Source organism: Herbaspirillum rubrisubalbicans, assembly GCF_003719195.1.
GTDB classification, from domain to species: domain Bacteria; phylum Pseudomonadota; class Gammaproteobacteria; order Burkholderiales; family Burkholderiaceae_D; genus Herbaspirillum; species Herbaspirillum rubrisubalbicans.
This window is the reverse complement of the sequence record NZ_CP024996.1, coordinates 2,471,296-2,586,638: the sequence shown is the minus strand read 5'-3', so window position 1 is coordinate 2,586,638 and position 115,343 is coordinate 2,471,296. Positions and strand designations below refer to the sequence as shown.

101 protein-coding genes and 1 riboswitch (1 of these 102 running past the window's edge) are annotated in these 115,343 nt (G+C 62.9%); of the genes, 39 read left to right on the top strand and 62 right to left on the bottom strand.

The features are described 5' to 3' along the window. The 3 genes from tcuA to RC54_RS11660 all read right to left on the bottom strand — a co-directional run. On the bottom strand, nt 1-1,358 hold the 5' portion of the coding sequence (gene tcuA, locus RC54_RS11670) for an FAD-dependent tricarballylate dehydrogenase TcuA (RefSeq protein ID WP_017453446.1). It extends 52 nt beyond the left edge of the window; the window shows 1,358 of its 1,410 coding nt (coding positions 1-1,358); it begins with the start codon at nt 1,356-1,358; the stop codon falls past the left edge of the window. Between the two features lie 90 nt (nt 1,359-1,448). Then, nucleotides 1,449-2,390: a LysR family transcriptional regulator gene (locus tag RC54_RS11665; protein ID WP_061789142.1), complete on the bottom strand. Its 942-nt coding sequence runs from the start codon at nt 2,388-2,390 to the stop codon at nt 1,449-1,451. 74 nt (nt 2,391-2,464) lie between these two features. Then, complete coding sequence (locus RC54_RS11660; RefSeq protein ID WP_061789143.1) at nt 2,465-3,868, bottom strand: aminotransferase-like domain-containing protein; 1,404 nt, start codon at nt 3,866-3,868, stop codon at nt 2,465-2,467. A gap of 149 nt (nt 3,869-4,017) precedes the next feature. Between RC54_RS11660 and RC54_RS11655 the strand changes: the two genes are divergently transcribed. After that, entirely contained in the window at nt 4,018-4,737 is a 720-nt protein-coding gene (locus RC54_RS11655) for an alpha/beta fold hydrolase (RefSeq protein WP_058895408.1), read from the top strand. A gap of 8 nt (nt 4,738-4,745) precedes the next feature. Here RC54_RS11655 and RC54_RS11650 read toward each other — a convergent pair whose 3' ends face one another. Beyond that, nucleotides 4,746-5,372, bottom strand: a complete 627-nt coding sequence (locus tag RC54_RS11650) for a GntR family transcriptional regulator (RefSeq protein ID WP_017453450.1) — start codon at nt 5,370-5,372, stop codon at nt 4,746-4,748. Between the two features lie 131 nt (nt 5,373-5,503). Between RC54_RS11650 and bioB the strand changes: the two genes are divergently transcribed. From bioB to bioD, 5 genes are read left to right on the top strand one after another with little or no spacing between them, the layout of a single operon-like run. Beyond that, nucleotides 5,504-6,514 (top strand): biotin synthase BioB, encoded by a 1,011-nt coding sequence (bioB, locus tag RC54_RS11645; protein WP_061789144.1) that lies wholly within the window; start codon nt 5,504-5,506, stop codon nt 6,512-6,514. After that, nucleotides 6,514-7,692, top strand: coding sequence for a cytochrome P450 (locus tag RC54_RS11640; RefSeq protein WP_061789145.1), 1,179 nt, complete (start codon nt 6,514-6,516; stop codon nt 7,690-7,692). The genes bioB and RC54_RS11640 overlap by 1 nt, the downstream gene beginning before the upstream one ends. Before the next feature lie 10 nt (nt 7,693-7,702). Next, on the top strand, nt 7,703-8,863 hold the full coding sequence (gene bioF, locus RC54_RS11635; RefSeq protein WP_061789146.1) for an 8-amino-7-oxononanoate synthase: 1,161 nt from the start codon (nt 7,703-7,705) through the stop codon (nt 8,861-8,863). Beyond that, nucleotides 8,860-10,224 (top strand): adenosylmethionine--8-amino-7-oxononanoate transaminase, encoded by a 1,365-nt coding sequence (bioA, locus tag RC54_RS11630; protein WP_061789147.1) that lies wholly within the window; start codon nt 8,860-8,862, stop codon nt 10,222-10,224. The genes bioF and bioA overlap by 4 nt, the downstream gene beginning before the upstream one ends. After that, nucleotides 10,221-10,904 carry a dethiobiotin synthase gene (gene bioD / locus RC54_RS11625; protein WP_061789148.1) on the top strand — a complete coding sequence of 228 codons (684 nt, stop codon included), beginning with the start codon at nt 10,221-10,223 and terminating at the stop codon, nt 10,902-10,904. Before bioA ends, bioD begins: the two co-directional genes overlap by 4 nt. A 16-nt stretch (nt 10,905-10,920) precedes the next feature. Here bioD and RC54_RS11620 read toward each other — a convergent pair whose 3' ends face one another. From RC54_RS11620 to cyoA, 12 genes are all read right to left on the bottom strand, one after another. Further along, nucleotides 10,921-12,561 (bottom strand): hybrid sensor histidine kinase/response regulator, encoded by a 1,641-nt coding sequence (locus RC54_RS11620; RefSeq protein ID WP_058895402.1) that lies wholly within the window; start codon nt 12,559-12,561, stop codon nt 10,921-10,923. Between the two features lie 160 nt (nt 12,562-12,721). Then, entirely contained in the window at nt 12,722-13,423 is a 702-nt protein-coding gene (locus RC54_RS11615; RefSeq protein ID WP_061789149.1) for an ABC transporter ATP-binding protein, read from the bottom strand. Beyond that, nucleotides 13,420-14,190 carry an ABC transporter ATP-binding protein gene (locus RC54_RS11610; RefSeq protein WP_061789150.1) on the bottom strand — a complete coding sequence of 257 codons (771 nt, stop codon included), beginning with the start codon at nt 14,188-14,190 and terminating at the stop codon, nt 13,420-13,422. Before RC54_RS11610 ends, RC54_RS11615 begins: the two co-directional genes overlap by 4 nt. Continuing rightward, nucleotides 14,187-16,079, bottom strand: coding sequence for an ABC transporter permease (locus RC54_RS11605; protein WP_061789151.1), 1,893 nt, complete (start codon nt 16,077-16,079; stop codon nt 14,187-14,189). Before RC54_RS11605 ends, RC54_RS11610 begins: the two co-directional genes overlap by 4 nt. A gap of 65 nt (nt 16,080-16,144) precedes the next feature. Continuing rightward, nucleotides 16,145-17,332 carry an ABC transporter substrate-binding protein gene (locus RC54_RS11600; protein WP_373281438.1) on the bottom strand — a complete coding sequence of 396 codons (1,188 nt, stop codon included), beginning with the start codon at nt 17,330-17,332 and terminating at the stop codon, nt 16,145-16,147. Nucleotides 17,333-17,444: 112 nt separating this feature from the next. Next, the gene (locus tag RC54_RS11595; RefSeq protein ID WP_058895397.1) at nt 17,445-17,981 is read right to left on the bottom strand and encodes a response regulator transcription factor; all 537 of its coding nucleotides are present in this window, start codon (nt 17,979-17,981) and stop codon (nt 17,445-17,447) included. 131 nt (nt 17,982-18,112) lie between these two features. Then, nucleotides 18,113-19,474 carry an ATP-binding protein gene (locus RC54_RS11590; protein ID WP_061789153.1) on the bottom strand — a complete coding sequence of 454 codons (1,362 nt, stop codon included), beginning with the start codon at nt 19,472-19,474 and terminating at the stop codon, nt 18,113-18,115. Between the two features lie 3 nt (nt 19,475-19,477). Next, nucleotides 19,478-20,329, bottom strand: a complete 852-nt coding sequence (locus tag RC54_RS11585; RefSeq protein ID WP_058895395.1) for an SURF1 family protein — start codon at nt 20,327-20,329, stop codon at nt 19,478-19,480. Continuing rightward, nucleotides 20,326-20,802 (bottom strand): cytochrome o ubiquinol oxidase subunit IV, encoded by a 477-nt coding sequence (cyoD, locus tag RC54_RS11580; RefSeq protein ID WP_058895394.1) that lies wholly within the window; start codon nt 20,800-20,802, stop codon nt 20,326-20,328. Before cyoD ends, RC54_RS11585 begins: the two co-directional genes overlap by 4 nt. Beyond that, complete coding sequence (gene cyoC / locus RC54_RS11575; RefSeq protein ID WP_017453466.1) at nt 20,799-21,425, bottom strand: cytochrome o ubiquinol oxidase subunit III; 627 nt, start codon at nt 21,423-21,425, stop codon at nt 20,799-20,801. The genes cyoD and cyoC overlap by 4 nt, the downstream gene beginning before the upstream one ends. Continuing rightward, complete coding sequence (gene cyoB, locus RC54_RS11570; protein WP_058895393.1) at nt 21,418-23,421, bottom strand: cytochrome o ubiquinol oxidase subunit I; 2,004 nt, start codon at nt 23,419-23,421, stop codon at nt 21,418-21,420. The genes cyoC and cyoB overlap by 8 nt, the downstream gene beginning before the upstream one ends. 76 nt (nt 23,422-23,497) lie before the next feature. Next, nucleotides 23,498-24,430 (bottom strand): ubiquinol oxidase subunit II, encoded by a 933-nt coding sequence (cyoA, locus tag RC54_RS11565; RefSeq protein WP_017453468.1) that lies wholly within the window; start codon nt 24,428-24,430, stop codon nt 23,498-23,500. A gap of 160 nt (nt 24,431-24,590) precedes the next feature. On the opposite strand from cyoA, the gene RC54_RS11560 reads away from it, so the two are divergent. Next, complete coding sequence (locus RC54_RS11560; protein ID WP_017453469.1) at nt 24,591-25,934, top strand: MFS transporter; 1,344 nt, start codon at nt 24,591-24,593, stop codon at nt 25,932-25,934. A gap of 65 nt (nt 25,935-25,999) precedes the next feature. Here RC54_RS11560 and RC54_RS25725 read toward each other — a convergent pair whose 3' ends face one another. The 8 genes from RC54_RS25725 to RC54_RS11525 all read right to left on the bottom strand — a co-directional run bounded on the left by RC54_RS25725 (nt 26,000) and on the right by RC54_RS11525 (nt 30,689). Continuing rightward, entirely contained in the window at nt 26,000-26,377 is a 378-nt protein-coding gene (locus tag RC54_RS25725) for an Imm52 family immunity protein (RefSeq protein WP_244216471.1), read from the bottom strand. A gap of 11 nt (nt 26,378-26,388) precedes the next feature. Beyond that, nucleotides 26,389-26,748, bottom strand: a complete 360-nt coding sequence (locus tag RC54_RS25720) for a hypothetical protein (RefSeq protein WP_244216470.1) — start codon at nt 26,746-26,748, stop codon at nt 26,389-26,391. A 79-nt stretch (nt 26,749-26,827) separates the two neighbouring features. Next, complete coding sequence (locus tag RC54_RS11550; protein WP_061789154.1) at nt 26,828-27,565, bottom strand: Imm52 family immunity protein; 738 nt, start codon at nt 27,563-27,565, stop codon at nt 26,828-26,830. A gap of 16 nt (nt 27,566-27,581) precedes the next feature. Next, entirely contained in the window at nt 27,582-28,196 is a 615-nt protein-coding gene (locus tag RC54_RS11545) for a Tox-REase-5 domain-containing protein (protein WP_082803076.1), read from the bottom strand. After that, complete coding sequence (locus tag RC54_RS11540) at nt 28,196-28,552, bottom strand: hypothetical protein (RefSeq protein ID WP_061789155.1); 357 nt, start codon at nt 28,550-28,552, stop codon at nt 28,196-28,198. Before RC54_RS11540 ends, RC54_RS11545 begins: the two co-directional genes overlap by 1 nt. Further along, the gene (locus RC54_RS11535; RefSeq protein WP_244216469.1) at nt 28,545-29,048 is read right to left on the bottom strand and encodes a DUF4123 domain-containing protein; all 504 of its coding nucleotides are present in this window, start codon (nt 29,046-29,048) and stop codon (nt 28,545-28,547) included. The genes RC54_RS11540 and RC54_RS11535 overlap by 8 nt, the downstream gene beginning before the upstream one ends. Next, the gene (locus RC54_RS11530) at nt 29,045-29,461 is read right to left on the bottom strand and encodes a PAAR domain-containing protein (protein ID WP_061789156.1); all 417 of its coding nucleotides are present in this window, start codon (nt 29,459-29,461) and stop codon (nt 29,045-29,047) included. The genes RC54_RS11535 and RC54_RS11530 overlap by 4 nt, the downstream gene beginning before the upstream one ends. Before the next feature lie 115 nt (nt 29,462-29,576). Beyond that, on the bottom strand, nt 29,577-30,689 hold the full coding sequence (locus RC54_RS11525) for a zinc-binding metallopeptidase family protein (protein ID WP_061789157.1): 1,113 nt from the start codon (nt 30,687-30,689) through the stop codon (nt 29,577-29,579). Between the two features lie 183 nt (nt 30,690-30,872). Next, nucleotides 30,873-30,946, top strand: a riboswitch (Fluoride riboswitch). Nucleotides 30,947-31,032: 86 nt separating this feature from the next. Between RC54_RS11525 and RC54_RS11520 the strand changes: the two genes are divergently transcribed. Both RC54_RS11520 and RC54_RS11515 read left to right on the top strand, forming a co-directional pair. Next, a complete protein-coding gene (locus tag RC54_RS11520; protein ID WP_061789158.1) occupies nt 31,033-32,358 on the top strand; it encodes a voltage-gated chloride channel family protein in 1,326 nt (441 codons plus the stop codon). Then, entirely contained in the window at nt 32,355-32,702 is a 348-nt protein-coding gene (locus RC54_RS11515; protein ID WP_061789159.1) for a putative PII-like signaling protein, read from the top strand. Before RC54_RS11520 ends, RC54_RS11515 begins: the two co-directional genes overlap by 4 nt. A gap of 215 nt (nt 32,703-32,917) precedes the next feature. On the opposite strand, the gene RC54_RS11510 is transcribed toward RC54_RS11515, so the two are convergent. After that, nucleotides 32,918-33,226 carry a hypothetical protein gene (locus RC54_RS11510; protein ID WP_058895383.1) on the bottom strand — a complete coding sequence of 103 codons (309 nt, stop codon included), beginning with the start codon at nt 33,224-33,226 and terminating at the stop codon, nt 32,918-32,920. 240 nt (nt 33,227-33,466) lie between these two features. On the opposite strand from RC54_RS11510, the gene RC54_RS11505 reads away from it, so the two are divergent. Continuing rightward, complete coding sequence (locus RC54_RS11505) at nt 33,467-34,333, top strand: PCC domain-containing protein (protein ID WP_061789160.1); 867 nt, start codon at nt 33,467-33,469, stop codon at nt 34,331-34,333. Nucleotides 34,334-34,463: 130 nt separating this feature from the next. Here RC54_RS11505 and RC54_RS11500 read toward each other — a convergent pair whose 3' ends face one another. From RC54_RS11500 to RC54_RS11480, 5 genes are all read right to left on the bottom strand, one after another. Further along, nucleotides 34,464-34,832, bottom strand: a complete 369-nt coding sequence (locus RC54_RS11500; protein ID WP_017451187.1) for a response regulator — start codon at nt 34,830-34,832, stop codon at nt 34,464-34,466. Nucleotides 34,833-34,881: 49 nt separating this feature from the next. Then, the gene (locus RC54_RS11495) at nt 34,882-35,847 is read right to left on the bottom strand and encodes a chemotaxis protein CheX (RefSeq protein ID WP_058895381.1); all 966 of its coding nucleotides are present in this window, start codon (nt 35,845-35,847) and stop codon (nt 34,882-34,884) included. A 31-nt stretch (nt 35,848-35,878) separates the two neighbouring features. After that, entirely contained in the window at nt 35,879-36,487 is a 609-nt protein-coding gene (locus RC54_RS11490) for a hypothetical protein (protein WP_058895380.1), read from the bottom strand. Next, on the bottom strand, nt 36,484-37,209 hold the full coding sequence (locus RC54_RS25855) for a methyl-accepting chemotaxis protein (RefSeq protein ID WP_058895379.1): 726 nt from the start codon (nt 37,207-37,209) through the stop codon (nt 36,484-36,486). Before RC54_RS25855 ends, RC54_RS11490 begins: the two co-directional genes overlap by 4 nt. 113 nt (nt 37,210-37,322) lie before the next feature. Beyond that, the gene (locus tag RC54_RS11480) at nt 37,323-39,749 is read right to left on the bottom strand and encodes an ATP-binding protein (protein WP_061789161.1); all 2,427 of its coding nucleotides are present in this window, start codon (nt 39,747-39,749) and stop codon (nt 37,323-37,325) included. Nucleotides 39,750-40,054: 305 nt separating this feature from the next. Here RC54_RS11480 and RC54_RS25160 point away from each other — a divergent pair, with 305 nt between their 5' ends. From RC54_RS25160 to RC54_RS11470, 3 genes are read left to right on the top strand one after another with little or no spacing between them, the layout of a single operon-like run. Next, nucleotides 40,055-40,225 carry a hypothetical protein gene (locus RC54_RS25160; RefSeq protein WP_164471203.1) on the top strand — a complete coding sequence of 57 codons (171 nt, stop codon included), beginning with the start codon at nt 40,055-40,057 and terminating at the stop codon, nt 40,223-40,225. Between the two features lie 11 nt (nt 40,226-40,236). Then, nucleotides 40,237-42,513 (top strand): VTT domain-containing protein, encoded by a 2,277-nt coding sequence (locus tag RC54_RS11475; RefSeq protein WP_061789162.1) that lies wholly within the window; start codon nt 40,237-40,239, stop codon nt 42,511-42,513. Continuing rightward, complete coding sequence (locus RC54_RS11470) at nt 42,513-43,328, top strand: endonuclease/exonuclease/phosphatase family protein (RefSeq protein WP_058895376.1); 816 nt, start codon at nt 42,513-42,515, stop codon at nt 43,326-43,328. The genes RC54_RS11475 and RC54_RS11470 overlap by 1 nt, the downstream gene beginning before the upstream one ends. Nucleotides 43,329-43,388: 60 nt before the next feature. Here RC54_RS11470 and RC54_RS11465 read toward each other — a convergent pair whose 3' ends face one another. The 4 genes from RC54_RS11465 to RC54_RS11450 all read right to left on the bottom strand — a co-directional run bounded on the left by RC54_RS11465 (nt 43,389) and on the right by RC54_RS11450 (nt 47,033). Beyond that, complete coding sequence (locus tag RC54_RS11465) at nt 43,389-43,721, bottom strand: hypothetical protein (protein ID WP_231739070.1); 333 nt, start codon at nt 43,719-43,721, stop codon at nt 43,389-43,391. Between the two features lie 407 nt (nt 43,722-44,128). Next, nucleotides 44,129-44,701, bottom strand: a complete 573-nt coding sequence (locus tag RC54_RS11460) for a TetR/AcrR family transcriptional regulator (RefSeq protein WP_257721689.1) — start codon at nt 44,699-44,701, stop codon at nt 44,129-44,131. Nucleotides 44,702-44,887: 186 nt separating this feature from the next. Continuing rightward, nucleotides 44,888-45,580 (bottom strand): signal peptidase I, encoded by a 693-nt coding sequence (gene lepB / locus RC54_RS11455; RefSeq protein ID WP_164471202.1) that lies wholly within the window; start codon nt 45,578-45,580, stop codon nt 44,888-44,890. 64 nt (nt 45,581-45,644) lie between these two features. Further along, nucleotides 45,645-47,033 carry a CoA transferase gene (locus RC54_RS11450; protein ID WP_061789164.1) on the bottom strand — a complete coding sequence of 463 codons (1,389 nt, stop codon included), beginning with the start codon at nt 47,031-47,033 and terminating at the stop codon, nt 45,645-45,647. Nucleotides 47,034-47,243: 210 nt separating this feature from the next. Between RC54_RS11450 and RC54_RS11445 the strand changes: the two genes are divergently transcribed. The 5 genes from RC54_RS11445 to RC54_RS11425 all read left to right on the top strand — a co-directional run bounded on the left by RC54_RS11445 (nt 47,244) and on the right by RC54_RS11425 (nt 55,486). Continuing rightward, on the top strand, nt 47,244-48,797 hold the full coding sequence (locus RC54_RS11445; protein WP_123020435.1) for an efflux transporter outer membrane subunit: 1,554 nt from the start codon (nt 47,244-47,246) through the stop codon (nt 48,795-48,797). A 52-nt stretch (nt 48,798-48,849) separates the two neighbouring features. Then, complete coding sequence (locus RC54_RS11440) at nt 48,850-50,112, top strand: efflux RND transporter periplasmic adaptor subunit (RefSeq protein ID WP_373281437.1); 1,263 nt, start codon at nt 48,850-48,852, stop codon at nt 50,110-50,112. Continuing rightward, nucleotides 50,109-53,261, top strand: coding sequence for an efflux RND transporter permease subunit (locus RC54_RS11435; protein WP_061789166.1), 3,153 nt, complete (start codon nt 50,109-50,111; stop codon nt 53,259-53,261). Before RC54_RS11440 ends, RC54_RS11435 begins: the two co-directional genes overlap by 4 nt. Before the next feature lie 100 nt (nt 53,262-53,361). After that, nucleotides 53,362-54,054, top strand: a complete 693-nt coding sequence (locus RC54_RS11430; RefSeq protein WP_017451171.1) for a heavy metal response regulator transcription factor — start codon at nt 53,362-53,364, stop codon at nt 54,052-54,054. Beyond that, a complete protein-coding gene (locus tag RC54_RS11425; RefSeq protein ID WP_058895368.1) occupies nt 54,047-55,486 on the top strand; it encodes a heavy metal sensor histidine kinase in 1,440 nt (479 codons plus the stop codon). The genes RC54_RS11430 and RC54_RS11425 overlap by 8 nt, the downstream gene beginning before the upstream one ends. A gap of 12 nt (nt 55,487-55,498) precedes the next feature. On the opposite strand, the gene RC54_RS11420 is transcribed toward RC54_RS11425, so the two are convergent. Then, a complete protein-coding gene (locus RC54_RS11420; protein ID WP_061789167.1) occupies nt 55,499-56,449 on the bottom strand; it encodes a 2-hydroxyacid dehydrogenase in 951 nt (316 codons plus the stop codon). Beyond that, on the bottom strand, nt 56,446-56,862 hold the full coding sequence (locus RC54_RS11415; protein ID WP_058895366.1) for a VOC family protein: 417 nt from the start codon (nt 56,860-56,862) through the stop codon (nt 56,446-56,448). The genes RC54_RS11420 and RC54_RS11415 overlap by 4 nt, the downstream gene beginning before the upstream one ends. Nucleotides 56,863-57,055: 193 nt before the next feature. Between RC54_RS11415 and RC54_RS11410 the strand changes: the two genes are divergently transcribed. Further along, nucleotides 57,056-57,880 (top strand): universal stress protein, encoded by an 825-nt coding sequence (locus RC54_RS11410; protein WP_061789168.1) that lies wholly within the window; start codon nt 57,056-57,058, stop codon nt 57,878-57,880. 7 nt (nt 57,881-57,887) lie between these two features. Here RC54_RS11410 and RC54_RS11405 read toward each other — a convergent pair whose 3' ends face one another. Further along, nucleotides 57,888-59,138, bottom strand: coding sequence for a PepSY-associated TM helix domain-containing protein (locus RC54_RS11405; RefSeq protein ID WP_061789169.1), 1,251 nt, complete (start codon nt 59,136-59,138; stop codon nt 57,888-57,890). Between the two features lie 66 nt (nt 59,139-59,204). Then, nucleotides 59,205-61,340, bottom strand: coding sequence for a TonB-dependent siderophore receptor (locus tag RC54_RS11400; protein WP_373281439.1), 2,136 nt, complete (start codon nt 61,338-61,340; stop codon nt 59,205-59,207). Between the two features lie 279 nt (nt 61,341-61,619). On the opposite strand from RC54_RS11400, the gene RC54_RS11395 reads away from it, so the two are divergent. Further along, complete coding sequence (locus tag RC54_RS11395) at nt 61,620-61,901, top strand: PAAR domain-containing protein (protein WP_058895363.1); 282 nt, start codon at nt 61,620-61,622, stop codon at nt 61,899-61,901. A gap of 104 nt (nt 61,902-62,005) precedes the next feature. Here the strand turns inward: RC54_RS11395 and RC54_RS11390 are convergent, their stop codons facing one another. Next, a complete protein-coding gene (locus tag RC54_RS11390; RefSeq protein WP_174526082.1) occupies nt 62,006-65,029 on the bottom strand; it encodes a hybrid sensor histidine kinase/response regulator in 3,024 nt (1,007 codons plus the stop codon). Nucleotides 65,030-65,382: 353 nt separating this feature from the next. Next, nucleotides 65,383-65,748 (bottom strand): hypothetical protein, encoded by a 366-nt coding sequence (locus RC54_RS11385; protein WP_058895361.1) that lies wholly within the window; start codon nt 65,746-65,748, stop codon nt 65,383-65,385. Between the two features lie 694 nt (nt 65,749-66,442). Between RC54_RS11385 and RC54_RS11380 the strand changes: the two genes are divergently transcribed. Then, entirely contained in the window at nt 66,443-68,641 is a 2,199-nt protein-coding gene (locus tag RC54_RS11380) for an ATP-binding protein (RefSeq protein ID WP_061789172.1), read from the top strand. Nucleotides 68,642-68,663: 22 nt separating this feature from the next. Here the strand turns inward: RC54_RS11380 and RC54_RS11375 are convergent, their stop codons facing one another. The 9 genes from RC54_RS11375 to RC54_RS11335 form a co-directional block, all read right to left on the bottom strand. Continuing rightward, nucleotides 68,664-69,836, bottom strand: a complete 1,173-nt coding sequence (locus RC54_RS11375; RefSeq protein WP_061789173.1) for a hybrid sensor histidine kinase/response regulator — start codon at nt 69,834-69,836, stop codon at nt 68,664-68,666. Continuing rightward, nucleotides 69,836-70,297 carry a response regulator gene (locus RC54_RS11370; protein WP_061789174.1) on the bottom strand — a complete coding sequence of 154 codons (462 nt, stop codon included), beginning with the start codon at nt 70,295-70,297 and terminating at the stop codon, nt 69,836-69,838. Before RC54_RS11370 ends, RC54_RS11375 begins: the two co-directional genes overlap by 1 nt. 32 nt (nt 70,298-70,329) lie before the next feature. Further along, nucleotides 70,330-71,934 (bottom strand): sensor histidine kinase, encoded by a 1,605-nt coding sequence (locus tag RC54_RS11365; protein ID WP_061789175.1) that lies wholly within the window; start codon nt 71,932-71,934, stop codon nt 70,330-70,332. 291 nt (nt 71,935-72,225) lie between these two features. Then, complete coding sequence (locus RC54_RS11360; RefSeq protein WP_061789176.1) at nt 72,226-72,585, bottom strand: hypothetical protein; 360 nt, start codon at nt 72,583-72,585, stop codon at nt 72,226-72,228. 54 nt (nt 72,586-72,639) lie between these two features. Further along, on the bottom strand, nt 72,640-74,337 hold the full coding sequence (pgi, locus tag RC54_RS11355; RefSeq protein ID WP_061789177.1) for a glucose-6-phosphate isomerase: 1,698 nt from the start codon (nt 74,335-74,337) through the stop codon (nt 72,640-72,642). Between the two features lie 112 nt (nt 74,338-74,449). Further along, nucleotides 74,450-75,631, bottom strand: coding sequence for a GGDEF domain-containing protein (locus RC54_RS11350; RefSeq protein WP_061789178.1), 1,182 nt, complete (start codon nt 75,629-75,631; stop codon nt 74,450-74,452). A 301-nt stretch (nt 75,632-75,932) separates the two neighbouring features. Next, complete coding sequence (locus tag RC54_RS11345) at nt 75,933-76,874, bottom strand: LysR substrate-binding domain-containing protein (RefSeq protein ID WP_061789179.1); 942 nt, start codon at nt 76,872-76,874, stop codon at nt 75,933-75,935. Between the two features lie 142 nt (nt 76,875-77,016). Next, complete coding sequence (locus RC54_RS25155) at nt 77,017-77,217, bottom strand: hypothetical protein (protein WP_156481267.1); 201 nt, start codon at nt 77,215-77,217, stop codon at nt 77,017-77,019. Between the two features lie 170 nt (nt 77,218-77,387). After that, entirely contained in the window at nt 77,388-78,164 is a 777-nt protein-coding gene (locus RC54_RS11335; RefSeq protein ID WP_058895351.1) for a FadR/GntR family transcriptional regulator, read from the bottom strand. 303 nt (nt 78,165-78,467) lie between these two features. On the opposite strand from RC54_RS11335, the gene RC54_RS11330 reads away from it, so the two are divergent. From RC54_RS11330 to RC54_RS11320, 3 genes are all read left to right on the top strand, one after another. Continuing rightward, the gene (locus RC54_RS11330) at nt 78,468-79,901 is read left to right on the top strand and encodes an aldehyde dehydrogenase family protein (RefSeq protein WP_061789181.1); all 1,434 of its coding nucleotides are present in this window, start codon (nt 78,468-78,470) and stop codon (nt 79,899-79,901) included. Nucleotides 79,902-79,962: 61 nt separating this feature from the next. Further along, complete coding sequence (locus RC54_RS11325) at nt 79,963-80,721, top strand: SDR family oxidoreductase (RefSeq protein ID WP_061789182.1); 759 nt, start codon at nt 79,963-79,965, stop codon at nt 80,719-80,721. Between the two features lie 148 nt (nt 80,722-80,869). Beyond that, nucleotides 80,870-82,177, top strand: coding sequence for an MFS transporter (locus RC54_RS11320; RefSeq protein ID WP_061789183.1), 1,308 nt, complete (start codon nt 80,870-80,872; stop codon nt 82,175-82,177). A gap of 70 nt (nt 82,178-82,247) precedes the next feature. Here RC54_RS11320 and RC54_RS25150 read toward each other — a convergent pair whose 3' ends face one another. Next, a complete protein-coding gene (locus RC54_RS25150; RefSeq protein WP_058895347.1) occupies nt 82,248-82,538 on the bottom strand; it encodes a hypothetical protein in 291 nt (96 codons plus the stop codon). Nucleotides 82,539-82,625: 87 nt separating this feature from the next. Between RC54_RS25150 and RC54_RS11310 the strand changes: the two genes are divergently transcribed. Next, a complete protein-coding gene (locus RC54_RS11310) occupies nt 82,626-83,417 on the top strand; it encodes a glycosyltransferase family 2 protein (RefSeq protein WP_058895346.1) in 792 nt (263 codons plus the stop codon). 68 nt (nt 83,418-83,485) lie between these two features. Here RC54_RS11310 and RC54_RS11305 read toward each other — a convergent pair whose 3' ends face one another. From RC54_RS11305 to RC54_RS11275, 7 genes are all read right to left on the bottom strand, one after another. Next, nucleotides 83,486-84,412 (bottom strand): glycosyltransferase family 2 protein, encoded by a 927-nt coding sequence (locus tag RC54_RS11305; RefSeq protein ID WP_058895345.1) that lies wholly within the window; start codon nt 84,410-84,412, stop codon nt 83,486-83,488. 136 nt (nt 84,413-84,548) lie between these two features. Next, a complete protein-coding gene (locus RC54_RS11300) occupies nt 84,549-85,763 on the bottom strand; it encodes a class I SAM-dependent methyltransferase (RefSeq protein ID WP_061789185.1) in 1,215 nt (404 codons plus the stop codon). Between the two features lie 393 nt (nt 85,764-86,156). Further along, on the bottom strand, nt 86,157-86,438 hold the full coding sequence (locus tag RC54_RS11295) for a hypothetical protein (RefSeq protein ID WP_058895343.1): 282 nt from the start codon (nt 86,436-86,438) through the stop codon (nt 86,157-86,159). Nucleotides 86,439-86,530: 92 nt separating this feature from the next. Beyond that, complete coding sequence (locus RC54_RS11290) at nt 86,531-87,247, bottom strand: ABC transporter ATP-binding protein (protein WP_061789186.1); 717 nt, start codon at nt 87,245-87,247, stop codon at nt 86,531-86,533. Beyond that, on the bottom strand, nt 87,240-87,998 hold the full coding sequence (locus tag RC54_RS11285) for an ABC transporter ATP-binding protein (RefSeq protein WP_058895341.1): 759 nt from the start codon (nt 87,996-87,998) through the stop codon (nt 87,240-87,242). Before RC54_RS11285 ends, RC54_RS11290 begins: the two co-directional genes overlap by 8 nt. After that, nucleotides 87,995-89,218 (bottom strand): branched-chain amino acid ABC transporter permease, encoded by a 1,224-nt coding sequence (locus RC54_RS11280; protein ID WP_058895340.1) that lies wholly within the window; start codon nt 89,216-89,218, stop codon nt 87,995-87,997. Before RC54_RS11280 ends, RC54_RS11285 begins: the two co-directional genes overlap by 4 nt. Before the next feature lie 3 nt (nt 89,219-89,221). After that, nucleotides 89,222-90,157 (bottom strand): branched-chain amino acid ABC transporter permease, encoded by a 936-nt coding sequence (locus tag RC54_RS11275; protein ID WP_058897549.1) that lies wholly within the window; start codon nt 90,155-90,157, stop codon nt 89,222-89,224. A gap of 159 nt (nt 90,158-90,316) precedes the next feature. Here RC54_RS11275 and RC54_RS11270 point away from each other — a divergent pair, with 159 nt between their 5' ends. From RC54_RS11270 to RC54_RS11245, 6 genes are all read left to right on the top strand, one after another. Continuing rightward, nucleotides 90,317-91,816: a protein adenylyltransferase SelO gene (locus tag RC54_RS11270; protein ID WP_061789187.1), complete on the top strand. Its 1,500-nt coding sequence runs from the start codon at nt 90,317-90,319 to the stop codon at nt 91,814-91,816. A gap of 59 nt (nt 91,817-91,875) precedes the next feature. Next, the gene (gene msrB, locus RC54_RS11265; protein ID WP_058895338.1) at nt 91,876-92,271 is read left to right on the top strand and encodes a peptide-methionine (R)-S-oxide reductase MsrB; all 396 of its coding nucleotides are present in this window, start codon (nt 91,876-91,878) and stop codon (nt 92,269-92,271) included. Nucleotides 92,272-92,320: 49 nt separating this feature from the next. Further along, a complete protein-coding gene (locus RC54_RS11260) occupies nt 92,321-92,941 on the top strand; it encodes a septation protein A (RefSeq protein ID WP_058895337.1) in 621 nt (206 codons plus the stop codon). Next, nucleotides 92,938-93,222 (top strand): BolA family protein, encoded by a 285-nt coding sequence (locus RC54_RS11255; RefSeq protein ID WP_017451131.1) that lies wholly within the window; start codon nt 92,938-92,940, stop codon nt 93,220-93,222. Before RC54_RS11260 ends, RC54_RS11255 begins: the two co-directional genes overlap by 4 nt. A 90-nt stretch (nt 93,223-93,312) precedes the next feature. Next, the gene (locus RC54_RS11250; RefSeq protein ID WP_058895336.1) at nt 93,313-94,089 is read left to right on the top strand and encodes a peptidylprolyl isomerase; all 777 of its coding nucleotides are present in this window, start codon (nt 93,313-93,315) and stop codon (nt 94,087-94,089) included. A 514-nt stretch (nt 94,090-94,603) separates the two neighbouring features. Continuing rightward, the gene (locus tag RC54_RS11245) at nt 94,604-95,731 is read left to right on the top strand and encodes a porin (RefSeq protein WP_061789188.1); all 1,128 of its coding nucleotides are present in this window, start codon (nt 94,604-94,606) and stop codon (nt 95,729-95,731) included. Nucleotides 95,732-95,918: 187 nt separating this feature from the next. Here RC54_RS11245 and purL read toward each other — a convergent pair whose 3' ends face one another. Further along, a complete protein-coding gene (gene purL, locus RC54_RS11240; protein WP_061789189.1) occupies nt 95,919-99,941 on the bottom strand; it encodes a phosphoribosylformylglycinamidine synthase in 4,023 nt (1,340 codons plus the stop codon). Nucleotides 99,942-100,408: 467 nt separating this feature from the next. Here purL and RC54_RS11235 point away from each other — a divergent pair, with 467 nt between their 5' ends. The 3 genes from RC54_RS11235 (at nt 100,409) to RC54_RS11225 (ending at nt 104,349) form a co-directional block, all read left to right on the top strand. Continuing rightward, the gene (locus tag RC54_RS11235; RefSeq protein ID WP_061789190.1) at nt 100,409-101,677 is read left to right on the top strand and encodes an FAD-dependent oxidoreductase; all 1,269 of its coding nucleotides are present in this window, start codon (nt 100,409-100,411) and stop codon (nt 101,675-101,677) included. 205 nt (nt 101,678-101,882) lie between these two features. After that, on the top strand, nt 101,883-103,451 hold the full coding sequence (locus RC54_RS11230; RefSeq protein WP_061789191.1) for a bifunctional ADP-dependent NAD(P)H-hydrate dehydratase/NAD(P)H-hydrate epimerase: 1,569 nt from the start codon (nt 101,883-101,885) through the stop codon (nt 103,449-103,451). Then, nucleotides 103,405-104,349 (top strand): DMT family transporter, encoded by a 945-nt coding sequence (locus RC54_RS11225; RefSeq protein ID WP_058895331.1) that lies wholly within the window; start codon nt 103,405-103,407, stop codon nt 104,347-104,349. Before RC54_RS11230 ends, RC54_RS11225 begins: the two co-directional genes overlap by 47 nt. Before the next feature lie 6 nt (nt 104,350-104,355). Here RC54_RS11225 and RC54_RS11220 read toward each other — a convergent pair whose 3' ends face one another. Then, nucleotides 104,356-105,060 carry an ABC transporter ATP-binding protein gene (locus tag RC54_RS11220; RefSeq protein ID WP_017451123.1) on the bottom strand — a complete coding sequence of 235 codons (705 nt, stop codon included), beginning with the start codon at nt 105,058-105,060 and terminating at the stop codon, nt 104,356-104,358. A gap of 64 nt (nt 105,061-105,124) precedes the next feature. Between RC54_RS11220 and RC54_RS11215 the strand changes: the two genes are divergently transcribed. Then, on the top strand, nt 105,125-105,736 hold the full coding sequence (locus RC54_RS11215) for an arylesterase (RefSeq protein WP_061789192.1): 612 nt from the start codon (nt 105,125-105,127) through the stop codon (nt 105,734-105,736). 97 nt (nt 105,737-105,833) lie between these two features. Here the strand turns inward: RC54_RS11215 and RC54_RS11210 are convergent, their stop codons facing one another. From RC54_RS11210 to RC54_RS11200, 3 genes are all read right to left on the bottom strand, one after another. Continuing rightward, nucleotides 105,834-106,553, bottom strand: coding sequence for a glutamine amidotransferase (locus RC54_RS11210; protein ID WP_058895329.1), 720 nt, complete (start codon nt 106,551-106,553; stop codon nt 105,834-105,836). A 459-nt stretch (nt 106,554-107,012) separates the two neighbouring features. Next, entirely contained in the window at nt 107,013-108,932 is a 1,920-nt protein-coding gene (locus tag RC54_RS11205) for a SurA N-terminal domain-containing protein (RefSeq protein WP_058895328.1), read from the bottom strand. A gap of 220 nt (nt 108,933-109,152) precedes the next feature. Continuing rightward, entirely contained in the window at nt 109,153-109,641 is a 489-nt protein-coding gene (locus RC54_RS11200) for a TonB family protein (RefSeq protein WP_058897548.1), read from the bottom strand. Nucleotides 109,642-109,972: 331 nt separating this feature from the next. Here RC54_RS11200 and RC54_RS11195 point away from each other — a divergent pair, with 331 nt between their 5' ends. The 4 genes from RC54_RS11195 to RC54_RS11180 all read left to right on the top strand — a co-directional run bounded on the left by RC54_RS11195 (nt 109,973) and on the right by RC54_RS11180 (nt 115,343). After that, nucleotides 109,973-111,106 (top strand): putative 2-aminoethylphosphonate ABC transporter ATP-binding protein, encoded by a 1,134-nt coding sequence (locus tag RC54_RS11195; RefSeq protein WP_208652676.1) that lies wholly within the window; start codon nt 109,973-109,975, stop codon nt 111,104-111,106. Between the two features lie 8 nt (nt 111,107-111,114). Further along, a complete protein-coding gene (locus tag RC54_RS11190; protein WP_061789193.1) occupies nt 111,115-112,863 on the top strand; it encodes a putative 2-aminoethylphosphonate ABC transporter permease subunit in 1,749 nt (582 codons plus the stop codon). A gap of 139 nt (nt 112,864-113,002) precedes the next feature. Next, nucleotides 113,003-113,983: a putative 2-aminoethylphosphonate ABC transporter substrate-binding protein gene (locus RC54_RS11185; RefSeq protein ID WP_373281440.1), complete on the top strand. Its 981-nt coding sequence runs from the start codon at nt 113,003-113,005 to the stop codon at nt 113,981-113,983. A 157-nt stretch (nt 113,984-114,140) separates the two neighbouring features. After that, nucleotides 114,141-115,343: a TIGR03364 family FAD-dependent oxidoreductase gene (locus RC54_RS11180; protein WP_061789194.1), complete on the top strand. Its 1,203-nt coding sequence runs from the start codon at nt 114,141-114,143 to the stop codon at nt 115,341-115,343.

Here is a 115,343-nt window from a genome sequence, read left to right as displayed (position 1 = left end):
TGGCTGCCGGCGATGCGTCCGAAGGCGGTGCCGATGGACATGCCCACGCCGGCCGTATAGCCCTTGCCGAGCACGTTGCCGGCCATCATCTCGCCGGCCACGAAAAGGTTGTCGCTGGGCTGGCCAGAGAAATGGACCTGGGCGCGATCGTTCACTTTCAAGCCTAGATAGGTGAAGGTCACTCCTGGGCGCAAGGCATAGCCGTAGAACGGCGCGCGCTCCAGCGGGCGCGCCCAGTGGGTCTTGGGCGGCTCCAGGCCGGCGGTATGGCAGTCGTCCAGCACCGTATGGTCGAAGCGTCCCTGGCGGCAGGCGGCGTTGTAGGCTTGCACGGTCTGCACGAAGGTGGCTTCCGGCAGCCCCAGCTGGCGCGCCAGTTGCGGCAGGCTGTCGGCCTTTTCGCCGGGAAACACCGGTGGCATGAAATGGCCTACCGCCTGGGCATCGATGATGGAATACGCCACCTGTCCCGGCTGTTGCGCCACCAGGCGGCCCCAGATCGCATAGCGCTTGGGCCAGAAATCCTCGCCCTCATCGTAGAAACGCTGGCCGTCGCGGTTGACCACCACCCCCAGCGACACGCAGTCGATGCGGGTGCAGATGCCGCCGTCATAGAGCGGTGCGCGGGCATCGATAGCGACCATGTGAGCTTGCGTTGGGTCGCCGATGCTGTCGGCACCGGCATCGATCATGAAGCGCAGCAGGTCGCCCCGGTTGAAACGCGTGCCACGGATGAGGAAATTGTCGGCAGGCCACTCGCCGCGGGCATTCTGGCCCCAGGCCTGGCGCAACCATTCGCGGTTGGATTCGAAGCCACCGGCAGCCAATACGCAACTGCGCGCCGTGAAGCGCTGGCCGCCGCTGCGGGCGGCCACGAAGCGGCTACCGTCCAGTTCGATGGCATCGACCGGGGTCTCGTAGCGGATTTCCACGCCCAGTGCCTCGGCACTGCGGTAGTAGGCATTGACCAGGGCCTTGCCGCCGCCCATGAAGAAGGCATTGGTGCGCGCCACGTGCAGCGCACCCGACAGCGGTGGCTGGAAATGCACGCCGTGCTTGCGCATCCAGGGCCGGCAGGTGGCCGAGGCGCGGATGGTCAGGCGTGCCAGGTGTTCGTCGGTGAGGCCGCCGGTGACCTTGAGCAGGTCTTGCCAGTATTCCTCTTCCGGGTAAGCCTCCACCAGCACGTCCTGGGGTGCCTCGTGCATACAGCGCAGGTTGCGGGTGTGCTGCGAGTTGCCACCGCGCCAGGCGCGTGGAGCCGACTCCAGCAGCAGTACCGAGGCGCCCGCCTCGCGCGCCATCAAGGCCGCGCACAGGGCGGCATTGCCGCCGCCGATCACCAGAACGTCGAACATCGCCGTCCCTCCTTTTCTTTTCATTGGTCTAGGAGGGCGACTATAGGCAGCCGGCCGCTGCGCCGCTATCGGCGCGCCAGCAAGGGGTATTCAGTTTTTGTGAAGGGGGCCGCTGCGCAAGCTGGCACCCGGCCAGCGTCCCTGCCCCACCTGCTGGCGCGCTACCTCGGCCAGCAGTACGCGGGCCGCCAGCCCGGCCGGCGAGAGTTCATCGTCGGAGACGCTCACGATCAGGTTGGGCCGGGTGGCATCACTGCCGGCGATGGGCACGCTCTTGAGGCCGGCATTTTCCGGTCGCGCCAGGGCGGCTCCCGGCTGGATGGTGGCGCCGATACCGGCGCGCACGGCATCCATGAGCATCGGCAAGCCATCGACTTCCATGACGATGTGCGGGCTATAGCCGGCATGGTGAAACGCTGCATCCAGCAAGGAGCGCAGGCCATGCTTACGGGTCGGCAGGATCAGCGGCAACTCGCCCAGCTTGCCCAGGCGCGCCTGGCGCCCGCCCGGCAAGCCGGGCCGCCCCTGAGCACCGATCACGAACAGGCGTTCATCGAGCAATGGCAAGACACTCCAGCGCTGCGCCGGCTCTTCCTGGAACAGGATCGCCAGATCGATCTGGCGCGCCCCCAGCATCGCCCCCAGATGACCGGAAAGGCTTTCCACCATGCGCAGCCGCACATCGGGATAGCGCTCGCGCATGGCGCTCATGAAGGCCAGTCCCATCACGCCGGCCGTGCTGGAGGCCAAGCCCACGCTGACGTGGCCGGAGAGCCGGGCCTGGCGCGCGGCCAGGGCGGCGTCATCCAGATGGCGCAGGGCCAGTTGCGCCTGCTTGAGGAAAGCGATGCCGGCGTCGGTCGGTATCACCCCGGTGGAGGTGCGCTGCAGAAGCCGCGTGGCCAATTCGTTTTCCAGCCGGGTGATCTGCTGACTCAAGGCCGATGTGACCATGCCCAGTTCCAGCGCGGCCTTGCCGATGCTGCCGTGTTCGACGATGCTGGCGAAATATCTGAGCTGGCGAATTTCCATGGCGATAAGCGGGAAGTAGAACGTTGAGTGCGAGCGCGCATGATGCCATAGCGGCGGCCCGCTCTGGCTTTGCTTTAAACGACGACTTCGCGCACGCTGCGCCGATGGGCCAGTTCCATCAACCGCCGCAATGCATTGACCAGCTCGAAACCGCTGCGCGAGCGCCCCAGCGAGATGCGGATGTAGGCCGTCCGATCCTGCCGTGGATCGGTCTGCCCCACCTGGAAACTGTCGTGCGCCACCACGTTCAAGCCGGCCTGGCGTGCCTTGAGCACGAAATCCGGCCCGTTCCAATGACCCGGCAGCGCCTTCCAGAGATGGATACCGCCCGCGCCGGCCAGGTCGGCATCGCCCAAGGTGCGCAATGCCAACTCCTGGCGCGTCCTGGCTTCATGGCGGATGCCTTCCAGCAGTTTGTCGGCAGTGCCATCGTGGATCCACTGGGTGGACAGCGCCGTCATCAGCGGCGTGGACATCAGCACAAAGGAGCGCAGCGCGCCCAGCAACTCTTCCTGCCCCACGCCCTCGGGCGTGACCACATAGGCCGTGCGCAGCCCCGGCAGCAGGCACTTGGAAAGCGTCGAAACATAGAACACGTGCTGCGGCGCATAGTGCGCCAGCGGCTTGGGCGCGTGCGCAGCGAAGCGCCAATAGGGGTCGTCTTCGATCACGCGCAGGTTCAGGCGTGTGACGACCGCGGCGATCTCGGCGCGCCGCGCGGCTGGCATGATATGGGTGGTCGGGTTCTGCAGGGTAGGATTCAGATAGACCAGGCGTGCGCCGTGCTTGCGCGCCATGGTCTGCAACAGGTCCGGCCTCATGCCTTCGCCATCGACGCCCACGGCCACCACGCGTCGACCCAGTTGAGCGGCCGCCGTCAGCAGGCCGGGATAGGTCAGCGGCTCGGCCAGGATCACCTCCCCGGGCTGGGTCTGCGACAACAGCAAGGCGGCCAGCGCCGCTTGCGCGCCGGGGCAGACCAGCACGCGGCGCTCATCGATGTGACCAAGCAGTTCCTGCAGCCACATCGCCCCGGCGGCGCGGTCGGCACTGCTGCCGCCGCCCAGGTGGTAAGTCATCAGCAGGTCGGCGTCGCTATGGATCAGGATCTGCGACACCCCCTGGCGCAACAGGTCATCCAGATCGACACCGGCCGGAGGCGGTGGAATGTTCATGGACAAGTCGATCACCTGGCTCAAGTCGACCTTGGGCGCCGCCACGAAGGTGCCAGCCGAGCCGCGCGCCTCCAGCAGATGGCGGCGACGCGCCTCGGTATAGGCGCGGGTGACCGTGGTCAGGTCGACCCCTAGATGATCGGCCAGCAGACGCTGCGGCGGCAGGCGGTCGCCGGGTTTGAGGCGTTCATCCGAAATGGCTTGCTCCATGAAGGCGACGATCTGCAGATAGCGCGGGCCGTCATTGGCGGCGAAACGGCCGATCCAGTGCAGTGAGCGGTCCGATCTGTCGGGTCTTTCCATACGGGTCCTGGGGCGTGGTCAGCCGGTCATGGCTGGGTGTTGTAGGGATCTTGTCTGGATTGTTGCAGTACGGGCTCAATGCTAGTATGGATTTCAATTAAACACAAATCCATACAAAATTCTTCACATACGCAAGCAAGGACTACTCCATGGCCAATTTCCTTCTCATCCACGGCGCCTGGCAGGGCAAATGGGTCTGGCCGGCCGTATCGGCCGAGCTGACCATGCGTGGCCATGAGGTCCACAGCATCGACTTGCCCGGCAGCGGTGAAGACGCCACCCCCTTGCAGCAGGTGAGCCTGAGCCTGTATGCAGACACCATCGTGCAAGCCATCCAGGCCATCGGCAAGCGCGTCACGCTGGTGGGCCACAGCATGGGTGGCATTGCCGTGACGGCTGCCGCCGAACGCGCCGCCGACAGCCTGGCGCGGGTGATCTACCTGTGCGCCTTCGTACCGGGCAATGGTGACTCGCTGGCGTCCTTGTCCGCACTGGCACCGTCTCACCAGCCGGCGCTGGACATCCAGAGCGACGCCGTGGCCACCCGGACGGCGGCCGATTCGCGGGTCGCTACCTTCATGCAGGATGCGCCCTACGCGGTGGCGCACTGGGCGGCGCCGCAATTCCAGTCGCAGGCCATTGCGCCCATGATGACGCCGGTCGAGGTCAGCCCCGAGCGCTACGGCAAGGTCCCCAAGAGCTACATCGTCTGCACCCAGGACCGCGCCATCGATCCGGTGCTGCAACGGGTGATGGCGGCGCGTTCCGGTTGTGCTCGCATCAAGGAGCTGGAAAGCGGGCATTCTCCCTTCCTCTCGCGACCAAGCGCAACGGCCGAGATGCTGCACCGGATGGCAACTGAAGTGTGACCTCTGAACTAACCCGCCACGAAGCCGACCCGCTCCATGGTGCCGATGTGCATACTCAGCAACTGCACGGCGCGGTCGGTCTTCTTATCCTTGAGGGCGTCGATGATGAGCATGTGATCATGATCGGAGCGCGGCTGCCAGCCGCGCTTGAAGCCGGTCGAGAACAGGTAGCGCGAATTGGTCAACTGCAATTGCTTCAACACCGCCAGCAGGCGTGGCATGGCGCATTGGCTGGAGAGGATGTCGTGGAACAGGTTGTTGGCGGCATCCCATTCCACCAGCGAAGCCGCCTGGGCACAGGCTTGCTGTGCCTGTTCCAGTTGCGCGATGTGCTCGGAGGTGAATTTGCGCACGCTGTGGCGTAAGGCCAGGATTTCCAGCGCCCCGCGCATCTCGGCGTTTTCCTTCACTGCCGCCCTATCGACCATGGTCACCCGCACCCCGCGACGGGGCAAAGTGAGGACCAATCCTTCAGCTTCCAACTGACGAAATGCTTCCCGCACCGGCACATGGCTGGACTGGAATTCCTGGGCCACGTGATCTTGCCGAAGCGCCGCCCCGCCTGCGATCTCGCCGCGGATGATGCGCGTGCGCAAGACCTCGGCGATGCGTTCGACGGTGCTCGGATGCTCCATGTTCAGGCCACTCATTTATAGATAATCTATGAAAAAATAAATTGTTAAACGAATTTGAGCGAAGTTAGAATCCGCCGAAGCGTAATTCTAAGGCTTTTCATGCGTTTTCACTTTCGGAACGGATTCTATCTATGAGCCAGTGCACCTCCGCCCTCCCCACCCAGGCCAGCGCACCGCTGCATTTCCACCGCCCGGCCAGCGCCATCGACAGCCGCGCCACCGAAGCCTTGTTCGCCCTGCCCTTCCTCGATCTGCTATACCAGGCCCAGAGCGTGCATCGCCAGCATCACCCGGCCAACCAGGTGCAGCTATCGAGCCTGTTGTCGATCAAGACCGGGGGCTGCGCCGAGGATTGCGGCTATTGCTCGCAGTCGGCCCATCACCAGGACGCCGGCGTGCCAGCCAGCAAGCTCATGGCCGTGGACGATGTGGTGCAGGCCGCCCAGGCCGCCCGCGCACAAGGCGCGACGCGCTTTTGCATGGGCGCGGCCTGGCGCAATCCCAAGCAACGCGACATGGCCGCGCTCACCGACATGGTCACCCAGGTGCGCGCACTCGGCCTGGAAACCTGCATGACCCTGGGGATGCTGGAACAAGCCCAGGCCGATGCCTTGAAAGAAGCCGGCCTGGACTACTACAACCACAACCTCGACACCGCCCCCGATTTCTATGAGCAGGTCATTTCCACCCGCAGCTACCAGGACCGGCTCGATACCCTGCAACGGGTACAGCAAGCCGGCCTGAACGTGTGCTGCGGCGGCATCATCGGCATGGGCGAGACGCGCGCCCAGCGCGCCGGATTGATCGCGCAACTGGCCAGCCTGCCGGTGCCACCGCAATCGGTGCCGATCAATCACCTGGTACCGATTGCCGGCACGCCGCTGCAAGACGTGGCGCCGCTGGATGAATTCGAATTCGTGCGCACCGTGGCGGTAGCCCGCATCACCTTGCCGCAGGCGGTGATTCGCCTGTCGGCCGGACGCGAGAGCATGAGCGAATCGACCCAGGCACTGTGCTTTGCGGCCGGGGCCAATTCCATCTTCCTGGGCGCCAAGCTGCTGACCACGGCCAATGCCCCGGTGTCTTCCGATCTTGAGCTGCTGGCCCGGCTGGGCCTGCAAGCGGCACCGGCAGCAGCCTGATGAGCGTGCAATGGAGCGCCGCGCATTGCGGCGGCGCCTGGGTCATCAGCGGCTATGAAGAAGTGGCCACGGCCCTGCGCGATCCCCGCTTCTCGGTGCGGCGCGCTGCGCGCTGGATCAATAGCGGTCTGGGTCAGCCGGCCACCGGTGCAGTGCAGGATGCGGCGCAACTGCGCTTCAAGCGGCTGTTTTCGCGCTCCCTGCTGTTTCTGGATGGGCGTGCCCACCGCCGTCTGCGCGGGGTGTTGAATCCGGGCTTCAAGCCGGCCGACCTGGAAGCCCAGCGCCCGGCCATCACCCGCATTGCGCAGCAATTGATCGATGCCATCGTGGCCGATCCCAAGGCCCACCAGGGTTTCGATTTCATCGACCGGTTCGCCCGGCCATTGCCAGCACTGGTGATCGCCAGCCTGATGGGGCTGCCCGAGCAGGTGCCGCCGCAGTTCATCGACTGGGCCTCCGACCTGGCGACCTTCATCGGCAGCCCGACGCCGGAGGCGCAACAGACGCGGGCGGCGCAAGCCGCGATGGCGGCCCTTTGCGACTTCTTTGCGCAGGCACTGGAGCACCCGCAGACACTGCCCGCGGACAGCCTGATGCAGCGGCTGCTACAGGCCCGACAGGCGCAGCAACTGAACCAGAACGAATTGCTGGCCCAATGTTGCACCCTGCTCTTTGCCGGCTACGAGACCACCCGCAACCTGCTGGGCAATGGCTTGCTGGCCTTGCTGCGCCACCCCGAACAATGGGCCGCACTCAAGGCCGAGCTATATCGCGGCAAGCCCGACCTGCGCCCGGCCCTGCGTGAGATGCTGCGCTATGACAGCCCGGTGCAATATACCGGGCGGCGCCTGCTGGCCGATGTCGAGATGGGCGGCCACAGCCTGCGCCGGGGGGAACTGGCGATCCTGCATATCGGGCAGGCCAATCACGACCACCGTCGTTTCGCGCAGCCGCAATGCTTTGACATCCGGCGCGACCAGGGCATGCATTTATCGTTCGGCCAGGGACCGCATGTCTGCCTGGGTGCGGCGCTCACTCAGATGGAGGCGGAAATCGCCTTTACCCTGCTGATGCAGCGCCTGCCTACCCTGGCGCTGGACCATCACCATGCCCCACCCCGCTGGCACAGCCATGCCGCCTATCGCGCGCTGGAAAGCTTGTCGCTGGTTTTCTGAAAGAGTTTCCATGCAAGATTTCACTACTGACCTGGCCACGCTGGCCAGCCAGAACCTGCTGCGCACCCGGCGCGTGGTGGACGGTCCGCAAGGGCCGCTGTTGCGGGTGGAAGGGCAGGATCTGCTGTCCTTCTGCAGCAATGATTACCTGGGCCTGGCCAATCACCCGGAGATCGTCGCCGCCGCCATGACGGCCCTGCAGCAGTACGGCATGGGCGCGGCCGCCTCGGCGCTCATCAGCGGCCACAGCGCCGCGCATGAGAGGCTGGAGGCGGAGCTGGCGGCCTTTGTCGGATTGCCGGCAGCGCTCTGTTTTTCCAATGGCTACATGGCCAACCTGGGCGTGATCGGCGCCCTGGTGGGCGCTGGCGACACGGTCATCGTGGATCGCCTGTCCCATGCCTCCCTCATCGACGGCGCCCGCTTGTCCGGGGCCAGCCTGAAGGTGTTTCCCCACAACGACACGGCACGGCTGGAACAGGTGCTGGCGCGTTGCCCGGCCGGTCGCAAGCTGGTGGCCACCGATGCGGTCTTCAGCATGGATGGCGACCTGGCGCCGCTGGCCGATCTGGCCGCCGTCTGCGCCCGCCATGATGCCTGGCTGCTGGTGGATGACGCCCACGGCCTGGGCGTGCTGGGCCCGCAAGGCCAGGGCAGCCTGGCCCTGGCCCAAGTGCAGGCGCCGCACGTGATCTACATGGGCACGCTGGGCAAGGCGGCGGGCGTGGCCGGGGCTTTCGTGGCCGGCCAGCGCGACGTGCTTGCATGGATCATGCAGCGCGCGCGTACCTACATGTTCACCACCGCCCATCCCCCGGCCCTGGCCGCGGCCACCTCGGCCAGCCTCGGCCTGATCGCCAAGGAGGACTGGCGACGCCAGCGACTGCACAGCCTGGCTGCGCAATTGCGCCAGGGACTGGCCGGACTGCCCTGGACACTGCTGCCCTCCAGCACCGCCATCCAGCCCCTGATCGTGGGCGACAACGCCGCCGCTCGCGCCCTGGCCGCAGCGCTGCGCGCACGGGGCTTGTGGGTGCCGGCGATCTGCCCGCCCACGGTTCCCAAGGCCACGGCACGGCTGCGCATCAGCCTGTCGGCCGCGCACACCCCAGAGCAGGTGGCGCAGTTGGTGGCCGCCCTGACTGCACTCGCACCGGAGTACACCGCATGACGCTTTCCCGCCCCGACTCCTTGGCCGACTCCCTGGCCGCACGCAGCCTGCGCAGCGTCTGGCATCCCTGCACCCAGATGCGGCGCCATGAAAGTATGCCGCCCATCGCCCTGGCCCGCGCCCACGGCCCCTGGCTGGTCGATACCGAGGGCCGCCGCTATCTGGACGCCATCAGTTCCTGGTGGGTCAACCTGTTCGGTCATACCAATGCGCGCATCAATGCCGCCCTGGTCGATCAGTTGGGGCAACTGGAACACGCCATGCTGGCCGGCTTCACCCATGAACCGGTGGTGCAATTGTCCGAGCGCCTGGCGGCGCTGACCGGGCAGGCACTGGGGCACTGCTTCTATGCCTCCGATGGCGCCTCGGCGGTGGAGATTGCGCTGAAGATGAGCGTGCACGCCTGGCGCAATGCCGGGCAAGCCGACAAGAATGAATTCATCTGCATCGCCGGTGGCTATCACGGCGAAACCGTGGGTGCGCTGGCGGTGACCGATACCCCGCTCTTTCGCACCGCCTATGAAGCGCTGCTTAGACCGGCGCACATCGCGGCTTCGCCCGATGCGCGCCAGGCGCGGCCCGGCGAAAGTAGCGCCGACGTCGCCGCAAGGGCGCTGGCCGATGTGGAGCGGCTGCTGCAACAGCGCCAGGGGCGCATCGCCGCCGTGATCGTGGAGCCGCTGGTGCAGTGCGCGGCGGGCATGGCCATGCATGATGCGAGCTACGTGCGCGGCCTGCGCCGGCTGTGCGACACCTATGGCGCGCACCTGATCGCCGATGAAATCGCCGTCGGCTGCGGTCGCACCGGCAGCTTCTTCGCCTGCGAACAGGCCGGCATCTGGCCCGACCTGCTGTGCCTGTCCAAGGGCATCAGCGGCGGCTACCTGCCGCTGTCGCTGGTGATGGCCAGCGCGGCGATCTATCAGGCCTTCTATGACGATGACCTGCGGCGCGGCTTCCTGCATTCACACTCTTACACCGGCAACCCGCTGGCCTGCCGTGCCGCGCTGGAAACCCTGGCCATCTTCGAACAGGAGCAGGTGCTGGCGCGCAATGGCCGCTTCGCCCCCGTGCTGGCGCAGGCCTTGCAGCCGCTGGCGCAGGATGGGCGGGTGCGTCATGTGCGCCAGCGCGGCATGATCTGGGCCTGTGATGCCGTGATCGAGGATGCCGCCACCGCCTCGGCCTTCGCGCGCCGGCTGGCAGCCGAAGCGGCGCAACGGGAATTGCTGGTGCGGCCCATTGGCGCGGCGCTCTATGTGATGCCGCCCTACATCCTCGATGCCGAGCAGGCGCAATGGTTGGGTGAGCGCTTGTATGCAGCCTTCGATGCGGCCTTTGCGGCGGTGGTGGCGCAATGACGGGGCGCAGCTATTTCGTCACCGGCACCGATACCGGCGTGGGCAAGACCCTGGTGGCCTCGGCGCTGGTCCACCTGCACGCGGCACGCGGCGTGCGGGCGGCGGGCATGAAGCCGGTGGCCTCGGGCGCTTTCCTGCATCCAGATGGCCAGTGGTGTAACGACGATGTACAAGCCTTGCAGGCTGCCGCCAGCGTGGCATTGCCGCCGCATCTGGTGAACCCCTATCTGCTGCGACAGGCGACTGCCCCGCATATCGCCGCCCGTGCAGAAGGCGTGCGCATCGAACTGGAGCATCTGGTGCAGTGTCATGCGCAGTTGCTCGCGCTCTGTGATGTGTTGATCGTGGAAGGCGCGGGCGGCTTCATGGTGCCGCTCGATGAGCGCTACAACAGCGATGACCTGGTCGCCAGACTGGACTTGCCGGTGGTACTGGTAGTGGGCATCCGGCTGGGCTGCATCAATCATGCGCTGCTCACGCAACAGGCGATACGCTGGCGCGGCCTGCGCCTGGCGGGCTGGGTCGCCAACCGCATCGACGCCGAGGAAGATCAGGCCGATGCCATGATCGATACCCTGGTGCAACGGCTGCAGGCGCCGCTGCTGGGCCGCCTGCCCTGGGCGCCCGGCATGACAGCGGCCCAGGCGGCGGCGCGGCTTACTTGGCCAGATCCAGCTTGATCGGAGGGGCCATGGTTCAGCTCACGCCAGTGGCGCCGTCGAGGACAATGCGGATCTTGCGGGCCAGTTCATCGTGGCGATAAGGCTTGTCGATGACGGGAAACTCGCCATCGGCGCCATGTCGCTCTATCGACTCACTGGCGTAACCGGTAGTTAATAAAATTTTCAGCGAAGGTAACACACGCCGGGCTTCCCGCGCCAGTACTACCCCATTCATGTTGCCGGGCATGATCAGGTCGGTAAACAGCAGATCGACCGTGGGGCCGGTACGTATCACCTGCAAGGCCTCGGCCGGTGAATTGACCATGCTCACGCGATAGCCCAGGCTTTCCAGCATGGCCTGGGCCAGTTCGGCCACCTCGATGCGGTCGTCCACTACCAGGATGTGCTCGTTGCCGCCCTGGCTGTGGGTGCGATTGTCGTACTCGAAGCCACCGCCGACCTGGTCATGGGTGGCCGGGAAATAGATCGCCACGGTGGTACCGCCCTCGCGCCCCGAGGAAATCCGTACCGAGCCGCCGGATTGCTTGACGAAACCATAGACCATCGACAAGCCCAGGCCGGTCCCCTTGCCTTCGTCCTTGGTAGTGAAGAAGGGATCCATGACGCGCGGCAGGATCTCGGGAGGGATGCCGGGGCCATTGTCGATGACGGCGATGCATACATACAGACCCGGTTTGAGGCCGGCTTGCAGGGCGCGTTCTTCCGAACTCAGGTCTTCGTTGCTTGTACGGATGCGTACCGTGCCCTTGCCGGACATGGCGTCGCGCGCATTGATAAGCACGTTCAAGAGGGCCACTTCCATCTGGGTCGGATCGAGCCGGCAATTCCACAGACCCGGTGCCAGTTCGGTGCGCACCTGGATATCGCCGCCCAGGGTACGCTGCACCAGGTCGGTAAAGCCTTCGGTCAGGGAATTGAGATTGATGGTGCGCCCTTCCAGGCGCTGCTTGCGGGCGAAGGCCAGCAATTGCTGGGTCAGCATGGCAGCCTTGCCGGAGGCCTTGCGGATGCTGTCGGCGCTGCGCGCCACGCGCCCCAGGTCAGGCACCTCGCTGCGCAGGGCCAGGTGGATGATGTCCAGATAGCCAGTGATGACTTGCAAGAGATTATTGAAGTCGTGGGCGATACCGCCGGTCAACTGGCCCAGCGCTTCCATCTTGCGCGCTTGGCCCAGGGCTTGCTCGGCGTCGCGGCGGCGACTGATGTCCAGTTGCGAACTGAAGAAATACTTCAGTTCGCCCTGCTGGTCATAGACCGGCGAGATGAACAGTGCATTCCAGAAGGTGGAGCCATTCTTGCGGTAGTTCAGCAGTTCGGTGGCAATCTCGCGTCGTTCGGCCACAGCCTGGCGCACCTGGGCCACCACCGAGCGATCGGTTTCCGGGCCTTGCAGGAAGCGACAGTTCTTGCCCACCACCTCGGCAGAGCTGTAGCCGGTCATGTTGATGAAGGCATTGTTGACGAAGATGATCGGGTTATCCGGCTTGCGGGGGTCGGACACGATCATAGGCATCCGCGTCATTTCGACAGCGGCAAAGAAGATATCGTTGGCGTCATCGCCTACCGCGACCTTGGCGTGGTCGTTGCGTATTCCGGCATCGTTGTAGTCGTCGGCAGGCCAATGCACCGGGGGATGCTTGGCGAGTGGGGGCATGATGTTGTTCTCCGTCAGTCTGGGCTCGGTTGCAATACCGAAAGATGAAGCGAGCTGCTTACTGGAGTTTTGACATGAGAGTGCTCAGCGGTTCCCCGCCAATTGCAACAAGAATGCGAGCCACCTGTTACATTGCGGCGACAGTGCGACACCGCCCTTGCTACAGGCCGGATTGCTGCTGATGAGCTTGGACTTGCTCGACACTGCCGTGATGGACGATGCGGCCCAGCTCCAGCAGGTAGGCGCGGTCACTGACCATGCCGGCGAAGTGGGTATTCTGCTCGCACAGCAGGATGGACATGCCGCGCTGCTTGAGCTGTTGAATCATCGCCGCCATCTGTTCGACGATGACCGGGGCCACGCCTTCGGAAGGCTCATCGAGCAACAGCAGGTGCGGATTGCCCATCAGCGTGCGGGCGATGGTGAGCATCTGCTGCTCGCCGCCGCTCATGCGTCCACCGGGGCGATGCGGCATGGCGCCCAGGTTGGGGAAGAGTTCGAACAGGGCCGCAGGGGTCCAGGCCGGCGCGCCCTCGCGCATTGGCTGGCGGCCGGTTTCCAGGTTTTGCAGCACCGTCAGCTCGGTGAAGATGCGCCGGTCTTCGGGCACGAAACCCAGGCCCAGCCGGGCGCGCTGGTAAGGGGCCAGGCGCGTGATGTCGCGGCCGCCGAAGGTGATGGTGCCGCTGCCGCCTTCGAGCAAGCCCATCAGGGATTTCAGCGTGGTGGACTTGCCGGCGCCATTGCGCCCCATCAGCGCCACCACTTCGCCACGTCCGACCTGCAAGGACAGGTCGAACAGGATGTGGGCGCGGCCATAGGAAGCATTGAGGCCCTCGACCTGCAGCAGTGGCGCGCTCATGATGCGGCTCCCACGTGTCCGAAGCTGGCCCCGGAGCCGAAATAGACTTCGCGTACGCGCGCATCCTGGCGCACATCTTGCGCATCGCCCTGCGCGATCACCTGTCCGCGGGCCAGCACGATGATGCGGTCGGCAAAGGCGAACACCACATCCATGCTGTGTTCCGTAAACAGCACCGATAGCCCGCGTTGGCTGACCAGCCGGCGCGTCAAGGCCATCAGTTCCTGCCGCTCGCGCGCGGCCATGCCGGCCGTGGGCTCATCCATCAACAGCAGGCGCGGATCATTGGACAGCGCCATGGCCAGCTCCACCCGCTTGATGTCGCCATAGGCCAGTACCCCGCAGGCACGCTCGGCCTGGGCGCTCATGCCGACCTGGTCGAGCAGGTGCATGGCGTCTTCGCGCAGGCAATGCGCAGCCGGACGCCACAGTTGCCACAGCCGGCGCCGGTGCGAGAGCAAGGCGGCCTGGACGTTTTCCAGTACCGTCAGCGAGGCAAAGGCGGCCGAGACCTGGAAGGTGCGTCCCACGCCACGGCGCCAGATGCGGCGCGCATCCAGCCCGGCGATGTCGTGGCCATCGAGCAGCACGGCGCCGGCATCGGGACGCAGTTGACCGTTGATGACATTGAAGCAGGTCGATTTGCCTGCACCATTGGGGCCGATCAAGGCCAGCATCTGCCCGGCCGGCAAGTCGAAGGACACCGCATCGAGCGCGGCCACGCCGCCGAAGGACTTGGAGATGGTTTGCACCTGCAACAGGCTCATGCGCCCCTCCCGTCGCTGCGCCAACGCAGGCGCTGCACGGCGCCAGCCAGACCGCCCGGGAACAGCAGCACCAACAGCAGGATCACGCCACCCAGCAAGGCGCGCCAGTAATCGGTCTCGCGCGCCACCAGGTCTTGCAGCCAAGTGAACAGCGCGGCACCGAGCAAGGGGCCAAGCAGGCTTTGCACGCCGCCCAGCATCACCATCACCAGGCCATCGACCGAACGCCCCACGCTGGCCACCTCGGGCGAGATACTGCCCTTGGAGAAAGCAAACAGTACCCCGGCCAGTCCGCAGAACAGGCCGGCAACGGCAAAGCCGCCCCACTGCAAGGCGCGCACATCCATGCCTAGCGACTCGGCCCGCACGGCGGCGTCGCGTGCGGCGCGCAAGGCCAGGCCGAAGGGAGCGTGGATCACCCGCCGCAGCAAATACACCCCCAGCGCGGCACAGCCCAGGGCCAGGTAGTAATAGGCCAGGGGCGCGGCCACCAGCTCGCTGGGACGCAAGCCCACCAGGCCGTTGCTGCCGCCGGTGACGTCATCCCACTGGAAGATGGCAGCCCAGACGATCTGCGCAAAGGCCAGCGTCAACATCGCGAGATAGACGCCCGACAGACGCACGCAGAACCAGCCGAACAGCACCGCTGCGGCCATGGCGGTCAGCGCGCCGGCCAGCATGGCCAGCGGCATCGGCCATTGCCACTGCAAGCTCACCAGCGCAGCGCCATAGGCGCCCAGGCCGAAATAGGCGGCATGACCGAAGGACACCATGCCGCCCGGCCCCTGCAGAAAATGCAGGCTGGCGGCAAACAGCACGGCGATCAGGATTTCCACCATCAGCACCGGCAGATAGGGCAAGCGCCCGGCCAGCAGCGGCAGGGCCAGCAACACCAGCATCAGCGCCAGGCCCGCCAGCCGCGCGCCGCGACTGCTCTGGCGCAGCGGCGCTTGCTGCGCGGCGCTGGAGCGCACCAGCGCCAGCGGCTTGCCCAACAAGCCCCAGGGTCGCAGCACCAGGATCGCGGCCATCACCAGGAACTCGACCACCAGCGTGAGCCGCGAAAGAGAAATGTCCAGGCCGAACCAGGAGACATGGCCCAGTGCGATGCACAGCGCCTTGACCTCGGCGATCAGCAAGGCCGCCGCGAAGGCGCCGCCGAGGGACCCCATGCCGCCGACCACCACCACCACGAAGGCATTGCCGATGGTATCCAGATCCAGCGCCAGGTTGGCCGGGATGCGCGGCCCCTGCAAGGCCCCGCCCAGGCCGGCCAGGAAGCAGCCCAGCGCAAACACGGCAGTAAACAGCCAAGCCTGGTTCACGCCCAGCGCGTCCAGCATCTCGCGGTCCTGGGTGGCGGCGCGAATGAGCGTGCCCCAGCGCGTGCGGTTGAGCAGCAGCCACAACAGGGCGAACACCAGCGGACCGATGAAGATCAACAGCAGGTCGTATTGCGGCAGGCGCCGGCCCAGCAGGTGTACAGCGCCGGCCAGGCCCGGAGCGCGCGGGCCAAACAGGTCTTCCGGCCCCCAGGCCCAGAGCACGGCATCCTTGATGACCAGCACCAGGGCAAAGGTGGCCAGCAACTGAAACAATTCGGGCGCCCGATAGATCCGCCGCAGCACCAGCACTTCGACCAGCGCGCCCAGCGCCGCCACCACCAGTGCCGAGAGCAGCACGGCGGCCCAGAAACCGAGCACGCTCGCGCCCAGCCGATCGACCAGGCTGTAGGCCACGTACAAGCCCAGCATGTAGAACGAACCGTGGGCGAAATTGACGATGCGGGTGACGCCGAAGATCAGCGACAGGCCGGCCGCCACCAAGAACATCGCGGAGGCGTCGGCCAGGCCGTTGAGCAACTGGACGGTGAGACTGGCCAGCGTCATGGCGTCAGCGCCAGCGGCTGCGATCAGGGTGCAGGATCATGCCGATCTCGGTCATCTCGGTCATCTCAGTCGGCCGGGCGCAGCTTCCTGACCTCGGCATCGGGCAATTGCAGCGTCGCACCGTCGACATAGGTGAAGCTGGTCATGATGCCTTTGCCGTCCTTGAGGCCAGTGCGACCGACGAAGGCGCCCAGGGTGGACTGATGGTCTTGCGGACGATAGACGATGGAGGCCACCGGCGTGTCCACCTTCAGGCCCGAGAAGGCGACCGAGAGCTTGTCGGCATCGGTGCTGCCGGCCTTCTTGATACCGGCGGCAATCGACATCAGGGCGCTATATCCGACCAGCGAGCCATTGCGGGGGTAGTCGTTGTACTTCTTGCGGTAGGCCTCGACGAACTTCTTGTGCTCGGGCGTGTTGATGGCGTACCAGGGATAGCCGGTGACGATCCAGTTCTGCGGCGCTTCGCTCTTCAGTGGATCAAGGTATTCCGGTTCGCCGGTCAATAGCGACACCACCTCGACGTTGTCGAACAGGCCGCGGGTATTGCCTTCGCGCACGAACTTGCCGAGGTCGGCGGCAAAGAGTGCATTGAAGATGGCCTCCGGCTTGGCATCGGCCAGGGCCTGGGTGACGGCGCCGGCATCGATCTTGCCCAGCGGAGGGGCTTGTTCAGCCACGAATTCGATATCCGGCTGGGCTTGCTTCATCATGGCCTTGAAGCTGGCCACGGCCGACTGGCCGTATTCATAGTTGGGATAGACGATGGCCCAGCGCTTCTTCTTGAGCTTGACCGCTTCCTTGACCACGGCGGCGACCAGCATGGTGGTGGAGGGACGCAGGCGATAGGTGTACTTGTTGCCGTTCTGCCAGACGATCTTGTCGGTCAGCGGCTCGGCCGCCAAGAAGAACACCTTGTGCTGCTTGGCGTAGTCGGTCAGCGCCAGGCCGGTGTTGGAGAGGAAGCCGCCGAACAGCAATGCCACCCGTTCACGCGCCATCAATTCTTCGGCCACACGGACCGAGTCGCCGGGGTTGCCGTTGTCGTCGCGGGCAATCACTTCCAGCTTCTTGCCCAGCACGCCGCCGGCGGCATTGACTTCATCGAGCGCCATTTCCCAGCCACGGCGATACGGTTCGAGGAACGCCGGCTGCGCCTTGTAGCTGTTGATCTCGCCGATCTTGATGCTGTCTTGCGCCAGGGCAATGCCGGAAGAAAAATTCAGTATGGTCGCGACACCGGCCCACAGCAGGCCGCGCTGGAAGTTGAAATGGTTCACGTCATTCCCTTCTGATGAGAGTGCCCGGCCCGCTTGAGCGCGCGGGGCGGGCGTAATGATAACCGCTGGCGCCGGCGTGTGCAGATTACTTCACACGCTGTTTTTCCAGCTTGCGCGCCAGGGTACGACGGTGCATACCGAGGCGACGCGCGGTTTCGGAGATGTTGAAATCGGTATCTACCAACACCTCGTGGATGCGTTCCCATTCCAGGGTCTTGATGGAGGTGGCACGGGCGGGCAATTCCAGCTCGGCCACGCCGGCCACATGACCGAAGGCGGCTTCGATGTCATCGGTGTTGGAGGGCTTGGCCAGGTATTGGCAGGCGCCCAGCTTGATGGCTTCGACCGCCGTGGTGATGCTGGCAAAGCCGGTCAGCACCACGATGAGCATGTGCTCGTCGTGGGCGTGCAGCATCTGCACACAGGCCAGGCCGGACGCATTGCCGCCCAGCTTGAGGTCGACCACGGCATAGCCGGGATGATGGTCTTTGAGATGAGCCGCCGCTTCTTCCTGGTTGGCGGCCAGCAAGACCGTGTAGCCACGCCGCTCGAAGGAGCGCCCCAGGGTGCGTGCGAAAGCGGCATCGTCCTCGATGATCAGAAGCAGGCGATCAGCCGGCATGTTGCATTTCCTATTTCTTCTACTTTCCCGAAGGCGCTATTGTAAGGCGATACGGCACCGGGCATGGGCGGCACCTGAAGAAAAAGGAAATGATGTCAGTCAAAGACGCGTCAGGCCTGGCTTGCGGTACATCAAGCAGGGCCGGGAAAGTCCCCGTGCTCGCCGCTTTCCAGGCTGATGGCCGACAAGGGCAGCTCCAGCGTGACCCGGGCGCCGCCACCGTCGAGATTGCTGGCCCATACCCGCCCGCCCAGCTTGCGCGCCACATTGACCACGAAGAACAAGCCCAGCCCGCGTCCCGGCTTGCCCTTGGTGGATTGGTAGGGCTTGCCAATCTGGTTGATCATCCAGTCCGGGAAACCGGGCCCCTGGTCGCTCACTTCCATGAGCAGCAAGTCCCCTTCCCTGCGCACCTGCAACGCCAGCCACTGGGGCGAGACTTCGAAGGCATTGTCCAGCACATTGCCCAGCATCTGCTTGATGGCCGAGTCGAAGGCGACCGGCACATCCTGTTCGATCAGGTTGCGATACTCGAACACCTCCACCGGCCGTGTCTTGCGCCAGTCCTCGGCCACGCTGTCGAGGAAGGTGTTGAGGGTGGTCTTGATGGAGGACTCGCCGCGCGCCTGCCCGGCCGAGAGCAAGACGCCGCTGACGATGGACTTGCAGCGCTGCAACTGCGCTTCCATCTCGCTGATGTCGTCCAGCATGTCGGGACGCTGGCTGATTTCGGGCATCCGCTTCCAGTCGCCCAGGATGACCGAGACGGTGGCCAAGGGCGTACCCAGTTCATGCGCCGCGCCCGAGGCCAACAGGCCCATGCGCACGATGTGGTCTTCCTCGGCGGCACGCTGGCGCAGGTCGGCCAGCAAGGCGTCACCGGCGCGCAGGTTACTGCTGATGCGGGTGATGAAGAACACCATCAGCCCAGCATTGAGCAGGAAGCAGATCAGCGTGCCTTCCACGTACAGGCTCAAGAGGCCCGCGTTATGGTCCGGCGGCAGCGGCAGCGGTTCGGAAAACAGCGCCAGCCCGGCCAGGCAGAGCATGGTCACGCCGACGATGGCCCAGCTCGACCAGGGCTTCAGGAGCACCGCCGAGAGGATGATCTGCATCAGGTAGAGAAAGGCGAAGGGATTGGTGATGCCCCCGCTCAAGTAGAGCTGGAAGGTCAGCACCGCCACATCCACCAGCAAGGCCAGGAACAGTTCGGCATTGGTGGCGATGCGGCGCTCATGCCAGCGCAGGTGGCTGGCGATATTGAAGGCGATCAGGCAGGACAGCACCTCCAGCATGTGCGGCAATGGCAGGGGCAGCTCGAACACCAGCACCACGAAGGCAATCGTGGAGACCTGCCCCAGCACGGCCAGCCAGCGCAACTGGATCAGCAGCAGCATATTCTGGTGGCCGGCCGGATTCTGCTCGCCCTGGCGCAGGCGCTGCCAGCGCTCGCGCAGGGTCTTGCGCTTGGCGAAGGTATCGGTGGTGCTCACGGATCAGCCCTTGGCTTGCGCGTCCTGGATGCGCTGGCGCCAGCGGCGTTCATCACGGATCACCCAATAGCCGGCGCCCAGCGACATCAGGGCCAGGGCATACCAGGTCAAGGCATAGACCAGATGGCTGTTGTGGAAGGCGATCACGGTCAGGCCGCCGACCGGCTTCTGGGCATCCGGCGCCACTGCGGCATCGGCCTGGGCCGAGGCCTGGTCGGCATCGATGAAGTACGGCGCCACCTTGCCCGGCTCCAATCCACGGGCCTGGGCGATGGCCTTCACGTCACGTGAATACCAGCGGTTCTGGGCCGCATCATTGCTGCGCAGGAAACCGCCGCCCTGCTCGCTCATGCGTAGCAGGCCGGTGACCTCGGTGGCTTGATCGGCCGGTGCATCAGGCAGATGGAGCTCAGCCAGCTTGATCGGCGAGGTCGAGACAAAGCCGCGATTGACCAACACCACCACGCCATCGGCCATCTGCAGCGGGGTCAGCAGCCAGGAGCCGCTGCCCAGGTCGGTGCTGGCTTGCACCGCTACGGTCTTGCTGTAGAGATAGCGGCCGCGCAGGTCCACGCGCTTGTATTCGTCACGCTCAGCCGACACCTGCGGCCAATCCTGCGGGCCAGGCGGCGCCGTGGGAGCGGCATGGACGCGGGCATCGACCTTGGCGATCAGGTCGAGTTTCCATTGCAGGCGATAGACCTGCCAGGTGCCGAGGGCGGCGAACACCAGAAAGAAAAATCCCGCCAAAAGGGTCAGCAACAGCAAGCTGGCCTTTGTGCGGGATACCGGGACGGCTGACGCCGTCCCGCTTTCTTTGCCTTGCGTCACGCCATGAGGTGGCGTCGGGCTCATTTCGATTGGTCTGCGCCGTGTTGCATACCTTGCATACCCTGCATCGACTGCGGAACAGTTTCAGTGGGCATGTTTTCCGGCGACATGGTCGGCATCATGTTGTGGTTCAGGTGATACATGACCCACAGCGAACCGGACAGGGCGATGACCACGATGACGATGGTAAAGATCATCGCCAGCATGTTCCAGCCGCCTTCGGACTTGCCGTTCATGTGCAGGAAGTACTTGATATGCACCACGATCTGCACGGCAGCGAAGACCAGCAGCACGATACCCAGGGTAGCCGAGCTGGAGATGGTCTTGTGCATCACCATCCAGAACGGGATCGCGGTCAGGATCACGGCCAGCACGAAGCCGGTGACGTAATCCTTCATCGTGCCGTGGGCGGCGAGGCTGCCATGACCATGATCGTGGCCATGGTCGTCGTGCTGGCCCATCGGGCGGGCCGGGTGTTCTTGGTGGCCGCGGCTCATGGCAGGACTCCCATCAGATAAACAAAGGTGAAGACGCCGATCCAGACCACGTCCAGGAAGTGCCAGAACATCGACAGGCACATCAGACGACGACCATTGGCTTCGGTCAGGCCGTGCTTGTTGATCTGGAACAGCAGCACGACCAGCCAGATGATGCCGAAGGTCACGTGCAGACCGTGGGTACCGACCAGCGCGAAGAACGAGGTCAGGAAGCCGCTACGGGACGGGCCTGCGCCTTCGTGGATCAGGTGCAGGAACTCATAGAGTTCGAAGTAGATGAAGCCAGCACCGAGCAGACCCGTGATGATCAGCCAGAAGATGGTGTTCTGCTGCTTCTTGGCCTGCATGGCCAGCATGGCAAAGCCGTAGGTGATCGACGACAGCAGCAGCAGCGCGGTGTTGAGCGCCACCAGCGGCAGGTCGAACAGTTCGGCCCCGGTCGGACCGCCGGCATAGTTGCGGCCGAGGACGGCATAGCACGCAAACAGGCAGGCGAAGATCAGACAATCGCTCATCAGGTAGATCCAGAAGCCCAGCAGGGTGCCGTTCTCCGGATGGTGATGGCGGACGAAATAGCGCGAGCTAGGCGTCGCGTCGGCCGTGTGGTTGATTGCTTCAGACATGGCTATTCAACAGACGTGTGCGCTCTGCTTCGACACGGACGACTTCGTCGGCCGGGATGTAGTAGTCGCGGTTGTAATTAAAGGTGTGGATGATGGTGGCAGCGATCATTGCAACGAAGATCACCACGGCCGGCAGCCACATGTGCCAGATCAGGGTAAAGCCCAGCACTGCCGCCAATGCCGCGATGATGAAGCCGGCACCGGTGTTCTTGGGCATGTGGATTTCCACGAAGTCACCCAGCGGACGCTGATACTTGTTCTTCTTCATGTCAGCCCAGGCGTCGTTGTCATGCACGACCGGGGTGAAGGCGAAGTTGTAGGCCGGCGGCGGCGAGGAAGTGGACCATTCCAGGGTACGCGCATCCCACGGGTCGCCGGTGACATCGGCCAGCTTCTTGCGATCGCGGATGGACACGGCGATCTGGATGATGAACGAACCGATACCCAGGGCGATCAAGCCAGCGCCGATGGCGGCGACCACGAACCAGATCTGCAGCGACGGATCGTCGAAGTGGCTCATGCGGCGGGTCACGCCCATCAGGCCCAGCACGTACAGGGGCATAAAGGCCAGGTAGAAGCCGACCAGCCAGAACCAGAACGAGCACTTGCCCCAGAATGCATTGAGCTTGAAGCCGAAGGCCTTGGGGAACCAGAAGTTGATGCCGGCGAACATGCCGAACACCACGCCGCCGATGATGACGTTGTGGAAGTGGGCGATCAGGAACAGCGAGTTGTGCAGCACGAAGTCAGCAGGAGGAACGGCCAGCAGCACGCCGGTCATACCGCCGATGACGAAGGTGACCATGAAACCAATGGTCCACAGCATCGGCACTTCGAAGCGGATGCGACCACGGTACATGGTGAAGAGCCAGTTGAAGATCTTGGCACCGGTCGGGATCGAGATGATCATCGTGGTGATGCCGAAGAAGGAGTTCACGCTGGCGCCCGAACCCATGGTGAAGAAGTGGTGCAGCCACACCAGGTAGGACAGGATGGTGATGACCACCGATGCATACACCATGGAGGTGTAGCCGAACAGGCGCTTGCCGCTGAAGGTCGAGACGATTTCAGAGAACACGCCGAAGGCCGGCAGAACCAGGATGTAGACCTCGGGGTGACCCCAGATCCAGATCAGGTTCACGTACATCATGGCGTTGCCGCCCATGTCGTTGGTGAAGAAGTTGGTACCGAACACACGGTCCAGCGACAGCATGGCCAGCACAGCGGTCAGCACCGGGAAGGCGGCGATGATCAAGACGTTGGTGCAGAGCGAAGTCCAGGTGAAGACCGGCATCTTCATCATGTTCATGCCCGGGGCGCGCATCTTGACGATGGTCACCACCAGGTTGATCCCTGATAGCAATGTCCCGACCCCGGCCACCTGCAAGGCCCAGATGTAGTAATCCACCCCCACGTCCGGGCTGTACAGGATGCCCGACAGCGGCGGGTAGGCCAGCCAGCCGGTGCGGGCGAATTCGCCCACGAACAGCGAAGCCATCACCAGCAGCGCGCCGAAGGTGGTCATCCAGAAGCTGAAGTTGTTGAGGAACGGGAAGGCCACGTCGCGTGCACCGATCTGCAGGGGCACGACGTAGTTCATCAGACCGGTCACCAGGGGCATGGCCACGAAGAAGATCATGATCACGCCGTGGGCGGTGAACACCTGGTCATAGTGGTGCGGCGGCAGGAAGCCGGCGTTGTCACCGAAGGAGATGGCTTGCTGGGCACGCATCATCAAGGCATCGGCAAAGCCGCGCAGCAGCATGACGATGGCCAGCACGATATACATGATACCGATGCGCTTGTGGTCGATACTGGTGAACCAGTCGCGCCACAACATGCCCCACAGGCGATATTTGGTGAGCAGGCCCAGTACCACTATGCCGCCCAGCGCCACCATGGCGAAGGTGCCGAGCAGGATCGGCTCATGGTATGGAATGGCTTCCAGACTGAGGCGACCGAAGATCAGCTTTATCAGGTCAAAATTGTCAGACATCTTTACTTCCCGGGGAAAAAGGAAATTGGGGCGCAGCGGTGCTCTGCTGCGCTGATACGGCTACCAGGCAAGGAAATCATTCGGCCTTTTGCTGGCCCGGTTTCACGTTCAGGTCGGTGGCCATCATCTTGTCCATGCAAACCGTGTTGGGCGCTACGCAACGGTTCACGATGGCGTGGAACAGATTGGGCTCGATGCTGCCGATGAGGCGGGCAGGCTCACGTTCGCTCGGCTGTTCCAGCTTGAGGTACTCGGCACGGTCCAGCTTGCCGGCACCGGCCTTGGCCTTTTGCACCCAGGCGTCGAAGCCAGCCTGGTCCAGGCCGTGGAACTTGAAGCGCATGTGCGAGAAACCGGCGCCACTGTAGTTGGCCGAGAAACCGTCATATTCGCCAGCCTTGTTGATGACCGCGTGCAGCTTGGTTTCCATGCTGGGCATGGCGTAGATCTGGCCAGCCAGTGCGGGAATGTAGAAGGAGTTCATCACGTTGGAGGCCGTGATCTTGAATTCGATGGGAACATCCACCGGCGCGGCCAGCTCATTGACGGTAGCGATGCCTTGCTCTGGATAGATGAACAGCCACTTCCAGTCCAGCGCCACCACTTCCACCACCAGCGGCTTGACCTGGGGCGCCAACGGACGCTCGGCGTCGATGCGCGAGAGCGGACGGTACGGGTCCAGGGTGTGGGTGGTAATCCAGGTCAACAGGCCCAGGGCGATGATGATCAGCAGGGGTGCGCCCCAGATGATCAGTTCCAGGCGGGTCGAGTGATCCCAGTCCGGCTCGTAGGGAGCAGAAGTGTTGCTCTTGCGATAACGCCATGCGAACAGCAGCGTCAGGATGATCACCGGAACGATGATGAGCAGCATCAACGCGGTCGAGATGATGATCAGGCGTGCTTGCTGGTTAGCGATGTCGCCGGAAGGATTCATCACGACGGTGTTGCACCCAGCCAACAGAATCGCAGGAAGCAGGAGCAATCCGCGACGGAGGATTTGAGAAACCATGAAGGAAAATTCCAGTCGTATGTATCAGAGCGTGGTAATGTAACGCCAATAAAGTGTGTTGGCGATTGGACGTTTTGTCCCACCCTGTCACTTGCCACCTGCCAGGTTGGGATTAGTAGTACGTACTGCGACTAAACCTCTAACAGTGGGAGACAAAGCCATGGCAAGCACCAGCATCCACGACGGCCAAGGTTCCGGCCAATTCAGACAGCAATCCGAGCACCCTTCCACTTCCCACGAGCACGGCGCGATCGAGCCCGGTGAGATCGCGGTTGGCGTGGTGATCGGACGGGCCTCCGAATACTTCGACTTCTTCGTCTATGCACTGGCATCGGTCCTGGTGTTCCCGATGCTGTTCTTTCCCAACGCACCCAGGCTGGAAGGCACGCTCTACGCCTTCGTGATCTTTTCCTTCGCCTTCCTGGCCCGCCCCATCGGGACGACCATCTTCATGGCGATTCAAAAACACTACGGCCGCGAGGTAAAACTGACGCTGGCGTTGTTCATGCTCGGCTTTTCGACGGCCGGAATTGCTTTATTGCCAACTTATGACCACATTGGTGTGTGGGCCATCATCTTGCTCTCGCTATTGCGCGTCGGTCAAGGGCTGGCCTTGGGTGGTGCCTGGGATGGCCTGCCTTCCTTGCTGGCCATGAACGCCCCGCAGAACAAGCGCGGCTGGTATGCGGCCCTGGGGCAGTTGGGCGCACCGCTGGGCTTCATCGTGGCCGCCAGCCTGTTTGCCTACATGCTCTCCAACCTGAGCTCGGCCGACTTCCTTGAATGGGGCTGGCGCTATCCCTTCTATGTCGCCTTTGCCATCAACGTGGTGGCCCTGTTCTCGCGCCTGCGCCTGGTCTCGGCCCCGGAATACGCCAAGCTGCTGGATGAACGCGAACTGGAACCGGCCGGCGCGGTCGAGCTGGTCACCACCCAGGGCCGCAACATCATCATCGGCGCCCTGGCCGCGCTGGCCAGCTATGCCCTGTTCCACCTGGTGACGGTATTCCCGCTGTCGTGGGTGAAGTTGTATTCACTGCGTGAAGCCACCGACTTCCTGGTGGTGCAGATCTGGGGTGGCGTCATCATGGCTGCGGGCATCGTGGTCTCGGGCCTGATTGCCGACCGCTTCGGCCGCCGCAATACGCTAGGTACCATGGCCCTGCTCATTGCCATCCTGTCGGCCTTCGTACCGACCCTGATGAATGGAGGCGAATCCGGCCAGAACACCTTCATCCTGATCGGCTTCGCCCTGCTGGGCTTGTCCTATGGTCAGGCAGCCGGTGCCGTGACGGCCAACTTCAAGACCCGCTATCGCTATACGGGTGCCGCCCTGACCTCCGATCTGGCCTGGCTGGTCGGTGCCGGCTTCGCCCCGCTGGTGGCTTTGGGCCTGTCGGCGCACTTCGGCATGGCTTATGTGAGCTTCTACCTGCTCTCGGGGGCGGTAGGTTCACTGGCGGCGCTGAGTCTGAACCGGGCGCTGGAAGCGCGGGATGACTGAACTGCGCTGAACCAGCGCTGCTGAAGTGAAAACCCGGAAGGTGACTTCCGGGTTTTTTATTGGCTTTAGCCGATGATGTTCCCATCCAACAGGACGTCGGGATAACTTGGCAGCAAGTCCTGATCCGTAAGCCTGACCTCGATATCGTGGGCGATTCGCACATGGTCAGGGTTGTCTATATCGAAAATCGCATCTGCCACGCTGATGATGATCGTCCCTAACAGGCGGCCGGCAGCATTGTGGACGGGCTCTAGTCTTCCGGCTTCAGGCACTTGAGCAGGGGAAAGACTCAGTGGTAGATAGAGCATCCAACCGGCGCTGGGCTTATCGAAGAACACCGGCTTGTAACGAACAGGCTGCACGAACATTGCACTTGGAGAAAAGAGCTTCGCGGATTCTTTCAAGGCCTCCACGATGGAAGCAGGACCTGGCCAGCGATCCATATCATCCACCGTCAGACTGATATTTTCCGGCGTTGCGCGCCGATGATGATATTGATCGGAGAAACTGGCACTCTTCCCTTCTCCAACTGACCGTTCCAGAAGCAGAGATAGCGTGGATCGTCCGGCTCGTGATTGCGGTGGAACTCACGATAATAGGCCAACGCCGACGTGCCTGGTACACCACCCTCAAAGACTGGATATCTAAACGAGCCCTCTTCATCCCCCGTTGCGACCAGCCAATGCTCCAGCTTCATCCATTCATCGTGCTTGCCCCATTCAGACAAGAGGGTAGCTGCGGCCCTCATTCGCTCAACAAGACTGATGCGCGGCTCCACTGCTGGATAAAAAATCTCTATCTCAAAAGGTTTCATTGAATTGCTCACGGTTGGTATGTGACGCGAATGAAGAGGCCAAGCCTAGCGTTCGATACACTCGCCAACATCATTCAGATCAAGAGGGCGAAAATAGCAGATCGGGATAACGAGGCAGCAAATTCTGGTCAGTGAGCCTTACCTCGATATCGTGAGCGATTCGCACGTGGTCCGGGTTGTCGATATCGAAAATCGCATCTGCCACGCTGATGATGATTGTCCCGATCAGACGGCCATTAGCATCGTGGACAGGCTCCAGTCTCGCGGCCTCCGGCACTTGCATGGACGATAGTTGCAGGGGCAAGTAGAGCATCCACGCAACGCTGGGCTTGTCGCGAAATACCGATTGATAGGTTGCAGGCTGCACAAAGAGCACTCTCGGCGCATAGAGTCGAACCGCAACTTCAATTATCTGCACCACCCCAGCCGCGTTCCAGGCAGACATATCTGGAACAGAAAGGGAAAGGATTTCGGGCGCCCCATCCTCATGATTGAACTGATAAGCAATGCTGGCACCTTCCCCTTCTTCCATCACGCCATTCCAAAGCGTGACATGTCGGCAAGAGGAAGCCGGCTCTCCTCGATAACGTTCGCGAAAATAAGCGATCAAGGCATCAGAAACCTTTTTCTCATCGAACACAGGATAACGAAAAGAGCCATCTATATCACCCGTCGCCAATAGCCAATTCTGTGGTCGCAAAGTCCGGTCTTGCTCACCTAATTTCAGAAAAATTTCATAGAGTGTTTCCAAGCGTTGAGCCAGGTCCTTTGCAACTGGCGGCGCAGGGAAGAGGATTTGAATGTCGAATGGCTGCATGATGTTAGATGTTGGGTCAAGGTAGATGGACCATTTGAATGGTCGGCGAAATCTGTGCGATAAAAGGAGCCATGTATTGGAAACACAAGGGATCCTGGAAATACCATCGCAATTGCACTGGTGGGCGCGGCATTGCAACCTCATGCTGCTTGCGAACCTTCTCAATCATTTCACTCATGATTTCCCGTTGAAAGGCGTACCTGAACTTATTCGGAGCGACAAAAAACTGGTCATATGCCGCCTTCGCCTCCATCAGCAAACATTCAGCCGGCTTGAATCCATCGAATTCCCGTTTTTTATATTTCCATTCAGTCAAAAACAGTGGCCCGGAAGGCATCCCGGTCACGCGGGCCTGATATTCCATCCATGATTTGTGTTCCTGGAACTGCTTGACGATAAGCTCCCCCGCCAGCGGCGGACAATCCCGACACTTATCGCGCGAAGCCGCATCCACCTCGGCCTTGGCCAGCGGTGAACTTTTGGCGTTCTCCGCCTCCGTGCGTCGCATCTCGATTTCCTCTCCAGCCACCACACCCCCTGCCCCACCCACGGCACGAGACATCCAGCGCTTGATCACGGGTAGCGCGCGTTGCGCCGCAGCGCGCCCGAGTTGAACGGCAGTGGCCGCCATTATTTTTTCTCCTTCATGCGTTGCAGTTCGTTGGTAAAAATGGCGTCGAAGTCGTCCAGCCTCTGTTCCGGCGTCGCCCCCGGTTTGCTCAGGTAGCAGCGAATCAGTTCGTCGCCGAACAAGCCCGGCGCCCCGGCCTCCAGGGTCATCATGTAGAGCAGATGCGACGTCGAGGTGAAACCGATGGCGCGGCCTCGCTCAAAGGCCGTGCGCATCCGTTCCACCACCTCGGCTCGGCCGGGGTCGCTGCGCATCTCTTCATGAGCCGCAAGGTACTGGTCAGCGGCGGCGGCAATGAAGTGTTGGGTATCGCTTTCCAGAAACTGCTGGTATTGCTCAGGGCTGAGTTCAATCATGATCACGTCCAATATGAACGGGACGGCCGTCCAGCAGAAAATGCCATTCCCGGATGGAGTCAAAGAAGCTCATGCGCTGCGCCTCATCGAGCCGCCGCGCCAGCGTCGCCAGCACGCGCGGATCCCAATACCGGACCAGGGCCGAACGGCCATCCGGCAAATGAAGATCCAAGCGCGCCTGCAATTGTTGAGCGAGTTCAGCCGTGCCAAGCGCTGCATAGAGCCAGGAAACAGACGGCCTGCCGCGCTCCAGGGCAAGCAACTGTTGGCAAAACGCCTCGGATTGCCATTGCACCGCCAGCAACCAGGGGCCACTGTCGATGAGTGACTCTTCTTCAGTCCCGTCGAACAAGCCCCATGCGCCCGGCTGGTCAGCCAAGCGCTCCGCAAAGTCCATCTCTGCGTAGTGAAATCCGTCGACCAGTACATGCAGGTGCTCACCCGGCAACGGCTCCGGCAAGGGTTTGATCCGGCCATGCAGCCATGACGCACTCATGTGCGCACCATCAAGCTCTGGCCAGACTGCGCTGCGGCAGCCAGGCAAGGCAGACAAATGGAAGAAGACGAAGAAGACGCTGGCGAGACCATCCGGTCATTGCCGCTGGCAGCCGCCTCAGCAGGCGCAGCCTGGCCAGCAGCTTGGCCCTCCGAGTGGGTGGCCACGCCCTGGCTGGCAATGAGCGTGGCACCACAGGCCGTGCGATCCCCGTCGCGCGCGGGTGCCTGCCCTCTGGACTTCATATCGCCCGCACCGGATGTGATAGGAAATGTCCCCTTGCATTTGGGACAGCTGGTCAAGTCGCCGACCCGCGCGACGGCCTTGCCATGAACGAGAAATGTCTGGTCGCCAGTGATGACCGTGCCACCATGACTGGTCTTGTCACCGACAACGATGAATGCCTGCCCCATGCGACTCTCCTTGCCAGCGCCTCTGCTGGAATTGATGAGCCGCTTCGAGTCGCAGCAAGGAGAATGACTCCCCGCCCAATTCAATCACCCGGTAAAAATCGAAATTCTACGAGCCTCAAGCCGGCGTGCCGGCATTGAGCACCTCATGCACGAAACGCAGCTTCTCCAGCACCGGCGTAGTCAAGGTGAAGGGATAGGAATCCGGCATCCCGATGCTGCGGTTCAGGCTGTTGAGCACATAGGTCAAGGCGAACCACTCGCGAACCAGCTCATCGAAGGAGCCCGCAGCCACGGGCGGCGCCTTGATCACCAGCTTCTGTTCGCCCTCGTGCCGCGGCCGCAACTGCACGCCGCAGGCATAGGCGGTCTCCAGCGTATCGAACATATGAAGATAATGGGCCCAGGTCTCGGCCCAGTCTTCCCAAGGGTGGCTGCTGGCATAGGCGCTGACGAAGTTTTCTTCCCAGTCGGGGCGCGGGCCGTTTTCGTAATGGGTTTTCAGGGCCGCGCCGTAGTCCTGGCGTTCGTCGCCGAACTTTTGTCGGAAAGGTGCCAGCCACTCGCTCGGCGCCACCAGCCGGTCGAAATAGTAATGTCCGCTCTCATGCCGGAAATGCCCCAGCAGCGTGCGATAGGGCTCGGCCATCTGCTCGCGCGCCTGCTCCCGATAGGCCGGATCGGCCTCGGCGATGTTGATGGTGATGACGCCATCGGCGTGCCCCGTCAGCACCCGTTCGCCATGCGGCTGGTCCTGCAGGAACTCGAAGGCCAGACCCGTTTCTTCATCTTCCATCTTCGGCACCGGCTGCAAGCGCAAGGTCCACAGCGAATGCAGCAGGCGCCGCTTGGCCGTTTCCAGACGGCTCCAGAGCACGCGGTTATTTCCTTCATCCAGCGTCGGAATCACCCGGGTCAGGCGGCAGGAGGCGCACAGCTCATGCGCTTCGCGCGCGTCGAGCATCCAGTTGCAGATGTTCTCGCGCCAATAGTTCAGGCATTGCTTGAATACCCGGCCTTCATTGTCCGGCCTGACGCTACGCCAGCGGCCTGGCCCTGGCCCGGGCTCGGCAGCCACCTCTTGAGCCGGCGGCGCATCCGGCTCCAATGGCAAAAAGCTGGCAATGGCCTGCAACTCGGGCTGATAACCCAGCATCCACCCGCAATTGCCGCAGACGGTGTTTTCAAAGAAGACTTGCAGGCCGCAATTGTCGCAATGGAAGGTTTTCACTGGCGCGCCCCCTATTCCTTGTCGTTGATATCGCTGCCACCAGGCAGAGGTGGCGTTCGGAAATTGGAACGACCAGGGCTCGATACGTTCCTGCACCTGGCAAGCTTGGCAGGTGCAAGTGTCTTCGAGGATGTCCACTCATGACAACAACAAGTTGTCGATGAGCTTCTAAATTGCTACTATCGCGGTCAAGGAGATGGCATTCCTCCTCTAACCGCCACCAACTTCACGTTGGGGCTGATGATGCCTACAGTGACCTGGCACCCCGGGGCTGTAGGCGTTCGCCTTGATGCTTCGCGCACCGCTCCGTGTGCCAGGACGATCCACTCGACCCCTGGTTCACATGAAACATTTCAAATACCCGGAACAGCTCTACCTGCTGCCCTACATCGCCAAATGGTGCCTCATCGCCTGCCTGATCGCGGTCCTGGCGGGCTCGGCCTCGGCCTTTTTCCTGTTTTCGCTGGAATACGCCACCCAGTGGCGCGAGGCGCACCCCTGGATTCTCTGGCTGCTGCCGCTGGGCGGCTTTGCGGTCGGCTGGCTGTACCTGCATACCGGCAAGCCGGTGGAAGCCGGCAACAACCTGCTCATCGATGAAATCCATGACCCCAAGAAGGTGATCCCGCTGCGCATGGTACCGCTGGTGTTGTTCGGCACCGTCATGTCGCACCTCTTCGGCGCCTCGGTGGGCCGCGAAGGCACGGCCGTGCAGATGGGCGGCGCACTGGCCGACCAGTTGACCCATGTACTGCGCCTGCGCCAGGAAGAGCGCCGCCTGCTGCTCATGGCCGGTATCAGCGCCGGCTTTGCCTCGGTGTTCGGCACGCCGATGGCCGGCGCCCTGTTCGGTCTGGAAGTACTGGCCATCGGCCGGATGCGTTACGACGCCATCCTGCCCTGCTTCGTCTCGGCCATCGTGGCCGACCAGGTCGGCCTGGCCTGGGGCGTGCATCACACCCACTACGCCATGAGCGGCAGCGCGCCCATCGCCTGGTGGAGCGTGGGTGCAGTCATCGTCGCGGGGGTGGTCTTCGGCCTGGTCGGCATGGTGTTTGCCAACAGCACCCACCGCCTCTCTGCCTTCATGAAGCGCCACGTCAGCTACGCCCCGCTGCGCCCCTTCATCGGCGGGCTGGTGGTGGCCCTGGCGGTCTGGGCGGTGGGCACGCATCGCTACATCGGCCTGGGCATCCCGGTCATCGTGGAAGCCTTCCAGCATCCCCTGGCGCCCTGGGATTTCCTGGGCAAGATGCTCTTCACCGTGACCTCGCTGGGTACCGGCTTCAAGGGCGGCGAAGTCACGCCCCTGTTCTACATCGGCGCCACCCTCGGCAACGCCATGGCCCCGCTGCTGCATCTGCCCTTCTCGATGCTGGCTGGCATCGGCTTCGTGGCCGTGTTTGCGGGCGCGGCCAACACACCGATTGCCTCCACCATCATGGCCATCGAACTGTTCGGCCCGGACATCGGCCCCTTTGCCGCCCTGGCTTGCGTGGTGGCCTATCTGTTCTCGGGGCATACCGGCATCTATCATGCGCAACGCGTGAGCCAGACCAAGCACGTTCCGCTGCCGGAAGGCATCAAGATCGCCGAGGTCAACGCCTACAAGACCCAGCGCAAGCGTGAGCTGGAACAGGCGGCTGCCGAGGGAGGCAATGCGCCATGAATGACATCACCGTACTGCGGCTGTACTTCCCGCTGGCCGCGCGCGCCCGGGCGACCCGTTTCTGGCACCGCCTGTCGGCCCCGGCCCTGGCCCGGCACCTGGTGGCCGTGGCCCATCGTGCGGGCATCGCCCAGGTCACCTTGCAGCCCATCAGTGCCGGTTATCTACCGGGCGAAAAGATGAGCCATCTCCATCCCGAGGTCAGCGCCATGCGTCATCCGCAGTGCCTGGAATTGCTGGACAGCGAAGCGCGCCTGCGCCGCTTCCTGCACGATCACCGGGAGGAACTGGACAAGGTCAGGGCGGTGCTGTTGAGCTGCGAGTTGCCGCTGGAGCAGTCGTGACGGTTGCCGGCGGTTGCTAGGGATAGGGATGCTGGAAGAATTGTTCACCTTGCTCGGTGAAGGCTTGGCGCAGAGGCCGCGGGATGGGCGCGAGCGGTCTTATCCTGCGTGAAACTTCAGCTTAAGCATCAAAAACAAGCTCCCTCGATATGGCCACGAACCACATGAGAGAGCTTGCAGATGGTAGGCAATACATCGCTCCCGTGTTGCCAAGATTACTGCTGCAGATGTGCCTTGTTGGCTGCGTCAATCTGCTCCTCGGCTACCTTGGCAAGCATCCTGCTCGTGGTGATTGCCAAGCGCAGCAGCGCCCCTCTATCCACTGCGCTCAGTAATGGTCTATCGTCGCTAGCTTCGATTTCGTTGAACTCCATCAGGGACAGCAGCGTTGCCATTCCATTGCCCACATCGTGGGCGTATTCGACAAGCATCTTCTTCTCGGAGGGAGGAACTTCGGTGTGGTGCCAGGAGAAAGACTTGAATAAGCGTGCGCGGGACACTTCTGACGTTTGAGTATCAGGCATATTGCCTCCTTGGGTCGTGGTGAGAAAACCCGCCGTGGGGCGGAAAGTCGCCTTGGGTGAATTCGAGTCGCCAAACCCGGGCCCATTTCTAATGGGTACTGAAGAATAGCAAGCGTGAAAAGGATGCGTCAACGCATACCATTCACCCGCCCCCGCTGCGCGAACGCGCGATAATTCACCTCAGCGAGTACAACCCCGACCGCCCATCGATGCCGCAGCCCGCCTGCCCCAGGAGCCCCCATGCCCACCGCCCCAAGCTTCACCCGCACCGTCCGCCACCCCGGCCCACCCGAGCCCGAGCGCATCGTCTCGCTCGCGGGCCAAGCCATGCATCTCGACTTCACCCTGCAAGCCGGCCTGAACCTGCGCGACGCCATCAGCCTGCCGCTGGCGCGTGCGGGTCTGGCGGGCGGCACCGTGCGCTTTGCCAATCTGCCACTGACTGCATTGCATTTCCTCATGCCCGCGCTGGCCGTAGATGAGCAGCACGCCGCCTTCTACAGCGCGCCCCATGCCATCGAAGAAGGCACCGTCATCGAGTACGCCTGTGCCACCTATGGTCGCAAGGAGGGCGAACCCTTCGTGCATTGCCATGCCGTCTGGCACGGTCGCGACGCTCAGCGCCAGGGTGGGCATCTGATGATGGAAAAGACCATCGTGGGCGCCGCCACGCCGGCGCAGGCCTGGGGCTTGCATGACGCCACCATGGCTACCCGCCATGACCCGGAAACCAATTTCACCCTGTTCTACCCGACCCGGCTATCCGAGCAGGCCGCCGCTGCGAGCGGCAAGCGCGTGGTACTGGCCCGCATCCGCCCCGACCAGGATTTGACGATGGCGGTCGAACAAGCCTGCGCCGCCCATGGCATCCGCAATGCCATCGTGCGCGGTAGCGTGGGCAGCATCATCGGCGCCGAGTTCGAGGATGGGCGGGTGCTGGAGGACCGCGCCACCGAAATCCTCATACGTGCCGGTGAAGTGCGCAATGGCGTGGGTCGACTGGATATCGGGCTCATCAATCCGCAAGGCCAGGTCTGCGAAGGCGTGCTGGCGCGGGGCTGCAATCCGGTCTTGATCTGCTTTGAGCTGGTGTTGGAAGAGCTGTGACGCCAAGCACCCTTTATCGTCAGAGGGAGACTTTTGAAACCTCATCACGAAGTCAAACGGCCCGCATCACTGCAGGCCGTTCCAATCAAGCTTAAACGGGAAACCCAGGCTTATCCCGCGGCCGCCTCCATCAAGCGCCCACCAGCTTCTTGAAGGTCGGCAATACCGCCTCGCCCTTGAACGGCTTGACGATCCACCCCTTGATGCCAGCCGCCTTGCCGCGTTCCTTCATGATGGGAGAGTTCTCGGTGGTGAGCATGATGATGTTCACGCTGGCATTGCCCAGTTCGCTGCGGATCTTTTCGGCCATGGTCAGGCCATCCATGTTGGGCATGTTCACGTCCGAGACCACCAGTTTGATGGACGGGTCGCCCTTGAGTTTGTTGAGGCCATCGCGTCCGTCCACGGCCAGCGCTACGTCCAGGCCGTTCTTCTTGAGGAAGTCGCCTACTTCGGCGCGCACGGTGCTCGAATCGTCCACTACCAGGATTTGTGCCATCTTGAATTCTCTTTCTTCACTAGGGGGGAGGTTACAGGGGGGAATCGTGTCAGAACAGCTCCAGCTCGCCCGATTCGAACAGGTCTTCTACCGAGATCTGGTTTTCGATGAAGTCTTCCGGTGACCATGAGAGGTTGAAGATGAAGCGTTGCAGCAGCACCAGCGGGGCATCATCGCCATCGCCCTTACGCAGCAGGTACTTGAAGCACAGTTGCGCATCTTCCGAACCGAAGGAAATGTAGCGGTGCTGATGGTTGATGATGATGGGCACCTGGCTCAACTGCTGGATCGGCTGGCTCTGGTTGATGAAGCGGTTCTTGAACCAGCCCCAGATCAGGTTGGTCAGTTCGCCCAGGGCATTGTTGAGATTGCGGAAGTCGCCCGACTCTTCGGGGGCCAGCGCCTGTAGCGTCTTCTGTTCGGCCTGCAGCATCATGTAGCCACGGCACCAGCTGCTTTCCAGCGGAATCAAGGTGAACACTTCGCCGAAGATGATGCGGTCGCGCACCAGGTAAGGCTGTTCGATCTCCACGCTCATGCCAGGGAACTGGCGCTCCAGCACCATGCGGCTGATCTCGGCGATGCCGCGCACCAGCGCGTTGGGATAGCGCTGACTGAAGATGGATGCCGCCACGGCCGGAGCCAAGGCGTCGATATCCTCGATGCGATAGACCGCACTGAACAGTTCGCTGTCGCGTTCGGCCAGCGGGGTATCGGCGCTTTCCCGGCGGCGACGCAGGAAGATGGGTAATTCAGGGCGGACTTCGCGAATGCGGCGCGCCAGTCCCAGGCCGCCGCCACCTTCGCCCAGGCCGGCCAGGCTTTCGGAGAGCATGATGCCGCCCAGGTCGACGTTGCTGCGCAAGACCGCCATCACGTGTTCTTCATGGGCCTTGAGGCCGACTAAGTGGTGACGTTCGCAGAAGGACTTGATGGTGGCGTAGCAATCGGTGTCGCGGTCCAGCACCAGGACTTTGCTGGTGATGGTGTTGTCGAGGCTGGCAGTGGCGTCCATGATGGTAGAGGTTCCCCGGGTCGTTGAAATGTCAGAACAGTTCCAGCTCGCCCGTGGTATCGACCTGTTCCTCGACCGAGACGGCAAAGTCCAGGTGGTCGTAGGCCGAGATGCACAGCGAGACGTGAAAGCGCGGCGCGTCCGCCAGGTCGATGGCGAAATGCCGCACGTGTGCGCAGTCGAGCTTTTGCAGGTAGGCCACACACTGGGTGTCGATAACGTTGGGCGTGGACATGCCCAGGTGCGGGAAGAAGCGCCCCAGCTCACGGTTGAAGATGCCGCAGCACAGGTTGCCGCATTCGGCGATGGCGTCCATGAAGGCTTGCTCGCCCATCTCGGCCGGGTTAGCCCGGGTGAGTCGGGCAAAATGCCCACGGGTAGCGGCGTCCGGGGTGAAGTGGAACATCACCATCAGACGAAACAGGTAAGAGGAAATGGTGAGCACCACCATCTTCTTCTCGACGATGGCGGCGACGTCGTCCAATACCGTGATCTCGGCACTGGCCTCAGACGGCACCAGGCTGCTGCGCAAGGCCTGCTGCAGCAAGGTATCGAAACCATCGCGCGCAGCAGCACTGATGCGTTGGTCAGGGATGCTCTCGGCCACCGCCTGCAGTTCGCTCATGTCATTGGCGCTCATGCCGCTTGGGCCAGGGCATCCCTGGTTTTCTTGTTGATCAGGTCCAGGCCGATGACGGCGCCCATGATCATCTTGCCGCCGGCCTGCAGGTCCTGGAAGGTGGTGGTGGTGATCAGGTCGTTCTGGTACAGGTTGTCACGATAGCTCTTGGACAGCTTCTCGGCGCGCTGCGCCAGGTCACGCACTTCCTGCGCCACCACGGCAAAGCCGCGGCCATGTACCCCGGCGCGGGCGGCCTCGATGGAGGCGTTCAGGGCGACGATGACGACCTGGTTGACGATCAGGGCAAACTCGTCATTCTTGCGGTGCATCTCGCGGTTGTGGGCGATGAGCTCGTTCATGTCATCGTGCCAGCGCTCGAAGGTACGCACCAGGCCCAGCAGCTTGCTGATGGTGTCCTGGGAATCGTCGCAGTTCTGCTTTACCCGCGAGAGGTGGTCCGATTGCTGGCTGGACAGGCGCGCCAGCATGGCTTCGCTGTCGCGGCGCAGTTCGGCCATGTGGTCTTGCGCGGCCAGGCGCTCTTGTTCAAGGTGCTGCTGGTGTGCGGCCCATTGTTCTTGCTGCTGGACCAGCGCGGCCTGGGCCTGGTCGCGCACCTGCTCCAGTTGAGCAGCGTCGATCAATTGCCGGGCGCGGCGTTTCTGGCGCAACCACAGGGCCGCCATGGGCAAGCCGGCCAGCACGGCGCCCAGCGCCACCAGGAGGATGGATTGGAACATGACTCTCTTCCTACTTCTCTACTTAGATGTCTGAACTCTGAACTCTGATCTCTGATGTCAGATATACCTCTCAGAGAGAGATCTGAGAGGTATATCTGAACAAGCCAGCGAACTCAGGCCACCTGCGAATCGCCGCCCTGGGGCAGCACCACCGGCTGGAGCACTTCCTGCGCACCCACCGGATAGGGTACGTCGATGCCATCGATTTCCACCGCCACGTTCTCGGGCAGCATCACGATGATCTGGAAGGGACGCAACGCCGCGCCTTCGTGGGTATCGGTGAAGCGGATCTCGATCTGGCCATGTTCACGGGTGACGAAGTCCAGCACCGCATCCATGCCCACGCCACGCCCCGAGACTTCGGTCACTTCGCTGCGGGTGGAGAAGCCCGGTTGCAGGATCAGGCGGGCGATCTCGGCGTCGGTGAGGACCTGGTCGATGCTGATCAGGTTTTTCTCGATGCCGATCTGGCGTACCTTGTGCAGGGCCAGGCCACGACCATCGTCGGACAAGGCCATCTGGAACATGTCATCCATCACGCCCATTTCCAGCTTGATGGTGCCGGCCTCGGGCTTGCCCTTAGCCAGGCGTTCCTCGGTCGATTCCAGACCGTGGTCCATGGCGTTGCGGATCAGGTGCATGAAGACGTTTTGCAACATCGGCGAGGCAAAGCTGTGGACCACGTAGCCGTTGTCGTCAATCGACACGACCGGTGCCGCCTTGCCGAGGTCGGCCGCCAGTGCCGGCAGCGACTCGATCACCGGCGCCAACACGTCTTCGATGGTGGCCGTACCCAGCAGGCGCAAGGTGCGGCGCACGTCGTTGCGCACGGCCACCAGTTCATGCAGGTTGGCGGTGTTGACGTTTTCCAGGCGCAGCAGGCTATCCTGGATGTGCTTGCGATCAATGGTCAGCACGTGGCGTTCATAGCCCGCGGCCACCTGGTCTCCGCCGGCATTGTTGCCGCGGCCCAGGGTGACGTCATTGATACGGGCATAGCGATCGATGACCTCGCGCACCTGGGCCAGTTGCAGCAACAGCTCTTCCTGGTTCCAGACGGCGCCGCTGGAAGCATGGCGCAGGTCGTCGTAGTGCTGTTCGGTGTGGTGAACCACGTTGGCCAGGTGCAGCAGACCATAAGTGCGGCCATTGCCCTTGATGGTGTGCATGTTGCGGAACAACTTGGCGATGGCAAAGGCCGTGGCTTGCGGGTTCTGGTGCACGATCTGCTCGTTCTCATCCAGGAAGCGGCGGGCGCTGCCGATGAATTCGGCGAACTTGGCCGGCGCCACCGCCAGGATTTCACCGATCATTTCCAGTTCGCGCTTCTGTTCGTTGGCTTCAGCGGCCAACTGGCGCAGCTCGGTCACGTCGCGCACGCACAGCATCAGGCGGATCACCATGTCGGCCTCATCGGTGATGGGCGACCAGGACAGGTCGAGGATCTTGACACTGCCATCGGCCATGGTCTTTTCGATTTCGCCCACCATCAGGTGTTCGTTGAATTCGAAGTTCATCACGTCTTCGCCGATGCAGGCGCCGCCGATGGCTTCGATCTGCGACAGGATATCGGCCCCCAGGTTGGTATTGGCAAAGACCAGTTCCATCACGTCGCGCCCGGCAATGTCGGTGGTGTCGAACACGGTTTCCAGGAAGGCCGAGTATTCCGGGTGGACCTTGTTGCCCTCCACGATGGTGAGGATGCCCTGCGGGATGTTCTGCAACATGGCCTGCATGTCGGCCGTCTTCTGGCGCACCTGGGCCGAGGCTTGTTCGATCTTCTCGACCATGCCGTTGAAGGCGACGATGGAGTGCCCCACTTCATCCATGCGCTGCACCGGCAGGCGACGGGTAAAGTCCTGGCTGGTGGCGATCTCGCCCATCATGGCGGCCATATTGCTGATGGGGCCGGTGATCTGGCGATACAGCAGCAAGCCGATGCCCCCCAGCAGCAGCACGGCCACCACGGTCACGATGCTGATGGTGGTGGTAGTCTGCGCCAGCTTGCCGTTGAGCGAGGCAATGGCGTTGTCCTTGAAGCGATTCTTTTCGATGCGCAAGGTATTGACGATGCCTTCCAGCTCGGTCTGGTACTGCATCACGCCGCCGAAGAACTGCGCCTGGGCGATTTCATTCTTGCCGGCCAGCTTGAACTTGGCCGTGGTGTCGATGGCATTGAAATAGTTATCCAGGCTTTCCTTGGCCTGCTCGATCAAGCCGCGCTGGGCCACACCTTCGGCCTGCTGGGCCTGGGCAGCCAAGGCTTTTTCCAGCACGGCCTTCTTGTCGGCCAGTTTTTCGTTTTCCTGCGCCACCAGTTGGTTGTCACTCTCGGTGACCATGACCATGGCGGCCAACTGCACGTCCTTCAACTGCCCCATCAAGTCCGCAGAGGCCAGCACACTGGGCATGACGCCCTCGGTGACCGAGCGCACCTCCACGGCGCTGCTACGGGACTGGTACATCGCATAACCGCCAATGCCAGCAATGGCGACGAAAGTAAGTATCACCAGCAAGGTGATACGCATACGGATGGTCATGGGATTCCTCTTGAGGTAGATGAACCAGCTCAATGTTTCAGTTCCCCCCTCAAGAAACTGAACGAATGCACAGCCGGTCTGGATGCGGGGCGAATTGTTGCATTGAAGTATTACTGCTGCGTGACAATATTTCCGCATGGCACAAAGGCGTTTTGGGCTCGCATTTTGCACCTTCATATAAGCGTGTTGCGCCAGCATCTTCCTACACCAGCTTGGGGAGCTGTCCGATGGGCCAATCCAGGCGTGGGGACTATGTTAATAACTATCGAAAAGCCTCCGCCACAATGACCAATGAGGGTCGCCCCATGAGCAAGAATATCCCCCTGCCCGAAGACACCACGCAGTCCACCGAGACCGCCTTGGACAAGACCAAGCCGCAGTCCTTGCCGCACGAGGCGGAGCAAGAGCGGCCCGCTCAAGTGGACCACCAGCCGCCGGCCTCCGAAGAGCATCCAATCTCGGTCGGCAAGCCCTGAACGGAGGCCTGATGCCATCCCCTGTCTCCCAAGACAACCAGGACCACGCTTACTCCGGCTTGCTGCAGCCCGGCCGCAATTGCTGGCGACTAGAACATGCGCAACGCTTCAAGCTGCTCATCGACGCCGCCGAGTATTTCCGCGCGCTACGCCTGGCGCTCCTGAATGCGCGGCGCAGCGTCTACATCCTGGGCTGGGATATCGATAGTCGTACCGTGCTGGTGCCCGGCATCACCGACGATGGCCTGCCGCCGCAACTGGGTGACCTGTTGCACGCGTTGGTGGAGCGCCAGCCGGATCTGCACATCCGCGTGCTGAACTGGGACTACGCCATGCTCTATGCGCTGGAGCGCGAATGGATCCTGGCCAGAAAGCCCGGCCGCTCACGCAACAAGCGCCTGCACTTTCGCACCGATGCGCGCCATCCGGTGGGGGCGTCGCACCATCAGAAGATCGTGGTCATCGACGACAAGCTGGCCTTCGTCGGCGGCCTGGACCTCACGCGCTGCCGCTGGGACACTCCCGATCATGCTATCGACAATCCGCTGCGCTGCGACCCGGACGGCAAGCCCTATGCGCCCTTCCACGACGTGCAGGCCATGGTCGATGGCAAAGTGGCGTGCGCCCTGGGCGAGCTGGCGCGGCGGCGTTGGGCGCTGGCCGGCTATGCCGAACGGCGAGCGCAGCTATCGGCAGCACTGGTGCTGCCCGCCGAAGATCCCTGGCCGGCGGCGCTGGAACCGGACCTGCGCGATCTCTACATCGGCATCTCGCGCACCGAGCCGGCCTACGAAGGCCGCCCGGGTGTCTTCGAAGTGCGCGAGCTCTACCTGGATGCCATTGCCGCAGCGCGCGAGCAACTGTTCTTCGAGAACCAGTATTTCACCTCCAACGTACTGGCCGAAGCCATCGGCGCGCGCCTGCGCGAGCCGCAGGGCCCGCAAGTCGCCGTCATCTCGCCGCAGACCCAGAGCGGCTGGCTGGAACAAGCCACCATGGGGGCCTTGCGCGCGCGCATCCATCATCGTCTGAAAAGCGCATTGAAAAATCAGGGGCAGCCTGCCACCGCGCGCTACCAGATGTATTGCCCGCACCTGCCCGGTCTGGAGGATGGCTGCTGCCTGAACGTACACAGCAAGGTGTTCGCCATGGATGACAGGCTGTTCTCGGTGGGCTCGGCCAATATGAGCAATCGTTCCATGGGCTTCGATACCGAATGCAACCTGACGCTGGAAGTCCAGGGCGATGCGGCCAAACAGGCCGAGCTCCGCGCCGCCATCGCCCTCATGCGCAACCGCTTGCTGGCCGAACATCTCGGCGTCTCGCCAGCAGCAGTACAACAGGCGCTGCAGACCGAAGCCGGCCTGCACGGTGCCATCGCCCGCCTGCGCCAGCCGGGGCAGCGCGAGTTGCGGCCGCTGGACCCGCGCCTGATCCCGGAGCTCGATGCGCTCACCCAGGACAACGCGGTATTCGACCCGGAGCGCCCCATCAGCCCCGATGAAATCGTCGATGCCTATGTGCCGCGCAGTGCCCGCAAACCGGTGCCGCGCCGCATGATCGGTCTGGGTGTGCTGGCCGTGGCGCTGGTGGCCTTCGCGCTGGCTTGGCGCTTCACGCCGCTGCGAGAATGGATCAACCTGGCCTCGCTGATTGCGCTGGCGCGCAGCGTCGACCAGATGCCCTTCACCCCGGCCATCGTGATTGCCGCCTTCGTGGTGGCGGGCATGTTGATGGTGCCCATTACGGTCTTGATTGCGGTGGCCGGCGTGGTGTTCGGGCCCGTCAATGGCGGCCTGTATGCCAGCGCCGGCGTAGGCTTGAGCGCCCTGCTCGGCTTTGGCCTGGGGCACTGGCTGGGACATGATGCCCTGCGCGAGATGCTGGGGCCGCGCATCAACAATCTCAGCCGCCGCTTCGCCCAGCGCGGCATCGCCGCCATGGCCGTGGTGCGGCTGCTGCCCATTGCGCCCTTCACCGTGGTCAACGTGGTGGCCGGGGCCTCGCACCTGGGCTTGCGCGATTACCTGCTGGGTACCTTGATCGGCATGGCGCCGGGCATCGTGTTGACGGTCGTGTTCTCGCACAACCTGGCCGAGGCGATCCGCCACCCCAGCCTGCAGACCATGCTGGTACTGGCCGGCGTGACAGCGGCATTGATGTTGACCGCATTCGGGCTGCAAAAGCTGCTCAAGCCGCGCCAGCGCAACCAGGGACGTGCCCAGCGCCAGCCGGGTGTTCTCCAGGAAGCGGTCCATGACGAGCAGGTGGAGGCGCACCGGGCCTGATGAGTACCACCGCCAGCCATCCCACGCCCACGGGCAAGCTCTCACCGCGCCAGCCAGAGCACGGCGTGAGCGCGCATAGCGACACCGAACTGGTGCTCACGGCCGATGTACCCTTGCACAACCTGGATCCCTGGCCCCTGAAGGTAGCGACCTACAACATCCATGGCGCGCGCGGCACCGATGGCCTCTTCTCGCCTGGACGCATCGCCCGGGTCTTGCAGGAAATCGATGCCGACATCCTGGCCTTGCAGGAAGTGCCGCTGGGCGGCGCAAGCCAGGTGGACGTACTGGCGCTGCTGCGGGAAGCAACGGGACTGTTTGCGGTCGAAGGCCCGACCCTGCAAAGCCCCGAGCGGCGCTACGGCAATGCGGTATTGAGCCGCTACCCGGTGCTGGCGACGCAGAACATCGACCTCTCCTTCGGAAGCCGCGAACCGCGTGGTGCGCTGGATGCCGACATCGATTGCCGCGGCCACATGCTGCGCGTGATCGCCACTCATCTTGGACTCAAACCAGCCGAACGGCGCGCCCAGATCAAGCGGCTGCTGCAGGCCTTCGATACCGACCAGGCGCCGGTGATCCTGATGGGTGATGTCAATGAATGGTTCATGTGGGGCCGTGCATTGCGCTGGCTGGTGTCGCACTTCGAGGCAGCGCCGGCCCCGCGTACCTTCCCCTCGCGCTGGCCGCTGTTTGCGCTGGACCGCATCTGGATCAGTCCGCGCCAGCGCCTGCTGCAGGTCCACGTGCATCGCTCGCCGCTGGCACGCGTGGCTTCCGACCATTTGCCGCTAGTGGCGCATATCGATGGTTGAGGCAAAGCTGGCCCGACTCGGCAGCTTAAATATCAGAGATCAGAGGTCAAAGGACAGATATCAGCGTGCGCTACGTCCGCAGTTCCACAGCTTGATTGCCAACGCGCTCCAGATCAGCAGGAACAAGGCATTTCCAGGCAACCAGATCATCTGGGTCCAGACGTAATCCCATACCCATAACGAGACCACCTCGCGGCAATCGCAGAGGTGGTCGGCATAGAACCATGGCCCGCCGCGCGCGGCCACAAATGGCTGCCACAGCACCCCCAGCAGCAGCGGAATCCCGACCAGGCCCGCCATGCACCAGCGGCGCGTCCTGCGCTGATGTCCATGGCGCTCAATGCCCCGCAATGAATCCTGGTCGCGGCATGGCCGCAACGTGTCGATGTGCATATTGCCCCCTTGCACTGGCATGTCTTGCATGTGTGTGTATCCCCTGGCCACCGCAACGCCGTCATGAAGACGCCCAAGTGCGCAACGGCAGCCGTAATCCAGCCTGCCGCGAGGGAAAGCCGGTGATATCTGATCGGATCAACGTATGGTGAGGAAACGCCACTTTGCAAGCAGCGAACAGGAAGAAACAGGCCGCCCCCCTACTGAGCAGCTCGCATTTCCCGCGGGCAGCCCTCCGTGCCCACTACGGAGGGGAGAAGACGATTTGGCGTCACTTAAAGACGACTTCAGGTCACCGAAAAATGCCAATGATCCTGTTTTTTGACGCAAAAGTTCACTTGCCCAGAACCAATACGATACGTTTCGTCTCGGATTCTAGGTGCAAATTATCTACTGCTCAATAAAATTTACGCTTGTTGGCTCGAATGCTTACTCGTGCTCAGAAAGGGTGAGGGTAGCGCGACGCTCCCCAGGACCAGTTTCAGTTGGGACTGAACCTGGCGTTCATCGATATCCGCACTGCCGGTCAACAGGCGCTGCAGCAAGGGGGCGTACAGCAGATCGAAGACCAGGTTGAGGTCGGCATCGTCCCGGAACTCGCCGCGTTGGGCACCGCGGCGCAGCACATTGACCAGCGCCAGGCGGCGCGGCTCCAGGTAATGGTCATTGAAGATGCGCTTGCTCTCTTCATCGAACTGGGCCAGAGCGATCATCTCGCGCACCACCCGGCCGGACTTGCCACGCAACAGTTGGGACAGTTGCAGCATGTGCTGTTCGATGTCTTCGCGGGCAGCACCGCTGTCGCCCAGGGGCGGCATCGGCTCTACTGCACGCAACAAAGCTTCCATGGCCAGGGCGCTCTTGTTGGGCCACCAGCGATAGATGGTGGCCTTGCCCACCCCAGCGCGGGCAGCCACGCCTTCCAGGGACAGCTTGTCGAAACCGATCTCCTCGAGCATCACATACGTGGCATCGAGGATGGCGTCATGACTGACGGCATTCCTGCGGCGACCGGTGGCCGGATCGGAGATGAAGGTGAGAGAAATGATGTGCTCCAGATGGCAAAGGCATGTTTTCCGTCTTCATTAACGACATGCTTTTCGACAACTTGAGCATTTGACAGCAAAAAAATGAAGTTTTTTGTCAGCCCCCCCCTACCTGGAGACTTACTGGCGGCTCACCGGGTCCAGCCAGCGTCCGAAGCGGTCCAGGCGTGGTTTGAAATACTGGTCGGCATTGAGCGAAAAGGCGATGCGGCGGGTACGCCCCATCAGCTCGTTGCGGGCAAAAAAGCCGAAATAGCGCGAATCCATGCTGTTGTCGCGGTTATCTCCCAGCATCATGTAGTGATCGACCGGCACCACCACCGGGCCGAAGCTGCTGTGCAGGCTGGGATGCGCTGCCGACAGCCGCACCAGGTGGTTCATGCCATCGATGCTTTCATCGCGGTAGCGGGCCTGATCCATCCTATCGCCTTGCTCTGGCTGGGCCCGGGCCGGGCCATAGCTGGCGGCCTGACCGTTGATATAGAGCACGTTGTCACGCAGCTCCACCACGTCGCCGGGCAGGCCGACGATGCGTTTGAGCAGCAGTTCGCCGGCCTGGCGCGAATCGACCGTCACAATGTCGCCGCGCTGCGGCTCGCCCAGGCGCATCAGGCTGATGTGGGTCAGCGGCAGGCGCAGGTCATAGGCCAGCTTGTCGACCAGAATGCGATCGCCCACCATGACGGTGGGCAGCATGGAGCCGCTGGGCACCACGTTATAGTCGGCAATGGCACTGCGAAACACCACCATCAGGGCGATGAAGGCCAGCAGCCCCTTGTTCTGGGCGAGCAGTTGACGGATGGTGCTAGGCATGACGGACTCCTGATGCACGGGCATGGTGGAAGATTGCTTCATATCCTACCTCAACCGGACCGCATCAGTCCCAGCGCGCCGGCAGCGAGCGCAAGGGCGAGGCCGGTCGATCCCAGTACATCGGGCTGCCGGCCACCTGCAGCGGCGAACGCAGGCGCTGGGCCGGGCCCCAGGCGGTGTGCTCGATGCGGGAATCCAGGTCCTCCGCCGTCTCGGCGGCGAAGTTAGGCTGCGCCGGCGCTGCCGGATAATCGGCCAGCAGCCGTGCGGTACGTGCCAGCGACAGCCGGTACTGGCTGCCCTGCCCGCTCTGCTGGCGCAAGGCCAGCCCGCGCAGGACCGAGGCAGCCAGCAGGTAGCCGGTAGCGTGATCGAGCGCCTGCACCGGCAGGGGGACAGGTTGATCGCTACCCTTTTGCTTCATACCGAAATCGGCAATACCTGAACTCATCTGCACCAGACTATCGAACCCGCGACGCCCGGCCCAGGGGCCGCTCCAGCCATAGGCGTCCAGTGCCACATCCACCAGGGCCGGGTTGAGCGCACGTCGCCTCTGTGCACCCAGCCCCAGGTGTTCCAGCGCATCCGAACGATAGCCATGTACCATCACATCGGCCTGGGCCAGCAGCGTTTCGAGCGTGGCGCGATCCTCTGGACGATCCAATTCCAGCTGGGCGCAGCGCTTGCCCAAGGTCATTTCCGGGACCACGCCGGGTTCGTTCCAGGAGGCTGGGTCGATACGCAGCACATCGGCGCCAAAGCCGGCCAGAAAGCGCGTCGCCGTCGGTCCGGCCAGCACCCGGGTCAGGTCCAGCACCCGCACCCCGGCCAGCGGGCGAGCCGGATCGACAGGATGCCGGGGCTGCACCGAGCCCGCAAATACCTGGCGCGCCACCAGCGGCTCGGCGGCCACTGCGGCCCCCTGCGGATGGGCAGCCCAGTCCGCCTGGCTGCGCATTTGGGCTGCGCAGCCGCCATGGGCGACAATCGCCGTTTCCAGCTCGGTACCGGCCCAACGCACCACTTCGCCTGCCACATCGGCGCGGCTGGCCTGTTGCGGGTCCAGTCCCAGTACCTCCAGGGCCGCTACGCGGTGGTGTGCGGCATTAGTATGCAGCCGGATCCAGCCATCGGCGGTCCGGTAATCGCCGGCCACCGCATCCCACAACGAAGGCGCTTGCCAGCCTTGCGGCCGTAGCGAGGCCGAGAACCACCGCGAGGCCAGCCGGCGCTCGCAAACCACCTGCGGCAAAGGCGCGCCGCCGGCCTGCACCAGTTCGGCCAGGGCCAGCCCGGCGGCCGCCACCGAGGCCTGCGCCAGGTCGCTGGTGGCAAACACCGAAGGCAAGGCGCCCTGGCCGCTCAACTGCACGGCTGACAGCGTGGCAGCCGGGCCATTGAGGGCTTGCCAGATCTCGGTCAGCATGGCGTGAGCGGTAGTGGTATGGGTCATGAGGTGCTCCGTGGCAAATCTTGGCAAATTGATTGAATACCGAATCAGGAGCTTACCCGATTCGCTTTCCTGACAGAATTGTCATGTTGATGTCAGCATGAGGTCGAGGGCCGGCCATTACATTAGGGCCTAAGCCGGGGTCGGCCGCCAGCGCTGAGGGGCGTGGCAAGCCGACCTGTTCTCGATCCGCAAGCCATCTTCGTGAGTCCTATGGTCGTCCCGTTTCGCCGCGTCGCAGCCAGCGTCAGTTCCCGTCATTTCACTCATCCCCCCCACAAATCCCCCTTCCGCGCCAAGAAGGGAATGACGGTGCTGGCGCTGGCCGCGCTGCTGGGCGGTTGCGCCGTCGGCCCCGATTACGTGCGACCGGCCATGGACCTGCCGCAGGCCTACAAGGAACAAGGCCCCTGGAAAGTGGCCGCGCCGCGCCCGGTCGATGACCGCCAGCATTGGTGGGAAGCCTATGGCGACCCTATCCTGAATGACTTGATCGCCCAGGCCAACGCCGCCAACCAGACCATCCAGCAAGCCGCCGCCCAATACCGCCAGGCCCAGGCCACTGCCGCAGTGGCGCGTGCCAGCCTGTGGCCGACCGTGGGTGCGCAGACCGGTGCCACCCGCGCCCAGACCAATACCAACGGCGTGCAACGCCTGGGCGACAACTACACCGTGGGCCTGAACGCCTCCTGGGAAGCCGATATCTGGGGCCGCATCCGGCGTGGCGCCGAGGCCGGTGACGCCAACGCCCAAGCCAGTGCCGACAGCCTGGCCGCAGCGCGCCTGACAATCCAGGCCACGCTGGCTCAGGATTACCTGCAACTGCGCGTGACCGACCTGCAAAAGGATTTGTATCGCCGCACGGTAGCGGCCTATACCCGTTCGCTCGAATTGACCACGCACCAGTACCAGGCCGGCACCGCCCTACGCTCGGATGTGGCGCAGGCCGAGACGCAGTTGCGTTCGGCCCAGGCGCAATGGATCGACCTGGACGCCACCCGCAACCAGCTCGAACACGCCATCGCCATGCTCATCGGCAAGGCCCCGGCAGCCTTCTCGCTGGCCCCGCTGCCCCCGGCCGATGCCAACGACAGCGCCATCGATGCCAATGCCCAGCGCCTGCAGGCCAGCCTGCCGCAGATTCCGGCCGGCCTGCCCTCGGACCTGCTGGAGCGCCGCCCCGACATCGCCAATGCTGAACGCCTGGCCGCCGCTGCCAACGCCAACATCGGCGTGGCCCGTTCGGCTTACTTCCCCACACTCACGCTCTCGGCCAGCGGCGGCTACAACAGCCTGGCCTTCGGGCAATTGTTCGACACCCCAAGCCGGGTCTGGTCGCTGGGCGCAGCGCTGGCCGAGACCATCTTCGATGGCGGCGCCCGCAGCGCCCGCAACGATGCTGCCGTGGCCACCTATGACGCGGCCGTGGCGCAATACAAGCAGACCGTGCTGGCCGGCTTGCAGGATGTGGAAGACAACCTCTCCACCCTGCGCGTGCTGGACCAGGAAAGCGCGGTCCAGGCGCAAGCCGTCAAGTCGGCGCAACTGGCCGAGCGGCTGGCGATGAGCCAGTACCAGGCCGGCACCGTGACCTATCTATCGGTGGTGACCACCCAGGCCACCTCGCTGACCAACCAGCGCAGCGCGGTGACGCTGCTGGGCCGCCAGTTGGTGGCCAGCGTGGCGCTGATCAAGGCCACCGGCGGCGGCTGGCAGGTCGGGCAGCCCGACCCGGCCACGCCAGCCGCGCCGATGGCGGCGCGCTGAGTTCCTTCCTTATTCCGATACAACCGCGACCCTTTCAGGACGAGTTTCAGGCATGAACACCTCACCCACGCCTCGCACCCCTAGTACCCCTAGCACCTCGAGTATGTCGTTCAAGCGCACCACCCTGGCCGTGGGCATCAGCACGGCCCTGCTGCTGGCCGGCGGCATCGCCGCCTGGAGCACCATGCAACACGCCAGCGCGGCCGACCAGCCCACTACCAAGACCGCACCACCGGTGGCGGTGACGCTGGCACGGGTGCAGGAACGCGACGTGCCGCTCTACCTGGCCGGCGTCGGTACCGTGACGGCCAATGCCAGCGTGGTGGTCAAGACCCGCATCGATGGCCAGCTGGACAAGGTCGGATTCAAGGAAGGCGAAGACGTCAAGAAGGGCCAACTGCTGGCCCAGATCGACCCGCGCGCCCTGCAGGCGCAACTGGCGCAAGCAGAGGCACAACGCGCCAAGGACGCCGCCAATCTGATGAATGCCCGGCTGGACCTGCAACGCTACACCACCCTGCGCAGCCAGGATGCCGCCACCCAACAGCAGCTCGATACGCAAAAAGCCCTGGTGGCGCAGTTGGAGGCGGCCGTCAAGACCGATGAAGCGCAGATCGCCTATGCCAAGGTGCAACTGAGCTACACCACCATCACCGCCCCCATCTCGGGCCGCGTCGGCGCGCGCCTGGTCGATCCGGGCAACATCGTCCATGCCGCCGATGCCACCGGCCTGGTGGTCATCAACCAGATCGATCCGATCACACTCATGTTCACCCTGCCCGAAGAAGCGGTGAGTGGCATCAACCGCGCCCAGCGCAACAGCCAGCAGCCGCTCAAGGTGATCGCCTATGCCCGCGATTCGCAGGAAGTGCTGGCCACCGGCAAGCTGGTCTTGCTGGACAACCAGATCAATACCAGCAATGGCACCGTGCAACTGAAGGCCCGCTTCGACAATGCCGAGCACAAGCTGTGGCCGGGCCAGTACGTCAATGCGCGCCTGCAGATGACCGATCATGGCAGCGCCCTGACGGTGCCGGCTGCGGCCATCCAGCGCAACCAGCAAGGTACCTACGTCTATGCCATCAACCAGGACGACCAGGCCAATATGCAAGCGGTCAAGGTCGATCGCATCCAGGATGGCATCGCCGTGCTGGCCGCGGGCAGTGGCGTGACGGTTGACCAGCGCGTGGTCATCGATGGTCAGTACAAGCTCAAGCCGGGTAGCCGCATCGTCGAGAGCAAGCCGCAGCCGGCCAAGGCGGCTGGTGCTGGCGCGGGATCTGTTGGCACCGAAGCGAAAGGAAGCACCAAGTGAGCGTTTCCGCCGCCTTCATCAAGCGCCCCATCGGCACCACCCTGCTGGCGCTGGCCATCCTGCTGGTGGGCATCGCGGTCTGGCCGCTGCTGCCGGTGGCGCCGCTGCCGCAGGTCGATTTCCCCACCATCCAGGTCACCGCGCAATTGCCCGGGGGCAGTCCCGAGACCATGGCCTCCAACGTGGCGCAGCCGCTGGAGCGGCAGTTCTCGCTCATTGCCGGCCTGTCGCAGATGACCTCGCAGAGTACCCTGGGCACCACCCAGATTACCCTGCAGTTCGACCTCAACCGCAGCATCGACGCCGCCGCCCTGGATGTGCAAGCGGCCATCAATGCCTCCACCGGACAGTTGCCCGCCAACCTGCCCAGCCCACCGACCTTCCGCAAGATCAACCCAGCCGACTCGCCCATCATGATCATGTCGGTGCAGTCCGATGCGCTGCCACTGACGGTGGTCAACGACTACGCCGACAACATCCTGGCCCAGCAGATCTCGCAGATCTCCGGCGTGGGCCTGGTCAATGTCAACGGCCAGCAAAAGCCGGCGGTGCGCATCCAGGTCGATCCGGCCAAGCTGGCCACGCTGGGCATCAGCCTGGAAGATATCCGAGGGGTGATCGCCACCACCACCGTGAACCAGCCCAAGGGCACCGTCGATGGTGCGCGCCAGGCCTTTACCGTCTATACCAACGACCAGTTGCTCAAGGCCGAGCAATGGAATGACATGGTCCTGGCCTGGCGCAATGGCGCGCCGATCCGGGTCAAGGACATCGGCGTGGCCGTCGATGGCCCGGAAAACAACAAGATCGCCGCCTGGGCCTTCTCCGGTGCGGCCAATACCGCTGACCACACCATCACCAATGGCCGCTCCATCGTGCTGGCCATCACCAAGCAACCCGGTGCCAACGTGATCGAGACGGTCGGTCGCATCAAGGCGGCCATGCCGCGCCTGCGCGCCGCCATTCCAGCCGCCATCCACGTCAATACCCTGATCGACCGCACCCAGACCATCCGCGCCTCGGTGGAAGATGTGGAATTCACGCTGGTGCTGACCATCGCGCTGGTGGTGATGGTGATCTTCGTGTTCCTGCGCAACGTGGCCGCCACGCTGATCCCCTCGGTGACGGTGCCGCTGGCCATCATGGGCACGGCCGGCGTGATGTACGTGGTCGGCTACAGCCTGGACAACCTGTCGCTCATGGCATTGACCATCGCCGTGGGCTTCGTGGTGGATGACGCCATCGTGATGCTGGAAAACATCTACCGCTACGTCGAAGAAGGCATGACACCGCTGGAGGCGGCCTTGAAAGGCGCGGGCGAGATCGGCTTCACCATCATCTCGATCTCGGTGTCGCTGGTGGCGGTGTTCATTCCGCTGCTGTTGATGGGCGGCATCGTGGGCCGCCTGTTCCGCGAGTTCGCGGTGACGGTGACGCTGACCATTGGCGTGTCGGTCATCATCTCGCTGACCTTGACCCCCATGCTGTGCTCTCGCTTCCTGAAGAATGAACATGGCCGCCAGCACGGCAAGCTGTACCAGTGGTTCGAGCGCTGCTTCGATGCCATGCTCAATGGCTACAAGCGTGGGCTGGACGTGGTGATGCGGCACCAGTTCATCACCTTGATGAGCTTCATCGCCACGGTGGCGCTGACGGTAGCGCTGTTCATCTTCATTCCCAAGGGTTTCTTCCCGCAGCAGGACAATGGCGTCATCGTCGGCTTTGCCGAATCCTCGCAGGACACCTCTTCGGCGGCCATGCATGAGCGCTTGCTGAAGGTGGCCGACGTGGTACGCCAGGACCCGGACGTGATCGGCTTTGCCATGAGTGCCGGTTCCACTACCTTCAACACCGGCCAGTTCTTCATCGCCCTCAAACCCAAGGATGAAGGCCGCACCACCAATGCCGACGAAATCATTGCCCGCCTGCGCCCCAAGGTGGCCCGCATCGAAGGCGTGAACCTGTTCATGCAGGCCAGCCAGGACATCAACGTCGGTGGTCGCCTCTCGCGCACCCAGTACCAGTACACCATCACCGACACCGACCTGGATGAACTGAACGTGTGGGCGCCGCGCATGTTGGAACGCTTCCGCCGGTTGCCGCAATTGACCGACGTCGCCTCGGACCAGCAGAACCAGGCGGCCGCCGCGGTGATCACCATCGACCGGGCACGCGCCTCCAGCTTCGGTATCTCGCCGTCGCTCATCGACGCCACCATCTACGACGCCATCGGCCAGCGCCAGGTTGCACAATACTTCACCCAGATCAACAGCTATCACGTGATCCTGGAAGTCACGCCGCAACTGCAGAAGGATCCTTCACTATTCGATAAACTCTACCTGACCTCGCCCCTGACCGGGCAGCAGGTGCCGCTATCGACCTTCGTGAAGATCGATACCAGCAAGACCTCCTATCTGTCGATCAGCCACCAGAGCCAGTTCCCGGCGGTGACCATTTCCTTCAACCTGGCCAAGGGGGTGTCGCTGGGCGAGGCAGTGGACGTGATCCAGAAGACCAAGGATGAGATGGGTGTACCCCAGACCCTGGTGGGCAACTTCCAGGGCACGGCCAAGGCCTTCGGCGATTCGCTCTCCTCGCAGCCCTACCTGATCGCGGCGGCCTTGATTGCGGTCTACATCGTGCTGGGCCTGCTCTACGAGAGCTACATCCACCCGCTGACCATTCTCTCCACCCTGCCCTCGGCCGGCGTGGGGGCGCTGCTGATCCTGATGATAGGCGGCTATGACCTGTCGGTGATTGCCTTGATCGGCATCATCCTCTTGATCGGCATCGTCAAGAAGAACGGCATCATGATGATCGACTTCGCCCTCACCGCCGAGCGCACCCAGGGCATGAAGCCGGAACAGGCGATCTATCAGGCCTGCCTGCTGCGCTTCCGCCCCATCATGATGACCACCATGTGCGCCCTGCTCTCGGGTCTGCCGCTGATGCTGGGCCATGGCGCGGGCTCCGAGCTGCGCCGCCCGCTGGGCTATGCGATGGTGGGCGGGTTGGTGCTGTCGCAGGCCTTGACGCTGTTTACCACGCCGGTGGTCTACCTCTACCTGGACCGTGCCCACTACTGGTATGAGCGCAAGAAGAAGGCGCGCCAGGAACGCAAGGCGGCGCGCCTGGCGCAAGGACATTGAACATTGACGCGTGGCACATGACCAATGAAAAGCCGGGAGGTAGAATCCGGCATGAGCTGCCGCCAGGAAACCCCATCCTGGCGCAGCCAATGGAGACCGCATGAAGATCCTGATCGTCGAAGATGAACAAAAGATGTCCGAGTACCTCTGCAAGGGGCTGACCGAGCAAGGTTGTGCGGTCGATGTGGCTTATAACGGGGTGGATGGGCAACACCTGGCGATCCAGCACGACTATGACGTCATCGTGCTGGACGTGATGCTGCCGGGCATCGATGGCTTTGCCGTACTGCGCTCGCTGCGCACGGTCAAGCAGACCCCGGTGATCATGCTGACCGCGCGCGACAGCGTGGAAGACCGCATCAAGGGCTTGCACGATGGCGCCGACGACTACCTCATCAAACCCTTTTCCTTCCTCGAACTGCTGGCGCGCCTGCAGGCGCTGACCCGCCGCGGCCGCGTGCAGGAAGCGCCGCAGTTGCGCATCGGCGACCTGCAGATCGACCTGATCTCGCGCAAGGCCTTCCGTGGCGGCTTGCGCATCGACCTGACCGCCAAGGAATTTGCGCTGCTGGCCGTGATGGCACGACGCCAGGGTGAAATCCTCTCCAAGACCGCCATTGCCGAACTGGTCTGGGATATGAACTTCGACAGCAATACCAACGTGGTGGAAGTGGCCATCAAGCGCCTGCGTGCCAAGATCGACGCGCCGTTCGAGCAAAAGCTGCTGCACACCGTGCGCGGCATGGGCTATGTGCTGGAGCCGCGCGCCACGGCCGATGCCAGCGATGACTGAGGCCCAGTCCGCCGCCACCTCCCCGAGCGGCAAAAGGCGCCGCCTGCCGCTGCGCCAATCGATCACGGCGCGCCTGGTGCTCATGTCGGCCGCCTCGGCCCTGCTGATCTTTGCCGTGGCTGGAGTGGCGCTCTACACGGTCTTGAAGGGGGAGTTGCTGCGCCACGAGCGCGATGGCCTCATCACCACCCTCAACGACATCAGCTACCAGATCGAGCGCGCCGGCAATACCGAGCGCTGGAGCCGGGTACAGATGAAGCTGGCCGCGCTCTCGCAGGGCGACCAGCACGTTTTCTTCTGGATTGCCAGCGACAATGCGCAATTCACCTTCGGCGACCTGACGCGCCTGAACCCGGCGGCCATCTCGCATGATGACGGCAAATCGGTGGGCCGCCTGCATCTACCAGGGCGCCGTTATCCGCTGCACATCATGACGCGCACCCTGCCAGCGCTGGACGAACGGCCCGAGGTACGTGTCACGGTGGGGGTCGATGGCGCGCCGTATTTCGAGATGCGCCGCACCTTCCTGCTGGCCACCACCATTTCTTCCCTGCTGGGCATCGTGTTGGCCGTCATCTCCAGCTACTGGATTGCCCGCGCCGGGCTGGCGCCGCTGCGTCGCATGTCGGCTCGTGCCCAGAGTTTTTCGCCGCGCAAGCTGTCGGCACGAATGCCGGTAGAAGCGCTGCCGGAAGAACTGTCGGTGCTGGCCGACGCCTTCAATGGCGCGCTGGAACGCATCGAACAAGCCTATACCCAGCTCGAAGCCTTCAATGCCGACGTCGCCCATGAATTGCGCACGCCGCTGGCCAACCTGATTGGCCAGACCCAGGTGGCGCTGGCGCGCGAACGCAGTGCCGGCGAATTCAAGGATGTGCTGCAATCGAACCTGGAAGAGCTGGACCGCATCCGCTCCATCGTCAATGACATGCTGTTCCTGGCCCGCTCCGACCAGGGCGAAGCCGCCACCGCCCGGGTGCCGGCGCGAGTGGCCGATGAAGTGCACAAGACCGCGGATTTCTTTGAATTCGTGCTCGACGATGCTGGCATGGGCATCACCGTCACCGGCGACACCACCACCACGGCCACCATGGAAACGGCGCTCTTCAAACGCGCCCTCACCAACCTGATCCAGAACGCCATCCAGCATTCCCCGCAGGGAGCGCAGTTGCGCATCGATATAGCGTCGGGCCAGGACATGGTCAGCGTGGCCGTGACCAACCCTGGTCCGGCCATCGATGAACAGCACCTGCCGCGACTGTTTGATCGCTTCTACCGGGTCGACAGCGCGCGCCAGGACATCAACGGCAGCCATGGCCACGGCCTGGGCCTGGCCATCGTCAAGGCCGTGGCGCGAATGCATGGCGGACGCGCCTTCGCCAGCAGCAGCGACGGGCACAACACCATCGGCTTTACCATTGCCCGGCAATAGTCACAGCAGGCCCTAGTAACCGCGCCGCAGATCGACATTGGCCACAATCTCCCCGCTGCGGCGGTAATGCCGGATGTTGGCGGCCACAATGGCCGAGGCCGTCGTCGTATCGGTCGGCGCCGAGCAATGCGGCAAGACTGTCACCGCCGGATGCGACCAGGGCCAGGCATCGGGCGGCAAGGGTTCGATGGCGAACACATCCAGCACCGCATGACGCAGTTGCCCGGCATCGAGCGCCTGATGCAAAGCTGCATCATCAATGATGGGACCACGTGCAAAATTGATGAGCTGGGCCTGCGGCGGCAACAATGCCAGACGCGCAGCATCCAGCAGGCCACGCGTGTGCGCAGTCAACGGCAACAGGCAGACCAGGATATCGCTCTGGGTCAGCATCTGCGCCAAGCCAGCCATGCCGCTGAAGGTCTGCACGCCCGCAACTTGGCGCGCACTGCGGCTCCAGCCCAGCACCGGGAAGCGCGCCTGGCGCAGGGCCACAGCAGCCGCCTCGCCCAGCGCGCCCAGGCCCAGCAGGCCGACGCGGCGCTGCTCGGGCAGCACATAGTCCAGCGGCTGCCATTGATGGGCGCGTTGCTGGCGTGCGTAGTACGGCATATCGCGATGCAGGTAGAGCGTCCAGGCCAGTACCGCCTCGGCCATGGTGGCAGCCAGCCGTGGATCGATCAGGCGCGTGATCTGCAGATCGGTCTGCCCGAGGTCAGCCACCAACCGCTCCACCCCGGCCCAGACGCTATGCACCCACTGCAACTGCGGCAACAGTTTCAATTGCGCCGGATCGGGATTGGCGACGATGGCCAGACGGCATTGCGAGCGCTGCTGCTGGTCCAGGTCGGCAAAGGCGACCAGCTCTTCTTCCGGCAGGGCCAGGCGCAAGGCCTGCAGCCAGGCGGCGACCGAGGCGGCATCACCCTGGCTGACGAAGGGGATGGGAAGGCGTGGGCTCATGTGGCGTACACCGTATCGAGATTCTTGAACCCCTTGATCTCGATGGGATTGCCCGAGGGATCGAGGAAGAACATGGTGGCCTGCTCGCCCGGCTCACCGGCAAAGCGGATCTGCGGTGCCAGCACGAATTGGACGGCAGCGCTGGCGGTGAGCCGATCGGCCAGTTGCTGCCAGTGCTGCATCGGCAGGATCACACCCAGGTGCGGCATGGGCACCAGATGATGGCCGACCTGGCCGGTGTTGCTCACCGTAAAGGGTTGCCCCAGATGCAGCGAGAGTTGATGGCCGAAGAAGTCGATATCGACCCAGGTATCGGTGCTGCGGCCTTCCCGGCAACCCAATAGGTCGCAATAGAAGCGGCGCGCCTGGTCCAGATCGCGCACGTGGTAGGCCAGATGGAAGATGGATTGCATGAAACCCCCGAAAGCGCCAAAGGCAGGTTGAGCGAAAGCTCACTAGGATAACCCAGCCTCGCCCCCCGGCACGGATTGACATGCGTCAAGCAGGCGGCTCATTGCGCTAGACGACCTCCCTCCCCGGGCCTACTCTGACCATATGGCGTCCAGCCCCGGATGCCTTCCCCCATGAATATCCCGAGGAGCCACCATGAGCTACAAGTCCATCCTGGTCCACGTCGACCAGTCGCGTCACGCCGCCCAACGCATCCGCATTGCTGCCGAGCTGGCCCGGGCCCAGCAGGCGCACCTGATCGGCAGCGCCGTCAGTGGCATCTCCAACTTCATTACCATGGAAGGCGCGGCCTACATCGCAGCGCAGATGGATGGTTTCCGTGACCGCGCCCTGGCCGCCCTGGAAAACTTCGACAAGATCGCCAACAGCGTGGGCGTGCCCTCCTGCGAAAAACGCTTCGTCGATGACGATGCCGAAGGCGGACTGGCCCTGCAAGCGCGTTATGCCGACCTGGTGGTGGTCAGCCAGGCCGACCTGGACGATGCCGACGACAGCTTCCTGACCGACCTGCCCGAATACGTGATGCTCAACTCCCCGCGTCCGGTGTTGATCATCCCCAGCGCCGGTGAATTCAAGCACGTGGGCAAGAATGCCCTGATCGCCTGGGATGGCAGCATGGAATCGACCCGCGCCATCACCGCCGCCCTGCCGCTGCTGCGCCAGGCTGACAACGTGACGGTGGTGATCTTCAATTCCGATAAGCGCCTGGGCACCCATGGCGAACAGCCGGGCGCCGACATCGCGCTCTACCTGGCGCGCCATGGTGTGAAGGTGGAAGTGGCCCAGGAACAGACCCCGCTGGACATCGGCAACGCCCTGCTCTCGCTGGCCGCCGACAAGGGTTCGGACCTGCTGGTCATGGGCGGCTACGGTCACACCCGCTTCCGTGAAGTGCTGCTGGGCGGGGTGACGCTGACCATCCTCAAGACCATGACGCTACCGGTGCTGATGGCGCACTGAACAGGCCCTAGCGCAGTCCGGTCACCGGCCTCTCACGGGCCGGTGTCTTTTTTTCGGCCAAGCGCGCACGCTGTTGCACGCGCGCACGGCGCTTGCGCACCCAGAGGATCACACCGGTGACCGACAGCATCGCCACCAGTACACCCATCAGCGAGATCAGTACGCGCCCGGTCAACCCGAGGATGCGACCGGAATGCAGCGGGAATTGCGCCTGCAGGAAGATATCGCCGGCACTGCCGCGACCGGGAATCTTGCCGCCTTCATAGGCGCCACTCATGGCATCAAAATAGAGCCAGGCATTGCCCAGGCCGACATCGCCATGGTCATTGCCCGGTTGGAAAAAGCCCACACCATACACGCCGAACATGCCCGAATAGAACACCCCGCCCACCGGCTCGGTGAGCCCCAGCTTGTGCCCCTGTTCACGGCCCAGTACCACCGCCTGTTCGCGCGAGATGCGTGGCTGCGGCACTTTTTCTGGCGCCAGGGGCGTGCGTGTATCGAAAGGACTGGCGGTCAGTGTCGAGAACGTCTGCAGGATGGGACGCATCACTTGGCCCTCCAGGTTCATCGATACCGAGCTCACCGCCAGCACCAGCAGCAGAACCCAGATCCAGACCCCGCCTGAGCGGTGCAGGTCGAACTGCAACTTGTGGCCGCCGTCGCGCCAGCGGAACACGAAGGACTTGCGCCAGCTACGCCAGTTGGGGAAGGACAGGTAGAGCGCAATAAAGCAATCCAGCGACCACACGATGCCAATGATGCCCATAAGCCAGATGCCGGTTTCAATACCACCGGCCTCGGGCAGGTGCATCGTGTAATGCAGCTTGTAGAGAAAAGGCAGCAGGTTCTCGCGCGAGAGTGAAATAGCTCCCCACATGCGTCGCCCCTGAATCTCGGCGGTGACCGGATCGACTGCGATCTGGTTGTAGTCCAGGTGATAGAGCTTGCCGGTGGCAGGGTCGATACGTGGCTCGACCATCATGTTGCTGGTGTGACCGGGCTCGGTCTCCGTGAGCACATAGGTCACCCGCAGGGCCGGCTCGGCAGCTTCCACCCGCCGCGCCAGCTCCAGGCCGGGCAGCGGTTGGCCGGCAACCGGCCCTTGGGCGCTATGAGCGTCGAACAGTTGCGGATTGAGCCAGGCATCCAGTTCGTGATCCCAGGAGATCAGCGCGCCGGTCACACCGGCAATGAACAGGAATACGGCCACGGCCAGGCCGAACCAGCGATGGAGAAGAACCAGAAGGGCGCGCATAGGCTGGTTTTACCCGGTTAGTTGGAACAACGGTGCATGTCCTGCAAGAAGGCTTGCATCCCGCACTCAGAAATCGACCTTGGCCGACACGCTGAAGGTACGCGGGTCACCGGGCTTGATGTAGTTCTCGTACTGGTATTGCCAGTAGCGCTTGTCCAGCACATTGTTGACCGCCGCCCGGAAGGTGGTGTCGTGCTGGCCGATGCGCGTGGTGTAGCTGGCGCCCAGGTTGAAGAGTGTATAGCTTGCCAGTTCAATGTCGTTGGCGGCGCTCACCATGGTACTGCCGGTGAACTTGGCATCGGCCGAGAGCTTCAGGCCGGCCACCTGTGGCACCAGGTAGGCCACTTGGGCGGTGGCCATGTTGCGCGGCGCACCGGCTACGCGATTGCCATTGAAGGTATTGCCGCGCTCATACTTGGCGTCCAGCAGCATGAGGCTGCCACCCACCTGCCACTGCGACGTCGGGCGATAGGCCGCGCCCAGTTCCAGGCCCTGGTAGTTGGACTGGCCATTCTGCACCAGCGCACCGTCCAGCGTGTATTCGGAGGCGCGCTCGATGCGAAACAGCGCAGCGGTGGCGCTCCAGTTCTGCTGGTCGGTCTTGGCGCCGATCTCGTATTGCTTGCTCTTAAGTGGCTTCAACTGGCTACCATAGTTGGTGTTGGTCACGCCGGGCACCCCGCCCTGCTCCAGCGACTCGACATAGCTGGTGTAGAGGGTGGTGTTGCTCTCGGGCTTGAACATCAGGGCCACCGTCGGCGTCAGGGCCGACTTGTCGTAGCGCGAACTGAGGGCGCCGCTGGTGGTGTTGTTGTCCTGCTTGAACTGGTTGTAGCGCCCCCCGGCCAGCAGCGACCAACGCTGCGAGAAGTTCAGCGTATCGCTGGCGAAGATCGCCTGCTGGGTGATGATGGCGTTGTGATAGGTCTGCAGATCGGTATTGCTGAAGTAGGCATTGGTGTTCTGCACGTACAGATTGCCGCTGCCGATCTGCTGGTACACCGAGCTGATCGAGTAGTCATTGACCTGCTTCTGCCAGGACGCGCCCAGCACCAGCTGATGGTCGATGCTGCCGGTACGCGCATTGCCCTCCAGCATGGCTTGCCACTGGTCGAAGGTATGGCCCTCGCGACTATCGGAGCGCCAGTCACTGTAGTTGCCAGCCGCATCCGAGAGCATGGCGATGTCTTCATTGCGGAAGCGCTTGGCGGTGCTGTGGCTGTAGCTCAGGTTGGCCTTCCAGTCGGGATTGAGGCGATAGGTCAGCCCGGTCTGGTAGAACTGGAAGTTGGTATCCAGATGCTGGCCCGGACCGGCCAGGTTCTTGTCGGTACCGCTGACTACCGAGGGTAGGCGGCCACCGGCGAGACTGCTGGTCACAAAAGACGGTGTCTGGTCGGTGGAATTGCTGTTCTGCCAGATGGCCTGGAAGTCCCAGGTCAGCTCGCGCGTGAGGCGCCCATCCAGCGCCAGCGAGGCCGAGTTGCGGCGGATGTGGCCTTCATTGAAGGTCTCGCCCTGGTCATGCGTGACGTTGAGACGATAACCGAACATGTGGTCCTTGCCGAAGCGACCACCGAGGTCGACGTGCTCGCTCCAGATGTTGTTGCTGGTGTAGCCCACTGACATGCTGCGCAGCGGGGTATCGGTCGGCTTCTTGGTGACGTAGTTGAGCACGCCACCCGGCGAACCGAAGCCATACATGAAGCCGGCCGAGCCCTTGAGCAGGTCGATGCGCTCGAAGTGTTCGTAGGGCAGCGTGATGCCATAGCCAAGGAAGGGCTTGCCATCGATGCGGAAGGAATTCTGCCAGTCTGCCGGCAGACCACGAATGGTGATGTAGGACGCCCAGGCGCTGTAGCCGGCGCTGTTGTCGCTGACCGAAGCCTCGTTGTAGAACAGATCGCCCAGCTTGTTGAGCTGCTTGTCGGCGATGTCACCGGCGGTGATGCTGGTGATGGAAAAGGGCGTCTCCAGCAGCGAACGGGATCCCAATGCACCGGCGCTGGTCTGGCTCTGCAGGTGCTGCGTGCCCTCGCCTGCGCCGCCGGCCGAGACCGTCACGGTCGGTAACTGGCCGTTGCCACTGGCGGTTGCAGCAACATCAGCAGCGCCCGTTTGCTCCGACTGTGCAAACGCCAGCGCGGGGCAGCCGGCCAGGGCCATGCTGATGAAGACCGGGCGCAAGGCACGAGACATGACGCAGGGACGCGCACGCAGGGAAGACTGGAGCAAGGGTTTCCTCTTCATATTCATTTTAATTAATACGAACGATAATAGTTCTTATTTATTTTATGAAATATGACAAAAAAAGGAAACCTTCCTTACAAAGTTTCTGGCCCACGCGGCGATGACCTAGAAAAGATTCGAGTTAGCACTACAAAAATTACTGAATGTGCTTGATCTCTCGCCACCTATGCACAACAGCCGGACCGCTGGCCTTATCTTCCTGTTTTTCTTTCCGTGAAGAGAGCGCACATGTCCAGGGCCATCATCCGTCTCGACGATCCCACCTCGCACGGCGGCGTTGTGCAGGAAGGGTTTGCCAATGTGAAGTTGTATGGCAAGGCCATGGCCGGTGTCGGCCATCGCGGCTACTGCCCGCAATGCCAATGTGAATTTCTCATCCTGGCAGGTGAAGAAACCTACGAATACCTGGGACGCCAGGTCGCCGTGGAAGGGATGATGACCTCGTGTGGCGCGGTGCTCATCGCTACCCAATATCTGGCCAGGATTGCCGCCACGCCGAAGAAAGACTGATCCATGCGCAACAACTGCCCGCTCACATCAAGACGCGCAGGCCGTCCGTGGCGCGCCAATGCAGGCAAGGCAGAGCCTGAAGCGCCCTGCCCCGCGCCATCGCATCAAGCGGTGGCGATCTTCCTGAGGATCTCCTGCAACTGGTCGATATCGTAGGGCTTGGGCAGCGAGTGCGAGGCAAAGCCTACGTTGCGCGCCACCATGGCACCATAGCCGGAAGCGAAGATCACTGACATCTCCGGGAAACGTTCCAGCGCACTCTTGGCCAGATCCACCCCGGACATGCCGGGCAGGTTGACGTCGGTAAAGAGCACATCGAAACTCTGCTCACCCAGCGCCTGCTGGGCATCCTCGGCACTGATCACACCGCGCGCCTGGTGGCCCAGCGTCTCCAACAGTTCACACACCAGTTGCTGGGAATCGACGTTGTCTTCCACCACCAGCAAACGCAATCCGCTGGCGGACTCCTGTGTTTGCTCAGGCGCTGCGGCCACCATCGCAGCGCTGCCGCGGGTAGCGGTAGCCTGATCGAAGTGCGCATCCTGGCCTTCCGGTAGCCGCAGGTGATCTCCCACCGGCAGGACATGGAGGGTGGCGCTGGCGTTGGCTTGGTCGCGCTCGCGCGTGAGCTGGGCCAGTTCGATACGATGCGCCCGGTTGGACAGCATCTGTCGGATGCGCTGTGCCAGCTGATTGATGCGATAGGGCTTGGAGAGCAGTTCCACGCCCGCATCCAACCGCCCTTCATGCACAATGGCGTCGCGTGGGTAGCCGGAGGTGAACAAGATCTCGATGTCTGGCAACAAGGCCCGCGCCTGGCGCGCCAGTTCGGTCACCGGCACGCTGCCGGGCATGACCACATCGGTAAACATCATGTCCACCGCCATCCCGCTTTGCAGGATGGCCAGCGCCTGCTCGCCATGGTCGGCCTTGAGCACGCGGTAGCCCAGCGAAGAGAGGGTGTCGATCACCGTCAATTGCAGGTTGGCGTCGTCTTCCACCACCAGGATGGTTTCATCGCCGCCGCCCACGTCCATGTCGCGGCTATCGTCGATGAGCACCTCATCTTCCTCGCAGCGGGGGAAGTAGATGCGGATCGTAGTGCCCTTGCCCGGTTCACTGTGCAGGCTGATGTGGCCCTTGCTCTGCTTGACGAAACCATAGGCCATCGACAGCCCCAGGCCGGTACCCTCGCCTTCGCGCTTGGTGGTGAAGAAGGGCTCGAAGGCGCGTTCCCTCACCTCGGGCGACATGCCGGCACCATTATCTGAAATCTGCAATTGCACGTAGTCGCCGGGAGCCAGGTCGGCCTGCGACAGGAAAGCCGGATCGCTCAACTGCACATTGTCGATCTGCAGCGTCAGCCGGCCACCGTTGGGCATGGCGTCGCGCGCATTGATGGCGGTGTTGATGATGAGGTTTTCGACCTGGTTGGGGTCGAGCATACTGTTCCACAGGTCTTGCGTGATGACGGTGGAAATCTCGATATTTTCCCCGACCGCACGGTGCAGCAGGTCATCCATGTTCTGCACCACGCGCTCCAGGTTGATGCTGCGCGGTTGCAGCGGCTGGCGGCGCGCGAAGGCCAGCAATTGCGACGACAACTTGGCGCCGCGATCGACCGCGCCGATGGCGGTGCGCACGCGCTGCCGGCTGCGCTCATCCAGGCGCGGCTCGGTCTGCAGCAATTGCAGGTTGCCGCCAATGATCTGCAAGACATTGTTGAAGTCATGCGCCACCCCGCCTGTCAGTTGCCCCACCGCTTCCATCTTCTGCATCTGGCGCAGCGCCGCTTCGGCGCGGGTACGCTCCAGGATTTCCTCGACCACGCGCTGCTCCAGCGTATCGTTGAGCTCGCGCAGGGCTTCTTCGGCGCGGCGCCGTTCGGTGATGTCGGTGGACACCGCGATCATGGCCTGCGGCCGGCCTTGGTCATCGACGATACGGCTGATGTCGCTGGAGACCCAGAAGGCGCTGCCGTCCGGGCGCAGGTAGCGCTTTTCGAGGGTGAAGGAACTGCCGTGTTCGATGCAGCGATTGAACAGGCTCATGTTCATCGGCACATCATCGGGATGGGTGACGTCGGCCAGGGTCATCTGCAGCATCTCGGCTTCGGTGCGACCCAACATGCGGCACAGCGCCTGATTGACGCGCATGTAGCGACCTTTCAGATCCAGTTCCGAGAAACACACCGAGGCCTGGTTGAAGATCGCGGTCAGGCGATTCTCGCTCCAGGACAGGGCCTGCATTCCGCGCCGCCGTTCGGTCAGATCGATGAAGGTGCATAGCGCCCCTTGCAACTGCCCGTCCTGCCACACCGGATGGGCCTGGTATTGCACCGGGAAGCTGCTGCCATCGACGCGCCTGAAGTCTTCGCTGTCGACCTGGGCGCTGATCCCTTCGCGCGCCGCCTTGAGCACCGCGCATTCATTGCGCGCCACCGGCTGGACCACCTCGCCGATAAAGCGTCCCAGCACGTCCTTTTCGCTGGCATAGCCCAGCAATTGCAGAAAGGCGGCATTGCACAGCGTCAGCAAGCCATCGCGGTCGATGGAAAAGAAACCTTGATCAGTGGAATCCAGCAATTGCCGCACGAAGGCATTGTTGGCACGCACGCTGGCCTCGGAGGCGGCCAGCGCCGCATCCAGGCCGGTGGCGCGCGTGAAGCTGCACAGCACGCCGGCTACGCCATCGCGCTCGCCCTCTGCCTGATACCACACTGGCAGGCAGGACAAATCCCACTGGCTGGCGACCACGATGGACTGGGCCTCATCATGGAACAAGGATAAACGGCCCAATTGTTGCGGCTGGCCATCGAAGGCGGAGTCGATGGCCTCCTGGCAGGGACGGGCCGCGCCAGCAAACAGGGCCGACTCCGTCAGGGCCGCGCCGAAAGCGGCCGGATGGGCCGCGCCGATACAGGCGGCAAAGGCATCGTTGTAGAGCATCTGACGCGACGGTCCCCACACCAGCAGGCTGGGCAAGGGTGAATGCAGCACGATATTGAGCGTAGTGCGCAGGGTCGGCGACCATTGCGCCAAAGGCCCCAGGGGGCTGGTCGCCCAATCGGTTGCCAGGACCATCTGCGCGGCCAGGCCCGCGCCGCGCAACCAAGAAATTTCTGCCATGTCGTGAAACTTACCTTTAAGCCTAGCTGTGACGGTGAGCACCGGGGTCGGTCTGGCAGGCAGTCGCCATGCACCATCTTGCCCCTGCCGGTCCCTTCATTGTTGTTCGTATCCGCTTGGCGCAGGCTGCATCGGTCAACTGTAGACGGCCAGCCTGCCGCGTGCCGCAGACGATTATACGGGAAGCCGCCGCGAGGTCCGGCCCCGGTCCCAGCCGGCGAAAAACCGCCGATCAAGCGCAAAACCAGGCCAGGCAGGCAAATGCGGCGACTTCCTGTTTTCCTACATAAAATCGCGCCATGCGCCTACATCCCGTAGCGCTTTGTGCCAGCGATGAAATGAACGTATCGGACTCAACCGGCTTTCTTTTTCTGAGCCCGCTCTTCGCGCAGCAAACGGTTCAGCTCCGCCAGTTCCTGCACCGCCTCCTGGGTCAGGATCACCGGTTCGTTGGGCCGGTAGGCACGGCCACCCAGGCGGCCATTCATGCCGATATAGGCGCGCGCGCAACGGCGCCGATAGGCCAGGATATCTTGCTCGCCATGCAGGGGCTGGCCGGCCGAATCCTGTCCGGGGGCGGCGAAGCTGACCAGCGCTTCGGCCTCGGGTTCGCCCGCGCCGTTGGCCTGGCTGGAGATGTGGTTGCGGTAGGCGGTCCAGTCGCCCTGCGGGATGGCGATGCTGGGATCGTAAGGATGGGTGGAATCAGGTTTTTCCATGAGGCTACCCTGCTCAAAGATGCGACGCCGACAACGTGCGCCGGGCTGGTTGCAACGTAAGCTTTTCCTGGCTGGCCGGCGGCGCTGCCGCCGGACCGATACTGCAATCGATCTTTACCCTTTTCTTCACCGACAGCATGATGTGCTTGGCTCCCTGGTCTGTCCCTGGGCACTGCGCTGTCTAAACCTTCATATGACACTCATTTTAGCCGGGTCCAGCCAAACTGGAAGAGCGCACATGACAGCACCGCACCGAGGTTCTTTTCCCGTAGGGCATCGTCAGGCTATGTCTGCCCGCGTGCCACCTTGTTTCTGCGAGTTTTCTAAGAGTTTTGCCGATCTTAAAACCAAGCACGGATGAGCCCTATCGGACGGATCCCGATTGACTTGTAGGACAAAACGGAAATCCCCAGCGCCAGGCGAGACAATACGGATCGTCAACGTGCAGCGTGCAGCGTGCAGTAATTAATTATTGCCGCGCCTGCACCGGATTGACGATGACGCCTATAATTGGAATTTCTCAACGACCAAGACAGGCATCTACCCAGTTACGGTAGCCTCCACGCTGCTGCCACGGAAATTGCGGCGTTTCCGTCAGATGCCATCGGTTTAGAGCCCCCCTCCAACTTGTCGCCGCAGCCCATCGCGATGACAATTCGATGCTCTGTTTCGGCAGGCCTCGGGAAAGTAGTGCATGAGCAACCCGTACCACGCAAGCCGCAAGCGCGCCGTCGATCTGAGCAATTGTGACCAGGAACCGATCCACATCCCCGGCTCTATCCAGAACCACGGTGCCTTGTTGTGCTTCACCCCCGAGGGCGAACTGGCCACCCGCAGCGCCAATGCCGGCAGTTTGCTGGGCCCGTTGCCCGAGATCGGCCAGGCGCTGGGCGAGCCCCACCTCAATGCGGCCACACGCGCGCTGATCCAGGCAGCCCTGGCTGACCACCAGGGCTACGTGGACGCGCACATGATTACCCTCGACAGCGGTACCTTCGACTTGGTCACGCACAAATCGGAGGGCGTCCTGATCGCCGAATTCGAGCAGCGAGCGGCCGATGCGCTCCCCCTAGACGCCTTCGCCCTGGCCGCGCACCAGGCCATCCAGCGCATCCAGCGGCAACCGGGCGTGGACGATCTGCTCACGCTGGCGGTGGATGAAATCGCCCGCATCACCGGCTTTGACCGCGTGATGGCTTATCGCTTCCTGCACGATGACAGCGGTGAAGTGGTGGCCGAACACAAACGCGACGATCTGGAGCCCTTCCTTGGCCAGCGCTATCCCGCCAGCGACATCCCGACCCAGGCACGGCGCCTGTACGTGATCAACCCGATCCGCCTGATTGCCGACGTGCTCGCCCCCACCGTGGCCCTGGAACCGGATCTCAATCCACTCACCGGGCGGCCGCTGGACCTGAGCCACGGTATGCTGCGCAGCGTCTCACCGGTGCACATCGAATACCTCAGCAACATGGGAGTGGGCGCTTCCATGAGCCTGTCCATCGTGATCGGCGAGCGTCTTTGGGGCTTGATTGCCTGCCACCACATGAAGGCACACCTGGTGCCTCATGCGGTACGCATGTCGTGCCAGTTGCTGGCGCAATTCGTCAGCGCCCTGGTGGAACGCAATCTCAACGGCGAGCGAGCGCGCGCGCTGGAATACAATGCGGCCCTGCGGCGCCAGATCGTGGCCCAGGTCACCGACCGCGAAGACATCGTGCTGGCCCTGGGGTCCGACCATCAAGGCTTTTTGCGCCTCTTGAACAGCCACGGCGGGGCCATCTCGGTCGACCGCAAGACCCAGGTATTTGGCAAGTCACCTTCGCGCGAGGGCGTCAATGCCCTCATCAACTGGCTCAATGAAAACGAACCAGGCGACCTCTTTTACACCAATGCGCTGGGGGCCGACGTACCGGCACTGAAGGCAGCAATGGGCGATATCTGCGGGGTGCTGGCGGTGCGTTTCTATCGCCAACAGGATGGCTATGCGTTCTGGTTCCGTAGCGAACAGGTGGAAGACGTGCGCTGGGGAGGCAACCCGGAAAAGCAATACAGCATCGGCCCGCTGGGCCCGCGCCTGACGCCGCGCGGCTCCTTTGCAGTATGGAAGGAAACCGTGCGCGGCAAGAGCCTGCCGTGGGACACCACCGAGCTGGAAACGGCCAACCAGTTGCGTCTGGACTTCCAGGAAGTGGCGCTGTCCAACGAAAACATGGTCAAGCGTGCCCGCGAAACCCTGCTGGCCACGCTGGGCCACGATCTGCGCGATCCGCTACAAGCCATCATGATGGCCGCGCGCATGATCGAGGTGCGCGAGCATTCGCCCTCCAGTTCCAACCTGAGCAAGCGCATCTCTTCTTCGTCCAGCCGGATGCATCGCCTCATTGCCCAGGTGCTCGACATCAGCCGCCTGCAAAGCGGTATGGGCCTGGACATCCAGCGGCGTCCGGTGGACGTGTGCAAGATGGTCAACGAGATCGTCAACGAAGCCCGCATGGCCTATCCCGACAACGAGATCATCCTGGAAGCGGAAGACTGCGGCGAAATCGACCTGGATGGCGACCGCATCAGCCAGGTGGTCTCCAACCTGCTCTCCAACACCCGCCACCACGGCGAGCTCGGCAAGCCCTCGACCCTGATCGTATTCCGGCGCGAAGACGTGCTGACGATGTCGGTCTCCAATTACGGTGCCGCCATTCCCTCGGCCGTGCGCGACAACCTGTTCAAGCCCTACAAGAAGGAAGCCATGGGCAACCGGCGCAATGCGCGCGGCCTGGGCCTGGGGCTATATATCGTCAGCGAGATTGTCAGCGGCCACGGCGGCAAGATCGAGGTACAGTGCGACAACCACATCATCACCTTCACCGTCACCCTTCCCATCCTGCCCGGCTGAAGCTGACCGCAGCGCTGCGTTTTCAGCTTGCCTGTGGCTTGATTGCTGGCCTTGCCAGCGGCAAGGCGACGTAGAAGCTGGCCCCCAGACCGGGGCCGGGGCTCTCGGCGCGCAAGCGCCCGCCATGCAATTCCACCAGTTGGCGCACGACGGCCAAGCCCAGGCCCAGCCCGGCACCGGCGTGGCTAGGGCCGTCCGGCTCCAGCAGATGCGCCAGCAATGCCGGGGCCAGGCCACGGCCAGTGTCGCTGACCTCCAGTTCGATCTCGTCCTGTCGCTGGTGCGAACACAACACCACACGCCCCTGGGGTGGGGTGAAGCGAATGGCATTGATCAGGAGCTTGCGCAGTATCTGGCGCAGGCGGGTGCGATCACCCAGGACCACGCCACTGGCAGGCGAGGTAGCATCAATCTGGATGGTCTTGGCGACGGCGGCACTACGCACCTCTTCTACCGCATCGGCCATCACTTCCTCCAACGTGATCTGCTCGGTGGCGATACGCAACTTGCCGGAAAGGATGCGGTTCATGTCCAGCAGCTCCTCCACCAGTTGCGCCTGCAGCCGGGCATTGCGCTCGATCACCTGCAAGCCCTTGTGCAGCTTGACCGGATCGGCAGCGTCGCGCAGCAGGTACTGGGCCCAGCCGAGGATGGCATTCAAGGGCGTACGCAGATCCTGCGACAAGGTGGCGACGAACTGTTCCTTGATCCGGCTCGCGCGCTGGCCTTCGGCACGCGCGGTGCGTTCGGCCTGCAGCAGCGTCTGGCGCTCCTGCTGCTGCAGACGGGCCGCTTCCAGCGTCTGGCGTTGCAGCGCGTGCTGTCCCAGCACGCGCTCCACGGCCTGTGCCAGGTAATCCAGGTAATCGCTGGTCTTGGGCAGCACATCGGCAATGCCGGCGCGCAGGGCCTCGATGATACGCAATTCATCCGACACCCCCGAAACCATGATGGCGGGTATCTCCACCCCTGCCGAGCGCAGGCTGCGGAAGAAATCCAGGCCACTCTCCAGGGCCTGCAGGTTGTAGTCCACGATCAACAGGTCCGGTCGCTGCTGGCGCACTGCGGCATGAGCAGCCTGGGCGTCGGTCACGGCGGTAACCTGATGACCATGCTTGTTGAGCACGCGGGTGGCCAGCGCCAGCAGACCTTCATCGTCTTCCAGCACCAACACGTGGGCGGCAGTGGTACTCATCAGGCCTCACTGTCACGCACCAAGCTGCCCGGCACGGGCAACTTGACCACCTGCAGGAAGAAGCCCAGGCGCCGCACCGCCTCGATGAAATCGTCATATTCCACCGGCTTGGTGATGTAGACGTTGCAGCCCACCTCGTAGCAACGGGCGATCTCGCGCGGGTCATCGGTGGTGGTGAGCATGATCACGGGAATAGCTGCCGTGGCCGGCTCCTGCTTCATCCTGCGCAATACTTCCACACCGTTCACGCGCGGCATGTTCACGTCCAGCAGTACCACCAGTTGTTGCAGCTCACTGCGCGGCAACTCGCTGCCGAAGAAGTAATCCAGTGCCGCCTGGCCATCGTGCAGCCGTGTGAAACCGTTGACCAGGCCGGCGCGCCGCAGGTTCTTCTCGACCAGCAAGGCATGGCCGTCGTCGTCTTCGACCAGGATGATGTTGACGCTCTGCTCTGTGGCCATCTCGTTCTCCTTGGTTGTAGGTTGCAAGGCTTTCAGATCACCGGCGGGCGTGCCGGCAGGGCCACGAAGAAGCAACTGCCCTGCCCCTCTACCGACTCCACCCAGATGCGCCCGCCATGCCGCTCCACCACCCGCTTGACCAGCGCCAGGCCGATGCCTTCGCCCTTGGCGGCATTGCCATGCAGGCGCTGGAAGGCGATGAACATCTTGTCCATGTAAGCGGCCGGAATGCCCAGGCCGTTGTCGCGCACGAAATAGGTCACCAGACTGGGGGCGGCAGCGATGTTGTCGGCCTGGCGCACGTGGCCAATGGTGATGTGGCCCTGGCGCGCCGGATCCAGGTAATTGACGGCATTGGCCACCAGATTGCCCAGCACCTGCTCCACCGAGGTCGGGTCGCCATAGGCGGGCGGCAGGTCGGGCTCGATCTCCACCTGCGCCGCCTTGGCGCGGATACTGCCGTTCATGGCCGAGACGATGCGTTGTGCGATGGCGTGCATGTCCAGCATCACCGGCTGGTATTCCACCCGACCGGCGCGCGATAGGCGCAGCATGGCGTCGATGATGCCGGCCGAACGGGTGACGGCATTCTGGATGAAGCGCAGCGAGGTATGGATATCCTCCTCCACCAGCGCGCGCAGGCGATTGCGGTCAGCCTCGGGCAGGTGCAGGCGCTTGACCTCATCCAGCAGATCGCGGGTGGCGTGGGTGATTTCCTTGCTGAAGCCCTGCAGGTTTACCAGCGGCGAGCGCAAGTCGTGCGAGACGCTGTAGATGAACATCTCGTTGTCCTGGGTCTGCTGACGCAGGTCGTGGTTGACATCGGCCAGTTCACGCGCGCGCTGCTCCAGCTCCTGGCGATAGCCCAGGGCCTGGCGCGAGGCTTCGGCCAGGCGTTCGCTGCTGCGGTGCAAAGCATCGTCGAGCTGGCAGATCTCATCATTGCCGCCCACGCGGGCGGCCAGTGTCTGCCCATCGGCCAGACGCTGGGCATTGGTGATCAAGACCGCAATGCGGCGGCTGATGCTGCGGGTGAAGGCCAGCGAAGCCAGTGCTGCCGTCACGATAGACCCCAGTACCGCCAGGATCAGCAGCCAGGTCTGGGAACAGCGCGCCGCTTGCAATTGCGCGGTGCGCTCCGTGCCCAAGCGGCGCTCCTCGGCCACGAAGCTATCCAGGCGATAGAGGAATTCGGAGAGCCGATGCGGGCCCTGTTCGTCGCGCAGTTGGCGGATCAACTCTTCCCGCTGGCCGCGGCTCATCCGTTCGCGCGCACTGTCGGCCCATGTGCGGTAGCGCGCAATGGCTTCATGCACGCCGCGCACCGCATTGCTCTGGGCCGAATTGTCGGCCACCAGACGCGCCAGTTCGCCAGCCTTGACCTCCAGCTCGGCCCACATGTCGGCCCGACTGATGGGATCGGTCTGGTCCAGCAGGATGGCATTGCGGATGCGCGCCGACTCCAGCAACATCGGCTCGCGCACCTCGGCGGCCTGGTTGACCACCTGCGCCGAATGCGCGGCCCAACGCTCGGCCTCTTCGGCATCGGCCTGGACCTTGAACAAGGCCCCCAACAGCAACACTTCAAACAGGCTTGGAATGGCAACGATCAGCAAGCCCCTGGTCAGTAGTCTCATGTGCGTCCGCCAGCTTCATGATCATTCTCATGGTGCAAAGTCATCGATCAGGATCGATCAGCAGTGCGCCCCCCTTTCGGTACTGCTTATTGTTCTTTCTCGCTGCTCCCTCGGCGCTGCTAGCAGATTTCCAGGGTAATCAATGATTACGTGCAATTATAGACTCACAATATGCACGTTCGGGCAGGCTCTTGGCAAGCGCCATCCACGCCTCGCTACGCTGCCCTCAACGCAAAGGCCCGACAGTTGCCTGCCGGGCCTGGAGGATGCTATGAGGTAGGTGCCGTCAGCTCAACCGTTCGGTCCCTCCAGCGGCACGGGAGCCGAGAGCGGATCGAAATCGATCCAGTCGCCATCGCGAATGGTACCGCTGCTGCGTTCAATGTCGACCGCCCCCAGGCCGCGCAAGAGTCGCAGCGCCTTGTCCTGCTTGGCCTCATCGGCCACCCCGGTCACCGCACCGCTGTCGGTATCTTGGGCGCCGGGCGATTTGTCGCGGTCGCCGCCGAGCGCAAAGCGGTCATGCTGCCCGGCTGGATTGACGAAGAAGCGGCTGATATGGCGCTGTGCAAAGCCGGCTTCGGTGAGCGCGGTAACTGCCTGGGCGGCGTCCTCCTGCAAATCGAAACGGGCAGCGATGATGGTAGTCATGGTGTCTCCTCGTGGGCAGCGCTGTGGATCAATGATGGCGACCCGACGCTAGGCTTAGTCCGCCTGCGCCGACGCCCCATCCTGACGGGCGCGATAGCGATGGATCAGGGCATTGGTGGAACTGTCGTGATGCAGGGGTTGCGCGTGGTCGCTCAATTCGCGCGCCGTGCGGCGGGCCAGTTGCTTGCCCAGCTCCACGCCCCACTGGTCGAAGGAATCGATATCCCAGATCACACCCTGAGTGAAGACACTGTGCTCATACAAGGCCACCAGCGTGCCCAGGCTGTAGGGCGTGAGCTGATCGATCAACAGGCTGTTGCTGGGCCGGTTGCCGGGGAAAACGCGGTGCGGGGTCAGTTCTTCGGAACTACCCTCTTGGCGTACCTGCTGCGCCGTCTTGCCGAAGGCCAGGGCTTCGGACTGGGCGAACATATTGGCCATGAGCAGCGCATGTTGCTGGCCTAGGGCTTGCACTGGCCGGCAAAAGCCGATGAAGTCGCAAGGCACCATCTGCGTGCCCTGGTGCAGCAACTGGTAAAAGGAATGCTGACCGTTGATGCCATTGTCGCCCCAGTACACCGGCGAAGTCTGGTAATGCACGCTCTGGCCCTGTCGCGTCACCTGCTTGCCATTGCTTTCCATGGTCAACTGCTGCAGATAGGCCGGCAAGCGCTTCAGGGACTGGCTATAGGGCAGCACCGCCTGGCTGCGCGCACCGAAGAAGTTGGTGTACCACACCGTGAGCATCCCCAGGATGACCGGCAGGTTGGCTTCCAGCGGGGTAGTGCGAAAGTGTTCATCCATGGCATGGAAGCCTGCCAGCAGTTGGCGGAAATGCTGCGCGCCGATGGCGATCATGGTCGACAGCCCAATGGCGCTGGTCATCGAATAACGCCCGCCGACCCAATCCCAGAAGCCGAACATGTTGGTCGGATCGATGCCGAAGCGGCTGGCCTCTTCGATATTGCTGGTCACCCCCACGAAGTGGCGCGCCACCGCAGCCTCGTCCCCCAGTTGCTGGACCAGCCACTGGCGCGCTGCCTGGGCATTGGTGAGGGTTTCCAGCGTAGTGAAGGTTTTGGAACAGACGATGAACAGCGTCTCCTGCGCCGGCAGCGTGCGCACGGTTTCCAGCAGGGCCGTGCCGTCCACATCCGACAGGAAGTGAAGGTTCAGATCATGCTGGCTATAAGCCCGCAAGGCCTCCTGGGCCATGCTCGGCCCCAGGTCGGAGCCGCCGATGCCGATGTTGACCACGTGGCGGATGCGGCCTCCGGTGTGACCGGTCCATTGGCCGCTGCGCACCTGCTCGGCAAAGGCTTCCATGCGCGTGAGCACCTGCTGGACCTGGGCCACCACCTCCTCGCCCTCCACCACCAGTTGCTCCCCGGCCGGCTTGCGCAAGGCCGTATGCAACACCGCACGCTGCTCGGTGACGTTGATCCGATCGCCCCGGAACATGGCTTCGATGCGGTCTTGCAGGCCGCACTGGCGCGCCAGTTGTATGAGCAAACTCATCGTCTGGCCACTCACCAGGTTCTTGGAATAGTCGAGATAGATGCCTGCGCCTTCGGCCACCAGGCTCTGGCCACGCTGCAGATCGGCGGCAAACAGGCGCTCCAGCTGGAAATGGCGGGCACTGTCTTGATAATGCTCCTGCAAGGCGATCCAGGCGCTCTTGTCGGTCAGCGATTCACGCTGGCTGGAGACGAACAGCGGCAACTGCAGATCGGCGGTGGGCAACTTGGTCATGCGCGAAACTCCTTGTGCTGGGTACCAACGACGCGGCCAGCCGCTGCCGAAAGGCATAGGACGGTGCCAGATTCACTTGTAGGAAACGAGGAGTGCGAGAAAGGGGCGAAGTTCAGGCCGCCAGCGCCATGCGGAAGGCATTGCGCCCTTCGCTCTTGGCGCGGTACAAGGCCTGGTCGGCCTCGTGCACCAGTTGATCCCAGCTCATGACCAGGCCCGGCTGCAGGACGGCCAGGCCAACGCTGATGGTGACCTCCTGACCATGCACGAAGACGTGGTTGCGTACCGTTTCCAGCAAGTGCTGGGCACTGGCACGCGCCTGCTCTTCGCTCCAGCCGGGGAACACGGCGCAGAATTCCTCGCCACCATAGCGACCGATCAGGCCACCCTGGGCGCAGTGTTTGCGCAACAGGATGCCGATGTCGGCCAGCACGCGGTCACCCGCCAGGTGGCCATGGGTATCGTTGATGAGCTTGAAGTGATCCACATCGATGAAGGCCAGCGTCAGCCGCTGTCGGGTCTGCACCGCCTGCGCCAGCGCCAGTTCGCCACAGCGCACCAGCTCGCGCCGGTTCAGGGTGCCGGTCAACTCATCTTCGGTGGCCAGGCGCTGCTTGTCGGCCAGCAAGCGTTCGAAGTAGATCATCATCAGGGACACCGAGAACAGCAGCGATCCGCAAAGGGGGATCATGTAGATCAGAGCCACGCCGATGGTACTCATGGCTGGCGGGATGAACAGTTCCGGCTGCGAAAAGGACAAGACGAAGCGGACCAGATGGGTGGTAATGAAGATGAACAGCGAAAAGATCCCAATGCAGCGCCCGAAGGTCCATCCACCATAACGCCCCCCCCCCGGCCCCGACATGCCGCGCACGAATTCGATGAGTACCAGCCAGAACACCACCTGCAAGGCAAACATGGCCAAGTAGGCGCGGTTGGTAAAGCTGACCCGATAGAGCAGCAGGAGCGAAAAAAGGAAGGCATAGACACCCACCATCAGCACCGGCCAGCGACCGGTGCGCCGCTGGTAGAAACTGCGCAGCCCGCTCCAGGCGGTCAGGCAGCCGGCAAACAAGGAGGTGTTGCCCATCAACAGCAGCAAGGGATTCCAGGCGCCCCCCAGGCCGGCATAGCCGGCCACCATGATGCAGATGCCCGACGCTGACAGTCCACCCGAAAGCGCCCACTGACGCGTGCAGTGCTCCCTGGGCATGTTCAGGAACAGGCCCGCCATGACTACGCCGCCGCAAAATTGTACGAGGGCCAGTGCAATACTGGCTGTAGCTGCATTCATCTGGATGTGCTGCCCCGCAGGGCAAAGAAGATATTACTGGACTGGAACGATGCGCCGCAGACCTGCGACGAACCAGCTGCCAGAGCCTGCAAAGACCGCCTTCCAAGGCAGTCAGCCGCCATGTTGCGAGCTATAAAGAAAGCATCCCAAGTGCGCCCTCGCGCAAATAGACAGACGAGATGTCGGGTGACCTGGAGTCTAGGTCCTGCAGCAGCTCATCAGTGTAACCGATGATCACGTCGCTTCAGAAAATTTCACTTCAACATCAAAAAAACTGAACACAAACGCGAGTATTTCCTCTTTATTCACGCTCCAGCACCCGGGTATGCCCCCATTGGCCGGAGCGGCACAACTGGTCGGTAACGTCCAGCACCAAGCGCTCCACCGCCGCAGCCGCCGTGGTCAGCGGGATATTGCGCGAAGCACACAGGGCCAGGGTGCGCGAGATCGGTTCGCCGGCAATCGGATGGGCCACCATCTCGCCGCGTTCGATATCGGCCAGCAGGGGCGCCACTGGCAGGATGGTGGCGCCGATATCGGCCAGGATGGCCGACTTCAGGATGGCCACCGAATTGATTTCGATGACGGTCTCCAGGCTCATGCCCTGCGATCGGACCAGTTGTTCGATGCGCGGACGCACGCCATGCGCCAGGCCCGGCAGGATCAGCGGTGCCTGGAGGGCAAGTGTCAGGGGTACGCGCCTGCGGCCGCTCACGCCGTATTGCGACTTGGCCCGGGTGATGTACATCATCTCTTCCTCGATCATGGGTGTGGCCGCGAAGGAAGCTAACTGACCATCGTCGAACAGCACGGCCAGGTTGATGCGACCCGACTTCAACTGGGTGATCAGGTTACCGGTCAATTCCTCGGTCAGTTGCAGGGTGATGTCCGGGTAGGTCGACCGCACTGCGTTGAGCAACGGCAAGGCCAGCGCATTGGAGACGCTTTGCGGAATGCCCAGTGCCACCGTGCCGGCAGGCTTGTCGGTGGACTGCGCCACGGCCTGCTTGGCATCCTGCACCTGCTTCAAGATCGCCAGCGCGTGTTCGTAGAAGACCTTGCCGGCATCGGTGGCGATCACGCCCTGGGCCGAACGATGCAGCAGTTGCGCCGCCATTTCGTCTTCCAGCTGGCGGATCTGCTGGGTCAGCGCCGGCTGGGCGATGTGCAGCACACGCGCTGCGCGCGAGAGCGAACCATGATCGACGATGGCCACGAAGTAGCGCAGTTGGCGTAATTCCATGCGGTGGGATTCCTTGGTTGCGAAGGCGGGAGTTGTCAGTTATCTGCCCGTCAGAATTAGCTGAAAGATTACTGGAAACATCCGCCTCTGGCCGACTGCGGACAAGCGCACCTGTTATACGCTTCTGGCCGAGAGCAGATATCTAAACTTGATTTTTCAAAACTGCGCAGGCGATTTTGTATGCAATGTGTTGGACCTGAGATTTTTTCGGATAATCGTCAGGAATTATTTCAACTGCTTGTACTTCAAGCTGTCCGTCAAGTTCATGGTTCGCTTGAGCTACGCCTGCCAGTATCTCCGCCAAGTGATTTTCTACGTCAAATTTTGGCGCTGGGTCGATCATCTGCTTCGAAAGTATGCGAATTACCGTTGGCCGAATCGGGCTACGCATTCAGGAAATCACCCGGAGGGGTTGATGGGCGTGGGGGCGGGATTTGAACCTACAACCATTGGCGTAATTCCATACGGGAGAATTCCTGCTCTTTGGGCCGCCCTTACAGTTGTCAAATAATTTTACAAGCCAGGACGACTATTGAACATGCGCGTGCGTGCATTCTCGATATGCCCGCGCATGGCGCGTCGGGCGCCCTCGGCATCTTGCACGCGGATCAGGTCGAAGATCTGGCGGTGCTCATCCATCGCATCCTGCGAACGCGTCCAGGGCGGGATGTGCATCAGGTGGCGTAGCATGTTGACGGCATGACTGACATCGTATTCCAGCGTCTTCATCACCTGCACAAAACGCAGGTTGCCGGTGGCCAGGGCAATGGCTTCGTGGAAGCCATAGTCGTAATGGTGGGCGATGCCGCCCACGCGATTGGCTTCTTCGAAGCCTTCCAGCAGGCGCGCCATCTGGTCCAGGTCGTGCCGGTTGCGGCGCAGGGCCGCCATGTAAGCGCATTCAGGCTCCAGCACCAGGCGCAACTCCAGCCCGTTCATGATGTGGCCGATGCGGGTTTCCGGCTCGCCCTCGGGGTTGGCTGGTGCCAATCCGGCCTTTTCCTTCACATAGGTGCCGGAGCCGCGCAGCGACTCCACCAGTTGATCCTCACGCAAGCGGTCCAACGCCTGGCGTACCACCGGGCGCGAGACTTCGAACAACGTGGCCAGGTCGTTTTCCGAGGGCAGCTTGCTGCCCACTGCGATGCGGCCTTCGACGATGGCATGGAACAGGGTTTCATAAACCCGCTCGGCAAAGCGCTCCGGCCGTACCGGACCGAGGCCGGCGGCGGCCAGGTTCAGAATGTCGCTGGAAGCGCCGGGGCGTGCCGGCTTGCTGGTGTGGGGCATCGAGACTCCGTGTGGGTGCATATTGCACTTGTTGCACTGCTTGCGCATGGTAGCGGATTTGCCTGGCTTACCGCCAGCCTCGCGGGGCAAGTAGTCAGTAAAGTAGTAACTTAATTTGACATCTTTGCCGTACTGGCTTAGATTGAGCCACCACAAAAAACACAACGATCCAGGAGACACGCCCCTTCCCGGCCCGCCCGCAGACGCCGTCCGCGCGCTTGCCCGTGGCTACCCTGCTGCGTCTTGTTGCGTCGTGTTGCATCTTGCCCGGCATTGCGCCAACCACCCAAGGACAGTACCACCATGAAACAGCATTTCATCGACAACCGCTGGGTCGCCCCGGCTTCCGGCCAAAGCATCCCTGTGATCGACCCTTCCGATGGCCAGGTATTCGCCGCCATTGCCCGCGGCAATGCCGACGATGTCGAGCGCGCCGTACAAGCGGCGCGGCTGGCCTATGAAGGTGCCTGGGGCAAGCTGTCGGCGGCCGAGCGCAGCCGGCTGCTGATGAAGCTGGCCTACAAGCTGCAGGATCACCAGGAAGAACTGGCCCAACTGGAAGGCCGCGACTGCGGCAAGCCGATGAAGCAGGCGCGGGCCGATGCGGCGGCGATCGTGCGCTATTTCGAGTTCTATGCCGGCGCCGCCGACAAGCTGCATGGCCACACCATCCCCTACCAGGCAGGCTATACGGTGCTGACCCTGCGCGAACCGCATGGTGTGACCGCCCACATCGTGCCCTGGAACTACCCGATGCAGATCTTCGGGCGCTGCGTGGGCGGCGCGCTGGCCGCCGGCAATACCTGCGTGGTCAAGCCGGCCGAGGATGCCTGCCTGTCCATCCTGCGGGTAGCCGAACTGGCAGCCGAGGTCGGCTTCCCGGCGGGGGCCCTCAATATCGTCACCGGCTATGGCCATGAAGCCGGCGACCTGCTGGTCAAACATCCCGACGTAGATCACGTGTCCTTCACCGGTTCGCCCAACGTGGGCAAGCTGGTGGTGCGCGGCGCGGCCGAGCATCACACGCCGGTCACGCTGGAGCTGGGCGGCAAGTCGCCCCAGGTGGTGTTCGAGGATGCCGATATGGAGGCCATGCTGCCGGTGGTGGTCAATGCCATCGTGCAGAACGCCGGCCAGACCTGTTCGGCCGGCAGCCGCTTGCTGGTGCAGCGCGGCGCCTATGAGCAGGTGCTGGAGCGTCTGGCCGGGCTGTTCTCGCAGCTCAAGGTGGGTTCGTCACAGATGGACCTGGATTGCGGCCCGCTGATCCGCAAGACCCAGCAGGAACGCGTGGCGGGCTTTCTCGCCGAAGCCCGGCGCGATGGCATCCCATTGGTGGCGCAAGGCGAGATTGCAGCCGGCGTGCCGGCCAACGGTTTCTACCAGGCCCCGGCCCTGCTGCGCGACGTGCCGCCGCGCCATCGCCTGGCGCAGGAAGAAGTGTTCGGCCCGGTGCTGGCGGCCATGCCCTTCGAGGATGAAGCCCAAGCCATTGCCCTGGCCAACGGCACCGACTATGGCCTGGTGGCCAGCGTCTGGACCCGCGATGGCGGCCGCCAGATGCGCCTGGCGCGGGCCATTCGCAGCGGCCAGGTGTTCATCAACAACTACGGCGCCGGCGGCGGCGTGGAACTGCCCTTCGGCGGCGTGAAGGCCAGCGGCCACGGGCGCGAGAAAGGCTTCGAGGCGCTCTATGGCTTCACGGTCTTGAAGACCATTGCCATCCGCCACGGTTGAGATCGAGATCGTTATCACGTCGATTCAACGATGAGGTAAATTATTTTCAAGGAGACACATCATGCGTTTGCAAGACAAGGTAGCCATCGTCACCGGTGGCGGTTCGGGTTTCGGAGAAGGCATCGCCAAGGCCTATGCCCGTGAAGGCGCGGCCGTGGTGGTGGCCGATATCGGCCAGACCGGTGGCTTGCGGGTGGTCGAGGAAATCCAGGCCGCTGGCGGCAAGGCCGTCTTTGCCAAGGCGGACGTCTCCAAGCGCGCCGACATGGATCAGTTGCTGGCCACCGCCCTGGAACACTTTGGCAAGCTCGACATCGTGGTCAACAATGCCGGCACCACCCACCGCAACCGCCCCATGCTGGAAGTGGAAGAAGAAGAATTCGACCGCGTCTATGCGGTCAACGTGAAGAGTATCTTCCTCTCGGCCAAGACCTTCGTGCCCTACTTCCGCCAGGTCGGCGGCGGCACCTTCGTCAATATCGCTTCCACCGCCGGCATCCGCCCACGTCCGGGCCTGACCTGGTACAACGGCAGCAAGGGCGCGGTCATCACCACCAGCAAGTCGATGGCCGCCGAACTGGGCCCGGACAAGATCCGCGTAAATTGCGTCAACCCGGTCATCTCGGCCACCGGCCTCTTGGCCGAATTCATGGGTGTGCCCGACACCCCCGAAAACCGCAAGAAATTCGTCGCCACCATCCCCATGGGCCGCTTCTCCACCCCCGAAGACATCGCCAATGCCTGCCTCTACCTGGGTTCGGATGAAGCCCAGTTCGTCACCGGCGTGTGCATCGAGGTCGATGGCGGGCGCTGCGTGTAAGCTTGCGATGTAAAAATCTTCATGTAAGCGGTGAGGATATTGATTTGACAATGTCCTCACCGCCACTACAATGCGTGGCACCGTCAAGCGGTCACAAAGAACCGGCGACGTACAACAACGACACGTCAAACAACATCTGGAGCGAGACATGACCTACCAAGCAGGCGCAGCCGCCGACAGCGCGCGCGCATCCTTTGAAGACGCCACCTACAGCAAGGTGACCTGGCGTCTGTTGCCACTGCTGTTCCTGTGCTACGTGGCCTCCTACCTGGACCGGGTCAACGTCGGCTTCGCCAAACTGCAGATGCTGCAGGATCTCAAATTCAGCGACACCGTCTACGGCCTGGGCGCGGGCATCTTCTTCCTGGGCTACTTCGTCTTCGAGGTGCCCAGCAACATGATCCTGCACAAGGTGGGGGCGCGCCTGTGGATCGCCCGCATCATGATCACCTGGGGCATCATCTCCGGCGCCATGGCCTACGTCACCACACCGGAAATGTTCTACATCATGCGTTTCCTGCTGGGGGTGGCCGAGGCCGGCTTCTTCCCGGGCGTGATCCTCTATCTCACCTACTGGTACCCGGCCGCCCGGCGCGGCAAGATCACGGCGCTGTTCATGACCGGCATCGCGCTCTCGGGCGTGATCGGCGGCCCATTCTCGGGCTGGATCATGCACGCCATGCCGGGGGTGTGGGGTCATACCGGCTGGCAGTGGATGTTCATCCTGGAAGCCATTCCATCGCTGGTCCTGGGCGTGCTGGTGATCCTCTATATGAAGGATCGCATCCGTGACGCCGACTGGTTGAGCGAAGACGAAAAACGCCTGCTGGAAGCCAACATCAGCCACGAAGAAAGCCAGAAGGAACACCTGTCGCTGGGCGCCATGTTCGCCAATGGCCGGGTCTGGCTGGGGGCGCTGATCTATTTCTGCTTCGTCATGGGCCTGTATGGCGTGAGCTTCTGGCTGCCCACCATCATCAAGGCTACGGGCGTAAGCGATCCGCTCAACGTGGGTCTGTTGACGGCGATCCCCTACGCCTTTGCCGCCGCCGCCATGGTCTTGATCGGGCGCAGCGCCGACGCCCGCCGCGAACGTCGCTGGCACGTCGCCATTCCAGCCTTCATCGGTTGCATCGGCCTGTTGCTATCCACCCTGTACGGTCACAACACCGCGCTGGCCATGGCCTCGCTGACCCTGGCCAGCGTCGGCATCATGACCACCCTGCCCCTGTTCTGGAGCCTGCCGACCGCCTTCCTGTCGGGCACCGCCGCCGCGGCCGGCATCGCGCTGATCAATTCGCTGGGCAACCTGGCCGGCTTCGTCAGCCCGTTCCTGGTGGGCTGGTTGAAGGACACCACCCAGAGCACCAATGCCGGCATGTACGTGCTGGCGGCCTCGCTGGTGATCGGCGGCTTGCTCACGCTGACCCTGCCGGCTCGGCTGGTCAACAAGTAATCCGCTCATCGCCACATGGCGTGATCATTCAGTTCGGCCGCGCAGACAAGGCCAGCAGGAAGCGACCTGCTTATCTTGGCTTTGCCTTGCCTGCGCGGGCGCTGCAGCGCCCCTTTCTGCCATATGCGACTGGACTGCCAAACCAGACGATGCTCCCGACATCAAGTTTACAGTGCTCACTTTGGGCGCTATAGTGTCCCTCATAAAAGTCTACACCGGGGATCCCATCTTGCTGCACCGTCTGCCCTCCGGGCCGATGTCCATCGTCACCCTGCACTTCCTCTTTGTCCATCAGGTGAGCATCGTCGGCAAAAGGCACGGTTTGCTTGACAAGCTTCTTCAAGGCCGAATGCTTAGTCATGCGCTCACATCATCGGTGTACGTTTTCCCCATCTGATTCACGCCGACCGGCCCAAGCGTCCTGACATCCATCGCCTATTACCTACCTATGACCATGACCATCGCGCCCCTGTTTTCCATCATCGTCACCACCCACCGTCGCCCGGCTATTCTGGAGCGCGCGCTGCGCTCGCTGCTGGCACAGAGTTTTGTCGATTACGAGATTGTCCTGGTCGCCGATGAAGGCAGTATTCCGACCAAGGAAGTCGCCAGCCGTCTGTTGCGCGAAAAAGATGTCTTTCTCTGTCTGCCCGGTGCCAAGGGCCCTGCCGAGTCACGCAACGCTGGCGTGCAATTGGCGCGTGGCCGCTTCATCCTGTTCCTGGACGATGACGACAGCTATCGACCTGATTTCCTGCAAGCTATCGTCCAATGCAACCGTTTCCTCAGCGATGCAGTCAACTACGTGTCATATACCCAGTTGAAGGAAGTGCGCACCCCCGAGGGCACGCATGTGCTCTCCAGTACCGAAGTCGATACGGGCGCCACTGACATCCGCACCCTGCTGGTCAGCAATTTCATTCCCAACAACGCCATCATCCTCTCTTCATCCATTGCCAAACGCCATCTGGTGGATGCCACGCTGCAAAGCCACGAGGACTGGGATTACCTGATTTCGCTGGTGCTGAAATATGAATTCAATTTCCTCGGCATCTCCGGGCCCGTCGTACATATCAATGAAGGCCAGAGCCGCAACAACGACGCCAAATCCAATGGCTCGATCGCCCTGGACTTCCTGTCGATCTACCGCAAATGGCCAGCGGCTGACGACGAGCTGCGCCTGCGTCGCAAGGAAATGCTCAGAACCCTAGGGCTGGATCTGCCGCCGGCCATGCTGTAAAGACAGCGTCAGGCAGCGGCAACAGCCGTGCTCATGTTGATGAACACGGCTACCGCACGCTCTTTTGATCACATGTTATTGAGGATGGTGTCGGCCGCCAGGATGATCGGCTTGTAGATTTGCTGGAAGTTGTGAGAATTCTTTGCCTCTTCGGTGACAGCACCGAATTTGGCGTAGAACAGGTTCTTGACCGACACATGGAAATGCGGCTCGCTCTTGATCCTCTGCCGCAGTTCGTAATTGCTCAAGTGGCGTAAGATCAGCAGTGCCATTTCATAGACGGCTCGACCAGTGTGCACATAGATGGCATCCGAAGAAAGCTGATTGGCGACCTTGCGGAAAACCCCGCAATACTCGTCCACAAAACAGATCCGGTCGGGATGTGCAATGGCCATGTCAAGCGCCAGACTCCAGTCCTGCGCCCGGAATTCGCCCAAGCCGTCGGCAGCTGCCAGCCGGTTCAATGACAGGTCATAGGGAAATCTGGTCAGACCATACTGTGGCAAGGCGTCCGTCTTGTAGATGCCCAAAAACACATAATGGTCGTAGCTCATCAAGGCTTCAAAATCACAACTCCGCTTGAAGTTTCTGCCATGCCAGCCCGGATGCTGCAGGTCGGACAGGTTTCCGTCCTCCAGAATCTGGTATTTGCCAAACCCCATGCAAGCATCATTACGCACGGTCGCGTCTAGCAGACGGGCCATGGCATCAGGGTAGAAGAGATCATCGGTGGCGATGGTCGTCATGTACGGCGTCTCGATCAAGGGATACATCTGCTGGTAGGCCAGCATGACGCCGATGCTCGATGTGCCGCCCATGATCCGCACCCGCTTGTCGTTGGCGTACTTGCTCAGGATCTCGGCGGTATTGTCCGTGGAACCGTCATTGAAAATCAGCAGATTGGTGACCGGCGATCCCGGACCAAAAACGACGTTGGCAAGGAGATGTTCCAGATAGATGCCGTGATTCTTGGTAGGAATGAGAAGGGTTAACATGTTGTCCTATCGTTAGAACGCATTTCTGATAAAAGCCCGACGCCGAGCCATAGATGGCTTTCTGGAAGCCGCAGATGAGGCAATGCTGAGGGGGGAGGCGTCCGACCTGTCCCCCTTGCCAGCGCACCGCACCCAATCAGGCTATGTATTTCTGCCACGCCGGCAGCATCCGAGCGCTGGGTGGAAAGATGGACCAGAATTGTCCGCCGCCCGCGATCCATTTCTCGTGCCGCTTCAAGACCTTGTCCTCGTTCTCCGTATTCACACCGAGCAGGCAGATGTCGACCCCTTGCTCATATAAGGCATCGCTGCCAACGATGGGCAGGCCAGTACCAGGCATCCAGGTATTCTGCTTTTCCGGCTGATCGTCAACGATGAAATCAATATTGCCGGTCATACGGGTGAAGTTGAGCAGGCAAAAACCGCGCGAGCCGGCGCCGTAGACGGCGATCTTCTTACCCTGACGCTTGAACTGCGCCAGCTCCTGGTTGATATCCCGGATGAAGGGCTGCCACTGCGCGGCATAGTCCAGATTCTGCTCGCGCAGGGAAGAGACATAGCTGAGGTCGGAAGGAACCTGCCCCTTCTTGCGCGCCAGGACGAAAATGCCCTCGCCGCTGAAGACAAAGACCTCACTATGCACGATTTCGACATTGGCCCGCGCGAGGAACTCACGCAAGGTATCCCGCGTGAAGTAATTGACGTGTTCCTCCCACAGTCCATAGTCGTGTGTGCGCAAATTGCATTCGAAGTTGGGAACTTCGATGAGCACATATCCACCGTCTTGCACCAGGGTTTCAATGCAAGCTGCCACGCCGCGCAGATCGCTCATGTGTTCAAGGTTCTGGCGTGAGACGAACAAATTGAACTGACCACGCTGGGCAACGATCTTCCTTGCCAGGTCCGGGGTGAGGAAGTCGCGTATGACGTCCACCCCTTTGGCAATGGCCAGGTCGTAGGCATCCTGTGCTGGCTCAACACCTACCGCATTGGTGAACCCCTGGAGCTTGAGCTGCTCCAAAAAACCACCGTCATTGCAACCGATTTCAATAATGCCTGATCCGGACTCCATACCATCCAGGGTCTTGATCAGTTCGATCTGCGGCAACAGATGCGGCTGGAATTTCCATGCGCTGATGGTGACGTAATTGGCATAGATGACGTCAGGCGGACATGCATCGACCAATTGGGTGAGGCCGCAGTGTTCGCAAAAGTGCAACTTGACAGGCCAGACAGGACGCTCCTCATCCGGCTTGGTCAAATAGTGTTTGGCGACCGGAAACTCTCCGAAGTTGATCAATTCGGTAAGCTCGGTGCCGCCGCACAGATTGCATTCATGCTGGTTATTCATGCTCGGTGATGCTCCATGTTGTCGGTTCTACAAAGGTATTGAGACTACATGGGCCATGTCGTCACTGATCTCTCAGGTCAGCGTCACCAGTCACCATTAACCAGTTGTGCTCAACAGCTATGGCGCAACCACAGGCTGCCGCCTTGGCTGATTCGCTCTGGCATACGCGAAATTAACGAGGCCATCACTGCTGGTTCACAAGTGCCCATGAATTGGCTCGACCATATCACTTCCCGGTGGCCATTGAATTGCAGAAAAGCGAGGGTGAGATACTGTTCATCCCAATTGCGACCTTGATCGATCAATAAGATCAGAGAGAAGTAACTTCCCATATCGATCACAATTTTCTCCCATCTCCACCCAACATCCTTCTACATGAAACAACTTTCGTATTCAGGGATGCGCTGACGATTGCGGCTCCAGCAATTCCCGCATGGCCAGCCGCACCACCTCCGCCTGCGTGGCCTGCGGAAAGCGCCGCCGCTGACGTGCCACCAGCGCATCGACGCGGGCGCGGTCGCCGTGGCACAGCTCGGTCATGCGTTCGGTGATCTCCAGGTAGCCATGCGGGTCGTGCAAAGGCAGGTCGGTGCGATTGACATGGCGCAGCCAGGCGCGGTCGGCGGCATAGACCGCAAGCAGGGCAAAGGAAATCAGCAGGGGCCAGATCAGCATGAGGGTCTCGCAGGCGGGTAAAGACGCGATTGTGAAACGCGCCTGCCGGGCCAGCCATCGCCGGGCAACGAGAATTGCCCGCTATTGCACACTCAGAGCGCCAGCCATTCGCGCTGCAAGTCCTGATCGGCTTGCAGCGCAGCGGGCGTCCCATGGAAGACCATCTCGCCGCGTCCCATCACATATGCCCGTTGCGACAGCTCCAGCGCAATGGCCTGCTTCTGCTCGATCAACAGCACCGCCACGTCGCGCTGGCGCAGCAGTTCCAGGTAATGCGCCACCTGCTCCACCATCTGCGGCGACAATCCTTCAGTGGGCTCATCGATGAGCAGCAAGGAAGGATTGCCCAGCAAGGCCCGACCCAGCGCCAGCATCTGCTGCTCGCCGCCCGAGAGTGCGCCGGCGGCCACCTTGTGGCGTCTGGCCAGGGCCGGAAACAAGGCATACACCTCTTCCTCGCGCCAACCGTGGGCCGACGCGCGCCCGCTCTTGCGCCCCAGCAGCAGGTTCTGCGCCACGGTGAGCGTGGGGAAGACATCGCGGCTTTCCGGCACGTAGCCGATGCCGCGTCGGGCGATGGCATGGGTCGGCAGGCCAGCGATATCGTCGCCGTCGAAGTCGATCCCACCACGGCTGCGCACCAGCCCCATCAAGGCCTTGAGCAAGGTGGAGCGGCCCGCACCATTGCGACCGAGGATGCTGACGATCTCGCCGCGCTGCACCTCCAGCGACACCCCATGCAGCACGTGGCTCTGGCCGTACCAGGCGTGCAGGCGGTCCACCCGGAGCAAGCTGTCGGACTTATCCATGGCGCCTCCGGTCCAGGTACAGTGCCTGCACCTGCGGGTTGGCGCGGATGCGCTGGGCGCTGTCGCAGGCGATCACGCGGCCATTGTCCATGACCGCGATGCGGTCGGCCAGATCGAACACCACCTGCATATCGTGCTCCACCATCAGCAAGGTCTTGCCCACGGTGACCTCACGGATCAAGGCCACCATGGCCGCACTCTCGGCCCGGCTCATCCCGGCCGTGGGTTCGTCCAGCAGGATCACGGAGGCATCGGCGGCAATGGTGACGGCCAATTCCAGCGCCCGTTGTTCGGCATAGCTCAACTCGCCTGCGGCCACCTCGGCCCGGGCGGCCAGGCCGACTTTGTCCAGCACCGCATGAGCGCGTGCGTTGGCGTCGCGCAACTGGCTGATGCGGCGCCAGAAGGCGTAGCGGTAGCCCAGCGTCCACAGCAGCGCACAGCGCACGTTCTCGAAGGCGCTCAGGCGGGGAAACAGGCTGGTGATCTGGAAGCTGCGCGCCAAACCCAGCCGGTTGATCTGCTGGGGCGAGTCGCGCGTGATGTCGCGGCCATGCAGCAGCACGCGCCCGGCATCGGCACGATAGCGGCCGGATACCAGGTTGAAGAGACTGGACTTGCCGGCGCCATTGGGACCGATCAAGGCGCAGCGTTCGCCGGCCTGCAATTGCAGGTCCACCCCGCACAGGATCTGGCTGCGCTCGAAGGCCTTGTGCAGGCCGTGAAGTTCCAGCGCATACGCGGTACTCATCGGCCCTCCCCCTGGCGTCGCCAGAACACCAGTCCAACCGTGCCGGCAGCCGCCAGCAACAAGGCGACCAGCCAGGGCAGCAGTGAATGGACATCGATGGACCACCCCCACCACACCAGTGGCGCCGCCCCTTCGGCGGTATCGCTCAAGCTGCCCAGGCTGGTCTGGTAAGCCATTTCGGTGGCCAGCACCACGCCGGCCAGGGTCACCAGTGCTGCGAGCAGCCAAGCGGCCAGGCGCGCCATCATGCGTGCCTCCAGACGACCGCTGCGCAGTGTGCGCCAGCCCCGGTCGATCAGGCTGGCCAGCCCCCCCGGGGCGGTCATCACGATCAGAATGAAGAACGCGCCCAGATAGAATTGCCAGGCCTGGGTGTAGGCCGACAGCCAGGAGGAAAACAGCACGCCGACCACGCCCCCGACGATGGGACCATAGAAATAGGCGGTGCCGCCGATGAAGGTAAACAACAGGATGGTGCCGGAGCGCAGCGCCCCGACATATTCGGCGCTGACGATTTCGAAATTGATGGCCGACAGGCCGCCCGCCACCCCGGCAAAGAAGGCCGACAAGATCAGCGCCAGGTAACGTACCCGCTGCGGATCGTAGCCGATGAAGGCGGCGCGCTCGGGGTTGTCGCGCACGGCATTGAGCATACGGCCCAGGGGCGTTTGACGCAGCGCGTAGATGGCCATGGTGCAGACCAGCAGCCAGCCAGAGATCAGGTAATAGACCTGGATCTGCGGCCCATAGCTGATGCCCAGCACCGGCTCGCCGATGACGCGGTTACCGGAAATGCCGCCCTCGCCGCCGAAGACCTCCGGCAACATCAGTACGCACGCCGACACCAGTTCCACCAGCCCCAGCGTGATCATGGCGAAGGTGGTACCGGCCCGGCGCGTGGTCGGGTAACCCAGCACCAGCGCACACAGCGCACCGGTCAAGCCAGCGGCCAGAGGTACCAGCGTCACCGGAAACACCAGCGCGCCTGCGGCCATGCGGTTCATCAGGTGGATCGCACCGAAGGCCCCCAGCCCTGAATAGACGGCATGGCCGAAGGAGAGCATCCCGCCCTCGCCCAGCAGCATGTTGCAGGACAGGCAGAGTAAGACCATCGTGCCCATCTGCGACAGCAGCGACAGGGCCGCGCTCTGCGGCCATACCAGCGGCGCGGCCAGCAGGAGCAGCGCGAAGATCAACCAGGGCAGCACGAGCCGTTTCACCGCTCACCCCTCCCGCTTTCCCATGAGACCCTTGGGCCGCACGATCAACATCACCACCAACAGCAGGTAGGGCAAGACCGGCGCCACCTGGGCCAGGGTCAGGCGCGCCAGGGGAGCCAGCGCACTGCCGGCGGGCAGCTGCACGCCCAGGCTGGCCAGCGAGACATCCAGCACCACGGCAAAGGTCTGCATCAGTCCGATCAGGAGCGAGGTGATGAAGGCTCCGACCAGCGAACCCAGCCCGCCCACCACCACCACCACGAAGATGATGCTGCCCACGGCCCCCGCCATGCCCGGTTCGGTGACGAAGGCATTGCCGCCGATGACACCGGCCAGCGCCGCCAGCGCACAGCCGCCGCCAAACACCAGCATGAACACGCGCGGCACGTTGTGGCCCAGCGCCTCGACCATCTGCGGATGGGTCAGCGCGGCCTGGATCACCAGGCCGATGCGGGTATGGCGCAACAGCAGCCACAAGGCCAACAACATCAGCACCGACACCAGCAGCATGAAGCCGCGATAGACCGGGAAGGCTGTCGAATAAAGCGTAAACAGCGTGCCGTCCAGCTCAGGCGGGATGCGGTAAGGCACGGGAGAACGCCCCCACACCAGTTGTACCAGTTCCACCACCAGGTAGGACAGGCCGAAAGTGAACAATAATTCCGGCACGTGCCCATAGCGATGCACGATGCGCAAACCGTAATGCTCCACCAGCGCCCCGGCCACGCCCACCACCAGCGGTGCCAGCAGCAGCGCCGGCCAGAAGCCCAGCACGCCGGCAATGGCATAGGCGACATAGGCTCCCAGCATGTAGAAGCTGGCATGGGCGAAGTTGGGCACGCCCATCATGCTATAGATGAGGGTCAAGCCCGAAGACAGCAGGAACAGCAAAAAGCCGTAGCCCAGGCCGTTCAAGAAGGTGATCAGCGCGAATTCCAAATTGTCAGCCTTGCCGGGGATGCGGAAATTGAATGGATCGAAGAAGCCGAAGCTGGCGGCCAAGCGCGGCCGCCAGCAAAAGTGCAGCGATCCTATGGGATTGGCGCTTCTCTGTCAAAATAGCGGATTGCAGAGCGCTTCTGGCGCGACAGGCTGAATATGACGCTTTCTTCTCCACTCATTGACTCGCTTTCCTATCCGCTGCCCCCTTTCGGCAACCGTTTCGCCGACCTGCCGCCGGCCTTCTATACCCGGTTGCAGCCCACGCCCCTGCCCGCCCCTTACCTGGTGGGCTTCAGCGATGCGGCAGCAGCTAGCGTGGGGCTGGCACGGCCGGCTGAAGAGGATCGCAGCTTCCTCGACATCTTCGCCGGCAACCAGATCGCGCCCGGCTCCATGCCGCTGTCGGCGGTCTATTCGGGGCATCAGTTCGGGGTCTGGGCCGGCCAGTTGGGCGATGGGCGCGCCATCACGCTGGGCGATCTGGCGGCCACCGATGGCCAGGGCCGCATCGAACTGCAACTCAAGGGCGCGGGCCTGACGCCCTATTCACGCATGGGCGATGGCCGTGCCGTACTGCGCTCCTCGATCCGCGAATTCCTCTGTTCGGAAGCCATGGCAGCGCTTGGCATCCCGACCACCCGGGCGCTGACCGTGATCGGCTCGGACCAGCGCGTACTGCGCGAGAGTGCCGAAACGGCGGCGGTGGTCACGCGCATGGCGCCCAGCTTCATCCGCTTCGGCTCCTTCGAGCACTGGTACTACAACCAGCGCTTCGATGAGCTGAAGGTATTGGGCGACACCGTGCTGGAACAGTTCTATCCAGCACTGCTGCAGGAAGACAACCCCTACCAGGCGCTACTGCAGGAAGTCACCCGCCGCACCGCCACGCTGATGGCGCAATGGCAGGCGGTGGGTTTCATGCACGGGGTGATGAACACCGACAACATGTCCATCCTCGGCCTGACGCTGGACTATGGCCCCTTCGGCTTCATGGAAGCCTTCGACGCCCGCCACATCTGCAACCATACCGATGGCCAGGGCCGCTACAGCTACCAGATGCAGCCCCGCATCGGCCAGTGGAACTGTTTCGCGCTGGGTCAGGCGATGCTGCCGCTGATAGGCTCGGTGGAACAGACCGAGGCTGCGCTGGCCGGCTATGAAGCCGTCTTCCAGGCGCAGTACGACGCCCTGTTGCGCGCCAAGCTGGGCTTGAGGACGCAGCAGGCCGACGACACCCGCTTGATCGAGGCCTTGTTTGCCATCCTGCAAGCCAATCACGTCGATTTCACATTGTTCTTCCGCCGCCTGGGCGACTTGCAGATCAGCAACACCGCCAACGATGAAGCGCTGCGCGACCTCATCCTCGACCGTCCCGCCTTCGATGCCTGGGCCGCGCAATACCGCGTCCGGCTGCGTGCAGAAGACAGCGACGATGCAGTGCGCCGGCTTGCAATGCATCGGGTCAACCCCAAATACGTGCTACGCAACTACCTCGCCCAGGTCGCCATCGAACGGGCCCAGCACAAGGACTTCAGCGAAGTGGCGCGCCTGCAGGCCATCCTCAGCCGCCCCTTCGACGAACAGCCCGAGTTCGACCGATACGCCGACCTGCCCCCCGACTGGGCCAGCCATCTCGAAGTAAGCTGCTCTTCCTGAAGCTTTCTTCCTGAACCGGCCGCATCATCCCGTCGCCCCTCAACACCAAGGAGCCAAGCATGAACAAACGAGTAGAAAAGACCGAAGCCGAGTGGCGCGCCCAGCTCGACCCGATCGAATACCAGGTCACCCGCGAAGCCGCCACCGAGCGCGCCTTCACCGGCCGCTACTGGGACCACCACGAAGCCGGCACCTATACCTGCGTGTGCTGCGATACCCCGCTGTTCACCTCGGACGCCAAGTTCGACTCCGGCTGCGGCTGGCCGAGCTACTTCGAACCCATCGATGCGGCCAACGTGCGCGAGAAAGTAGACCGCAGTTATGGCATGATTCGCACCGAGATCATCTGCAATGTCTGCGACGCCCACCTGGGCCACGTCTTCCCCGACGGCCCGCCGCCGACCGGATTGCGCTATTGCATCAATTCGGCTTCGCTGCGCTTCGACCCGGCGTAAGCCGGCCCGCCAAGGTTTTATTTTATTGACTCACTGAAGAAGCCACCCGATGAAGTTCCTGTTCGACCTGTTCCCCGTCATCCTGTTTTTCGGCGTCTTCAAATGGGCCGAGGGCCATCCTTCGGCCGCGCAAGACCTGGTGATGCACTACCTGGGCGGGGCCATGTCGGCCGGCGCCGTCACCGCCACCCAAGCCCCGATCCTGCTCTCCACCGCGGTCGCCATCATCGCCTCGCTGGGCCAGATCGCCTGGTTGCTGCTGCGTCGGCGCAAGGTCGATGCCATGCTGTGGGTGTCGCTGGCCATCATCGTGGTCTTCGGCGGCGCTACCATCTATTTCCGTGACGATACCTTCATCAAGTGGAAGCCAACCATTTTGTACTGGTGCTTCGGCGTGGCCCTGCTGGGGTCGCAGTGGTTCATGAAGAAGAACCTGATTCGCGTCATGATGGAAAAACAGGTGACCCTGCCCGAGCCGATCTGGCCGCGCCTGAACCTGGCCTGGATCGTCTTCTTTGCCGTCATGGGCGTCTTGAATCTCTATATCGCCTTCAACTACCCGCTCGACACCTGGGTCAACTTCAAGATGTTCGGCAGCATGGGCCTGATGTTTGCCTTCATCATCGGCCAGAGCCTGTTCCTGTCCAAGTACATGAAGGATGAGCAATGAGCGGCGCCGACACCCGCGTAGCGCGCATCACCGCGCGCCTGACTGCAACTTTCTCGCCGACCGTCTGTCTGGTCGAGGACGAGTCTGCCCTGCACGCTGGACATGCGGGCGCAGCCTCTGGCGGAGGACACTACAGGATCCGCCTGGTTTCGAACTTGTTCGAGGGCAAAAATCGCTTGCAGCGCCATCGGCTGGTGTATGATTGCCTGTCCGATCTGATGCAGCAGGAGATCCATGCGCTGGCCATCGTGGCGCACTCCCCGTCAGAGGCAACGAACTGAGATCAAGAACCAAGAACGACGCCTGAATTCCAAGCCCCTCCTGTTTTCTTCTCCGTTTTGATTCATTCCTTTCATTTCTAGGATTCAACAATGACATTCAAACCCGCTCGTCTGCTGGTGCTGCTGTTTGCAATCGCTTCCGTCCCGGCCTTCGCACAAAACCTGGCTGTGGTGAACGGCAAGGCGATTCCCTCCTCCCGCGCCGACCTCATGGTCAAGCAGATGACTGCCCAAGGCCAACCCGACAGCCCGCAGCTGCGCAGCGCCATCAAGGAAGAACTGATCAACCGTGAAATCCTGATGCAGGAAGCCGACAAGCAAGGTCTGGCCAACAGCACCGACGTCAAGAACCAGCTGGAACTGGCACGCCAGTCCATCGTGATTCGCGCCCTGATCGCCGACTACCTGAAGAAGAACCCGGTCTCGGACGCCGACATCAAGGCTGAATACGACAAGTTCAAGGCCCAGGCCGGCGACAAGGAATACCACGCCCGCCACATCCTGGTGGACAAGAAGGAAGACGCCGAAGCCATCATCGCCAAGTTGAAGGCCGGCACCAAGTTCGAAGACCTGGCCAAGCAATCCAAGGACACCGGTTCGGCAGCCAACGGCGGCGACCTGGACTGGGCGACCCCGGCCTCCTTCGTCAAGCCTTTCTCCGACGCCATGGTGGCCCTGAAGAAGGGTGAAATCACCCAGACTCCGGTGCAGACCCAGTTCGGCTGGCACGTGATCAAGCTGGAAGACGTGCGTCCGGCCAAGGTCCCGACCCTGGACGAAGTCAAGCCGCAGATCGCCGAAGCCCTGCAACAGAAGAAGCTGCAGGCTTACCAGGAACAACTGCGCGCCAAAGCCAAGGTGCAATAAGCGCCCGCTGCACGGCCGCCGCCTGGCAGACTGAAGGAAGACCTAGCGCCTTCCTTCACACCCCCTGAGAACATGCCCGGACAAGGTTTCCTTGCCGGGCATGTTGCTTTTTAGCTACGTTTTCATGCACAAGTTCTGCGCGAGGCTGCAAAAAGTCATTCAAAACATCCAGAAATCCGCCGAAAAACCGCTATTTCATGTCCTCCTGCAGCTCAAAAAATCCATCTCGTGATTCATAGTGGAAATTTATTTTTATAAAAAATTTATCCAACAAAATTTTCATAAAAATATAAATGAAATAAATAATTTAAAAAACATAATTTTTCCGCAGTATTTCATGCATTTTGCAAAGCATCGTTCTGATATTCTTCGATCCAGTTCCAAATAGGGACAGGCTGCGATCGGCCACGCTTGGCGTGACGCAGCGATAAAAGAGGTGTTTCAGGGAGAGGCACACAAGGCTGATCCACGGCACCATCACAAACACAACATCGTGCTTTCTGGAGAGAAACCTATGAAGAAGAGTTCCATGCTGCTGTTGGCAGCCGGCCTGACCACCGGCGGCGCAGCGTTTGCCCAATCCAACGTGACCATCTACGGCATTGTCGATACCAGCATCCACTATCTGAATAATGCCAATGCCAAGGGCAACAGCAATGTACGCATGGATAACGGCGCCATCGCCAACAGCCGTCTCGGCTTCAAGGGTAGCGAAGACCTGGGTGGTGGTCTGAAGGCCATGTTCCAGTTGGAAAACGGCTTCAGCAGCGATAACGGCGCCATGCTGCAAGGTGGCTCGTTGTTCGGCCGTCAATCGTGGGTCGGTCTGCAAGGCGCCTACGGCAAGGTGCGCGTGGGTCGTCAGAATACTCCGCTGTTCGACCTGCTGGCTGACCACTTCGATCCGCTGACCGTAGGCAACTACGCCAGCAACTCCTGGCTGCCGGCGGCCGCCTCCCTGGTGCGTACCCCCAACATGCTGCGCTATGACGGCCAATTCGGCCCCGTGGCCGCATCGGCAAGCTGGGCCTTCGGCGAGAAGGCCGGTTCCATCCGCACCGGTAGCCAGTTCAGCAGCGCCCTGCGCTACACCGCTGGCCCCCTGTCCCTGGGCGGCGGCTATCAGCAGACCGTGGATGCCACCAACTCCAGCTTCAAGGACACTGTCTGGAACCTGTCGGCTTCCTATGACTTCGGTCCGGCCAAGATCTTCGGCGGCTGGTTCAACATCAAGGATCGTACTGGCACCACCGGTGCCTTCATGGCCGCCGATAGCGATGTCGGCACTTCCTCGCAATGGACCGTGGCCAGCACGTCGGCTGCCACCCCGGGCAACCAACGTAAGGACAATGGTTTCTTCCTGGGTTCCAGCTACAAGGCCACCAGCGCCCTGACCCTGACCGGCGCGTTCTACTATGACCGCAGCAAGAACGTCTCTTATGTCAGCACCGGCAATGTCGGCGACGGCAAGCGTTATGCCGTGGTGGGCTGGGCCGACTACGCACTGTCCAAGCGCACCCAGTTGTACACCACCGTGGACTACAACAAGGCCAAGGACGCTGCCGTGTATGAGCTGACCAGCTCGCCCTCCGGCAAGACCAGCGTGACCACCGTCGGCGTGGGCATCCGTCACATCTTCTGATCCGGCTTGAGGTGTGAGCATTGCTCTCCTGCGGGAGAGCGTGATCCACCCAGACAGGCAGCAGAAACAAAAAACGCAGTTCCTTTCGGAACTGCGTTTTTTTTCACCCTGGATTTCTAGCCCCTCGCGGACTGCCGCACACGCTGGGCAGCCCTCGAAGAAAGCTTCATATCAAGCCGATTCAGGCTCAACCCACCCACTTACGGGCATTGCGGAACATGCGCATCCACGGCGAATCCTCGCCCCAGGACTCAGGGTGCCAGGACTGGGTCACGGTACGGAACACGCGTTCGGCGTGCGGCATCAGGACCGTGAAGCGGCCGTCCGGCGTGGTCACCGAAGTGATGCCCTGCGGCGAGCCGTTGGGGTTGAACGGATAGGCCTCGGTGGCCGCGCCGCGATGATCGACGTAGCGCATGGCGATGATGGCACGGTCGATGTCGCCGGTCTGCGAAAAGTCGGCGAAACCTTCACCGTGGGCGGTGGCAATCGGCGCCTGGGTACCGGCCATGCCCTGCATGAAGATGGAGGGCGAATCGGCCACTTCCACCATCACGAAACGCGCCTCGAACTGCTCGGACTTGTTGCGGGTGAACTTGGGCCAGGCTTGGGCGCCGGGGATCATGGACTTCAGGTTGCTCATCATCTGGCAACCGTTACAGATGCCCAGCGAGAAGGTGTCCTGGCGCTGGAAGAAGCGCGAGAACTGCTCGGCCAGCGCCGCATTGAACAGGATGGTCTTGGCCCAGCCTTCACCGGCGCCCAGCACGTCACCGTAGGAGAAGCCACCCACGGCGATGAAGCCCTTGAAGTCATCCAGTTTGGCGCGATTGGCGATCAGGTCGCTCATGTGCACGTCCACCGCCGTGAAACCGGCCTTGTGCATGGCATAGGCGGTCTCGATGTGCGAGTTCACGCCCTGCTCGCGCAGGATGGCGACCTTGGGACGCGCCGCTGCGCCCAGCGACAGGTAGGGTGCGGCGATGTCTTCCTGCGGATCGAACGTCAGCTTGGGCGTCATGCCCGGGTCGGCCGCGTCCAGCAAGCGTTCGTATTCGGCATCGGCGCAGGCCGGGTTGTCGCGCAGGCGGGCGATGCGCCAGCTGGTTTCGCTCCAGACGCGATGCAGCTCGGCGCGCGGCTGGCCGTAGATGTTCTTGGCGTCGCGCATGAATTCGATCACGTCGCGATCGTTGGGCTTGCCGATGATATGGCTGCACGCGCCCAGGTTGTAGGTGCGCAGCACGTTCATGACTTCCGACTTCTGCTCGGCCGGGACCTGGATCACGGCGCCCAGTTCTTCGCTGAACAGCGCGCGCAGGGTCAGTTCATTGCGGCGCTCGGCCACTTGCGTGGTCCAGTTCTTGGAGTCGCCCCAATCGGCGGCGTGCTCGGCTTCCATGGTCAGGATGTCGAGGTTGACCGAGATACCGGTATGGCCAGCGAAGGCCATTTCGGCCAAGGTGGCATACAGGCCGCCGTCGGAACGGTCGTGGTAGGCCAGCAGGCGGTCTTCGGTGTTGAGTTGCTGGATGGCGTTGAAGAAGGCCTTCAGGTCTTCGGCGCTATCGACGTCCGGGGTCTCGTTGCCGATCTGCTGCATCACCTGCGTCAAGGCCGAAGCCCCCATGCGGTTCTTGCCACGGCCCAGGTCGATCAGGATCAGGACAGTCTCGCCCTTGTCCTTGCGCAGTTGCGGCGTGAGCACGCGGCGCACATCGGTCACCGGCGCAAAACCGGAGACGATCAGCGAGACCGGCGAAGTCACCGACTTGGCGCCCTCTTCATCGCTCCAGGTGCTGCGCATGGACAGCGAATCCTTGCCCACCGGGATCGAGATGCCCAGTGCCGGGCACAGCTCCATGCCCACGGCCTTGACGGTATCGAACAGCGCGGCGTCCTGGCCGGGCTGGCCGCAGGCGGCCATCCAGTTGGCCGAGAGCTTGATGTCGCCGATCTCGGCGATGGGCGCGGCGGCAATGTTGGTGATAGCTTCACCGACGGCCATGCGGCCCGAGGCCGGGGCGTCGATCACGGCCAGCGGGGTGCGCTCGCCCATGGCCATGGCTTCACCCAGATAGCCTTCCAGGCCCATGGCGGTCACGGCCACGTCGGCCACCGGCACCTGCCAGGGACCGACCATCTGGTCGCGCACGGTCATGGCGCCGACGCTGCGGTCGCCGATGGTGATCAGGAAGGACTTGTCGGCCACGGCCGGCAGGCGCAGCACGCGCTGGGCCACCTCCACCAGGTCCATGCCAGTCAGGTCCACTGGGGGCAGTTGCTTCTCGACGTGCTGCACATCGCGGTGCATCTTGGGCGGCTTGCCCAGCAGCACGTCCATGGGCATATCGACCGGGCTGTTGTTGTGCTCGGGGTCGATCACCTTCAGTTGACGTTCTTCGGTGGCCGTACCGACCACGGCGAAGGGCGCGCGCTCGCGCTCGCACAGGTATTTGAACAGGGGCAGGTGTTCCGGCAGGATCGCCAGCACGTAACGCTCCTGGGATTCATTGCTCCAGATCTCGCGCGGGGCCAGGCCGCTTTCTTCCAGGGGGACTTTGCGCAGGTCGAAGATGGCGCCGCGCTTGGCATCGTTGGTGATTTCAGGGAAGGCGTTGGACAGACCGCCTGCTCCCACGTCGTGGATGGACTGGATCGGGTTCTCGTCACCCAGCGCCCAGCAGGCATTGATGACTTCCTGGGCGCGACGCTCCATTTCCGGGTTGCCACGCTGCACCGAATCGAAGTCCAGGTCGGCGGTATTGACGCCGGTGGCCATCGAGGAAGCGGCGCCGCCGCCCATGCCGATGCGCATACCGGGGCCGCCCAGCTGGATCAGCAGGCTGCCCACCGGCAGGTCGTTCTTCTTGGTGTGCTTGGCCGAGATGTTGCCCATGCCGCCGGCAATCATGATGGGCTTGTGATAGCCCATGACCTGGCCGCCCACGTTCTGCTCGTAGGTGCGGAAGTAACCGCCCAGGTTGGGACGGCCGAATTCGTTGTTGAAGGCGGCGCCCCCGAGCGGGCCGTCGATCATGATCTGCAGGGGCGAGGCGATGCGCTCGGGCTTGCCATAGATGCCACCCTGGGCGTGCTCGGCACGCTCGGCGACCGGCTGGGCCACGTCGCGGGCGTTTTCCCAGGGTTGCACGGCGTGGGTGACCATCAGGTTGGAGACGGTGAAGCCAGTCAGGCCGGCCTTGGGCTTGGAGCCACGGCCGGTCGCGCCTTCATCGCGGATCTCGCCGCCGGCGCCGGTGGACGCGCCCGGAAACGGGGAAATGGCGGTCGGGTGGTTGTGGGTTTCCACCTTCATCAGGATGTGGGTCAGCTCGTCCGAAGCTTCATACACATTGCCCTTGGTGGCGCCGCGCTGGTAGAAGCGCGAGACGGTCGCGCCCTCGATGATGGAGGAGTTGTCCGAATAGGCCACCACGGTGCCCTTGGGCGCCAGTTGGTGGGTGTTCTTGATCATGCCGAAGAGCGACTTGTCCTGCTTCTCGCCGTCGATGGTCCAGTCGGCGTTGAAGATCTTGTGGCGGCAGTGTTCGCTGTTGGCCTGGGCGAACATCATCAGTTCGACGTCGGTGGGATTGCGCTGGGCCTTGGTGAACGCTTCCACCAGGTAATCGATCTCATCGTCCGACAGCGCCAGGCCCAGTTCGGTGTTGGCGCGTTCCAGCGCGGCGCGGCCGCCGCCGATCACGTCGACCGACTCCAGTGGCTTGGCCTGCAGTTCCGAGAACAGACCGGCTGCATCTTGGGGATCACGCAGCACGGTCTCGGTCATGCGATCATGCAGCAGTGCGGCCACGGCCGGGAGGCTGGCTTCGTTGAGTTTCTTGGCGCCGCCCAACAGGCCCGTCTTGACCTGCACGCGGAAGATGATGCCGCGCTCCACGCGGTGGATGTGGCCCATGCCGCAATTGCGCACGATGTCGGTGGCCTTGCTGGCCCAGGGCGAGATGGTGCCGAAACGCGGAATCACCACGAAGGCGTCGCCCTCGTCGCTGCCGTTGAAAGGGTCGCCGTAGGTCAACAGGCCGTTGAGACGGGCCTCATCCTCTTGCGTCAGGGCCTTGGCATCGACGAAATGCAGGTAGCGGCCGGATACGCCGGTGATGGCGGCATCCACTGCTTGCAATTGGGTCAGAAGGCGTTGGGTACGGAAAGCGGAAAGGGCATTGGAGCCCGGCAGGATCAGCATGGCGAGGTCGAGGCAGTTAGCTTGAATCGGGAAAACCGTGGCAGCATCGCGGCAGGGACCGGTCCAGCGGCACCGACCAGCCCCGGATGCCGCATTGCACAAGGAAAAAACGTGCAGGCCTAGGGGTGGCGGAATGATGGATCGTGCGCGCGTTAGCTGGCAGAGCCGGCATTATACAGTGGACACCGCGCCAAGTCCCGTGCAAAGCGAGCAGCCCTGGCATCGTTTCCTGGCCGCTGTCATCGCCCTTCCCGCTCCAAACGTTGTCCTGCCACGAAGGACATGCCTTGCTTCGGGACGACGCCGGGATGTAGCACTGCGGCAATATCTGAACGGCAAGGAAATTTCGCGGTATCATTCGGCCCGCATCGGACCATGGCCTGCCCCTGTGAACGCGCAGCGAGCAGCACAACTCACCGCCCGATGCCCATGACCACAGCGGCCACGCCGCCTCCAAGACGAATAGAGTGAATAGCACACATCGACAGATCGCCGTCATCGGCGGGGGACTTTCAGGGATATGCAGCGCCTACTTCCTGGCCGCCAAGGGCTATGAAGTCGCCGTGATCGAGCGCCGCGCCCATGTGGCCGAAGAAGCCACCTTCGGCGACACGGGCCTGTTGGCGCCGGGAGTGGCCACGCCCCTGACCTTGCCGGGCGCCATGGCCACCTTCGCCTGCCGCTTCCAGGATGAGCCGCGCGTGCTGCTGGCGTCCGGTACCGACTTCGGCCGCCGCCGCTGGATGGGCCGCACGCGCCAGGCGCAACAGTATTTTGCACAGAACAAACTGCGCCTGTCGCGCCTGTCGGCCTATGGCCAGGCCCTGACCCTGCAATTGCAGACGCATTACAACCTGGAACACGAGAACGGCAATGGCGTATTCCACCTGTTCCGCCTGCCGGCCGAAGCAGCGCGCATGGGGCAGATGCAGGAAGCCGCCGAACAATGCGAGTTCAAGCACCAGGCTCTGGACACGGAGGCGATCCGCGCCCTGGAGCCGGCCTTCTCTTCCGGCGCCGCCCTGGCCGGCGCGCTCTACTATCCCGATGACATCGCCGGCAACTGCGTGCTGTTTGCCAAGCAGATGCGCAATGCGGCCCAGGAACTGGGCGTGCGTTTCCATTTCGATTCCACCGTCACCGCCATCCAGGCCGAATTCGGCGGGCGCGTCATGCTGCAGCTACAGTCGCCGCACCTGGCTTCGCAGATGCGGGTCGATGCCGTGGTGGTGGCCGCCGGCATGTCCAGCGCCGAGTTGCTGCGTCCGCTCGATACCGACCTGCCGCTACGCCCGCTGCAAAGCTATTCGGCCCTGGTGCCGGTCAAGAATCCAGATGACGCGCCCAGCATGGCGCTCTACGACGACAGCTACAAGGTCGCCATGACCCGCCTGGGCGGGCGCATCCGCATCAGCGGCCTGCTGGGCTTCGTGCAGCCCTCGCAGACACTGCCGCCCAAGGCCTTGCGCAACCTGCTCAAGATTGCCGGCGACTATTACCCCAATGCCGCCAACTACAACCAGGCCCACTTCTGGAGCAATACCATGGCCCTGTTGCCGCATGGCCTGCCCCTGATCGGGCCGACCCGGCAGGGCAATGTGTTCGTCAACGTCGGCCATGGCGCTACCGGCTGGGCAGCCAGCGTGGGCTCGGCGCGTCTGCTGGCCGACCTGGTGGCCGGGGAAGAGACCGAAATACCGACCGAAGGCCTGTTGCCACGCGACGTGCTGGCTTGATGACGTGATGGCGGCCAGATCGGCGCGAGGCGATACACGAGATACACGATTCGCGCCGATTTTTTTCATCTGTCGGCGCTCTGCGCGGGCAGCATAATTCCCTTAAAATTCACATCGTCGTTACACCTGCTCCCGGCCAGCCCCCACCCGCCTGGACTAGCTTCATCCACGCAGCATTAACCTTCATACGCCAGCGATCCCGATCATGAGCGCGCTCTATTCTGTTGCCGAGATCCGCCAAGTCGAACAAGCCGCCCTGTCCGCCCTGCCCCCTTACACCCTGATGCAACGCGCCGGCGCCGCCATTGCCGAGCAGGCGCAGCAACTGCTGTGCTCGGCCACGGCGTCCTCGCCCTCGGTGCTGATCCTGGCCGGCCCCGGCAACAATGGGGGTGATGCGCTGGAAGCGGCTTGCCTGCTGGAAGAAGCCGGCATCGAAGTGAGCGTGCAACTCCATGCCGACCCAAGCCGCCAGCCGCCCGATGCCCGCTGTGCCCTGGCCCGCGCACGCGAGGCCGAGATCCAGTTCATCGACGACCTCAGCGACGCCGCCCTGCGCGCGCAATCCTGGGCGCTGGTGATTGATGGCCTGTTCGGTATCGGCCTGGCACGAGCGCCCGGCCCGGCGCTGCGGCCCATCATCGACTACGTCAACAGCCTGCGCTGCCCGGTGCTGTCCATCGATGTGCCCAGCGGCCTGGATGCCGATACCGGCAGCATCGTCGGTGCTCGCGACGGGGTGGCGGTACAGGCCACCCATACCATTACCTTCATCGGCGACAAGCCCGGCCTGCATACCTGCGACGGCAGCGACCACAGTGGCCACATCGTGGTGGAGCCACTGGACATCGAGCCCCGTTTGCTGCGGCCGGCGCGCGCCTTCCTCAACGGCCCGCAGAGCTTTGCCACTGCGCTCAAGCCACGCGCCAACAACAGCCACAAGGGCAGCTATGGCGACGTGATCGTGGTCGGGGGGGCACGCGGCATGGCCGGCGCGCCGGTGCTGGCCGCCCGCACGGCCGCCTTTGGCGGTGCCGGACGGGTCTACGTGGCCTTCGTCGATGACGGCCTGGCCTATGACGACAAGCACCCGGAACTGATGTTCCGCCTGGCCGACCGCGTCGAATTCGGTGCCAGCGCGGCACTGGTGGTGGGCCCCGGCATGGGCACCTCGCGCCACGCCCATGACCTCCTGGCGCGCGCGCTGGAAAGCGAAGCCGACATCGTCATCGATGCCGATGCCCTGAACCTGATCTCGGCCGAGCCGACCCTGCAACACAAGCTGCACAGCCGCAGTCACACGGGTGCGGCCATCACCAGCATCATCACGCCGCATCCGCTGGAAGCAGCGCGACTGCTCGACAGCACCACCCAGCAAGTCCAGCAGGATCGCCCCCAGGCGGCGCGTCTGTTGGCGCGCCAGTTCAATGCCATCACCGTGCTCAAGGGCGCAGGGACGGTCATCGCATTCCCTGATGGCCAGATCGCCATCAACCCCAGCGGCAACCCGGCATTGTCCACCGCCGGCACCGGCGATGTCCTGTCGGGCCTGTGCGGAGCGCTGCTGGCCCAGGGCTGGCCTACGCGCGCCGCCGCCCTGGCCGCGACCTGGATCCACGGCGCAGCGGCCGACCAGTTGGTGGCCGCAGGCCAGGGGCCGGTGGGGCTGACTGCCAGCGAATTCATACCGGCCATCCGAGCCGTGTTCAACCAAATCCTCCGAGACCATGTCCAGCGCCGTCCTGCCACATCCCCGCATCGCCCACAGTCATAAACTGGGCATCCTGTTCCTCATTTCGGGGCTCTGGACACTGTCACTGCTCGATACCGCCGGCAAGCTGCTGGCCCTGGCCGGCTATCACGTGGTGATGATTGCCTGGATGCGCTACACCATCAACCTGTTCTTCATGGCGGCCACGCTGGCGCCGCTGTACCGCCGCCGGCACGGACGCAGCATCCTGCAATCGAACCGGCTCGGCCTGCAATTGGGGCGCGGGGCGCTGCTGCTGGGCTCGACCCTGATTTTCTTTTCGGTGTTGAAGATCGTGCCGCTGGCCGAAGGCACGGCCATGAATTTCTGCGCGCCGCTGATCGTGCTGGCGATCTCGCCCTGGCTATTGGGCGAGCGCAGCTATGTCTCGCGCTGGATCGCGGTATTGATCGGGTTTAGTGGAATGCTGATCGTGATCCGCCCCAGTGGCGACATCCCGCCCTACGGCGTGGCGCTGGGGCTGATCTCGGCCCTGACCCAGGCCTTGCTGTCGATCCTCAACCGCAAGGCCAGCCAGGCGGACAACCCCATGGTGACGCTGTTCTACGGGGCGCTGGTGGGCAGCGTGGCGTCGACCTTGATGGTGCCCTTCTTCTGGACCAGCCATACGCCCAGCATGGTCGAACTGGCGATCCTGGTCTCCACCGGCATTACCAGCACCATCGGCCACTTCCTGCAGAACACCGCCTACAAGCACGCCGAGGCCTCGGTGCTGACACCCTTCTTCTATGCCCAGATCATCTCGGCCTGCGGCATGGGCTGGCTGGTGTTCGGACAATTCCCGGACAGCATCACGGTGCTGGGCATTGCCATCATCTGCGCCAGCGGCATCGGCATTGCCTACATCGAACACAAGCGCGCCCACCCGCTGCCCCCGGCCGATCCCATGGAATTGGTCTGAAGCGCTTCAGACCAGGCGGCCAGCGGCAATGGTGAGAGTGCGCTCGCAGCGTGCGGCGATACCGTTGTCGTGGGTCACCAGCACCAGGGTGGAGCCGCGTTCGCGGTTCAGTTCGAACATCAACTGGATCACCGATTCGCCGGTGGCGGCATCCAGGCTGCCGGTGGGCTCATCGGCAAACAACAGGGGCGGCTCGGTGACGAAGGCGCGTGCCAGCGCCACGCGCTGCTGCTCGCCCCCGGATAGGTATTTGGGGTAATGCTTCAGGCGACTGCCCAGGCCCACCCGTCCCAACATCTGTTCGGCCTTGGTGCGGGCCTGGCTGTCGCCGCGCAACTCCAGCGGCAGCATCACGTTTTCCAGCGCATTGAGGTGGCCCAGCAACTGGAAGGACTGGAATACGAAGCCCAGCTTGCGCTTCCTCAGCAGCGCCCGGCCGTCTTCGTCGAGGGCGTAGATGTCTTCCCCATCCAGGCGCACGGAACCTTCGCTGGGGGTATCCAGTCCAGCCAAGAGGCCCAGCAAGGTCGATTTACCGGAACCGGAGGCGCCGACGATGGCCACCGTGGTACCGGCAGCCACGGTAAAATCGATGCCGCTCAAGATGGTCAGCCGTCCAGAAGGCGCGGCGACGTCGGCAACGTGTTTGGACAACTGAAGGACTTCAATGGCGGCAATGATGGCGGGACTGGCGGTAGCGGAAGCAGGCATTCAAGGCAATCGGGCAAGGTGGTCCGGGATCGGGTCGGCGCGCACGGCGCTAAGCAACGGGCTGTTGCGCCTGCTGCTGGGCCTGGCCCTGGTGCTGGCGGCAACGAGCGCCTATTCTGCCCCAAAAAACCTGCTCGTGCTCGGCGACAGCCTCTCGGCCGAATACGGCCTGCAGCGCGGCAGCGGCTGGACCACCCTGTTACAGCAACGGCTGCAGCAGGACAAATCCGGCTTCCAGGTGGTCAATGCCAGCATCAGCGGCGACACCACCATCGGCGGACGCAACCGCCTGCCGGCGCTGATGACGCAGCACAAGCCGGCCGTGCTGGTGATCGAACTGGGTGCCAACGACGCCCTGCGCGGCCTGCCACTGAAAACCAGCCAGGACAACCTGCAAGCCATGATTGATCTGGCGCACGCGCAGAAGGCCAAGGTACTGCTGGTGGGGATGCAGATCCCGCCCAACTACGGTCCCGACTACACGCGCCGCTTTGCCGCCATGTACCAGGACCTGGCCAAGGCCAACAAGCTGGCCTTGGTGCCATTCTTCTTCGAAGGCATTGCCGCCGATCTGTCGCAGTTCCAGGCCGATCGCATCCATCCCAATGAACAGGCGCAACCACGGTTGCTGGACAATGTCTGGCCGTATCTGAAGCCCTTGCTGGGACTGAAGTAAGCGCCCTGCCCCTAAAAACACCAAGCCCCTGCCACCATACCGGTGACAGGGGCTTGCGTCATCTGCGGCCGGCTAAGGCCAACTGATCAACAGCGCTTCAATGCCGCGCGTACAGCTCCAGGAACCGGCGCAACAAGCCCGTGGACTGCGGCGTCTCGCGCACCTTGTCGCACAGCGCCTGGGCATCGATGCCGCAGCCGCGATAGATATCGGCGTAGTAATGCAGGTGGGCGCGCACGAATTCGGGCGAGAACTCGGGGTGGAACTGGGTCGAATAGACGTTGTGCTTGTGCTTGATGACGTGGTGCGGGTCCAGCGGGGAGCGGGCCATGACGATGGCGTCCTTGGGTGGACGCAGCACCGACTGCATGTGCAGCATGTGGGCCGGGAATTCGGCAGGCAGCGCGCCCAGCAATTCATCCTGGCGGCAGCATTCCAGCGTCTTCACGTGCATGGTGCCGGCGGCGCGGCCGGCCGGGTTGTAGCCGACTTCACCGCCGAAGGCGTGGGTCAGCAACTGGTGACCGTAGCAGATGCCGAACATGGGCGTGTCCAGCTCGGCGGCGTCGCGGATCCACTCGGCGGTGCGCTCGCTCCAGTCTTCCTTGTCGGTCACCATGGCCGGAGAACCGGTGATGAAGACCGCCCGATAGCTGCGTGGGCAGGCCGGGCGCTGGCCTTCATATACGGTCACCACTTCGATTTCACTCTGGCATAGGCCGGCAGCGCAGCCGATCTGGTCGGCATAACCACCGTAGTTAGTCTTGAGGGCAGGATTGGCGTCGCCGGTTTGAATGATCAGGACTGGGGCAGGCATAAAAACGTGGTCGGTATTCAGGGCAAAACGGGCAGCGGAGGCTTTTCTCGTGGAAACGCTTCCTGCATTGTTTTCGAATGTCGACTGGAGAAAGCGACAACATGTACGGCAGCCGTTTACGTTACTTCCGAAACGACGCTACATGACATGCGGATGACAGGAATTTCATCTGTGCAGCATAAAACCTGTGTATTCCCACGAGATTTCCCACCAAGTGGAAAAAGGACGAAACGCCAACGCTAGTTGGAAACAATGAAGTGGATTCCCCCAGTGCCGGCTCCCTCGCGCATCCGCTCGAATGCAGCGCCCGGTGTCCATGATGAAACAAAAAAGGCCGCTGGAAAAGCGGCCTGTATAAATTTTTTAGTCAATTGTGGCAGTCATGCCGACAACTCCCTGCCCTGGGGCATAGCCACGCGCCGATTCACGATCCCGGTGCGCGTCCTGCCCCATCCAGGGTCACTTGGCGGCGTCGTCGCCGCTGACGGCGGTGGCGCCCTTCAAGAGCTTGGTCTTGGCCTTTTCACGCAGGTAGTCCAGGTAACCCAGGGCTTCCTGTTGCGACAGGGCGGCGGTGATCTGCTCCTGTTCGGCCTTGCGGCGCGCGGTATCGACCGTCTTGGGCTGTTCCACCTTGGTGATGCGGTAGATCTGGTAACCCAGGCCGGTGGTCTCGGCGCCTGCATACGCAGGCAGCTTGGCGGTATCGGCCTTCATGACGGCATTGAAGGCTTCCTGGGTCCAGCCCTCGGACTTCACGCGCGACACCACCTTGGGGTCGCTAAAGCCCGTGGCATCATCCTTGGCCTGCAACTGCGCCAGGCGTTCCTGACCAGCCTTGACGGCCAGTGCCTGTTCTTCGGCGGCCAGCACATCCTTCTGCACCTCAGCCTTGACTTCGTCGAAGGGACGCTTGGTGACCGGCTTGTAGCTGGTCATTCGACCGGCCACCAGGGTGTTGGGCGCAGTCTGCACGGCTTCGGAGTTGTGCTTGCCCTTGATGACGTCGTCGGTAAAGAGCGCCGTCAGGAACTTGGCGTTGTTGTAGGGCGCAGCACCAGCGGCCGGATTGGGCGTACGGGTCACGCCGGAAGCGGTCTGGATCTTCAGCTTGAGCTTGTCGGAGACGGCCTTGAGGCTGTCACCGTTTTCATAGACCAGGTTGTTGAACTGGTCAGCCATCTCGGAATACTTCTTGGCGGCGATCTGCTTCTTGATCTCGGCACCGATCTCGGCCTTGACCGCGTCCAGCGGCTTGACCGCGGCCGGCTTGATGCCGGTCACTTCGATGATGTGGTAGCCGAAGTCGGATTCCACCGGATCGCTGATCTGGCCTTGCTTGAGGCTGAAAGCGGCATCTTCGAAGGGCTTGACCATGGCGCCCTTGCCGAAGTAACCCAGGTCGCCGCCGTTTTCGGCCGAGCCGGGGTCTTGCGAATCGGCCTTGGCCAACTTGGCGAAGTCACCCGGATTCTTGCGCAGTTGCGCCACCAGGGCTTCGGCCTTGCTCTTGGCGGCAGCCTTGTCGGCAGCCGAGGCATCCTTCTTGACGGCGATCAGGATGTGGCTGGCACGACGCTGCTCTTCGGTGGTGTACTGCTTCTGGTTCTGCTCGTAGTAGGACTTGATGTCGTCATCGGTCACACTGGCCTGGGCAGCCACGGCGGCTGCGTCCAGCACCACGTATTCGATGTCGGCCTGTTCCGGGGTTTCGAAGCGGGCGCCATTCTTGTCGTAGTAGGCCTTCAACATGTCGTCGCTGATCTTGACCTGGGCGGCGTAGCTCTCCGGCTTGAAATTGAGCATCTGCACCGTGCGTTCCTGGTCATTCAGGTTGGACAGGTTCTCGGCCACGGTCTTGGGGGCGAAAGCGGTGCTCTGGATGGCGGCATTCAACTGCTGCACGGCCATCTCGCGGCGCAGGCTGGCTTCATAGGACTTGGGGGTGAGGCCCTGGGCGGCCAGCAGCACGCGGTACTGTTCATTGTCGAAGCTGCCGTCCGGTTTGGTCAGGCCGGGGATCTGCAGGATGCTCTGCTGCAGCACCTGGTCCGGCACCACCAGCTTGTTGGCCACCACTTCGGCGCCCAGAGCGCGCTGGGCGATCAGGTTGTCCAGGATGGCGCGGCGCGCCTGGGGGCTATCGAAGATCTTGGCGTCGAACTGGTTGCCATAGACCTGGCGCATACGTTCCAGCTGCTGGCGGTGCGCGGCGTCCCATTCTTCCTTGGTGATGGTCTGGCCGGCCACCTTGGCCACGCCGCTGTCGTCGGTCAGGCGGCTGTAGCCTTCCAGGCCGAAGAAGGCGAACGACGGAAAGATGAACAGCAGCAGCAAGAACTGCATCAGGCGCTGGTGAGTACGAATGAAATCAAACATGTATAGCCAATCAATAAACGATCTGGTCAATGAAGGTCAGCGAAGACTGCGCGCTGGCGCCCGCGGATAAGAAAAAAGGCGAACTCGCGTTCGCCCTGATCCGGCGCAGGCCCATGAGACCTGGGACGCACAACGCACACCGTCGTGCTCGCGCGACATTATACACATGCCAATGCCCACCGGCATCTTCGGCGGGCCAGCCCGGCGCGATGTGCTCCCCTTATTGATCCATCTGCGCCAGCGCCACGCTGCGTAGCTGAAAGCGGCCGTCATTATTGAAAAGCCAACTTTCAGATAACTCGATACGCCCCTGTTTCAGCAAGGCCGGGGGCGGCTTGGGGAAAGGTGCGGCCGATTTCAGGCTGCTCAAGGCGCTGGCTTCGGCGTGCTTGTCGCGGTTGCTGCGCAGGATTTCACTCTTGATCAGGTTGCCGTCGCCATCGACCACGTATTTGATGACGATCACCGAGCGCAGCAGGGCCTGGGGACGCTCCACGTAGACGCTGGTGAAATTGACCTGGGAGATGCGCCGGGCCAGGTCCACCTTGTAGCCATCCGGGGTGGTGGCAGTGGAGGTGGCGTCCTCGGTGGTCTTTTTCTGTTCGATCAGGCTGCGGGCCAGGGCATCACGCTCCTGCTGGGTGCTCTCCGGCGCCGAGCAGGCGGCCAGCATGGCTGCCACGCCCACTCCAGAGATGGCCAGGCGCATCCCGGGACGGCGGGCAGGTTTGGCATTTTTCTTCATTCTGGTCTCCCATCAAGCTGACTGATCTTGCTTCACTCAAAAGACTACGTCAATGAAGCTTTGGACCAGGTTTACTGACCGGGATTCCCTGGCAGCGGGAGCCGGACCGGCGATCCATAACTTCAATCTATAGCAAGGATTCCACCCCGCTATCACGGCAGGGGGCGTCATCCAGCAGTCATATTTGCGCCGTACCATCCGCTTGCCTTCGAACCCGGGCCTGCCCTGTCACTGCGCAATGCCGCATGGGCACTGCCTTTGGGCAACACTGCGACCTAGCGAGAACACTTCCACGATGATGCCCACACCCTCTGCCGCCGCGCTTGCGAGACCGTCCTGCCCGCCCGAAGAGAGCGAGACCGAGCAGCGTTTCCTGTCGGTGCGCGCCATCGAAAAACGCTTCGGCGCCTTCACCGCACTGGATCGGGTGTCGCTGGAAGTACGCCAGGGTGAGATGGTCTGCCTGCTGGGTCCGTCGGGTTGCGGCAAGACCACCCTGCTGCGCACCATCGCCGGGCTGGAGCGCCAGGACGCCGGGCAGATCGTGGCCGCTGGCCGCGACATCTCGCAGTTGCCGCCGCAGTCACGCGACTACGGCATCCTGTTCCAGTCCTATGCCCTGTTCCCCAACCTGAGCGTGGCCGACAACGTCGCCTATGGCTTGACCGGCATGAAGCGCCAGGCGCGCCAGGAACGGGTGGCCGCCATGCTGGACATGGTGGGCCTGGCCGGCAGCCAGGCCAAGTATCCCGGCCAGCTGTCCGGTGGCCAGCAGCAGCGCGTGGCGCTGGCCCGGGCGCTGGCACCCTCGCCTTCGCTGCTGTTGCTGGACGAACCACTGTCGGCGCTGGATGCCCAGGTGCGCGAACATCTGCAACTGGAAATCCGCCGTCTGCAAAAGCAGTTCCGCATCACCACCCTGATGGTCACGCACGACCAGGAAGAGGCAATGGTGATGGCCGACCGCATCGCCGTCATGCAGCATGGCCGCATCGAGCAATTCGGCACCCCGGCCGAGGTCTATCGCCGCCCGGCCTCGCCCTTCGTGGCCGACTTCATCGGTCATGCCAACTGGCTGCCCTTTACCCGCGTCTCCGGCTCGCAGGTGGCGGTGGGCACGCTGCGCCTGGAAGTGCAGCCGGAAGAAGCCGAACTGGCCAGCGGTCGCCTGTTCTGCCGGCCCGAGGCGGTCGAACTGTTCGCCAGCCCTGCCTGCGCCAATCGCTTCCAGGCGCGCGTGGTGGACCGCATCTATCTGGGCAACCGCTACCGCCTGGCACTGGCTGCCGATGCGCTGCCGGGGCAGTCGCTGCTGGCCGATGTCAGTACCGAAGCCCATGAACGCATCGCCGCCCTGCCCGCCAATGCTGGCAATGACGATGGCCTGTGGGTGGCCCTGCCGCGCCAGGCGCTGCAGGTGTTTGCCTGAGTCGGCCCATGACCATGCAATCGTCCCTGCCTGCGACGCCGCCCATGGCCCACGACCAGCCCCAAGCCGCACGACAAGGCGCCGCAGTGACCGGCACCGACCGCAGCCAATGGCTGCTGGCCGCCTTCAAATGGCTGCTGCTGGCCTTGCTGGCGCTGGGCCTGGTGGGACCGCTCTGGTTCATCCTGGCGCAAGCGGTCATGAAGCCCGAGGGCGGCTGGGCCGGCATCCAGCCCTTCATGGACCTGTTCTCCCACATCAATTTCCTGCCCCTGCTGGGGCGCAGCCTGTGGGTCTCGGCGGTGACGGCGGTAGTCACCGTGCCGCTGGCCTATGTGTTTGCCTACGCCTTGCAGCGTACCTGCATCCCCTGCAAAGGACTATGGCGCGGCATCGGCCTGCTGCCGCTGCTGGCGCCCTCGCTGTTGCCGGGCATCGCGCTGATCTACCTGTTCGGCAACCAGGGTCTGTTCAAGGAATGGATGGATGGCAGCATCTATGGCTTCTGGGGCATCCTGCTGGGTGAAGTGTTCTACACCTTCCCGCACGCCATGATGATCCTGCTGTCGGCGCTGTCGCAGGCCGATGGCCGCCTCTATGACGCCGCCCACGCCATGGGTGCTTCGCGCTGGCGCATCTTTACCACCGTCACCCTGCCGGCCACACGCTATGGTCTGTTCGGCGCGCTGTGCCTGGTCTTCACCCTGACCATCACCGACTTCGGCGTGCCCAAGATCACCGGCGGCGCCTATAGCGTGCTGGCGGTGGAAGCCTACAAGGCGGTGGTCGGCCAGCAGCAGTTCGGGCGTGGGGCGCTGATCGGCTTGCTGCTGCTGGTGCCGGCGCTGTTGACCTTCGGCCTGGACGGCTGGCTGCAACGCCGCCAGCGCGCCAGCATGAGCAGCCGCTCGGAAGCCTACGTACCGCGCCCGGACTGGCGCCGCGATGGCGTGAACCTGTTGGCCGTGGTCCTCATCGCCGCCGCCATCCTGCTGATGATCGTGGTGGCCATGGGCGCCTCGCTGGTCAAGCTGTGGCCCTACAACCTGCAACTGACACTGCAGCACTACGACTTCGACAACATGGACGGCGGCGGCTGGCTGGCCTACTGGAACAGCCTGCGGCTGGCCTGCGGCACCAGCGTGGTGGGTACCATCGTCATCTTCAGCGGCGCCTGGCTGATGGAAAAGACCCGCGGCCAGGCGTGGCTGGCGCCGATCCTGCGCATGTTGAGCTTCCTGCCCATGGCGGTACCCGGCCTGGTGCTGGGACTGGGCAGTCTGCTGTTCTTCAACCACCCGGCCAATCCCTTCCATTTCCTCTACGGGACCATGACGCTGCTGGTGCTCTGCTGCATCGTGCACTTCTACACCACCGCGCACCTGACTGCGGTGACTGCCTTGAAGCAGCTCGACCCCGAATTCGAAGCCGCCTCGCTGTCGCTGAAGGTGCCCCTGCTCAACACCTTCCTGCGCGTGACCGTGCCGCTGTGCCTGCCGCAGATGCTGGAGATCTTCCGCTACCTGTTCGTCTCTTCCATGACCACGGTCTCGGCGGTGATCTTCCTGTACCGGCCCGATACGGTGCTGGCCTCGGTGGCGGTGCTCAACATGGATGACGCCGGCGACGTTGGACCCGCCGCGGCCATGTCGACCCTGATCCTGCTGACCTCGGCCGCAGCCTCGCTGCTCATGTATGCCGCCGGCAGTCGCTGGCTGGCGCGAGCCCAGGCCTGGCGCCGTGGGCGCAGCCACTGAAGGTGGGCCGCGGCAAACCGATTTCTTCCCTTGGCGTCGCAGACGCCTTTTCAACCCAGCCATCCCATAGACATAGACGAAGGCCATCATGAAAAAAACCAAGCTGTTTTCCCTGCTCGCATCGGTGATCGGCGCCGGCATGTTGTTCTCGGCCCAGGCCCACGCGGCCACCACGCTGACGGTCTATACCGCCCTCGAAGCCGACCAGATCAAGGCTTACCAGGCAGCCTTCCAGAAGGCCAACCCGGACATCGAAATCAAGTGGGTGCGCGACTCCACCGGCATCGTCACCGCCAAGCTGCTGGCGGAAAAGGCCAATCCGCAAGCCGACGTGATCTGGGGCCTGGCCGCCACCAGCCTGGCCCTGCTGGACAAGGAAGGGATGCTGACCCCCTACGCCCCGCATGGCCTGTCGGCCATCGACGCCAAGTACCGCAGCGCCGCCAACCCGCCGTCGTGGGTGGGCATGGACGTGTGGGCCTCGGCCATCTGCTTCAACACCGTGGAAGCGCAAAAGCAGGGCCTGCCCAAGCCGACCTCCTGGGCTGACCTGACCAAGCCGGTCTATGCCGGCAAGATCGTCATGCCCAACCCGGCCTCTTCCGGTACCGGCTACCTGGATGTGTCGGCCTGGCTGCAGATGATGGGTGAAGAAAAAGGCTGGGCCTACATGGACGCCCTGCACAAGAACATCGGCCAGTACACCCACTCCGGCTCCAAGCCCTGCAAGCAGGCCGCGACAGGTGAATTCCCGATCGGCATCGCCTTCGAATACCGCGCCGTGAAGACCAAGAAGGAAGGTGCCCCGATCGACGTGATCCTGCCCGCCGAAGGCCTGGGCTGGGACATCGAAGCCACCGCCATCGTCAAGGGCACCAAGAACCTGGAAGCCGCCAAGAAACTGGCCGACTTCTCCGCCAGCAAGGATGCCATGGCGCTGTATGAAAAGAACTTCGCCGTGGTCGCCATTCCGGGCGTAGCCAAGCCGGACGAACTGCTGCCGGCCGACTACGAAAAGCGTCTCATCAAGAACGACTTCACCTGGGCCAGCACCAACCGTGATCGCATCCTGACCGAGTGGAGCAAGCGCTACGAAAGCAAGTCGGAGAAGAAGCAGTAATGTCCGTCACCGCCTGCGTTCACATGTATTGCACGTAGTTCGACGCCGCCACAGCCCAGCCTGTGGCGGCGCACAGAGAGGATCGCAAAACGCCCACAGAGCGTTCGCCCACAACAGGCATCACGACATCTGGCAACCGTATCTTATGGAGTCCCCCATGACGCTTTCCCCCACAGAACACGATCCGCAACACTTCGACCTGGCCGTGGTCGGTTCGGGCATCCTCGGCCTGGCGCACGCCTATGCGGCCGTCAAGCGCGGCCTGAAGGTCGCCGTTTTCGAACGCACCGGCACTCCGCTGGGCGCCTCCGTGCGCAATTTCGGCATGGGCCTGGTGACCGGCCAGCCGCCCGGCATCATGCTCGACCTGGCACGCGAAAGCCGCGCCATCTGGTTGCACCTGGCCGCGCGCGCCCACTTCAGTGCCCGTGAAGCCGGCACCCTGCTGTTTGCCCGCAGCCAAGCAGAGCACGATGTGCTGGTGGAATTCATGACCGTGCGTGCGCGTCAGTACGATTACCGCGCCTCGCTCCTGGAAGGCGAGAAGCTCAATGCCCTCTACAATGGCCGCTTCAGCCATCACCGCTCGGCCCTGCATGGCACCGAAGACCTGCAATTGTATTCGCGCGAAGCCATGCCAGCCCTGGTGGCCTACCTGCATTCGCAGGGCGTGCATTTCCGCTTCAATACCCTGGTGCATGGCACGGCCGATGGTCGCCTCTCAACCACCGCCGGTCAATTCCATGCCGAGCGCGTGGTGGTCTGCTCGGGCCACGATTACCTGACGCTCTTCGCCGACCGCCTGCAGCCGATGAATCTGAAGCAGTGCCGTCTGCAGATGCTGCGCATCAAGACCGAAGAAGCAGTACCGCTGACCCATGCCGTGCTGACCGGCCTGTCCTGCACCCACTACGGCGCCTTCTCGGACTTGCCCACCGCGCGCGCAGTCCATGCCGAGATCGAGGCCAAGACGCCCTTGCTCAACAAGCACGGCATCCACCTGCTGGTCAGCCCGACCCCCTATCAAGAGCTCATCGTCGGCGATTCGCACCATTACGGCACCGATTCGCCGCCGTTCAACAGCGAAGAAGTCGACCAACTGCTGCTGGGCCTGGTCGAACACACGCTGGACACCCGCGTGCAGGTCATCGAGCGCTGGCAAGGGGTCTATGGCAGCAAGGGCCCCGGTCCGTTCTCGGCGCTGGCCATCGACGACCACACTTCGGTGGTACTGATGCATACTGGCATCGGCATGAGCGTCGGACTGGGCCTGGGCGAGCGTGTCGTGAAGGCGCTGCTGGAAGGCGACAGCCTGCCCACGCCATCCACCCAACCGGCCCCGGCGACCGCCCTGGCGTGA

Bases quoted from the DNA above. Each gene is read 5' to 3' on its own strand.
- msrB (WP_058895338.1), top strand. From the start codon at position 91,876: ATGAACAAACGAGTAGAAAAGACCGAAGCCGAGTGGCGCGCCCAGCTC.
- RC54_RS11220 (WP_017451123.1), bottom strand. From the start codon at position 105,060: ATGCCTGCTTCCGCTACCGCCAGTCCCGCCATCATTGCCGCCATTGAA.
- RC54_RS11605 (WP_061789151.1), bottom strand. From the start codon at position 16,079: ATGACGCTGGCCAGTCTCACCGTCCAGTTGCTCAACGGCCTGGCCGAC.
- bioF (WP_061789146.1), top strand. From the start codon at position 7,703: ATGCAAGATTTCACTACTGACCTGGCCACGCTGGCCAGCCAGAACCTG.
- RC54_RS11595 (WP_058895397.1), bottom strand. From the start codon at position 17,981: ATGCCGGCTGATCGCCTGCTTCTGATCATCGAGGACGATGCCGCTTTC.
- RC54_RS11180 (WP_061789194.1), top strand. From the start codon at position 114,141: ATGACGCTTTCCCCCACAGAACACGATCCGCAACACTTCGACCTGGCC.
- RC54_RS25855 (WP_058895379.1), bottom strand. From the start codon at position 37,209: ATGTTCCAATCCATCCTCCTGGTGGCGCTGGGCGCCGTGCTGGCCGGC.
- RC54_RS11510 (WP_058895383.1), bottom strand. From the start codon at position 33,226: ATGCCTGATACTCAAACGTCAGAAGTGTCCCGCGCACGCTTATTCAAG.
- RC54_RS11335 (WP_058895351.1), bottom strand. From the start codon at position 78,164: ATGCCCCACACCAGCAAGCCGGCACGCCCCGGCGCTTCCAGCGACATT.
- RC54_RS11300 (WP_061789185.1), bottom strand. From the start codon at position 85,763: ATGAATAACCAGCATGAATGCAATCTGTGCGGCGGCACCGAGCTTACC.
- RC54_RS11420 (WP_061789167.1), bottom strand. From the start codon at position 56,449: ATGAGCCCACGCCTTCCCATCCCCTTCGTCAGCCAGGGTGATGCCGCC.
- bioD (WP_061789148.1), top strand. From the start codon at position 10,221: ATGACGGGGCGCAGCTATTTCGTCACCGGCACCGATACCGGCGTGGGC.
- RC54_RS11345 (WP_061789179.1), bottom strand. From the start codon at position 76,874: ATGGAATTACGCCAACTGCGCTACTTCGTGGCCATCGTCGATCATGGT.
- RC54_RS11535 (WP_244216469.1), bottom strand. From the start codon at position 29,048: ATGAGTGCGTCATGGCTGCATGGCCGGATCAAACCCTTGCCGGAGCCG.
- RC54_RS11560 (WP_017453469.1), top strand. From the start codon at position 24,591: ATGGCAAGCACCAGCATCCACGACGGCCAAGGTTCCGGCCAATTCAGA.
- RC54_RS11285 (WP_058895341.1), bottom strand. From the start codon at position 87,998: ATGAGTACCGCGTATGCGCTGGAACTTCACGGCCTGCACAAGGCCTTC.
- lepB (WP_164471202.1), bottom strand. From the start codon at position 45,580: ATGCCTAGCACCATCCGTCAACTGCTCGCCCAGAACAAGGGGCTGCTG.
- RC54_RS25725 (WP_244216471.1), bottom strand. From the start codon at position 26,377: ATGGATCGCTGGCCAGGTCCTGCTTCCATCGTGGAGGCCTTGAAAGAA.
- RC54_RS11450 (WP_061789164.1), bottom strand. From the start codon at position 47,033: ATGACCCATACCACTACCGCTCACGCCATGCTGACCGAGATCTGGCAA.
- RC54_RS11610 (WP_061789150.1), bottom strand. From the start codon at position 14,190: ATGAGCCTGTTGCAGGTGCAAACCATCTCCAAGTCCTTCGGCGGCGTG.
- RC54_RS11370 (WP_061789174.1), bottom strand. From the start codon at position 70,297: ATGGCCACAGAGCAGAGCGTCAACATCATCCTGGTCGAAGACGACGAC.
- RC54_RS25160 (WP_164471203.1), top strand. From the start codon at position 40,055: ATGAGCAAGAATATCCCCCTGCCCGAAGACACCACGCAGTCCACCGAG.
- RC54_RS11310 (WP_058895346.1), top strand. From the start codon at position 82,626: ATGACCATGACCATCGCGCCCCTGTTTTCCATCATCGTCACCACCCAC.
- RC54_RS11390 (WP_174526082.1), bottom strand. From the start codon at position 65,029: ATGGCAGAAATTTCTTGGTTGCGCGGCGCGGGCCTGGCCGCGCAGATG.
- RC54_RS11530 (WP_061789156.1), bottom strand. From the start codon at position 29,461: ATGGGGCAGGCATTCATCGTTGTCGGTGACAAGACCAGTCATGGTGGC.
- RC54_RS11380 (WP_061789172.1), top strand. From the start codon at position 66,443: ATGAGCAACCCGTACCACGCAAGCCGCAAGCGCGCCGTCGATCTGAGC.
- RC54_RS11470 (WP_058895376.1), top strand. From the start codon at position 42,513: ATGAGTACCACCGCCAGCCATCCCACGCCCACGGGCAAGCTCTCACCG.
- RC54_RS11295 (WP_058895343.1), bottom strand. From the start codon at position 86,438: ATGCTGATCTGGCCCCTGCTGATTTCCTTTGCCCTGCTTGCGGTCTAT.
- RC54_RS11360 (WP_061789176.1), bottom strand. From the start codon at position 72,585: ATGACTACCATCATCGCTGCCCGTTTCGATTTGCAGGAGGACGCCGCC.
- RC54_RS11320 (WP_061789183.1), top strand. From the start codon at position 80,870: ATGACCTACCAAGCAGGCGCAGCCGCCGACAGCGCGCGCGCATCCTTT.
- RC54_RS11365 (WP_061789175.1), bottom strand. From the start codon at position 71,934: ATGAGACTACTGACCAGGGGCTTGCTGATCGTTGCCATTCCAAGCCTG.
- RC54_RS11185 (WP_373281440.1), top strand. From the start codon at position 113,003: ATGTTGTTCTCGGCCCAGGCCCACGCGGCCACCACGCTGACGGTCTAT.
- RC54_RS11490 (WP_058895380.1), bottom strand. From the start codon at position 36,487: ATGAGCGCCAATGACATGAGCGAACTGCAGGCGGTGGCCGAGAGCATC.
- RC54_RS11415 (WP_058895366.1), bottom strand. From the start codon at position 56,862: ATGCAATCCATCTTCCATCTGGCCTACCACGTGCGCGATCTGGACCAG.
- RC54_RS11385 (WP_058895361.1), bottom strand. From the start codon at position 65,748: ATGGAAAAACCTGATTCCACCCATCCTTACGATCCCAGCATCGCCATC.
- bioB (WP_061789144.1), top strand. From the start codon at position 5,504: ATGAGCCAGTGCACCTCCGCCCTCCCCACCCAGGCCAGCGCACCGCTG.
- RC54_RS11585 (WP_058895395.1), bottom strand. From the start codon at position 20,329: ATGAGCCCGACGCCACCTCATGGCGTGACGCAAGGCAAAGAAAGCGGG.
- RC54_RS11210 (WP_058895329.1), bottom strand. From the start codon at position 106,553: ATGCCTGCCCCAGTCCTGATCATTCAAACCGGCGACGCCAATCCTGCC.
- RC54_RS11480 (WP_061789161.1), bottom strand. From the start codon at position 39,749: ATGACCATCCGTATGCGTATCACCTTGCTGGTGATACTTACTTTCGTC.
- RC54_RS11230 (WP_061789191.1), top strand. From the start codon at position 101,883: ATGAGCGCGCTCTATTCTGTTGCCGAGATCCGCCAAGTCGAACAAGCC.
- RC54_RS11430 (WP_017451171.1), top strand. From the start codon at position 53,362: ATGAAGATCCTGATCGTCGAAGATGAACAAAAGATGTCCGAGTACCTC.
- RC54_RS11665 (WP_061789142.1), bottom strand. From the start codon at position 2,390: ATGGAAATTCGCCAGCTCAGATATTTCGCCAGCATCGTCGAACACGGC.
- cyoA (WP_017453468.1), bottom strand. From the start codon at position 24,430: ATGGTTTCTCAAATCCTCCGTCGCGGATTGCTCCTGCTTCCTGCGATT.
- RC54_RS11255 (WP_017451131.1), top strand. From the start codon at position 92,938: ATGAGCGGCGCCGACACCCGCGTAGCGCGCATCACCGCGCGCCTGACT.
- RC54_RS11375 (WP_061789173.1), bottom strand. From the start codon at position 69,836: ATGAGTACCACTGCCGCCCACGTGTTGGTGCTGGAAGACGATGAAGGT.
- RC54_RS11350 (WP_061789178.1), bottom strand. From the start codon at position 75,631: ATGAATGCAGCTACAGCCAGTATTGCACTGGCCCTCGTACAATTTTGC.
- RC54_RS11330 (WP_061789181.1), top strand. From the start codon at position 78,468: ATGAAACAGCATTTCATCGACAACCGCTGGGTCGCCCCGGCTTCCGGC.
- RC54_RS11620 (WP_058895402.1), bottom strand. From the start codon at position 12,561: ATGCCCCCACTCGCCAAGCATCCCCCGGTGCATTGGCCTGCCGACGAC.
- pgi (WP_061789177.1), bottom strand. From the start codon at position 74,337: ATGACCAAGTTGCCCACCGCCGATCTGCAGTTGCCGCTGTTCGTCTCC.
- RC54_RS11205 (WP_058895328.1), bottom strand. From the start codon at position 108,932: ATGTTTGATTTCATTCGTACTCACCAGCGCCTGATGCAGTTCTTGCTG.
- RC54_RS11400 (WP_373281439.1), bottom strand. From the start codon at position 61,340: ATGTCTCGTGCCTTGCGCCCGGTCTTCATCAGCATGGCCCTGGCCGGC.
- RC54_RS11190 (WP_061789193.1), top strand. From the start codon at position 111,115: ATGACCATGCAATCGTCCCTGCCTGCGACGCCGCCCATGGCCCACGAC.
- RC54_RS11305 (WP_058895345.1), bottom strand. From the start codon at position 84,412: ATGTTAACCCTTCTCATTCCTACCAAGAATCACGGCATCTATCTGGAA.
- RC54_RS11290 (WP_061789186.1), bottom strand. From the start codon at position 87,247: ATGGATAAGTCCGACAGCTTGCTCCGGGTGGACCGCCTGCACGCCTGG.
- RC54_RS11475 (WP_061789162.1), top strand. From the start codon at position 40,237: ATGCCATCCCCTGTCTCCCAAGACAACCAGGACCACGCTTACTCCGGC.
- RC54_RS11200 (WP_058897548.1), bottom strand. From the start codon at position 109,641: ATGCGCCTGGCCATCTCTGGAGTGGGCGTGGCAGCCATGCTGGCCGCC.
- cyoB (WP_058895393.1), bottom strand. From the start codon at position 23,421: ATGTCTGACAATTTTGACCTGATAAAGCTGATCTTCGGTCGCCTCAGT.
- RC54_RS11515 (WP_061789159.1), top strand. From the start codon at position 32,355: ATGAATGACATCACCGTACTGCGGCTGTACTTCCCGCTGGCCGCGCGC.
- RC54_RS11650 (WP_017453450.1), bottom strand. From the start codon at position 5,372: ATGGAGCATCCGAGCACCGTCGAACGCATCGCCGAGGTCTTGCGCACG.
- RC54_RS11445 (WP_123020435.1), top strand. From the start codon at position 47,244: ATGGTCGTCCCGTTTCGCCGCGTCGCAGCCAGCGTCAGTTCCCGTCAT.
- RC54_RS11545 (WP_082803076.1), bottom strand. From the start codon at position 28,196: ATGGCGGCCACTGCCGTTCAACTCGGGCGCGCTGCGGCGCAACGCGCG.
- RC54_RS11520 (WP_061789158.1), top strand. From the start codon at position 31,033: ATGAAACATTTCAAATACCCGGAACAGCTCTACCTGCTGCCCTACATC.
- RC54_RS11550 (WP_061789154.1), bottom strand. From the start codon at position 27,565: ATGCAGCCATTCGACATTCAAATCCTCTTCCCTGCGCCGCCAGTTGCA.
- RC54_RS11505 (WP_061789160.1), top strand. From the start codon at position 33,467: ATGCCCACCGCCCCAAGCTTCACCCGCACCGTCCGCCACCCCGGCCCA.
- RC54_RS11270 (WP_061789187.1), top strand. From the start codon at position 90,317: ATGACGCTTTCTTCTCCACTCATTGACTCGCTTTCCTATCCGCTGCCC.
- cyoD (WP_058895394.1), bottom strand. From the start codon at position 20,802: ATGAGCCGCGGCCACCAAGAACACCCGGCCCGCCCGATGGGCCAGCAC.
- RC54_RS11660 (WP_061789143.1), bottom strand. From the start codon at position 3,868: ATGGAAAGACCCGACAGATCGGACCGCTCACTGCACTGGATCGGCCGT.
- purL (WP_061789189.1), bottom strand. From the start codon at position 99,941: ATGCTGATCCTGCCGGGCTCCAATGCCCTTTCCGCTTTCCGTACCCAA.
- RC54_RS11465 (WP_231739070.1), bottom strand. From the start codon at position 43,721: ATGCACATCGACACGTTGCGGCCATGCCGCGACCAGGATTCATTGCGG.
- RC54_RS11195 (WP_208652676.1), top strand. From the start codon at position 109,973: ATGATGCCCACACCCTCTGCCGCCGCGCTTGCGAGACCGTCCTGCCCG.
- RC54_RS11410 (WP_061789168.1), top strand. From the start codon at position 57,056: ATGAGCTACAAGTCCATCCTGGTCCACGTCGACCAGTCGCGTCACGCC.
- RC54_RS11655 (WP_058895408.1), top strand. From the start codon at position 4,018: ATGGCCAATTTCCTTCTCATCCACGGCGCCTGGCAGGGCAAATGGGTC.
- RC54_RS11260 (WP_058895337.1), top strand. From the start codon at position 92,321: ATGAAGTTCCTGTTCGACCTGTTCCCCGTCATCCTGTTTTTCGGCGTC.
- RC54_RS11495 (WP_058895381.1), bottom strand. From the start codon at position 35,847: ATGGACGCCACTGCCAGCCTCGACAACACCATCACCAGCAAAGTCCTG.
- RC54_RS11250 (WP_058895336.1), top strand. From the start codon at position 93,313: ATGACATTCAAACCCGCTCGTCTGCTGGTGCTGCTGTTTGCAATCGCT.
- cyoC (WP_017453466.1), bottom strand. From the start codon at position 21,425: ATGTCTGAAGCAATCAACCACACGGCCGACGCGACGCCTAGCTCGCGC.
- RC54_RS25720 (WP_244216470.1), bottom strand. From the start codon at position 26,748: ATGAAACCTTTTGAGATAGAGATTTTTTATCCAGCAGTGGAGCCGCGC.
- RC54_RS11540 (WP_061789155.1), bottom strand. From the start codon at position 28,552: ATGATTGAACTCAGCCCTGAGCAATACCAGCAGTTTCTGGAAAGCGAT.
- bioA (WP_061789147.1), top strand. From the start codon at position 8,860: ATGACGCTTTCCCGCCCCGACTCCTTGGCCGACTCCCTGGCCGCACGC.
- RC54_RS11395 (WP_058895363.1), top strand. From the start codon at position 61,620: ATGTCCAGGGCCATCATCCGTCTCGACGATCCCACCTCGCACGGCGGC.
- RC54_RS11225 (WP_058895331.1), top strand. From the start codon at position 103,405: ATGTCCAGCGCCGTCCTGCCACATCCCCGCATCGCCCACAGTCATAAA.
- RC54_RS11425 (WP_058895368.1), top strand. From the start codon at position 54,047: ATGACTGAGGCCCAGTCCGCCGCCACCTCCCCGAGCGGCAAAAGGCGC.
- RC54_RS11640 (WP_061789145.1), top strand. From the start codon at position 6,514: ATGAGCGTGCAATGGAGCGCCGCGCATTGCGGCGGCGCCTGGGTCATC.
- RC54_RS11615 (WP_061789149.1), bottom strand. From the start codon at position 13,423: ATGAGCGCGCCACTGCTGCAGGTCGAGGGCCTCAATGCTTCCTATGGC.
- RC54_RS11440 (WP_373281437.1), top strand. From the start codon at position 48,850: ATGAACACCTCACCCACGCCTCGCACCCCTAGTACCCCTAGCACCTCG.
- RC54_RS11325 (WP_061789182.1), top strand. From the start codon at position 79,963: ATGCGTTTGCAAGACAAGGTAGCCATCGTCACCGGTGGCGGTTCGGGT.
- RC54_RS11245 (WP_061789188.1), top strand. From the start codon at position 94,604: ATGAAGAAGAGTTCCATGCTGCTGTTGGCAGCCGGCCTGACCACCGGC.
- RC54_RS11405 (WP_061789169.1), bottom strand. From the start codon at position 59,138: ATGCGCGCCCTTCTGGTTCTTCTCCATCGCTGGTTCGGCCTGGCCGTG.
- RC54_RS11500 (WP_017451187.1), bottom strand. From the start codon at position 34,832: ATGGCACAAATCCTGGTAGTGGACGATTCGAGCACCGTGCGCGCCGAA.
- RC54_RS25155 (WP_156481267.1), bottom strand. From the start codon at position 77,217: ATGATCGACCCAGCGCCAAAATTTGACGTAGAAAATCACTTGGCGGAG.
- RC54_RS25150 (WP_058895347.1), bottom strand. From the start codon at position 82,538: ATGACTAAGCATTCGGCCTTGAAGAAGCTTGTCAAGCAAACCGTGCCT.